The sequence below is a fragment of the Luteibacter sp. P1_D3 genome (genome assembly GCF_056406135.1).
In genome coordinates this window covers 1-114099 of sequence record NZ_JBFUAT010000009.1, presented here as the reverse complement: position 1 = coordinate 114099, position 114099 = coordinate 1, and the positions used below count along the sequence as shown (strand labels likewise).

The window sequence follows — 114099 nt, the reverse complement described above, 5'->3', positions numbered from 1 at the left end:
CGCATGCCTTCCCTGCGCGACCGAGCGGACGACATCGTTCCGCTCGCCCGACATTTCATCCTGCGCGAATGCCGTCGTCGCGGACGCGGCAGCATGTTTCTCGCGGTCTCCACCGAACGCGCCATGCGTGCGTATGAATGGCCAGGCAATATTCGTGAACTGGAGCACGCCGTCGAACGTGCGGTGCTGCTGGCCGACGGCGACGAGATCGACGTCGATGGGCTGAGCCTGTGCAAGTCGCCGTCGTCGCCCCTCGTGCTGGATCGGCTGACGTTGCCGGAAGCGGAAGAAATGATCATACGGAGCGCCCTGGAACGCAACGATCACAATCTCCAGCGCGCCTCCGATGCGCTTGGCATCTCGCGCCAGGCCTTGTATCGCAGGCTCGACAAGCACCGCGCCCGCGACGGATTCGAACCCGTCGAGTGAGGGCCAGGGTATGACTTTCTTCCACCGCTCGCATGACGCGACAGCGGCTTACGATCGCTCCGTCAAGCTTCGGATCGACGCCGTCCTTTGGGCGACGATGTTCGTCACGCCGCTCGTCGCGAGTGGCACTCTCCTCGTTCTGCTGGGCGACGTCCCGCGGGCTGTCCGCGGCGCCATCTTCGGTGCCGGGATCGCGCTCAGCGGCCTCCTCGGCTGGATCGGTGGAGGCCGCCTGGTGGCGACGTTGGGAACGGTCCTCGACCTTCTTTTCGCCATCCGTGAAGGTGACTACAGCATGCGGGGACGCGTGCGCCCCGGTCGGGATCCTCTTCAGGGCCTGATCGGCGACATGAACCTGCTCACCGACGACCTGCGCAACGGCAGGCGTAAACGCACCGAGACCTCCCGCTTCCTCGGCAAGACGCTCGTGGCCTTGCATAGTGCCGTCTTTGTGATCGACGATCGCGAGTGCCTGGCATTCATCAATCCCGCCGCACGGCGGCTGATCGGTGCGGAGCGCGCCGCCGTGATCGGTCGAGACATGACGTCGCTCGGCCTGGCCGAGCCCTTGCGCGCGGCTGACGGCGCCATCCTCAACTACCGTTTCGCATCGATGAGCGGCCGCTGGGCCGTGCGCCGGGCGGTCTGGTACAGCGAAGGACGCGAACATACGATGGTGATGCTTCACGACCTGAGCGCGGCGTTGAGTGAAGAGGAGCGACGTGCGTGGCAGCGTCTGATTCGCGTGCTCAGCCACGAGTTGAATAATTCGCTGGGCCCCATCGGTTCCCTGGCCGGAAGCCTCTCGACCCTGCTGGACGCCGATGATCCTGGCGCGATTCAGGAGGAGCTGCGCCTTGGCCTGGAAGTGATCGGTCGACGCGCACATGCGCTCACGCGCTTCCTTTCCGGCTACGGCCGTCTCGCACGATTGCCGCCACTGCAGTCACGGCCGTTTCGCCTGGATATCGCGCTGCACCGCCTGGCCCGGCTCGAGCAGCGCAAGCGGGTCGCCGTGACCGGCTACGCGGCGATCATCGTCGACGGCGACGAAGACCAGCTCGGGCAAGCCTTCATCAACCTCATGCGCAACGCGGTCGAAGCGACGCTGGAGACGGGAGGGAGCGTACGCGTCGACTGGCGTGCCGAGGCCGGGTTCGTGCGCGTGACGATCGAGGACGAGGGCGTCGGATTGCCCCCGAGCGACGGCATCTTCGTTCCTTTCTTTACCACCAAGCCCGAGGGCTCGGGCATCGGCCTGAGCCTTACGCGCCTCATCGTCGAGGCCCATGCGGGCACCGTGGACCTCGCGGCACGCAGCGATACCAGGGGAGCCGTTGCGACGGTCCGCCTGCCCATGCGTCCGGACACGGACGACGGTGTCCGATTCCGGACGGATCGGGTGACCGAAACCGGTCAGCCGACACAAGAAGCCACCCTGTCGCGGTGCAAACCCCGGCACACCCCCCCAGCGCCACTGTCCGGCGATACGACGGCGTCCTAGATTCGCTTGGCGCTTCGCCTTCCGGCGATGCGCGCGTCTGAGCGCTTAAGCAAAGGAGGACTTATGCCAAACGTACTCGACCTGCAGAATCTGGCGACCGATATGGCGTGGGATCGCAACGACGGCGGCGAATGGGGAACGACCTGCAGCACGGGTAGTTGCTCGATCTACCACATGGATGGTTTCGTGGAATAGCCGAAACGACGATGGTGCACGAGGCGACGTCCGGGTCGTCTCGTGCACCGGGGTCACCCGAACATGGAGAGACGGGACGTCATGGAGCGACGCGCACAGCTGTTGCAGTACACCTCGGTCGATCGCGAATTTTTTGAACCCTACGCCAGCCGCCCCATCCGGGAAGACGACTTCGTCGCCTCGACGAGACGGGTGCTGCCGACCTGTTGGACCGTTCATCGATCGGGCATCTGGATGCATTGCCGACCGCCCGACGCCGCGCTGCCGATGCAAGGCTGGAAGATTCACGTATCCTCGATCGCCGCCACGGCTCACATCGTGCTGTCGATTGCCGCGGCAACCCTTGCGGCGTCCGGCACCGCGTTCAAATTCGCCGCGGATCGGGGCATGCTCGCCGCTATCAACGGCAAGCGCTGGCCGCGGGGCGGCTCCGGCAAGTTCATCACCGTCTATCCCCGCAACGTCGACGACTTCCGCCTGGTGATCGCCGATCTGCATGCCGCGTTGTCGGGTTACGTCGGACCGTATGTGCTTACGGATCGCCGCTATGACGATTCCCGCGTGCTGTACTACCGCTATGGCGGGATCGTCTCCGACTTCCGCATTTCGCCGGGTGGACGCCACGAGTGGCTGCTGCGGCGGCCTGACGATAGCGTCGAGGCAGATGACCGGTCACCACGATTCCGTCTCCCCGACTGGTTGCGCGATCCCTTCGGGACGGAGGCTCCCGCGGCGCCGGCCTCCCCGGTGCTACTCGGCGGCGGCCGCTATCGCGTCTACGAAGCCCTGGCCTTTTCCTCCGCCGGTGGCGTCTACCTGGCCGATGACCTCGACGAGGGGCGTCGGGTTGTCATCAAGGAAGCGCGCCCGTTCGTCGGTGTCGGCGAAACCGCGAAAGAGAGTCTGCGCAAGGAGTTCCGCTTGTTGCGTCGGCTTGCACCGTTGCGGATCGTGCCCTTGCCGATTGCGTATTTCGAGGAGTGGGAACATAGCTTCCTGGTCGAAGAATACCTGCGCGGCGATACCTTGCGGCTCTGGCTCGGACGGCGCTACCCCTGGCTAAAAGCGCGTGCGACCCGCGACGATGTTGCGCGTTTCCTTAACGATGTCGCGACGGTGTACAGCCGTATCGCCGACGCCGTCGAACAGGTGCATGCACGGGGCGTTTCGTTAGGCGACCTCTCGTTCCACAACATCATCATCAGCGCCGACGATGACGTGCGCCTGATCGATCTGGAAGCGGCAGTCGAGTACGGCATGGATTCACCGCTAGGGCTTCGCACACCCGGCTTTGCGTCGGGAAATCCACCGCCACGCGATCACGCGGAGGCGCGGAACGAAGACAGTTATGCGTTTGGCGCGAACCTCCTGGCCGCCATGATTCCGGTCAATGCGATGCTTCCCCTTGACCGGTCGGCGGCGATGCGCTTCGCGTGCCGGATGGGCGAGGACATGGGTTATCCCGCGGCCATGACCGAGGTCATCGGTCGGCTGCTGGACACGAGCGCTTCGAAGCGCCCATCGCCGATGGCGATCATGGCAACGTTGCGCCTGTCACTCGCCGACGTGGGAGCTGGAAGCGCACCGGTGCCGCACCGTCTCGGTGCGCTGCCCCGGTGCCCCGGGCACGCGGACGCTTTGTTCGGCTACGTGACGGCGCAGGCGGCCCACGCACGCTCCGATCGTTTCGTTCCTGCCGCGCCGGAGGTATTCGAAAGCCATCCGTGGGGTGTGGCCCACGGTGCCGCCGGTGTGTTGCATGCGTATCTGCGCGGTGGCCGCGAACCCCCCGCAGGACTGCGCGATTATCTGCTCGCCGGCCTCGATGCATCCAGGCCGCGCGGTGTCAGTCTGATGTCCGGCGATGCTGGCATTGCGTGGGTGCTTTTCGACGCGGGCGAAGCCGACCGCGCGGCGATGCTCATCCGGTCCGGATCGCTGGACGATGGCATCCGGCACGTGCCGGGACTGCACGAAGGCCTCGCGGGTTGGGGTCTGGCCCGAATCAAGGCGTGGCAAGAGACCGCGGACGCCGATTTTCTGGAAGCCGCGAAGCTGGCGGGAGACGAGTTGCTGTTCGCCGCGATCGCAGGTGACCACGATACCTTGCGCTGGCCCGACGGTGGCCAGCAACCCGTCGGTCTTGCGTACGGCGCAGCAGGCATCGCGCTGTTTCTGCTTCATCTGCACGTCGCCACGGGCGAGCCGCGCTTTCTGAGCGGAGCCACGGCGGCATTGGCGTTCGACCTGGCACAACGTCGCCATAACGCCGACGGCGATGCCACCTGGCCGATGTCCGTGGGTCCGTTTCCCTCGGTTCCCTACCTGCGCCAGGGTACGGCGGGGATCGTCGCCGTGGTGGCCCGCTTCCTCGCCTGCACCGGAGAGGTTCGCTACCGCGACGTACTGCTCGACAGCGAAGGCGACCTGCTGCGCACCCACGCGATCAGCCCGGGACTGTTCGACGGTCTCGCGGGAATCGGCGAGACGCTGCTCGATCTCGCACAGTTTCTGCCGGAGCGCGCCGCCTTGTATCGCGAAGGAGCACTTCGCGTGGCCCGCGGCATCGAGCCCTTCCTCATCCCGCGCAAGGAAGGGCTGGCGGTGCCCGGCACCGAACTGTTGCGCATCAGTTGCGACCTGGCCACTGGCGGCGTGGGTGTCGGCTCATTCTTCGATCGACTGGGGCGCGACGCGCCGGCCGCGTTCATGCTCGATGAACACCTGCCGGCGCCGATACGTCAAAGCCGGAACTTCGCCTCCACCAGATAGCTGCGCGACGGGTACGGGTAATACACGTAGTAGCGGCGGTTGGTCAGGTTGTCGACACCGGCGCCCAGTTCCACGTGATCGCTCACCTTCCATGTCAGCTTGGCATCGAAGGTGAGGAAGGCGCTGGCACCGCCGAATGTGTCCGGGTGGATATCACTGTGATCGAGCGTGTTGTACTGCCGGCCGGAATAGCGCCCGGCGAGCGTCATCGCGACACGCTCGCTGGCGTGGTACGTGCCGATCACGTTGGCGCGCCAGCGCGGGATCCGGTAGAACTGCTTTCCTTCGGAGGCGGGGTTGCGCGCATTGCTCACCGTGGTCGCCTGGGTGTAAGCCGCGTTGGCGGTGAGGTCGAACGTCGGCCACCAGACACCGGTACCGTCATAGCTCGCCTCGGCACCCCGGGTGCGAACCAGACCGACGTTCTGCACGCTCGTCACGTTCGGGAACACTGTCGTATCGGTCTGGCTGAAGAGCGTGTTGCGCGTATCGCTGCGGTAAATGGTGAAGCGCGCGACACCGTTGGGGCGATACCACTCCGTGGAGAATTCACGTGAGAGGTCGTTCTCAGGTTTCAGGTTGGGATCGTTGTTGATCAGCGCGATGCCGTTGAACGTTCCCTGGAACAGTTCGTTTACCGTGGGGAATCGATAGGCGCGAGCACCGGACAGGCGCAAGGTCACGGTGTCGCTGGCGTCGTAAGCCAACGATGCCTTGGGTGAGGTATGCGACTCCTTCCGCTCGGGGTAGCCCACCGTGGCCGTCGAGGTGGAACGCGAGCCGCCGAAGGCGCGCCACTGCTCGTAGCGCGCACCCACGGTGAGTCGCCAGCGTTCGATCAGCTGCCACGCATCCTGCAGATACACGGCCTGGGTCTGCGTGCTGCCGCCGTTTGCGGTCGTGAGGGCGCCGGCATCGCCGTTGCGCCAGTTCGCCAAGTTGTACGTCGCGTTGTCCAGCGCGTAACCGTCGAAGTGATAGCCGAAGCTCACCGCGTGCGTGTTGGGACCGAGGGTATCGGGCGTGTGGCTGGCACGCAGGTCGAACGTGCGCCAGCGGCTGCCGTCGCCGGCGGTGAGCAGACCCGCGCCGTTGTCGGTCACCGCGTTGGCAACACGGTCGCGATTGCGATCCATGTCGAAATACGAGGCATCGCCCTCGATGTTCCAGCCGCTATCGCGGTGCGTGCCCAGCGAGACGCCGTAGAGATAGTTGCGGCTTTGTCGGGTGCTCGGTGCGAAAAAATTCGCCGGCACGGTGTATTGGCGTCCGTCGATCGTCACCGGTCCGGACCACACGGGCTGGCCGTTGGCATCGCGCAGGAACGTCTCCGTACGGTGTGACAGGTCCTGCTTCCAGTAGCCGGCGGTGACCGCCGCCGTGAGCTCGGGCGTCACGTCATAGGTGAGCCGTGCGTGCGCCTCGTCCTGGCCGCTCGCCTCCTGACCTTCGCTGTTGATGCCGAGCACCTCGCGCGGCACACCGTTTGCTCCCGTGTCGCCGACGGCGCCGGTGACCGGATTGCGTGCGCCCGCCACGGTCGACCGGTTCTGCGTGCCATAGACCAGGGGTTGGCCGTTGGCTTGCAGGTGCGACACGCCGATCAGGAAAGCGAACCGGCCGTCACGGTCGCCGATGGTCGCGGTCTGCTTGCTTCCGCCGTAGTCGCGGTCGACCCCATAGGTGTGCACATGCTGGGTGAATGCCTGCACGTCGCCCGTGACCTCGAGCTTCTCGGGCATCCGGGTGGTCATCAGTACGGTCGCGCCGATCGCGTTACCGGGATAGAGCGCCGAGTAGGCCCCATAGATCACATCGACGCGCGACAGGTTCTCCGGGAAGGCCATCGACCAGCGGGGCGGATTGGCCCAGTTGTTACCCAGCAGGTTGGAGAGTAGAAGACCGTCGAGATAGACCAGGCCGCGGGCACTCTGCTGGTTGCTGGTCCCCCGCACGGAAAACGTGGCGTTCTCATCGCCGGTGAAGCGTTTGCGAATGCCGAAGGACGGCAGGTATTTGAGGGCGTCCTCGGCGTTGATCACATTGAGCCGGTCGAGCTGCTCGGCCGTGATCGTCTCGACGGCGGCCGGCAGGTCGGGATCGACGGGCGTGCCATGGCTGGCCGCGGAAACGCGCACCTCGCGCAAGGTGGTCGTGCGTTGGGGTTCGTCGGGGCCATCGGCAGCGTGCAGCGGCAGGCAGGTGGCGCCGAGTGCGCAGGCGACGGCACGCGCAAGCGCGCGTCCATTCGTGGGGAACAGGGTCATGGCGATAAGTCCGTGGGTCGGTGGCGTACGGCGGGATCGGAATCGATCAGGCGTGCGCGTCGACCGGCGGACCTCGTGGTGGGGCGTACAGGATGGCCACCGGCACATGTGCGCGGATGGCTGGAAGCGTGGCGGGGATACGCGCCGGCGATGGCAAGGCATGGCCAACGTGGAACGCACTGCCCAGGGCCGGCATCTGCGCGAACAGCGTGCAGTAGCCGCAGGCCGCGCCGTCACCGGGGCCATCCGCATCGTGGCCGGTCGCGCCAGCATGGTGATCGCCCGGAGAGGCTTCGCACCAGGCACCGAGGTCCGGGAACACGAAAGCCGCCGACACGGTCCGCGAGACCGACGGCGCCAGCACGGTGAGCCAGACGGCGACCAGCGCCATCCATCCCAACCAGCGGTTTCGTGCCAAACCACGACGCACGTCGGCGTCCCCTATGTTTGCAACCCTGGACGTGGGTCCAGGGATGATGTCACGAAGTGGAGGGTGCGGGATGCGGCGCGGTGTCACGGTCGTCGGGTGGCAGCGCCGGGACGGCGGGAGGATTGACGAGCACCGGCGGTTCTCGCAGGCACAGCACCAGGGCGACCGCCAGCGTGCCGACCACGGCGGCGAGCAGGAAGCCGTCCAGGGTCGACAGGGTATAGGCCTGCTCGCGCACGGCGGCGGACAGCAAGCCGGTTCCTCGCGCGGCGGGCCCACCGGTGCCCTGCGTCGACGCCCCGATGAGTTGCGTGTAGGCGAGGATGCGTTCGTCCGTCATCGGGTCGCCGGCGACGATGTGCTGGCCGATCCAGTAGGAATGCACCTGTTCGGCCTTGCGCGTAAACATGACCAGGACCGAGGTGCCCAACTCGCCACCGAAGAGCCGGGCGGTCTGGATGATCGCCCCGAAGGTGATGCCATCGGCCGGTCCCACGTGGTGTCCGAAGAAATAGATCACCGCTGTCAGCTCCAGGGTTTCGCCCACGGCCTGGAGCAACAGGGCGAGACTGAAATTCGGCTCCGCCCACTCGGACGTGATGCCGGTGGCCAGCAGGAAACCGGCGGTCGCGATGGCGAAGCCCGTGCCGATCGCGAAGCGTGCATCGGCGCGATTGAGCAGCCAGGCGACGATCGGCGCGATGACCAGTTGGGGAAGCGCCACCCACAGTGCCGCATTCCCGACCTCCTCGGGACGCAGGCCGCGCACCTGGATCAGGTAGTTCGCCACCAGGGTGTTGCTGGCGGTCACCAGGAAGCGCGTCGCCGTCACCAGCAGGATCAGCAGGAAGACGTTGCGCCGGATGAGCAGGGTGAAGTCCACGCTCGGCGCGTCGAGCGTCGATTCATGCAGAAGGAACAGGCCGAGGCAGATGACGCCCAGGGCGAACAACGTGACGATCAGCGTGGACGAGAACCAGTCGAGCCGGTCGCCCTGGTCCAGTGCGATGAAGATGAAGGTGAAGGCGGCGCCACCGGTGAACATGCCGCGGAAGTCGCCGTTGCGCAGGTAATCCCGGTCGACGGGAAGACGGCGCAGGCCGAACCAGTACAGCACGAACAAGGGCACGGCCACGACCGTGTTCTGCCAGAAGATCCAGTCCAGGTTGACGTGGTTCGCGTACCAGCCTTCCAGCGTGGACGCGATGTTGAGACCGAGGACGATATTCATCGCATACGCCGCCAGTCCCCATGGCCAGAGACTCTTGGGTAGCGCGGTGAGGATGAAGGCCGCGGTCAGCGGGATGAACGTGCCCGAGCCGAGCCCGGCCAGGCATTGCAGCATGAGCAGGATGCGCAGGTCGGGCGAGAAAGGAATGAGGAACTCCGCCACGCCGTAGACGACGCAACCGACCAGCAGCACACGACGTGGCGTGAAGGCACGACCGAGGAAGACCGACAACGGCCCGATCATCATCTGCGACGCGGAGAAGGCGGTAGGAATCCACGCGCCCTCGTCGAACCCGGCGCCAACGGCTCCGCGAACATCGGCCAGACCGATCGAGGTCAGTCGCGATGTCAGCGTGGTCGCCAGCGCACCGATGAGGACCGCGACGATACCGAGCCAGGGCAGGTTGGCCGGCGGTGCGGGGGCTGCGGTCGCCACGGGCGCCGTGGCATTCATGGCGAGGCTGCCGCCGTGGCGTCAGGCTGGCGTGGTACGGCATCGCCTTCCTTCCACCCACCGCCGAGCGCCTTGATCAGTGAGACCGCGGCAAGGAGCCGTTGCTGGTCGTTCTCGATGGCAGCGCGCTGGGTGTTCAACGCCTGACGCTCGGAGTCCACCACCTCGAAGTAGCCGGCCAATCCACGGTCATAGCGTGAGCGCGACAATTTCGCCGCCGCCGTGGAGGCGTCGACCGTGGCATCGAGCGCGGTGCCGCGCTCGCGCAACCACGTCGTATCGGTGAGCGCGTCCTGCACCTCCTGAAAGGCGGTGATGCCGGTCTGCCGCCATTTGGCCTCGGCGCCGCGATACGCGGCCTCCGCACCTTCGAGCCGCGCGCGATTACGCCCGCCCTCGAAGATCGGCAGGGTCACCACCGGACCGAAGGACCAGATCTCGCTCTGGCTATTGGTGAGATCGCCCAGGCGAGGACTGACGAAGCCGCCCGAGGCAGTCAAGCTCACCGAGGGAAAGAAAGCGGTCTTCGCCACGCCGATGCGTGCGCTTGCGGCTGCGAGCGCGCGCTCGTCGCTGGCGACATCCGGGCGGCGTTCGAGCAGGGTCGACGGCAGGCCGGCCGGTACATCCGGCACGTGGGGTGTCCAGGCAACGGTTGCCACGCTGAATTCCGCGGCGTTACGTGCTTCGAGGACGGCCAGCGCRTGTTCGAGGTTGTCGCGACGGCGACGCGCGTCGGCAAGATCGGCACGTGTCTGGCTCAGGTCGGCACGGGCGCGTAGCACATCGAGATCGCCCACCACGCCAGCGCGGGCACGGCGATCGGCAAGCTTGAGCTCGTCCTCGCGTACACCCACCGTGCGCGCCAGCACATCGATCTCGCGATCGCTGCTGCGCAAGGACAGGTAGGTCGACACCGTGGACGCGGCGAGGCTCAGGCGCACGGCGGCGATCGCGTCGGCGCTGCCCTGGAGATCGGCACCCGCGGCTTCGACGCTTCGGCGCACGCGCCCCCAGAGGTCCACCTCGTAGGCGAGTTGGACCGGCGCTTGCCACACCGTGGTCTCGAGGACCGGGAAGCGATTGTCGAGAGTTCCGGAGGTGCGGGCCCGCGAGTAGGCCGGCGCAAAGTTCACGTCCGGGTACCGGTCCGCCCGCGCGACGCCGAGCAGGGCCCGGCTCTGGTCGAAACGGGCGAGGGCGCCGGCAAGGTCCTGGTTGGCGGCCAGGGTCGCGGCGACGTGGCGATCCAGTTCGTCATCTCCGAACAGCTGCCACCAGGCATCCGGGATGGGCGCAGTCGAGGCGGGGGACTGTTTCCAGGTGCCGGGCGCCGGCGTGTCCGGGCGCTGGTAGTCAGGCCCCAGCACGCAGCCGCCCAGGCCGGCGACGCACAGTGCCAGCACGATCGTCCGCGCTCTCATGGGCCGCCGTCCTTCGCATGGATCTTCACGATCGTCGACAGGCCTGGCGCCAGACGTTCGCGGTAGCGCCGCAGGTCATCGTCGCTGAAGAGGATCTTCACTGGCACGCGCTGCACCACCTTGGTGAAGTTACCGGTGGCGTTGTCGGGCGGCAGAAGGGCGAACTGCGAACCCGACGCCGGCGACAGGCTGTCCACGTGGCCGATGAAGGTGACGTCCGGCAGCGCATCGATGGTCATCCTGGCCTCCGTGCCTCGTTTCATGCCATGCAACTGGGTCTCCTTGAAGTTGGCCACCACCCAGACCTGGTCGGACACGATCGAAAGCAGGGTCTGCCCGGCGTTGACCCGCGCGCCCACCTCGACCGAGCGCCGGCCGACATAGCCGCTGACCGGGGCCAGGACCTTGGTGTAGCCGTAGGCCAGGTTGGCATCGTGCAACGACGCCTCGGCCGTAGCGACCTGCGCCCGAGCCGATTCGGCGGCGGCGGTCGCAGCCACCTTGCGTGCGTCGGCGCTGGCCTTGTTGGCGCGTGCTGAGTCGGACGCCGCCTTGGCCGCATCGTATTCCTGCTGGGACACGCCCCGCGGCGTTTCGTGGACCAGTTCGCTGTTGCGCTTCAGGTCGAGGGCGGTCTTTTCCACGCTGGCCTGGGCGGCAACGATGGATGCATTGGCTTCGACGATCTGCGCCTCGGCGCTGGCCACTTGTCCCTTGGCGCGGTCGATATCGGCCCGGGCCTGCTCCACCCGGACATCGAAATCGCGGGTATCCAGTTCCAGCAATACCTCGCCCGCCTTCACATGCTGGTTGTCGTCCACGTGCAGGGCGACCACGGTGCCGGTGACGCGTGGGGCGATGGGGTGGAGGCGACCGGTGACATAGGCATCCGTCGTGGTTTCGGTACGATCCAGCCAGAAGAACAGCACGATGACGAGCGTGCCGATCACCAGCAGGCCTCCAATGATGCGTAACGCGTGTTTCATCCCCGCCAACCTCCATGAATACGGCGCCACGCTGCCACCGCCCCCGCTAACTTGCTTGGCGAATCCTGCGGGGCGTGCGGGCGCGGGCCAGCCCTCACGTTTTCCTGTCGTCGGGCTGGCCATCCTGCAGGTCCGCCTCCGAGAACACCGCCATGCCTGATGCCCGTTACGATGCCGCCTCGCCCGTGCGCGAAGGCTCACCCTTTCCGCGCGGCGCCACCTGGGACGGCAAGGGCACCAACTTCGCGCTGTTCACCGCCCACGGCACGCGGGTGGAAGTGTGCTTTTACGACGAATCCGGCCATGAGACCGGACGGATCGACCTGCCCGAGTACACCGACGAGGTCTGGCACGGTTATGTTCCCGGCGTGGGTCCGGGCCAGTTGTACGGCTATCGCGTCCACGGCCCCTATGAGCCGGAGAACGGCCACCGTTTCAACCCGAACAAGCTCCTGCTCGACCCCTACGCAAAGCAGATCGTCGGCGACCTGATCTGGGCCGACGAACTTTACGGTTACACGGTCGGACACGCCGATGGCGACCTCAGTTTCGACGAACGCGACAGCGCGCCGTTCATGCCCAAGGCGATGGTGATCGATCCCTCATACAAGTGGGTCGAACACGGCAAACCATCGGTTCCGTGGACGCGCACGGCGATTTACGAGGCGCACGTGCGTGGCTTTACGATGTTGCATCCCGATGTGCCCGAGCACCTGCGCGGCACGTTTGCCGGCATGGCCACGCCGGCGGTCATCGACTACGTCCGTGACCTCGGCGTGACCTCGGTCGAGCTGCTTCCGGTGCACGCCTATCTCGACGACCACTACCTGCAGGAAAAAGAGCTTCGCAATTACTGGGGCTACAACACCATCGGTTTCTTCGCCCTGAAGACGCGATACATGTCCGGCGGCGATCCCCGCGAGTTCAAGGACATGGTCGCGGCGTACCATCGCGCCGGCCTCGAAATCATCCTCGATGTGGTCTACAACCACACGGCCGAAGGCAACGAGATGGGGCCGACGCTCTCGTTCAAGGGCATCGACAACGCCAGCTATTACCGACTTGCCGAGGACAAGCGCTACTACATCAACGACACCGGCACCGGTAACACGGTGAACCTCAGCAATGCGCGCGTGCTGCAGATGGTCAACGATTCGCTGCGCTATTGGGCGACCGAGATGAACGTCGATGGCTTCCGCTTCGACCTGGCCACGATCCTTGGTCGCGAGCCCTACGGCTTCGACGAAAACGGCGGCTTCCTCGATTCCTGCACGCAGGATCCCGTGCTCAACCAGGTGAAGCTGATCGCCGAGCCATGGGACTGTGGCCCGGGTGGCTATCAGGTCGGTGAGTTCCCGCCGGGCTGGGTCGAGTGGAACGACAAATTCCGCGATACCGTGCGCGCCTTCTGGAAGGGCGAGGGCGGCACGCTCGCCGAGTTCGCGCGTCGCTTCACCGGTTCCGCCGACCTGTTCGACAAACGCGGTCGCCGCCCCTACGCATCGCTCAACTTCATCACCGCGCACGACGGCTTCACGCTTCGCGATCTGGTCAGCTACAACGACAAGCACAACGACGCCAACGGCGAGGACAACCAGGACGGTTCGAGCAACAACCACTCGTTCAACCACGGCGCCGAAGGCAATACGAAGGACGCGGGCATCCGCGCCATGCGCCAGCGACAGTCGCGCAACCTGCTGGCCACGCTGTTCCTCGCCCAGGGCACGCCGATGCTGCTGGCCGGTGACGAACGCGGGAACACTCAGAACGGCAACAACAACGCCTACTGCCAGGACAACGAGATCAGCTGGATCGACTGGAACGACGATCCGACCCAGGGGGGCCTGGCCACGGCGGTGCGCGAGCTGGTCGCCATCCGCGATCGTTTCCCGATTCTTCGGCGCGGACGTTTTCTCGACGGCCGTTACGACGATGTGGCCGAGGTACGCGACATCGTCTGGCTGAACCCGGGTGGCGGCGAGATGCAGCAGGAGCACTGGGAGGATCCGCGTGCCCGTTCCATCGGCATCCTGCTCGACGGTCGCAGCCAGGCCTCGGGCGTGCGCGAGCGCGGGAACGACCAGACCGTGTTGATCCTCATCAATGCGTTCGACGGTGGCGTCGAGTTCAGCCTGCCCGAAGGCAGCTGGACCGTGGCTTTCTCGACCGATCTCGAGCTGGCCGTCGATACGCCGGCCGAGGATGGCAAGCTGATCGCACCGCCGCGCAGCTTCGTGGTGCTCGCCGCGGGCTGACGCAGCGTTGACCCTGCGGCGCGGGCGTACCTATATTGCGAGACCTTCCGCCGGGACCGACTCCATGCGCCTTCGCCCGCTTGTCGCGCTCATCCTGATCATCGGTTCCGGCGGCGCTGCGGCCGCCGACCTCGTGGTCTCGGCCGCCTCCAGTCTGACCGACGCCTTCCAGGCCGTGGGCAAGGCCTATGAGGGCAAGCACCCGGGTACCCATGTGGTACTCAATTTCGCCGCCTCCGACGTCCTCCTGCGGCAGATCGCCAGCGGCGCGCCGGCCGATGTCTTCGCCTCGGCGGACCAGACCGCCATGGACAAGGCGGCGGAGGCGAAGGCCATCGACCCAGCCACCCGCCGGGATTTCGCCAGCAATCGCCTGGTCCTGATCGTTCCCAAAGGCAGCAAGGCACGGGTGACGTCGCCGGCCGACCTCAAGGCCGACACCATCAAGCGCGTCGCCTACGGCGACCCCGCGTCGGTGCCCGTGGGCCGGTACACCAAAGCCGCTCTCGAGCAGCAAGGCCTGTGGGACGTCGTATCGGCCAAGGGCGTCCTGGCACAGAATGTTCGCCAGAGCCTCGATTACGTGGCCCGTGGCGAAGTGGACGCGGGCTTTGTGTTCGCCACGGACGCGAGCATCGTGAAGGACAAGGTCGACGTGGCCGCCACGGTCCCGACCCCGAAGCCGATCACCTACCCGATCGCCGTGGTTGCCGGCTCGAAACAGTCAGGGGAGGCGGCCTCGTTCGAGGCCTTCGTGCAGTCGCCCGAGGGGCGCGGCATCCTCGCCGGGTTCGGCTTCCAGGCACCCTGAGTGCCGGTGGGCGCCATCTGGGTACCGCTCGCGCTCACGCTCAAGGTCGCGCTGTGGGCGACGGCCATCAACCTGGTGCTGGGTGTCGCGGTGGCGTTTGGTCTGTCGCGGTGGCGCTCGCCTGCGCGCGAGGTCGTCGATTCCATCCTCACCCTGCCGCTGGTGCTGCCGCCGACGGTGCTCGGCTACTACCTCCTCGTCCTGCTGGGTCGACGTGGCATCTTCGGTGCCTGGCTGGACCGGCTCGGCGTCGAACTGGTGTTCACCTGGCAGGGGGCGGTCATCGCTTCCACCCTGGTCGCCTTTCCGTTGGTACAGAAGGCCGCTCGTGCGGCGTTCGAGGCGGTGGATCCCCAGCTGGAGAGTGCCGCGCGCGTCCTCGGCCTGCGCGAGGCGGCCGTGTTTTTTCGTGTCTCCCTGCCATTGGCGGCACGTGGCATCACGGCCGGCGCGCTGCTGGCGTTCGCGCGGGCGTTGGGCGAGTTCGGCGCCACGCTGATGATCGCCGGCAACCTGCCGGGTCGGACGCAAACCTTGTCCGTCGGGATCTACGCCGCGGTGCAGGCCGGTGACGACGGGACGGCGGGCCTGATGGTCGCCGTGACGTCGGTGACCTGCGTGATCGCCTTGCTACTCGCTGGCTGGCTGGCGCCCGATCACCTGCGGCGGTCGCGGCCATGAGTGTCGATATCGCTATCCGCAAGACGCTGCGTTCGGACGAACGCCATTTCGAACTCGATGTCACGATCGCTTCGCAACAACGGCGCATCGTCCTGTTCGGGCCGTCAGGTTCGGGCAAGAGCCTGACGCTTCGCGCCGTGGCCGGCCTGCTCACGCCGGACGCGGGCCACGTGCTCATCGATGGCCGCGTCCTGTACGACTCGGCGTCGCGCGTGGACCTGCCCACCCGTGTGCGCGACGTGGCCTATGTTTACCAGGATTACGCCCTGTTCCCTCATCTCACCGTGGCACAGAACATCGGCTTCGGCCTCGACCGTGGCTGGCTGAATCCGGGACGACGCCGAAGGGATGCGCGCGTGCAGCGCTGGATCGATAGCCTCGAGCTCGGAAACATCGCCGACAGCTACCCGTCGCGCATCTCCGGTGGCCAGCGCCAACGCGTCGCCCTGGCACGGGCCCTGGCGACCGAGCCCCGGATCGTCGTCCTCGACGAGCCCTTCGCCGCCCTCGATCCCGCGCTGCGCGGGCGTATGCGTGCCGAACTGCTGGCGCTGCAGGCGCGCCACGATCTCCAGCTCATGGTGATCACCCACGACCCCGCCGATGTCGATGCGCTGGATGGCCACACCTTCGAAATCCGCGATGGCCGGGTCGTCGGGGCCCCGGGCGGCCCCGGCTCGTGGGATGATGCCCGCCTTTCGTGAACCACCACCCGGCGAACCAGGCAACGCAGTGACGGCAGGGCATGACAACCAGGGCGGCAGGGTCATCGCGACCCATGCCATCAAGTACCTGCTTACCGCGGCGATCGTGGGTGGCGCGATCTTCCTGCTGCACCGCTATATCGCGAGGATGGCGTGGCACGACGTGCTCGCCGCGATCGAGCGGATTCCCCGGTGGCATGTCGTCGGCTCGATCCTGGCGACCCTGGTCAGCTGGGCCTGCCTCACCGCCTATGACGTCTTCGCCGTGGAAACCGTCGTGCCCGGCAAGGTCTCGATGCGGATGAAGATCTTCTCCGGTGTGACCACGCACGCCGTCTGTAATGCGCTCGGCTTCCACGCGATTACCGGGACCGCCTTGCGCTACCGCATGCTTTCCACGCAAGGCGTCAGCGCGCCGGATGTCGCCCGCGTCGTCGGTCTGGTCGGTTTTGCGGTGGGCATGGGTTTCGCGGGTGTCACCGCCATCGCGTTGATGCTCGAGCCGGCGATCGCCCACGGCTGGGGCCGATGGCTCGGCATGGGCCTGATCATTCTCTTCGTCCTCCTGCTGCGCTGGCTGGCGGGCAAGCACGACGAACTGCAACTGTGGAAGTTCACCACGCCGGTGCCATCGGCCCGGTCGGCCGGTGCGCAGATCGTGATCGGCGTCGTGGAGATGATCGGCGCGATCACGGCGATGTACCTGTTGTTGCCGACGGACATCGCCGGAAGCTTCCTCGACTTCGCACCGATCTATGTGGGCGCGATCCTCGCCGGTATCGTCAGCAACACACCCGGTGGCATCGGTGCGTTCGAGGCGATCACGCTCGCCGCCTTCCCGCAGGAACAGCGCGCACAGGTACTCGCCGCCTTGCTGGCGTATCGCGCGATCTATGGCTTGGGTCCCTTCGTGTTGGCCTCGCTTGCGCTGGGTGCTTATGAAGTGCGTCGCCGTGCGAGGAAGACGACATGACAGCGGTACGCGGTTTCCTTCTCGCCGCCACCCTCGTCCTGGCCGCGTGCGCCACGCCGCACGCCCGGCGTACCGATGTGTTGTTCTGGAACCAGCCGCAGCGCGATGCCGCGTTCCGCGCGATGGAAACGCACTACGCCAGTAACGTCGTCCACCACGGCATCGCGCACCCGTTGCCGGAAGGCCCGCCGCTGTCACTTCGTTTCGCCGACGGGGGCACGCTCGATACGTACATGACGGCGCATCACGTCGCCGGCGTCATGGTGGTGCAGGACGGTCACGTGCGCCTCGAGCGCTACGGCCTCGGCGCGACACCGGAGACACGCTGGACATCGTTCTCCGTCGCCAAGTCGTTCACCTCGACCCTGGTCGGTGCGGCACTGCGCGACGGTTCGATCCACAGCCTCGATGACAAAGTGACGCGCTACCTTCCCGAACTGGCGGCTGGCGCGTATCGCGACGTCACCGTGCGCCAGCTGCTGACGATGACCTCGGGGGTCCGCTGGAATGAGGACTACGTCGATCCGAAGTCCGACGTCGCCATGATGTATGAAGGCAGGCGTCAGCCCGGGGTGCCCTTGCTGGTCACTTACATGGCGCCGCTGCCGCGCGAATTCGCGCCGGGCGAGCGCTGGGTCTACAAGACGGGCGAGACCGATCTGATCGGTATCCTCGTCACCCGCGCGACGCACAAGACGCTGGCCGCCTATCTTTCCGAGAAGATCTGGACGCCATACGGCATGGCATCGGACGCACTCTGGCTGAAGGACGAGGTCGACGGCACGGAGGCGGGTGGCTCCGGTGTCTCGGCCACGCTGGCCGACTACGCGCGCCTCGGACAGTTTCTGCTCGATGGCGGTATCGCGGGTGGCAAGCCCGTACTGGCGGACGGCTGGCTTGCCGACGCGACGCGCAAGCACGCCGACATCGGCGTTCCCGGCCGCGGCTACGGCTACCAGTGGTGGACCTACGACGACGGCGCTTTTGCTGGCATCGGCATCTTCGGGCAGCTGCTTTACATCGATCCCGCCCGTCATCTCGTGATCGCGCAAATGGCCGCGTGGCCGGTGGCCACCAACGACGAACAGGCCAGGGCGCGCACAGCCTTCGTCGACGCCGTCATCGCCGGCCTGGATCGCTGAGGCGACCCTGCAGAGGGATTCGGCCTAAAATGCCCGGACCCTCCCCGATACGTACGAAGGCCAGCCCCATGGCGCTTACCTGGAACGACCTCATCAGCACGCCGGACAAGGAAGCGATCGATGCGCTTGCCGAATCCTGGAACTGGCTCATCGGCGACGCCTTCACGCCCCTCCTGTTCACGGCCCTGGGCGACATGTTCTTCGAGGCGGATGCAGGCGGCATCTTCTGGCTCAATACCGGCACCGCCGAAGTCGAGCGCGTCGCGGACAACGTGGACGCGTTCAACGCCCTGCTGCGTGAAGACATTGCCGACGACTGGTTGCTGCCGGGTCTCATCGAGGCGTTGCTCGAAGCTGGCAAGACGCGCGCGGAAGGCGAGTGCTACACCTACGTCACGCTGCCGATCTTCGTCGAGGGCGAATACACCGTGGAGAACTTGAATCCGGTTCCCGCGAAGGAGCACTTCGAGCTCACCGGTTCGATCCTCCGCCAACTCGACGATCTGCCCGATGGCGCGGACGTGGATATCGAAGTCAAGCACTGACCTCGATCAATAGAGGAAATCGTCTTCGCGTTGGTGGCGCAACGCAACGATCGTCACCCGGCTGCCCGCAATGTCGAAAAGTGCGACGTAACCCGTCGAACCAAACGATACGACAAGTTCGCGCAGAAACGGATTGTCGGGCGACGCCTTGCGGCAAGTGAACGGAAATGATTCGAGTACCGCTGAGGCTCGGACGATCGCATCGAGCGCGCGGTCAGCCAAGGTCGAGTCGACTCCCTCGATGAAGTCCATGAGGCGGTGAAGGTCCGCTAGCGCTGCATCCGTGTAGCGGACCTCGTAGCTCATTACTTGCCCTTTGCTTTTCGTGACCAAGCAAGGCGCTCGGCGATATCCTTATGTACATCCGCAGCTGCGTGATAGACGCCAGTGCGTGCTGCTTCGTCACGTGAAGCAATGCCCCGAGCGATGAATTCACTCTGCATCCGGCGACGATCTATCGCTTCGGACATGGCGGTTTCGACGAATGAAGAAAGCGTTTCGTCGTCGCGGAGGACGCTCTCGGCCTGCTGGCGAAAGGCCGGCTCAACGCGGATCGAAGGAATCGTGGCGGACTTCATGGGCTTATTCCTGCATTGCATTTGCGATGCAGCATAGCGCGCTTCGATCTTCCCTGTCACCCCAGCGGTCGCAGGAGTTCAGCCGGACACATAGCTCGAGATTTCGATCAGGTTGTGGTCGGGATCGCGCAGGTACACCGAGCGAATCGGGCCTGTCGCGCCGGTACGGTCAACCGGGCCCTCCTCGATAGCGACGCCGAGGGCGTTGAGTTCTTCGATCACCTCGTCGAGTGGTGTGCTGGCGATGAGGCAGAGATCGATCGCGCCAGGCGTGGGCGCCTTCGCCTTGGGTTCGAATTCCTTGCCCTGCTGGTGAAGATTGAATTTCTGCCGGCCGAAGGTGAGTGCCTTGCGACCTTCGCCGAACGTGACGAGGTCGAAACCGAGCACGCGCGTGTAGAAGGCGACCGTCGTATCGATATCGGCGACGGTGAGGACAATGTGGTCGAGGCGGTCTATGTTCATCCGCCCGACGATACGCCTCTCACTCGGTACATGCAGCCGCGCGCGACGTCAGCAAGGCCTGTTCGCGTTCGTTGCGTGTCATGGCGGCAGCGCGCAGGAAAGCCTCACGCGCTTCGGCAAAACGTCCGAGGCGGAAGAGCAGGTCGCCCTGCACACTGGGTAGCAGGTGGTAGTCCTTCATCGAAGGCTCGTCGACCAGGGACTCGACGATATCGAGGGCGACCCCGGGACCTTCCGACATCGACACGGCGACGGCACGATTGAGTTCGACGACGGGTGACCGGACCACGGCGACTAACGCCGCATACAGCGCGGCGATGCGTGCCCAATCGGTATCTTCGGCGCGCGCGGCACGCGCATGGCAGGCGGCGATGGCGGCCTGCAAGGCGTAAGGTCCCTTCGCGCCGCCCAACCGCTCCGCACGTTGCAAGGCCTTCAGGCCGAGGCCGATCAGCAGGCGATCCCAGCGACCCCGATCCTGTTCCAGCAGGAGGATCGGGTCGCCACCCGGACCGATACGTGCGCCCGCACGCGAAGCGTGGATTTCCATCAGGGCGACCAGTCCGTGCACTTCGGCCTCGGCGGGCATCAGACCGGCAAGCACGCGGCCCAGCCGTTGCGCTTCGGCGCACAGGGCCGGGCGCATCCAGTCGCCGCCGGTCGTCGCGGCATAGCCCTCATTGAACACGAGATAGACCACGCGGAGCACGGCGGCAAGGCGATCCCTCAGCTCGTCGCCACGAGGGACCTCGTAGGTGACCGAGACGTCGGCAAGGCTGCGCTTGGCGCGGACGATACGCTGCGCAACCGTCGCTTCGGGAACGAGGAAGGCGCGAGCGATCTCGTCGGTGGTCAGGCCACCGAGCAGGCGCAGGGTGAGCGCGACCTGGGCTTCGATGGAGAGCACCGGGTGACACGCGGTGAAGATCAGCCGCAGCATGTCGTCGCCGATATCGTCGTCGAGCGCGTCGATCAGGGTGTCGTCGGCTGACTCGAGCATGCCCTCCATGTCCTTGCCGAGTGCTTCGAGCTTACGGCCAGCCATGCGCTCACGGCGGATCCGGTCGATCGCCCGATGCTTCGCCGTCTGGGTCAGCCATGCGCCGGGGTTGTCCGGCACGCCCGACGTCGGCCACTGCTCGAGCGCCACGACCAGGGCGTCCTGGGCCAGCTCCTCGGCGAGCCCCACGTCGCGAACCATGCGGGCGATGGTCGCGATCAGTCGGGGCGATTCGATCTTCCAGATCGCGTCGATCGTACGGTGGGCGTCGCGGGCGGTCATGACGTGGGATCAAAGCATCCGACGTCATGACAGGCAAGCCGCGCTGCCGCATCACTCCAGCGTGGCAAGCAGCTCGCGCATCGCGTAGAGCGGGCGTATTTCGAGACGGGCCTCGTCGCCATCAGGGAAGGGATAGGTCTGCGCCCAGGCGATGACCTCATCGATCGAGTCCACGCGCAGCACCCAGAACCCCGCGATCATCTCCTTGATCTCGGCGAACGGGCCGTCGATCACGGAGGAGTGGCCCTTGCCGAAATGCACGCGTTTCGCGTGCCGGCTCGAGGAAAGCCCGAAGCCGGCGATGAGGAAGCCGGCCTCGTGGCCGGCCTTGTTCGCTTCCATCATCTTGCCAAGGACCTCGTGGCCCGGATCGAAATCCGTTTCGCTCCGCGCGTTGGCTTTCAACATCACCATGTAGCGCGGCCGATCGGAGTCCCCCTCGGCGGGGTCGCCGAAACCCGAGAGGCCGCCGGGGCAACCGATCGGTCGGACTTCCACCTCGGCCGCACCGTGCGCGTCTTCCTCGGGCCATCCCGATACCCAGGCGAGGGCCTGCTCCATCGAGTCGGCCTCGATGATGCTGAAGCCGGCAACCAGTTCCCTGGTTTCGGCGAAGGGACCGTCCACGATCACCGGCGTGCGGCCGTCGACGAAATGGATGCGGACGCCGTCGCGGCTCGGTTTGAGGCCCTCTCCTGCGAGGAAGCGGCCCTCCGCGGCCAGCGCATCGAGATGCTCGGCCATGGCGTCGATCAACTCACGGCTCGGCGCGGCACCGGCTTCGCTGTCGGCATCGGCCTTACGTACGATCAGAAAGCGCATGGGCTGCTCCGGCTCAGGGATTGGGACGCTTTTCAGCGCCGTTGATCATCCAGCTGACGCCGAATCGGTCGGTGAACATGCCAAACCGTTCGGCCCAGAAGGTCTCGGCGATCTGCATGTGCACGCTGCCGCCCTCGGACAGTTCAGCAAAGACGCGATCGGCATCGGCCGCCTTGTCGAAGCCCAGGGCGACCGATACACCGTGCATGCCCTGATAAGGCATGTGCGGCGGGCTGTCGGAGGCCATGAGCCACTGCTCGCCGATTTGCAGGCGCGCGTGCATTACTTTCTCTTCGGTCCCCGGAGGCATCGAGGGCTGCCCCGGCTGCGCGGGCATGTCCTTGTAGCGGGCCATCATGATGATCTTCGCGCCAAGCACTTTCGCGTAGAACTCGAAGGCTTCCTCGCAGTTGCCGTTGTAAGAGAGATAAGGAGTGACGGTCATGGGGCGTTCCTCGTCAAAAGGGGCTGATCAGGATTTTGCCGCGACTTCCGCGTGCATGCGTTCAACCGTGGCGCGAGCCTCGGGCGTCAGGGACTCTTCACCGAAGTCATCCATCTCGAACATGCGACGAATCTCAATTTCGGAGGCTTCGCCTTCCATCGGGTTGGGAGCACGCTTCATCCACTCGATGGCCTCGTCGAGCGAGCGAACCTGGATCAGCCAGTAGCCGGCGACCAGCTCACGGGTCTCGGCGAACGGGCCGTCGATGACCTCGCGGCGGTCACCGTCGAAGCGGACACGCGCGCCGTCGCTGCTCGGACGCAGTCCGTCGGCGGCGAGAAGCACCCCCGCCTTCACCATGTCCTCGTTGAACTTGATCATCGCCGTCATCAATGCCTCGCTGGGCATCTCGCCGGCTTCCGATGCCTTTGTCGCCTTGAGGATCACCATGAAACGCATGCGCCTTCTCCGTCGTCATGGCCGGGACAGGTTCCCGGCCTTCATGACTACGTCGATTGTGCCCTCAGCCAATCGACACGGGGGTACGAAAATTTTCAGTCGAGTGGCGCCAGGAGCGGGCCGGCGCCTCGAAATGGCAGCGGACGCCGTCTTCCTCGAAGGTGACAGCGGCCTCGCCACCCGCCTGACCCGCCAGGACGCGCTCGATGAAGCGGACGCCGAAGCCGCGATGGACGGGCGGTTCGACAGGTCGCCCCCCGGTTTCCTTCCAGATGATCTGGACGCGCTCCAGGTCGGGGTCGAAGCGCCAGCTCAGGCTCACCCGCCCGGAACCAACCGCCAATGCCCCGTACTTGTCGGCGTTGGTCAGCAGCTCGTGTACTGCCATGGCCATCGCGACGGCCGTGGCCGGGGCCAGCATAAGGGGAGGGCCATCGATGGCGACGCGTTCGTGACCGGGGTCATGGGGCGCGACGGTCGCCTCCACCACGTTGCGCAAGGCGACGTCTTCCCAGGCATAAGTGACGAGCAGGTCGTGCGCGCCGGCCAATGCCCGCAACCGGCTTTCGAAGGCCTCCAGGGATTCACCGACCGGTCGATCCTCGCCGAAGCTCTGGGTCGCCATGGCCTGGACCACGGCAAGGGTGTTCTTCACCCGGTGGCTCAGTTCGTTGACCAGGATCCGCTGCGCACGGGCCGCCTCCCGGTGGGCCGTGACATCGATGCAGCTCCCCCAGTAACCGGCGAAGCGGTCGTCGCGATAGAACGGCTTGCCGTTATCGAGCAACCAGCGGTACTCGCCATCGTGACGACGCAGCCGGTACTCCATGGAAAAGGGCTCGCGTGCCTTGAAGGCGCCCACGTAGGTGGCCAGACATCGATCGATGTCTTCCGGGTGGACCCCCGTGGCCCAGCCATTGCCGACCTCGTCCCGCATCGAACGGCCGGTATAGGTGAGCCATGGCGTGTTGAACCAGTCACAGAGTTGATCCGTACCCGAGCGCCAGATCATGACGGGCGCGAAATCGGCCAATTCCCGGAATTCCCGGTCACTGGCGATGAGCGACCGCTCGTAAGGACTTTTCGCCTCGTCGTACATCCCTTTCCCCTTCGCTTCCCCTGCCAGCAGACGATATCGCAAGTCGGGGCTCGGTTGAATGTCGTTTTGTTCCCGTCGTGAGACCGGTCACGAGCTGGCGGATTCGCTCAACTATTCCGATTTCTTCTATTGCGGATTGATTGCCTCACGCGAATGCCTCGAAAACACCCGAACTCTGGCGCCGCCATGTCAGAATCCGGACGCCGCTGCGGCAGGGGTCGCGCGCAGCATCATCCTGGGGATCGACGTCAGACTGCCGAAACACCGCCCCGGGCGCGTGGACGGCATCGACGTATCCGCGGGGCACGGCGTCACGCCGTTACACGAACCAACCGGGTCGGAAGGGAAACATGGATCTGCTTCGTTTCATCGCGTCGTTGCCCGTGCGCCTGCTGCGCGGCCTGCTCTGGCTGCTCGGTACGGCCCTGCGCCCTGTCTTCGGGAACATGTCCTGGTCTGCACCCGCATGGGTGCCGGCCACCGGCCAGGCCGCCCGCCAGCATCCCTTGAAGTTCGCCGGGACGATGGCCGGGGTGCTTGTCCTGGTCGCCGCCGGATGGTTTGGCTGGCACTGGTGGGAGAACCGACCGAAGCAGGTCGAGCCGAACCGGATCACGTTCGAGGCGCCGGCGCCGGAGGTCAGCGACTACGAGCATGTCCCGGTGACCGTCCATCCGCTCACGGTCACCTTCTCGGCGTCCGCAGCAAAGCTCGAGTCGCTGGGCAAGCCGGTCACCGACGGCATCGCCATGGATCCGAAGCTTCCCGGCCAGTGGCATTGGGACAACGACCGCGTGCTGACCTTCGTCCCCGCCGCCGACTGGCCGGTGGGCCGAAAGATCGAGGTCCGTTTCGACAAGACCAAGGTGTTCGCGCCACATGTACTCTTGGCGGATGACCAGTTCACGGTCGCCACGGCGCCCTTCACGGCGCGTGTGGTCAACGGCGAGTTCTATCAGGACCCGCAGGACCCGACCAAGAAGAAGACGATCGTCCAGTTGGGTTTCAACTATCCGGTGGACGCCGCGCAGCTGGAGAAGCGCCTCGCGCTCGACCTGCGCAACCGCAACGAGAAACGTGGCGCGGAGCTCAAGTTCAGCGTCACCTACGACGAGCACCACCTCAACGCCTTCGTTCACTCGCAGCCCCTGCAGCTACCGCGTGACGACGGCTCGGTTGGCCTGAAGATGGACGACGGCGTGCGTAGCAGTCGTGGTGGCGACGGCACCGACAAGGCGCTCGAGACTGCCGTGCGTGTGCCCGGGCTTTACAGCCTCACCCTCGACGATGTCTCGGCGACCCTCGTCGACAACGCCCGTTTCGAGCCGGAGCAAGTCGTGGTGATGAACTTCGGCGGCCCGGTCAGCGACGCCGAACTCGCGAAGCACCTGCACGTCTGGGTCGTGCCGGAGGACGGCAAGCATGCCTGGTCGCTCGACACGATCGGCGACAGCGACCTGCGTTCCTTCACCTCGATCAAGCCGGACATCGTCCCGACCGAAAACGACTGGTCGGCAGCGCAGAGCTTCCGCTACCACGCCCAGCCGGGCCAGCGGATCTATGTGCGGATCGACAAGGGGATGACCTCGTTCGGTGGCTATGTGATGGCTAAGCCGCGCGTGGACCTGCTCACCGTGCCCGACTACCCGCGCCTGCTTCGCTTCATGGCAGACGGTTCCCTGCTGTCGCTGAGCGCTGACAAGCGGATCTCGGTGGTCTCGCGGAACATCCCGGGCATGCGCATCGAAGTCGGCCGTGTCTTGCCCGACCAGTTGCAGCACCTGGTATCGCTCAACTCCGGCAGCTACGCCAAGCCCGAGATGTACGGATTCACCTCGGACCATATCGTCGACCGCTTCGTGAAGTCGGTCTCCTTCCCCGATGAGGGCCCAGGCAAAGCGCATTACGAGGGCTTTGACCTCGGCCAGTACCTAGCCGCCGGCAAGCGCGGCGTATTCTTGCTCAAGCTCTCGGGCTACGACGAAAAGGCCGTGCAGGAAGCGCGGGATCGCCGGGTCAAGGCAGCCCGTGAAGCCGCGGCCCGCGATGCCGGCGCCGATGCCGATGCCGCCGCGGCGGAGGCGGCGAAGGACGATGACGACAGCGCCAGCGTGCCGTACGACTGGCCGAAGGATGAGCGCCTCGTCGTCATCACCGATCTCGGCGTGATCGCCAAGAAGTCGATGGATGGCAGCCAGGACATTTTTGTCCAGTCCATCCGGACCGGCGCACCCGTGTCCGGTGCCTCGGTCGCGGTGATCGCGAAGAACGGGAGCACGCTGTTCACCCAGAACACCGGCGCGGATGGTCGTGCGCACTTCGCCAATCTCAAGGGCTTCACGCAGGAGAAGGCGCCGGCGATGTACGTGGTGCGCCAGGGCGAGGACCTCTCCTTCCTGCCGGTGACGTCGTACGACCGCACGCTGGATTTCTCGCGCTTCGACATCGGTGGCGAGCCCAACGCACATAGCCAGGGCCAGCTGTCCGGTTACCTGTTCTCCGATCGCGGCATCTATCGTCCGGGCGATCTCTTCCACATCGGCATGATCGTCCGTGCGAACAGCTGGACACGTAGCGTCGCGGGCATGCCGCTGATCGCCGAGGTGGTCGACCCGCGTGGCACGACCGTACGCCAGCAGATCGTCTCAATGGATGCGGCCGGGTTTGCCGAGCTCGACCACACCACGGCCGAGACCTCGCCGACCGGCAACTGGACCGTGAACCTGTACATCGCCAAGGACGGCAAGCCGTACTCGCAAATCGGCAGTACCACGGTGCAGGTCAAGGAGTTCCAGCCCGATCGCATGAAGGTGTCGGCCAAGCTTTCCACGGCGGTGACCGAAGGCTGGGTGAAGCCTGCGCCGTTGAAGGCACTGGTCGACGTACAGAACCTGTTCGGCACGCCGGCGGCCGATCGACGCGTGGAAGGCTCGCTGGTCCTGCGTCCCGCCTTCCCCTCGTTCCCCAGTTACAAGGACTACCACTTCTACGACGTGCGCCGCGCGAAAGAAGGCTTCGAAGAAAAGCTTGCCGACGCGAAAACCGACGCCAAGGGCCATGCGGAGTTTGCGCTGGACCTTTCCAAGTACGCCGACGCCACCTACCAGCTGTATTTCCTTGCCAAGGCCTATGAAGCGGAGGGCGGGCGCAGTGTCGCCGCTGCCACGCAGGGTATGGTGTCGTCGAACAACTGGCTCGTCGGCTACAGAGCCGTCGACAACCTGGACTATGTGAGCCGCGACGCGAAACGCAGCGTCAACCTCGTGGCGATCGACTCGTCCGCCAGGCGCATCGATCTCAAGGGCCTGAAGCAGGCGATCGTCGAAACGCGTTTCGTCTCCGTGCTGACCAAGCAGGATTCGGGCGTCTTCAAGTACGAGTCGAAGGCCCGCGAGACCACCGTGTCCGAAACGCCGCTGACCATCCCGGCGGGTGGCCTCGACGTGGCGCTGCCGACCGACAAGCCGGGCAATTTTGCGCTCGTGCTCAAGAATGCCGAGGGGAAGGAAATCAATCGCGTCGCCTGGTCGGTCGCCGGCGAAGGCAACGTCTCGCGCTCGCTGGAGCGCAACGCCGAGCTGCAGCTGACCTTGTCCAAGAAGGACTACGCGCCAGGGGAAGCGGTAGACATCGCCATCCGCGCGCCCTATGCGGGCAGTGGCTTGATCACGATCGAGCGTGACAAGGTGTATGCCCACGCCTGGTTCCATGCCGACGCGACGAGCACGGTCCAACACATCACGGTGCCAGCCGACTTCGAGGGCAACGGCTACATCAACGTGCAGTACGTGCGTGATCCGTCATCCGACGAGATCTTCATGAGCCCGTTGTCGTTCGGCGTGGTGCCGTTCTCGGTGAACATGGATGCGCGGCGCAATGCCTTGAGCGTGGAGTCGCCACAACTGGTCAAGCCTGGCGATACGGTTACCTTCCATGTGACCTCGACAACGCCGACGCGCGCCGTGGTCTTTGCCGTGGATGAAGGCATCCTGCAGGTGGCGCATTACAAGCTGGGTGATCCGCTGCAGTACTTCTTCCGCAAGCGGATGCTCGAGGTCTCCACGTCGCAGATCCTCGACCTGATCATTCCGGATTTCCAGAAGCTGATGACGATGGCCGCGCCCGGTGGCGATGCGGACGGTGCCATTGGCCGCCAGCTCAACCCCTTCCGCCGGAAGCGGGACAAGCCCGTGGCGTACTGGTCCGGTATCGTCGATATCGATGGTTCGCGCGACCTCACGTACAAGGTGCCTGATTACTTCAACGGCAAGCTGCGCGTCATGGCGGTGAGTGTCTCGCCGGAGAAGATCGGCACGTTCGAAGGCCAGACCACGGTTCGTGGCGACTTCGTGCTCTCGCCCAATGTGCCGACGACCCTTGCACCGGGTGACGAGGCGGAAATCAGCGTCGGTGTGGCGAACAACCTCACCGGCCTGGGCGGCAAGGAGGTGCCCGTGGCAGTGAGCCTCAAGCTCGGCCCGCAGTTGCAGATCGTCGGCGACGCGACGAGCACACTCAACCTCGGCGAAATGCGCGAGGGCGTGGCGATCTTCCGCGTGCGCGCCACGGAGAAGCTGGGTTCGGGGAACATGACGTTCACCGCCGGCTTCAATGGCAAGTCGGCGAAGCAGAGCGTGGACCTTTCCGTCCGGCCTGCCTCGCCGCTGCGGACCGATCTCGCCTTCGGCCGCGTCGATGCCCACGGTCGTGCCGACGTGACATCGCTGCGCGACATGCACGATGAGTACGCCAAGCGCGATGCCTCCTTCTCCACCGTGCCCGTGGTGCTGGCGCGTGGCCTGGCCACGTACCTGATCGACTTCCCGCACTACTGCACCGAACAGGTCATCAGCGCTGCCATGCCGGCCTTGATCCTGGGCAAGCGCCCGGAGTTCGGCGATATCAAGCCGGCGCGCATGGCCGGAGACGAGACGCCGCCGGCCGATCCGGTCGCGGCGCTGTTCGACGTGCTGCGTGCTCGCCAGAACGGACAGGGTGGCTTTGGATTGTGGACCGCCACGCCGGACACGCATGTGTTCGCCACGGACTACGCCGTCCACTACCTCGTCGAGGCGGGCGATCACGGGGTGACCGTGCCGGCCGACCTCCTGGCCTCGGCGGATAGCGCCCTGCGCCAGATCGCTGCCGACGATAGCGGCGATTCCCTGGTGGAGATGCGTCAACGCGCGTATGCGATCTACCTGCTCACGCGACAGGGCAATGTCACCACGAACGACCTGGCTTCCGTGCAGCGTCGTCTCGACGAGGTCTACCCCAAGGAGTGGCGTGACGACCTTGCCGCCGCGTGGCTCGCCGCGTCGTACCAGTTGCTGCATCAGGACAAGCTGGCCAGTGACCTGATGGCTCGTCCACGCAAGCTGCTTGCGCGCAAGCCCACGGACGAGGCCTATCGTTACGAGGACTACTACGACACGCCTATCCGTGATGCATCGGTGCTCTACCTGTTGGCCAGGCACTTCCCGGACCAGGCGAAGGCCTTGCCGCCGGAAACGATCGAGAACCTCGTGCGTCCGCTCGCCAAGGGGCACTACAACACGCTGTCGTCCGGCATGATCATCATGGCGTTGGATGCCTGGGCGTCGCAGGCTGGTGGCGACGTGAGCAAGCTATCGATCGGCTCGGTCGCGGCAAGCGGCGCGGTCACACCGATCGGTGCCGTGAAGGGATCGCTGGTCGACGCTCACTGGGCGGCGGGCGCGCAACGCCTGCGTCTGGTGAACGATGCCGATGCGACGGCCTGGTACGGCGTTGCGCAGACCGGTTTCGACCGCAAGCCTTCGTCCGATACGCGCCAGGACGGTCTGGAGATCACCCGTACGTACACGGACACCAAGGGCAAATCGATCGACAAGGTCGAAACCGGTGACGAGATCGACGTGCACGTGAGGGTCCGTTCCACGACCGATCACGACGCATACAACATCGCCATCGTCGATCTGTTGCCGGGCGGCTTCGAACCCGTGCTGTCGACGGCCGCGCCGGCGGATGCGGCAGACGCGACGGATGCGACGCCGTCGTCGGATGAAGCAACGTCGGAGTCGTCGGGGGCGGAGGATGGTGGTGACGCCGATGCAGACGGCGAAGGCGCCGCCGAGAGTGAAGAGGACAATACGCCCGCGTGGCACTCGCCCATCGGCAATCCGGAGTCCACCTGGAAACCCGAGTATGCGGACGTTCGCGAGGATCGTGTCGTGGTTTACGGTGTGGCAAGCACCGACGTACAGGAGTTCATCTACCGCATCAAGGCGACCAATGCCGGCAAGTTCGTGATCCCGCCGGCGCTGATCGAATCGCTTTACGACCGTGGCGTCCAGGCGCGCGCACCCGGCGGTGGCACCATGACCGTGGAGCGCAAGCCTTAAGCGCAGTGTAGGAGCCGATTCATCGGCGATCCCGCGCCAGCGGGCCCGGGTGGGTGGACGCCAGGATTCGGCGAGCACCCATTCGCCGATGAATCGGCTCCCACAAAGAGCGAAGGGCCCCCGCCTATAAGCACGCGCCTGTAACGATGAAAGTCATCTATCACCTCCGTCGGATCAAATGGCACAACGCGCTCGTCGCGTTGCTGCTGCTTGTCGCCGTGCCGGTCGGCGTGCGGCTCTGGCCACACGCGCCACTCCGCGCGTGGTTCCCGTCGTCGACGGCCGTCTACGATGCGGACGGACGCCTCCTTAGGCTCACCCTCGCCAGCGATGAGCGCTATCGCCTCTGGGTACCGCTCGAGGATGTTTCGCCCGCCCTGGTCGATGGCGTGCTGCTGCACGAGGACCGCTGGTTCCGCTGGCATCCCGGCGTGAGTGCATGGGGCCTGGTCCGCGGCGCATGGGTAACGTACGTGAGGCATGGCAGCCCGCAGGGTGGCTCGACCATTACGATGCAGCTGGCGCGATTGATCTGGCACCTCGATACACGCCATCCCGGTGGCAAGTTCGTGCAGGCGATGCGTGCCCTGCAGCTGGAAGCGTTTTACTCCAAGCACGACATCCTCGAGGCCTATCTCAACGCCGCTCCTTACGGCCGCAATGTGGAGGGTGTCGGCGCAGCAAGCCTCGCCTACTTCGGCAAGGCGCCGTCGCGTCTGAGTCTTCCAGAGGCGCTGACGCTGGCAGTGATACCGCAGGAGCCGTCGCGCGGCGTGCCTGGCAATGTCAACGGCAGTGCCGTGATCGATGCCGCGCTGAAGACCTCGCGTGATCGTCTCTTCAACCGGTGGGTGCTGAAGCACCCGACGGACGCGAATGCGGCGCCCCTGTTCGAACTCCCCCTGCGGCTCCGCCCGCTGTCGCGCCTGCCGTTCGAGGCGCCGCACTTCGTCGAGCAGGTGCTTGCGGAACGTCGGCTCGACGGCGGTGACGACATGCGTGTCACGACCACGCTCGATCTCGGCTTGCAGCACAGCCTCGAGCGGCAGGTGCACCAGTACGTACAACGGAGCGGCGATCGCGGCATCCGCAACGCCGCCGCGATCCTCATCGATACCCGCGACATGGGCATCAAGGCGATGGTCGGCTCCGCCGACTACTTCGACTCGTCGATCTACGGGCAGGTAAACGGCACGCAAGCCAAACGCTCTCCCGGCTCCACACTCAAGCCTTTCATCTACGGCCTCGGTTTCGATCAGGGTCTGCTTCATCCGGAGACGGTGCTGCGCGATGTGCCCTCGGCGTTCGGCCCGTACACACCGGAGAACTTCGACGGCCACTTCCTCGGTCCGGTGACGGCGACCCAGGCACTGGTGCGAAGTCGCAATATCCCTGCCGTGCAGATCGCCGCGCGGCTCGCCAACCCGAATCTCTACCAGTTCCTGCAAGATGCCGGCATCTCGCGCATGGCCAGCGAGAAGCACTATGGGCTCGCGCTCGTCCTCGGCGGTGGTGAAGTGACCATGCAGGAGTTGGGTGGCCTGTACGCCATGCTCGCCAACCGCGGCGAGCTGCGCCCTTTGCGTACCCTGGCCGAGCAGCCGCGGACGAAAGGCACGCGCATGCTCAGCGAGGAAGCGAGCTTCATGGTCATGGACATGCTTCGCCAGAATCCCCGGCCGGACGATGTGGTGGCGGCCCAGCCGTCGCGGTTGCCGCTGTACTGGAAAACCGGCACCTCGTGGAGCTTCCGGGATGCGTGGACGGCGGGCAGCTTCGGCCCTTACGTGCTGGTGGTATGGATCGGCAATTTCGACGGTAGCGGCAATCCCGCCTTCGTCGGCGTGGATGCGGCTGCACCGCTGTTTTTTCGTGTCGCCGACGCCCTGCGTGCCGAACGCCCGGGGCTGGCCGAGCCGATCCGGCGAAATCCACCCAACCTCCGTCGCGTACCGATCTGCCTGGCCAGCGGCGACCTGCCGAACGCGTGGTGCCCCCAGGTCGGCAGCACCTGGTTCATCCCGGGCAAGTCGCCGATCCGCGTCAGCACCATCCATCGCCCCGTCGTCGTGGACAAGGACAGTGGAAAGCCGGCATGCCCCCCCTACGACCCCGAACGGACGCGCACGGAAGTTTACGAATACTGGCCGTCCGATCTCGCTCGTGTGTTCGCGCAGGCGGGTATGGCACGCCGCGCGCCACCGCCCTTGCCCGATTGCCAGGGCGGCGGTCAGTTGGCGGGTGATCCTCCGAGCATCACCTCGCCGCTGAAAGGAAGCACTTACCAGATTCGCGTGTCGCGCCTGGGCAACGAGCGTATCGGCTTCGCGGCGACGACGGACGCCGGATCACGCACCCTGTACTGGTTCGTCGACGACGCCTATGTCGGCAGTGTGGCGAGTGGCCAATCGCTCATGTGGGCGCCCGAGCGCACTGGGCGTTTTCTGATTCGTGTCATCGACGATCACGGGCGCACGGATTCGCGTCTGTTGAACATCGGCGTCGTCGAATAAACCGAATCCGTTGAACCTGCCAAATGTGGAAGCCGCATCTGCGGCGATGGCCGACCAACGCTACGCGTATTCGGCAGTGCGCATAAAGCGTTGCCGCGCAGGCGTCGATAACGATGGGCGAACCATCGTCACCGGGCAGGTAAACCTCATGCGCATCGACATCCTCACGCGTCTTCGTCACCTCTTCGGGAGTTCGCGCACCGACATGCGCGGCAAGATCGCGGCGATCGACCGGACGCAGGCTGTCATCGAGTTCGCGCTCGACGGAACGATCCTCGATGCGAATGCCAACTTCCTCGCCGCGCTGGGTTACGCGCGCGGGGACATCGTCGGTCGGCACCACCGTATCTTCGTCGACCCGGCGGAGGCGGCCAGCGTGGCATACGCGGATTTCTGGGCGCGTCTGGGCAAGGGCGAGCCCGATGTCGGCCTGTATCGCCGGTTCGGCGCCAACGGCCGCGAAGTCTGGATCCAGGCCAGCTATAACCCGGTACTCGATCGCCGCGGGCGTCCCGTCAAAGTGGTGAAGTTCGCCACCGACGTCACCGAGCAGCGCCTCCGCGCCGCCGACATGGAGGGCCGGCTCGCGGCGATTGACAAGGCCCAGGCCGTCATCAGCTTCAGTCTCGACGGGGTCATCCTCGATGCGAACGACAACTTCCTTGCGACGATGGGATACGCGCGCGACGAAGTCATCGGCCAGCACCACCGCATGTTCGTCGACCGCGCGGATCGTGAAAGTGCGGAGTATCTGGCGTTCTGGGCGAAGCTGGGGCGGGGCGAGTACGACTCGTCGCTGTACCGTCGCGTCGACCGGCGCGGCCGTGAAGTGTGGATCCAGGGCAGCTACAACCCGATCCTCGATATGGCGGGTCGCCCGTTCAAGGTCGTGAAGTACGCCACGGACGTGTCGGCACAGACGCGCGCCACGCGAACGCTGCATGCATCGCTTACCGAACTGGCGGACACCGTGCCGGCCATCGCCGAACAGGCGCGCGTGACGAATGCGCTGGCCAACGACGCCAGCCGTTCCGCCGCCGATGGCGGCGCGATGGTCGAAGCCGTGATTGCGACGATGGCGGCTATCCAGGGAGGTGCGCAGGATATCGCCGAGATCGTCGGCCTGATCGACTCGATCGCGTTCCAGACGAATATCCTCGCGCTCAATGCGGCCATCGAGGCGGCGCGCTCCGGAACCCACGGCAAAGGCTTCGCCGTGGTGGCGCAGGAGGTGCGCATGCTCTCGCAACGTAGTGCCGACTCCGCGAAGGACATCCGCACGCTGATCGAGAGCACCCTCGACCGTGTTCGCGAAGGTAGCGAACGCAGTGGCGAGGCGGGCGCGGCGATGCGCGATATCCTCGCGTCGGTCAGCGCGCTCCTGGATCGCGTGTCCGACGTGGCCCGCGCGACGAATTCGCAGGCCGGCGGCATCGACAATGTGCGCCGCGCGGTCGCGGAATTGGCGTAACGTATGGGCTCCCCGACGAGGAGCCCGCGCCATGAACAGCACGATCATTCCCTGTCTGCGTTACCGGAACGCGCTCGAAGCGATCGATTTCCTCTGTACCGCCTTCGGCTTCGCGCGGAACGCGGTCTACGTCAATGCGGAGCAGCCGAACCTCGTCGATCACGCCCAGCTGACGCTCGGCGGTGGCATGGTCATGCTCGGCTCCGTGCGCGACGACACGCCCTTCAGCCAGCACATGATCCAGCCTGACGAGACCGGTGGCCGGGAAACCCAGTGCGCCTGCGTCATCGTCAGCGATGTGCGGGCGCATTACGAACTGGCCCGGTCCCGCGGCGCGCGTATCGTCGACGACTACGAAGAAAAGGAATACGGCGGCGCCGGTTACTCCGCCCGGGATCCCGAGGGCCACCTGTGGTACTTCGGCAGTTACGACCCGTGGGCGCCAGCGCCAGGTTAGCTCCAGCGGCGCCCGCGCTCCAGCATGTACAGGCGGATCTCGTCTTCGGCGATGTCCGCCAGGGCGCGCAGGCCCTCTTTCTGCATGGTATCCAGTCGGCGGGGCGTGCGATCGACGACGCACAGGGAGCCCAGCGTGTGACCGTCCGGACCGCGTAAGGGGCAACCGGCGTAGAAGCGAAGGTGGGGCTCGCCCGTGACCAGCGGGTTGTGGTTGAAGCGTGCGTCCTCGCGCGCGTCCTCGATCGTCACCATCTCGTCGCTGAGGATGACCTGGTTGCAGAAGGCCTGGTCGCGCGGCGTTTCCTTCAGGCTGGTGCCCAAGGCTGACTTGAACCATTGGCGCCTGGCCGTCAGCAGCGAAATGACGGACATCGGCGTGCCGGCAACCAGGCGCGCAAGCTTGGTGATGCGGTCGAAGGCGGGATCCGCCGGGGTGTCGAGCAGACCCGTGCGTCCGACCATGCGCAGGCGTGCCGCCTCGKTGGGCGGCACCGGATAGGTGGGACAACGCTCGGCGCGGAGCTCCTGCGGCATGGCCAGCACGGTGTCGGCGGACATCGCCGTGCGCTCCTCGAGCAGCGCGATCACGGCGCTTTGGCGCATGCGGCGGTGCCCGCCGGGCGTTTTCCACGATTCGAGCGCACCGCTCTCGATCCACTTTTGCGCCGTGCTGACGGAAATGCCGAGCAGGCGCGCCGCGTCTCGTGTCGTGAGCGTGGGATCGTCGTTTATAGGTTGGGTGGGTTGAATGACCAAGGTGGCAACGTGCGTAAGAGTGAACCAATTGACGCTAACACAGGCCAACGCTTGTCACGCTTGGCGACGCTTGCGTCTTTCGGTGGTCAATGTCGGAAAACGCACGTGGCGACGCGCTGCTGACGCCACTTCCGACGACGGATGCCATGACGGTGATCCGATCATGAAGCCAGCCGCACGACGCTAACGACTTTGCGAATGAGTTTGCCGAATCCGCGCACGTTCTTGCGTAATCACCCCTCGCCGACGCAGCGCATACGGGTCGAATACATGTCGTGGCATCCAATGCTCAGGCCAACTTTCCCGCGAAGGACCGATTCCATGGATGCCGCTGTCAGACAAGAAGCCAAGGCCGCCCACCCGAAGGCGGCCATCGTTACCACCTGTATCCTCGCCGCGCTAGCCGGACTCATGTTCGGCCTCGACATCGGCGTGATTTCCGGTGCTACCCAGTTCATCCAGGCCGATTTCAAGGTCTCCGACAGCATGATCGAGTGGATCGTCAGTTCGATGATGCTCGGCGCATGCGTGGGCGCCCTTGCCGCCGGGTGGATGTCCGCCACGCTGGGACGGAAGCGCTCGCTGATGTTTGCCGGTGTGGTCTTTATCGGCGGATCGTTGTTCTGCGCAGTAGCGGGGTCGCCGGCCGTACTGATCCTGGCGCGTTGCGTCCTTGGCGTAGCCATCGGCGTGGCGACGTTCACCGCGCCGCTCTACCTGGCCGAGGTGGCTCCGGAGAAGATCCGCGGTGCGATGATCTCCACCTACCAGTTGATGATTACCACCGGCATCCTGCTGGCCTTCCTCTCCGATACGGCTTTCAGCTCAACAGGCAACTGGCGATGGATGCTCGGCATCATCGCCGCGCCCGGCGTACTGTTCCTGATCGGCTTGTTCTTCCTGCCCGATAGCCCGCGCTGGCTGCTCATGCGTGGTCGCCGCGAAGATGCCCAGGTGGTGCTTGCCAAGCTGCGTGGCGACGAGGCTGTGGTGAAACAGGAAATCGCCGCCATCGACGAACAGTTGAAGACGAAGCAACACGGCTGGAGCATGTTCCGGGAGAATGGCAACTTCCGTCGCTCCGTCGGGCTCGGTGTGCTGCTTCAGGCCATGCAGCAGTTCACCGGCATGAACGTCGTCATGTACTACGCGCCGCGCATTTTCAAGGACATGGGTTACGACACGCATGCGCAGATGTGGTTCACCGCCGCGGTGGGGCTGACAAACGTCCTGGCCACACTGATCGCCTTCGGCCTCGTCGACCGCCTGGGTCGCAAACCCATCCTGTATGTGGGATTCACCATCATGGCGATCGGCCTGGGTGTCGTCGGTACGATGATGTCGCTGGGCATCCATTCGCGTGGCGAGCAGTTCTTCACCGTTGGCATGCTGTTGCTCTTCATTGTCGGCTTCGCGATGTCGGCCGGTCCCCTGATCTGGACGCTCTGCTCGGAAGTGCAGCCGCTGAAGGGGCGCGACTTTGGCATTGCCGCGTCCACCTTTACCAACTGGGCGACGAACTGGGTCGTTGGTGTGACCTTCCTGAGCCTTCTCAGCGGCATCGGCAATGCGCAGACCTTCTGGCTTTACGGCGGCCTCAATGCCGTCTTCATCGTGATCACCTTCCTGCTGGTCCCGGAGACGAAGGGCGTGACCCTCGAGCAGATCGAAAGCAACCTCATGAGCGGCAAGCCGCTGCGCGCGATCGGACGTTAAGACAGAGTCACCTCGGGATGCCGAGCCGCGCCGCCGATCGCCGCAGGTTGGCGCGGTCCATCCCGAGCTCTCGCGCTGCCGCGGCCCAGTTCTGCGCGTTTTTTTGCAGGCTGCGCTCGATCAGGGTGCGCTCGTAGCGATCGAGGTCGGCGCGCAGGGACAGGCCGTTGTTCTCGGGCGCGGGCTCGGGTAGCGAAGGCGGCACTGTCTGGGCCACTGGCAGTTCCAGATCGGCGGCCGACAAGGTCAGCGCGCGTGTCTTACCGCCCAGCCGCGATACCGCCTTCAACGCGCTGCGACCGATGGTGTGCTCGAGTTCGCGCACATTCCCGGGCCACGTCCAGGCGAGCAAGGCCGCTTGTGCGTCAGCGGCAAGACGCAGGCCTGCCAGGCCCAGTCGACCCCGGTTTTCTTCAAGAAACGTACCGGCCAGAAGCAGCACATCGTTGCCGCGTTCGTGCAGGGCGGGGACCCGCAGCGGGTACACGCTGATGCGATGGTAGAAATCCGCGCGGCAACGTCCAGCCCTCACCTCGTCGGCCAGATCGCGGTTGCTCGCGGCGATGATCCGCACGTCGACGCGATGCTCGCGATCCGAGCCGACGCGTTGTAGCTGCCCGCTCTGCATCACGCGGAGAAGCGTCGCCTGCGCCGCGAGGGAAAGGTCAGCCACTTCGTCCAGGAATAGTGTGCCGTGATCGGCGAGTTCGAACTTGCCGCGGCGGTCGGTCATCGCGCCGGAAAAAGCGCCGCGCACATGGCCGAATAGCTCGCTTTCCACGAGGTGTTCGGGAAGGGCGGCGCAGTTGACGGCGATCAGCGGCCGGTCCGCGCGTGGTGACGCCGCATGGATCGCCTGGGCCACCAGCTCCTTGCCGACACCGGTCTCGCCGCGGATCAGCACGGTGAGGTCGCTGCCGGCGACCGTGGCGATATCGTCGGTCAAGTGGCGGAAGGCCGGGCTGCGGCCTGTCAGCGCGCGGTCTGGCGCCTGTCCGGCGGCCAGGCGAAACCCCTCGGCACGTGCGCGCTCGTGTTCGGCGGAACGCTCCAGGCCACGCATGCGCTCGGCGACGGAAACCGTGGCCGCGGCCAGGCTCGCGAAGGCGCGCACCGTCGCGAGGTCGGAGGGTTCGAAGCGACCGGCTTCCAGCGCGTCGAGGGTCACCAGGCCCCAGGGCCTCCCCTCGATCATCAGCGGGCAGCCCATGCAGTCGTGAACGTCGAGTGGCAGATGCGCCTCGACCAAGCCGTCGTAAGGGTCGGGAAGGTCGCTGTCGGCTGGAAACAGCGTCGGCCCCTCATGCGCCAGCAAGGCAGCGAAGCGCGGATGGTCGGCGACCAGGAAGCGCCGGCCGAGCGTGTCCTCGGTCAGCCCGTCGACGGCGAGGGGCACGAGTTCCCGGCCCTCGAGACGAAGCAGGGCGCTGGCATCGCAGGGTACGAGCGAGCGCAGCGCATCGAGCAATCGGCGGTAGCGCTCGGCTTCCGGCAGCTCGCGTGACAGGTCGTCTACCAGGGGAAGAAGGGCGCTCAACTCGGCCAGTGGTGCAGTCATATTGACCTCATAAGGGTCAGTATGACCCCTTCATGGCGTGGGTCACTTCGACCCTTTCGTATTCTAACTCCATGAAGTTGCTTGTATGTCGGCGTTGGCACGGGATGTGGATAGAGAAGGCATCCCCAAACACGAGAGACCGCCCCATGCTTTCCGCCGAACACCGCGCCATCGTCCGTTCGACCGTCCCCCTTCTTGAACAGGGCGGGGAAGCGCTGACGACGCACTTCTACCGCATCCTCCTCGACGAGCACCCCGAAGTGCGCCCCTACTTCAACCAGGCCAACCAGGCGACCGGTGAGCAGCCGCGCGCGCTGGCCAATGGCGTGCTGATGTACGCGCGGCATATCGACCGGCTCGACGCGTTGGGCGATCTCGTGGGCGCCATCATCAGCAAGCACGTATCGCTGCGGATTCGTCGCGAACACTATCCGGTCGTGGGTGCGTCGCTGCTCCGTGCCATCCGCGAGGTGCTCGGCGCCGATATCGCCACGGACGCGGTGCTCGAGGCCTGGGGCGTCGCCTATCAACAGCTCGCCGACATCCTCGGCGATGCCGAAGAAGTCATTTATGATCGCGTGGCGTCGAGCCCCGGTGGCTGGCGCGACGGTCGCGCCTTCGTTGTTGCCCACAAGGTGAAGGAGAGTGAGGAAATCACCTCCTTCCATTTTGTTCCGGTCGACGGCGGTACCGTGATCGTCCACGAGCCGGGCCAGTACATCGGCCTGCGTCTACAAGTGGGCGACCAGGATGCACGTCGCAACTATTCGCTCTCGGCGGCCTCCGACGAAAAGGGTTACCGGATCAGCGTCAAGCGCGTGCCCGGCGGCCTCGTGTCGAACTACCTGCATGACCACGTCGACGTGGGCGACTCCGTCGAGCTCTTCCCGCCGTCCGGTCACTTCGTGCTCGAGCACAACGATCGCGCACTGGTGCTGATCAGCGGCGGTGTCGGTATTACGCCGACCCTGGCCATGTTGCAGGCCGCCTTGGCCACCGAACGTCCCATTCATTTCATTCACTCGGCTCGCCACGGTGGCGTACATGCCTTCCGGGACGTCATCGACGGACTGGCGGCAAAACACCCCAGACTGCATCGCTACTACTGCTACGAGACGCCGCGGACGGGTGATGCCGAACCCGACGCCACCGGCTTTCTCGACAAGGACCTGCTCGCCGCGTGGCTGCCGGCGTCCGATGCCATGGATGCGTATTACCTTGGGCCGAAACCGTTCATGAAAGCGGTTCGCCGCGCGTTGCGCGATCTCGGTGTACCCGATGCTCGGGCAAAGTTCGAGTTTTTTGGACCGGCATCATCGCTGGACTGAACGAGATACCCCCTGTCACTGTATTTGTCCTTGTGTCTTGAGAAGCGCGGCCAAACTAGCGCGACGTCGACCTGGCATGTGTGTAAGAAAACCCTTCTTTTGAGTATTTTTCCATATGGATGGAAGAGGAATTCCCACACACTCTCTTTCGCGCTCGCGTTGGTCGAGCTCGGCTGCGTGATGCGCGGGGATGAACCCGTGTCTCCCCAAGGCCGACGGCCGCTTCGGTCGTTGATCAACACAAACAGTGAAAGGTTAATTGGATGAACCTCAAGGCAACACTTTCCGCCCTGCTCATGGCTGGGCTGGCCGCACCGTCGGCCTTCGCGTCCGACGGCACGATCACCTTCGACGGTGAAATCACCAACGTCACCTGCAGCATCAGTGGAGAGGGCGGTGTCGGTCCGGACTTCACCGTCAACCTCGCCGGTGTCGATGCCTCGAAGTTCGGGGGCATCGGTACGCGCGTCGGCGAAACAGGTTTTCGTATCTATATCGGCAAGGTCGGCGAGACCACCTGCACCGATACGACGAAGGTGTGGGCATCGTTCGATCCGGATAGCGCGTTGGTCGATAGCGCGACGGGCATGGTGAAAGTCACCTCCGGCACCGCGACGGGCATCCAGTTCCGTCTCATGAACGAGAACCAGGATCCGATCGACATCTGGGGCGACCAGAAGGTCATCAAGAAAACGGTAACGGATAACCAGGCGATCCTGGCGCATGTCGTCGCTTTCGAGCAGACCGCGGCTGCGGTGGCTCCGGGTAAGGCGGGCGGTTCGGTGAAATACACGATTCGTTTCGAACCGTAAGTGAAACGTCGGTCGCCGGGCTTCATTGGCGACCGACCCGCCCTCAGGAACGTCATGACAGAACAGTCTTCCAGCTTCCGCGTGCGGTGGCTTCGTCGCTCCGTGGCCCTGCTTTGTGTCGCCGCATGTGTGACGCCTGCCACGGCGACAGTCGTGATGAATGGCACGCGCTTTGTTTCAACTTCAAGCTCAAGGTGCGCGAGTGCAAGGATCCCATCGGGCTGGTTGCCCAGTTCACCTTTGGGGCCACGTCCGATGCGGACCCGCTGGCGAGGGATCTCTTTCGCATGTTCAGCGGCGGACCGACCCATGTCGGCCTGGAAATCGCCAATGAAGCCAAACGGACGATCAGGCCGGGGCGGCCATATCAGGCCAATGCGCTGGCCACCGGTGAGAACTTCGAGTTCTACGTGCGCCTTCGCGAATCGACACCTGATGTCGGAGGCGGCGCGTTCGTCCGCCCGGTCACGATCCGCGTCGATTTCCTGTGAGCCGCGTTCAATAGTCCGCGACGAGGGTGTGGAATGGCTTCGCCAACCGTAGCCCGTCCGTGTCGTAGACGGATACGGTCTTGCCATCGACCGTCACCCTGGCTGGCTTCGTCCGGTCCGGCCAGAACACGCGCAATGCCGTGCCCGGCCGGATCCCCTCGCCAAGGGTGATGGTCAGGCGCTTCCCTTCGCGCCTGGCCGTCATGCTCAACGACCCATAGGCGATCGGCAGTCGCGTCACGGACAACCCCTTCCCGGCGAGCCAGGAGGGCGGTGTGCCCGGCAGCAGGTAGAGGCCATCGTCGGCCTCGCGCATCAACATGCCGAAGAGCGTTCGTGCGTACTCCGATCCGATCCACGTATGCGGCATATCGCCAAGGTATCCCGGATGGCGAAGCCGCGAATGGACGACCTCGGCCCACATGTTCCACTCGGGCGGTCGCCGGTCGCGCACGACGTCCATCAGGAGTTCTTCGGCGTCCTTTGGCCGGTCGAGGTAGACGTAGGTCAGCACATTGCGAAGTTCGTACGGCGTGTAGGCAAAGAGTTCGCCGGGAGCCTCGCGCTGGCGTACATCGGCGAGGTAGTGATCGAAGGTGCGGCGCAGCGCATCTGCGGGAAGGACGTCCATCTGCCCCGCCGGGTCGAGCGCGATCGAGACGCTGGTCGGGTCGCCGTCACCCAGATCGGCCGCGGCGGGAATCGTGTCGACGCCCTTCCAGGCCATCGTGGTCTCGATGGATCTGCGCAGTGACTCGCGCAGGGCAGCGTACTGCTCGTGCGCATACGCTGCCAGGTCCTTGTCGCCCCATTGCTCAGCCAGCCAGGCGCCGTCGTGCCAGCCCTTCAGCGCCCAGTAGTCGTCCCAATAGCTGTGCGTGGGGCTCGAATAGCCTTCGTGGCTGATCGAGGGCGCGATGATGCCGTGGAAACGCTCGGGGGAAGGGAGGTCGCTGAGGTAACCCGGGACCATCGTGCGTTCGCGCAGCTCCTGCATAAAGTGCATGGCTGCGCGCACTTTCGGCTCATACGAGCGAACACTGTCGGGACCGCCACCGAAGCGCGCCACATCGGCTACCAGGTTGATGAATTCACCCTGGCTGTCGTACTCGATGTCGGAGCCGAAGCCACGATTGACACTGCCATCGGCATTGAGGATCGGCGATACCAATCCGTTCTCGTGCACGGCGTGCGCGGCGTACCAGTCGAGGTAGTCGCGTGCCGTCTTCGTCTCACCCATGCGCAGCAGGATCGAGGCCGTCGCCGCGCCGTCGCGGATGAAGGAGCGGTTGTAGTTGCGCGGTCCTGCCTGCATGGCGTGACCTGTCTGGTTCACCAGCATGTACGCGGCCTGCGAGCGAAGGATGTTCACCAGGGTTTCGTCGGGCAGCGAAATGCCGACGCCGCCCAAACGCTGCTGCCATTCGTCGGAAGCACGCGCCGACAGGGCATCGAAGTTCTCGGCGTGGATCGTGCCGCGATCGATCGCTGGCGGTTCGGCCAGATGACCGTTCGCCTCCGTCGCGGTGTTGCCCAGCGGGAAGGCGAGCACGACGTCACGCTGCTCGCCTGCCGCGAGATGCACCTTGTAATCGAGAACGGCGGCGGCGAGACCGTCGCCGTCGTGCGCCTGACGCGTGGAGGGCGATGTTCCGTTGGCGACCATGGCGGTGATCTCCGTCTCGCCATGCGCGCCGAACGGTGCGGCACCCGCGGCATCGACCGGTGTCAGCGAGGCAAGTAGCGTGCGACCGTCCACGCGCACGCCTGCGTTCGATGCATCGCCGACGATGGCAATGTCGTGAATGGGCGAAGCGCCACCGTTCTGCCACGGCGGGTTGACCTGGATGGGTCGCACGACGAGCGACAGGACGCCATCGACGGCCGTGGCACCGGTGTTGCGAAGCCGATGACGAAGCATCACGACCGGCTGTGATCCGTCCTGCGTGGCGAACGCCTCGCTGGTCACCGCAAGTCCGGATTGAGCCATCCACCCGACGGAAGGCATCGGCTTCCACCCGTCGCGTAGCGCATGCGTGCGCTCCGAGGTGTCGGAAACGCGTGTGCGTCCGGACGCGTCGCGCCAGATGGCCTGCACCTGCGGGCCGCCCTTGTACGGTTCGATGTTGCCGTACTCGTCGAAAATGGATTTCTGCAGACCCGCCGGGACGCCGACGGCCGTCCAGTACACCTGCTGCATGTGCAGGGAGGAGGGGAAGAGTGCGGCGTTGGCGCGCGATGCGATCACCTGGTAACGCTTCATCGGCGTCATCACCCGCAGGGGGCCAAGCAGTCGCAGCCGCTTCACGGCGGGCGGCGCCCCGTCTTTAACGCCGACCACCAGGCGAAGGGCATCGATGTCGTGCGGCTCGCGCGCGGCCAGGTAGGAGCTGTCGCCCAGGCTGCCGGGATCGCTGTCGAAGGTGGTCCAGCGTCCGTGCGTGTCGCGCCCTTCCAGCCGGGCCCCATCGCGAGGGCCGGCCCACTCGATCTCGAGGCCGGCAATGTTCACCGGCCGGGGCAGGGTGATAGCCAGTTGCCGTGTGCCCTTTGGGCCCTCGCCGACGATACGGCGGATGCTGCCATCCGCCCAGAGCGCGGCGCCATCGCCCGTGCCGTCCAGTCCGACGATGCGCGCCGCGTCGCTGGCGGCGAAGGGCTCGAATTCGAAGACCGACACGCCCCAATCGGCCGTCCGCGCCGGGGCGGCCAGACGCACGTAGCGTGCGTCGGCTGCCGGAAACACGAGGTACTCGGTACCGCCTGGCGAGTCGGTCACGCTGTACACGGGGTGGAAGGTCAGGCCGTCGGTGGACACCTGGATCGAGTACGAGGCGGCAAAGCCGCTGTCCCAATGAATCCGTACGCCGCCGATCCGGGCGACCTTGCCCAGATCCACCTGGAACCACTGCCCCGGGCTGAACGAGCCACCCCAGCGTGTCGTCTCATCGGTGTCGATCGCGTGGGCGGGCGCCAGCGCCGGCACCTGCTGCGAGGAACTGCTGGCCCGCCATTCGCTGCGGGGCGGCAGCGTGTCGGCAGCGAACGTCGGCGTGGCGACCAGCCCGAGCAGGGCAAGGGTCAGGCGAGTGGCGTGTAGGGTGCGGCGAGGGAACATGCGGGATCTACCTCCGGGGAGGTCACCAAGCCTAGGCACGTAACGCCATGTAACCAAGCCTTCGGCGCTAGAATCGGTGGTCTCGCGACCCTACGAATGCCCCGATATGCGTAATCCACTGCAGGAACAGTTGCTCAAGGCCGGTCTGGTCAAGAAGGACAAGATCGCCAAGGTCGTGCGCGAACAGGCCAAGCAGCGCCAGGGCAAGGCGCCCGTCGTTGCCGACGAGGCCCAGGTCGACGCACGCAAGTTGCAGGCAGAGCGTGCGGAGCGCGACCGTGCCATCGCCGCCGAGCGCAATGCCGACGCACGCAAGAAGGAAATCCGTGCGCAGGTCCGGCAGATCGTCGAAACCACCCGGGTAAAGCGCGACGGCGAGATTGCCTACCGCTTCACCGACGGCGAGAAGATCACCAGCCTGTTGGTGAGCGAGCCGCTTCGAGCCCAACTCGCCGCCGGCGTACTGGCCATCGCCAAGCTGGACGACCGCTACGAGCTCGTGCCGCGCGCGGCGGCGGACAAGATCCACATGCGCGTGGCCGACGTGGTCGTGTCCGACCACGGTCGCAAGGACAGCGCGCCCCTGCCGGCCGATGACGATGACGATTACTACAAGCAGTTCGTCGTCCCGGACGATCTGATCTGGTAAGGAGCGGTTGCCGATGAGCGTTCTGGTCACCGGCAGCGCCGGACACCTGGGCGAGGCCATCGTCCGCCGTCTTCGCGCCGAGGGGCGCGAGGTTCGCGGTATCGACATCAAGGCGTCGGCGTTTACCGATCACGTGGGATCGATCACGGACGAGGCCTTCGTCCGCGATGCGATGTCGGGTGCCACGTCGGTCATTCATAGCGCCACCCTGCACAAGCCGCACGTGGCCACTCACTCGAAGCGCGAGTTCGTGGATACGAATGTGGCCGGTACGGTCGCGCTGCTCGAAGCCGCCGTGGCGCATGGCGTGAAAGCGTTCGTCTTCACCAGCACCACGAGCGCCTTCGGCGCGGCGCTGTCGCCACGGCCGGGTGAGCCTGCCGCCTGGATCGACGAAGACGTGACGCCGATCCCCAAGAACATCTACGGGGCGACCAAGATCGCCGCCGAGGGCATGGGCGAACTGGTCGCGCGGAAGGAAGGCCTCCCTGTCATCGTGCTGCGAACGTCGCGCTTCTTCCCCGAAGATGACGACAACGCAGGTGTTCGCGCCGAGTTCAATACTCTGAACATGCAGGCGAATGAACTGCTCTACCGTCGCGCGGACATCGACGACATCGTCGAGGCGCACCTGCTCGCGGTGACCCGGGCGCCGGACATCGGCTTCGCCCGGTACATCGTCTCCGCCACGCCTCCCTTCACCCGGGATGACGTCGTCGCCTTGCGGGCCGATGCCGCTGCCGTGGTTCGCAGGCTGTTTCCAGATGTCGATGCGCTCTATGGCGCACGGGGCTGGAAGCTGCTGCCGAGCCTGGACCGCGTCTACGACAGCGGTCGGGCGTCACGGGCGCTGGGCTGGACTCCCCGGCGGGACTTCGCCTTCGTGCTGGACTGCCTGCGTCGCGGGGAGGATTTCCGCAGCGAGATGGCCCGGGCGATCGGGGTGAAGGGGTATCACGATGCGGTGTTCGATGTGGGGCCCTATCCGGTGGTCGGTTGAGGGGTTCCATCGCCGATGAATCGGCTCCTACGGGGGCTGCGGTAGCCTGGGTAGGAGCCGATTCATCGGCGATGCTTTTAAAGCCCGCGCGCCGATCAGACAGCCGGCTTGGGCCGGTCCGTCTCCAGCGCCTTGTTGATGCGCAAGGCCAGCAGCGTGCAGGCCGCGCCCGAGAGCAGGTAAACGCTTACCGCACCCAGGCCGAAGCGGGTCGACAGACCCAGGGCCACCAACGGGGCGAACGCCGCGCCGAACAGCCAGGCGAAGTCGGAGGTCAGGGCGGCACCGGTGTAGCGGTAGCGCTTGGCGAAATTCGCCGTGACCGTACCTGCCGCCTGGCCGTAGGACAGGCCGAGCAGGGCGAAGCCGATCAGCAGGAAAGCGTCCTGTGCCACCTTGGCGCCACCGAGCAGCCAGGGCGAGGCGATGGCGAACAGGGCGATCAGCACGGCCATCGTGCCCAGGGTGTTGCGGCGACCGAACTTGTCGGCGATGACGCCCGAGGCCATCGTGCCGAGGATCGCCAGGAAGGCGCCGATCAGCTGCACCACCAGCACATCGTTGATGTCCTGCGAGCGGTTCAGCGCAATCCACGACAGCGGGAAGATCGTCACCAAGTGGAACAGCGCATAGCTGGCCAGGGCCGCAAAGGCGCCGATAAACAGGTTGTAACCCTGGGCCGTCACCATCTCGATGATGCCGATGGGCTCGAGCTCGCGCTCTTCCAGCAGCTGGGTGTATTCCTCGGTCACGACCAGGCGGAGGCGGGCGAACAGGGCCACCACGTTGATCGCGAAGGCGACGAAGAAGGGATAGCGCCAGCCCCAGCTGAAGAAATCTTCCGTCGACAGCTGGGTATGCAGGAACAGGAACAGGGAGGCGGCGATCAGGAAGCCGATCGGCGCGCCCAGCTGGCCGAGCATGGCGTACCAGCCCCGGCGGTTCTTCGGGGCGTTCAGCGAAAGCAGGGACGGCAGGCCGTCCCAGGAGCCGCCGAGCGCAATGCCCTGCAAGAAGCGCAGCACCGAGAGAATCACAATGACCGCGTAGCCGTGCGACGTGTTCGCCGGCAGGAAGGCAATACAGACCGTGGACGTGCCCAGCAGGAACAAGGCCGCGGTCAGCTTGGTGCTCCGGCTCCAGTTGCGCTGGATGGCCATGAACAGCGTGGTGCCGAGCGGGCGGGCGATGAACGCGAGCGAGAAGATGGCGAAGGCGGCGAGGATGCCGTCCAGCTGGCTCAAAAACGGAAAGAACACCGCCGGAAAGACGAGGACGGACGCGATGCCGTACGTGAAGAAGTCGAAGTATTCCGAAGCACGGCCGATGACGACGCCGACCGCGATTTCGCCAGGGGCGACGGGGGCGTGGCTGGTTTCGTGCTGGCGGCGGACATCCTGCTCGGCGCCCTCCGCGGCATTGTGATGGGCGTGTGAAATGCTCGACATCGTATTCGGCCGGTCTTGGAGATGGATGACAGGATAGCCAAAAATCGCACCACTCGGCTTGTAAGGCCATGGGACAATGTGTCCTATGGCCTTAAAAGGCGGATAGGCGTACTTTTTCGTGTCCCCACGGTTGCCTCCATCATGCGAATGTCCATGAAGATGTTGCGCGGATTGCTTATCCCCGCCCTGATCCTGCTCTTGTCGGGCTGCGATGCCGTGCTGTTCTCGCCCTCCGGCGACATTGCCCGGCAGCAGCGTGACCTCATCATTATTTCCGTGGTGCTGATGCTGATCATCATCATCCCGGTGATCGCGATGACCTTCCTGTTTGCCTGGAAGTACCGGGAAAAGAACAAGAACCACGACGATTACGCGCCAGACTGGAACCACTCGACGGTCCTGGAGCTGCTGATCTGGTCCGCCCCGCTACTGATCATCATCGCGCTGGGTGCCATCACCTGGACCAGCACGCACAAGCTGGATCCGTATCGCCCGCTGGACCAGATCGGCGCGTCCCGCCCGATCCCCGAGGGCGTCAAGCCCCTGGTGGTGGAAGTCGTGGCGCTGGACTGGAAATGGCTGTTCCTCTATCCGGAACAGGGCATCGCGACGGTCAATGAAATGGCCGCGCCGGTCGATCGCCCGATCGAGTTCCACATCACCGCCTCCAACGTCATGAACGCGTTCTTCGTCCCCGCCATGGCGGGCATGATCTACGCCATGCCGGGCATGGAGACCAAGCTCCACGCGGTGATGAACAAGACCGGTGACTTCGAAGGGATTTCCGCCAACTACAGCGGTGCCGGCTTCTCGGACATGCGCTTCCGCTTGCATAGCCTGTCCGATGGCGACTTCGACACCTGGGTGGCCAAGGCCCGCGCCGATGGCAACACGCTGAGCCGTGAGGACTACCTCAAGCTCGAGCAGCCCAGCGAACGCGAACCGGTGCACTACTACAAGACCGTGGCGCCTGGCCTGTACAACGCCATCCTCAACCGGTGCGTCGAATCGAACCGCATGTGCCAGAGCGACATGATGGCGATCGACCAGCAGGGCGGCCAGGGCGTGGTGGGTACCTACAACGTCACTTCGCTCGATGCCGCCACCCGCTCGCGCCTGGGTGTCGCCGACGACGGCAAGCGCTACGTGGGTGCGCTTTGCGCGGCCCGTGGCGCCACCGGCGCAGCGATGACACCTGCCGGACGTCCGCTCTGAGCGGACGCCTTTTCCGATTCAAGCCTCGCCGAGTCCGGTAATGAACACACCCGATCTAGTCAAACTGATCTTTGGACGCCTCACCATCGAGGCGATTCCGTACCACGAGCCGATCCTGATCGGCACGTTCGCGGCGGTCGCCCTCGGCGGCATCGCTCTGCTGGCCGTCCTCACCAAGTACAAGCTCTGGGGTTACCTCTGGAGCGAGTGGTTCACCAGCATCGATCACAAGAAGATCGGCATCATGTACATGGTGCTCGGTATCGTGATGCTGCTGCGTGGCTTCTCCGACGCGATCATGATGCGTGCCCAGCAGGCCATGGCCTTCAACGGCAACGCAGGCTTCCTGCCACCGCATCACTACGACCAGGTCTTCACCGCCCACGGCGTGATCATGATCTTCTTCGTGGCGATGCCCTTCGTCACCGGCCTCATGAACTTCGTGGTGCCGTTGCAGATCGGTGCGCGCGACGTGGCGTTCCCGTTCCTCAACAACTTCAGCTTCTGGATGACGGTCGCCGGCGGCATGCTGGTGATGGCCTCGCTGTTCGTCGGTGAATTCGCCCGTACGGGCTGGCTGGCCTATCCGCCACTTTCCGGGTTGGCGGCCAGTCCCGACGTCGGGGTCGACTACTACATATGGTCACTACAGGTGGCCGGCGTGGGAACGACCCTCTCCGGCATCAACCTGCTCGCCACGATCATCAAGATGCGCGCGCCGGGCATGACCATGATGAAGATGCCCATCTTCACCTGGACCTCGTTGTGCACCAACGTGCTTATCGTGGCCGCGTTCCCGGTGCTGACCGCCGTGCTGGTGTTGCTCTCGCTGGATCGCTACGTCGGCACCAACTTCTTCACGAACGACTTCGGCGGCAACGCCATGATGTACGTGAACCTGATCTGGATCTGGGGTCACCCCGAGGTCTACATCCTGATCCTGCCGCTGTTCGGCGTCTTCTCTGAAGTGGTCGCCACCTTCAGCCGCAAGCGCCTGTTCGGCTACGCGTCCATGGTCTACGCCACCGTGGTGATCACGGTGCTGTCGTACCTGGTCTGGCTGCATCACTTCTTCACCATGGGCTCCGGAGCGAGTGTCAACTCGTTCTTCGGCATCACCACGATGATCATCTCGATCCCCACGGGCGCGAAGATCTTCAACTGGCTGTTCACGATGTACCGTGGCCGCATCCAGTTCGAAGTGCCGATGCTGTGGACGATGGGCTTCATGGTCACCTTCGTGATCGGCGGCATGACCGGCGTCATGCTGGCCGTGCCTCCGGCCGACTTCCTGTTGCACAACAGCCTGTTCCTGATCGCGCATTTCCATAACGTGATCATCGGCGGCGTCGTCTTCGGCGTCTTTGCCGGCATCAATTACTGGTTCCCCAAGGCGTTCGGCTTCAGGCTGGATTCGTACTGGGGCAAGTGGTCGTTCTGGCTGTGGCTGACCGGTTTCTACTTCGCGTTCATGCCGCTCTACGTGCTGGGCTTCATGGGCGTCACCCGCCGCATGAACCACTTCGAAGACCCGTCGTTGCAGATCTGGTTCATCATCGCCGCGTTTGGTGCGTTGTTGATCGCTGGCGGCATCGCGGCCTTCCTCATCCAGATTTTCGTCAGCATCAAGCGCCGCCAGTCCCTGCGTGACGTCACGGGCGATCCGTGGCACGGCCGCTCGCTGGAGTGGTCGACCTCGTCGCCGCCGCCGTCCTACAACTTCGCGTTCACCCCGATCATCCATGAGGCGGACGCCTGGTGGCAGATGAAGGAGCGCAACGCCGAGCGTCGCACCGAAGGCTACCTGCCGATCCACATGCCGAAGAACACCGCGGCTGGCGTGTACATCGCCGGGTTCGCCTTCGTCATCGGCTTCGCGATGATCTGGCACATGTTCCTCATTGCCGGTATCGCCTTCCTCGGCCTGCTGGTGACCGCGATCGGCCACACCTTCAACTACAAGCGCGACTACTACATCCCCGCCGACGTCGTGGCCCGGACCGAATCCGCCCGCACGGAAGAGCTTGCCGCCCATGTCTGATATCCAAGCCACCTCTACCGCCGCTGTCGCGGACCAGCAGGACCTTCAGTTCTGGATGAAGGAAGACCACCACCCGGAGAACGGCACGTTACTCGGGTTCTGGATCTACCTGATGAGCGACTGCCTCATCTTTGCCTGCCTGTTCGCCACCTATGGTGTCCTCGGCCGCAGCTACGCGGGCGGTCCTTCGGGGGCCGACCTGTTCGAACTGCCGCTGGTGGCCATCAACACCACGATGCTGCTGCTGTCTTCGATCACCTACGGCTTCGCCGTGCTGGAGATGCAGAAGAACCGCCGCGGCACGATGATGGCCTGGTTGATCATCACCGGCCTGTTCGGCGCCACCTTCCTCGGCATCGAGCTGTACGAGTTCGCCAACCTCATCCATGAGGGCGCGGGCCCGCAGCGCAGCGCCTTCCTGTCGTCGTTCTTCACCCTGGTCGGCACCCACGGCCTGCACGTGACCTTCGGCATCATCTGGCTGATCACCTTGCTGGTGCAGGTGGGTCGCTTCGGCCTGACCCCGGCGAACAAGCGCCGCATCATGTGCCTGTCCATGTTCTGGCACTTCCTCGACGTGGTCTGGATCGGCGTGTTCACCTTTGTTTACCTGATGGGAGTGCTGCCGTGAGCGCGCACATCGAATCGCACGACCACCACGACGACCATGGTCACGGTGAAGAAGAAGTCAGCCACAGCACGCTGAAGGGCTACATGATGGGGTTCTTCCTCGCCGTGGTGCTGACGGCGATCCCGTTCTGGCTCGTCATGGGCAAGGTCATCCCGAACCCGCAGACGCTGGCGATCGTGATCCTCACCTTCGCGGCGATCCAGATCGTGGTCCACATGATCTACTTCCTGCACATGGATACGAAGTCGCAGGGTGGCTGGAACATGCTGGCGCTGATGTTCACGCTGATCCTGGTGGTGATCACACTCACCGGTTCCATCTGGGTCATGTTCCACCTCAACTCGAACATGATGCCGGGCATGTCCCACGACATGACCGAGCAGCAGGTCAAGAACCTGCCTTGAGCGTGGACGTGTCAAACGAGACAAGGACGCCGCGCTCACCGCGCGGCGTCTTCGTTCTGGGCCTGCTCGCCGTGTTGGGCGCGGTGGTCTTTGCGGGTTTCGTTGCGCTCGGTACGTGGCAGGTCCACCGGCGCGCGTGGAAGCACGACCTCATCGCTCGCGTGGACGCTCGCGTGCATGCCGCGCCCGTGGACGCGCCCGGTCGTGGCCAGTGGCCGCAGGTGAGTGCAGCGAACGACGAATACCGCCGCGTGAAACTCAGCGGTAGCTTCCTGCCGGACAAGAGCGTCCGCGTCCGTGCGAGCACCGAGCTCGGCATGGGCTCCTGGTTGCTGACGCCCTTGCGCCTGCCCTCGGGCGATATCGTGATCGTGAATCGTGGCTTCGTCTCGCCCACCTGGTGCGCTGGCAAGGCGGACTGCACGGCGGGCCCTTCCGGGCCGGCGACGGTGTCGGGCCTGTTGCGGATCACCGAGCCGAAGGGTGCCTTCCTGCAGAAGAACGATCCGGCTAGCGATCGCTGGTTCTCCCGCGACGTCGTCGCGATCGCAGCGGCGAAAGGTCTGACCGAGGTCGCTCCCTATTTCGTCGATGCTGACGCGGCCTCGTCGCCCGGCCGTGGCGAGGGCAACGACGGTCCGGTGGGTGGACTGACGGTGATCGCGTTCCCGGACAACCACCTGAGCTACGCCATCACCTGGTATGCGCTGGCCCTGCTGACCCTGGTCGGCGCCTGGGTAGTCTGGAAAACCTCCCGGATGGCGAGCGCTCCACGGTAGGAGCCGATTTATCGGCGATTCCTGACCGTGTCGCGAGCACCCATCGTCGATAAATCGGCTTCTACCATGGAGCCGGCCTGACCGATTTCAATTTCCCGGGCGCCGAACGTCTTAAGGGTATGCATCCGCATTACCCCGATCCCATTACGGTCTCCGACGCCAAGCTTGGCTGGGCACCCGCCCGGCCGGCACGAGGTTCGCTGGCGCTTCTTCTCGATCACGCCCGTCGCCGCGCCACGCTGCGACGACAAGGGGCGGTTCGGGAACGCCGGCTGCCCTACCTGCTGCGCAGCCTGGTCGCTTTCCGTCGTCAGGCCACCTGGCTTGGCCTGGTGGGTGCGTCGCGAGCCATGCGCGATGCGGCGGAGATGAATCCCCGGGTCTACGAACGCTGGCAGAGCCATTACATCTCCCGCAAGTTCGACCTGCCCATGCGGGCGCGGGTCGTCGAGTCGCACTACCGCTTCATCGCCCGCGAGTTTCCCGAGCGCCTGCGCAATCGCCTGCTCAGAGGCCACGACGTCCGTCTCGCCACGCTTCCCCTCGGCGGCGGTGAGATGGCGTATCTGCATGCGCGCGCGCCGGAGAGCGAAGCCACCGGCGAGATGGGCTTGTACCTGCTCAATGCGGACAAGGAAGTGATCTCGTCTTGCGCCATCACGTTCGGTGGTGTCGAGGGCGTCATCGTGGGTGCGATGCGCGGGTCGTGGGCGTACCTGGGCCGCGGTGCCATTGCGCGCTTCACGCGTGCCACGGCCGGGCTGCGCCCGCGTGACCTGCTGTTGGCCGTGGTCCGGGCGCTGGCGACCTATTACGGCATCGACCGGGTGCGCGGCGTATCGCGGGGGGCGCATCCGCTCGACCGTCGTGCCGGCGTCACCGCGGCGTCGTACGACCGGTTCTGGCGTCGCCACGGCGGCACGCCAGGAGAGGGTGGCTGCTATGAGATTCCCTGCCTTGGCGTCTCCAGCGGACGTGCGGAAAGCGATGCCTTCCGGCGCGAAGCCTGCGAAGTGACGTTGAAGTCGTTTGCGCGCGCGGCGGCCTAGAAGTCGTAGGTGCCGGTGAGCAGGACCACGCGACCTTGTCGTATGGGGACGAAGGTCTCGTCGAAATTCACTGCGTACAGGGTGCGCGAGAAGAGATTCTTTACGCCGAGGGTGACGCGCCAGTTCTCGCCGTATCGCGATACGTTGGTCTCGACGCTCGCCTGGCCAGGGATACCGAAATATTGGCCATCGTTCGTCGTGCGGCCCTCGCTGCGGCTGCGCGCGACGATGCCGGCGGCGACGCCCCAGGGTTTCAGCGAGCTCTCGCCGAAGCGATAACTGGCCCACGTCGCCGCCTGGTGTTTGGGTGCGCCGGTGGGGCGGGTGTCGTCGTGGTTGCGGATGCGCGACTCGGTCAGGCTGGCGAGAAGATCGAGACCGGGCGCCACGCGCCCGGTGAACTCGACCTCGAGGCCGCGATTGGTCTGTCCGGGACCCGGCGTGGCGAAGAAGGGTGGCTCCGGCGATACCAGGTCCACGCTGTGGTCGACGCGGATGCGATAGGCCGCCACGGTCAGGCGTGCGCGCTGGTCGAAGAGGTCGACCTTCGTACCCACTTCCAGCTGGCGCGACGTCGCGACCGGCAAGGGCTGGCCATCCTTGCCGAGCGCCGGATCGGGCTGGAAGCCGGTGGAGGAATCCGCATAGAGCGACACGTCGTGCGTCAGCTTGTAGACCACGCCGAGCTTGGGCACCCACCGCTCCTTACGGACCTTTCGCGGTGAACCGTCGGACCATCGGGTATCGAGCTCGTAACGGGTGCGGCGCACGGCGGCGAGAATGTTCCAGCGATCGCCCAGAGCGATCTGGTCCTGGAGGTAAACGCCTGAATTCGTCTGCCAGGAGCCGCCCAGGGTTTGCACGGTGGTGCTCACCGGCGCAATAAGGGCGTTGTACTTCGCCGATACGGTGCTACCGGTGCGCAGGTCGTAAGCCAGCGGGCGCGTGACGATCACGGCACTGCGGTCGGCCTCGTCGACCGAACTACCCTCGGTGATGCTGCCGCCGCCGCTGTCGCCGGCGTGGGTCCGGGCGAGGTCCACGCCGACCAGCACGGTGTGGGTGACATCGCCCGTGCGGAAGGTACGCGTGAGGTCGTTCTGCCAGGTCCAGTACGTGCCGGAGTAGCGGAAGGTCCGCGCCACGGCCGATGATCCGCTACCGAAGGCGGCGAACGGCGTCGACGAAAGATACGACCAGCTGCTGCCGTTGCTGTGCTGGCGCACGTACTGCCCACGGCTGTGCCATGCCCAGTCGTCGGCGAAGTCGTGATCGACCTCGAACACGCCGCGCACCGTCCGGTAGGTCGAGATATCGCCAGGGCTGCCGGGCACCGAGCGCGTCGGCGATGCCGTGGACAGCGACGGACCGAGCAGCACCGTGTGTTCCGGACCAGGCACGCGGTTGTCGACGAATTCCACGCCGCCCATCACACGCGTGCGATCACCCTGCCAGGCCAACGAGGGGGCGACATAAGCGCCGCGTCCGCCACCGTCGCCTTGCGGCGTTTTTTCACCACGCTGCCCCGAGGCGACAACGCGGTAGGTAAACGATCCGTCTTTCGAGGCGGCGCCGGCCAGATCGACACCGAGCCGCGCACCGTCGTACTTGCCGACCGAGTAGTCGACCGTGTGCACGGTCTCGGCTTGCGGGCGCTTCATCACCACATTGATCGAGCCGCCGAAGTTGTTGTTCTGCGAGGCGTCGCCGAGGATCGCCTCGGGGCCGCGGAGCACCTCCACCCGTTCAATGCCGATCAAGGGGGGCAGGTCTTCCGTGCGGGCGATGCCGTTGGGCATGCCGTCGGTCATGCCGTGCCCGGCATCGAAGCCGCGAATCAGGAACAGCGGCGACCCCCCGTAGCCGTCCACGTATTGCACGCCCGCGACGTAGCGTGCGACGTCGCCGATATCCAGGGCCTGCTGTGCTTCGATCACATCACGGGTGACGACCGTGACCGACTGCGGAACGTCGGTCAGGCGCGCGTCGGTGCGCGTCACCGTGCGGGTCGTGTCGGCTTTGAAGCCGGTGTCCTGGATCAGGCCCTGGACGTCCACGGTGGCGAGCGGCACGACGCTGCCTGGATCGAAGGCGATGGAGCGATCGAGCGGCAGCGGTGTCGCGTTCCCGGCCTTCTGCCGCTGGCGCACGACCACCGTACGCGCGTCGTACGCCTCCCTCTCGAGGTCGGTACCGGCGAGCAGTTCATCCAGTGCCGCGTTCGGCGTGAGCACGCCACTGGCGCCGGACGACCGCCAGTTGGCGATCGTCCCCGAGGCGGTCAGGACCTGCACATTGCTTTGCTTGCCCCAGGCCAGCAGCGCGGTCGCAAGCGGCTGCGGGGCAATGTCGAAGGGGACGACGGTGTTCGTCGATCCTTCGGCGGGAGCGTCCGCGGCGCAGGCGACATGCACCGCCCACGCAAGCGCGAGAGCGCCGGTGAGTGCGCGCCGGCGCCCGCGAAGCGAGTACTGCAAGATCTGCCGTCCCAAAGGATGAATTTCAGCGCGGCTTCTGACTCCGCGTCATCGATGTCTGGCGAGCCAGCTCCAGCCGGTCGGTGTAACTGTCTACACGGACCGGGAAGACCCGTGGCAAGGCGGACACCCAGCTGTCGATGGTATCGACCTCGACAGTGCCGGTAAACGTCAGCCGTCCCAGGTCGGCGTCGGCCAGTCGGATCGGACGTGCGCTGTAGCGATTCACGTTCTCCACGACCGAGGCCAGCGGCTCATTGACGAACTCCAGTCGATGGCTGCGCCACGCCGTCGCCGAGGCCGGCGTCACGTCGAGGATGCGCATGGCCTGGGTCTCGGGGTCGAATGAGACTTCGCGGCCGGCACCGAGTTCCACGGTGGCGGCATCACCGTCAGTGGCGGACGGAGACACGCGCACGCGGCCCTCGGTCACGGCGACGGTGACCCGGTTGCCCGTCCGACGGACGTTGAACGCGGTACCCAGGTCGCGGATGCGCAGGGGGCCGGCCGTCACGACGAAGGGGCGCTCGGCGTGCGCGACGCGGAAAAAGGCTTCGCCGGTTTCGAGATCGACGGCACGTTCGTCGCGACCGTACCTCGCGGTGATCGATGTCGCGCCGCCCAGCTCAATGCTCGAGCCGTCGGGCAGGGCGACATCGCGGTGGCCCGCCCGCTCGCTGGCGTACTGTCGCGGGGATTCCGGACCCGAGTGGCGCAAGGCCAGGAACAGGCCCGCGCCGAGCATGACCAGGGCCACGCCAGCGGCCAGCCCGAGGGCGAGCCGCGGTGGCGACCGGCGCACGGACAGCGGCGCGTAGCGCGCCACGAAGGCCTCACGCGTGGAGCCATCCATGGCCGCGGCAGCCTCGGCCAGGGCACAGGCCCGATCGAAGGCCGCCGCATGACGCGCGTCCGCTTCGAGCCATTCGCTCCACTGCAGCATGGCCTGTTCGGGCAGCGCGGGGTCGCGCAGGCGTGACCACCAGTCCGCGGCGGTGTTCTCGATATGACGATGGCCGAAGGATGTGCTGCTCATTGGGGGTTCTCCGCGCGATCGCGGCGTTCGCGGCAGTGCGCAAGGGCGTTGGCCACGTGGTAACGGACCATGCGCTCACTCAGTTTCATGTCCCGGGCGATCGTGGCGAAGTCGCGTCCGTCGACCACATGCATGACGAAGGCCCGGCTGGTCTTGGGTGGCAGCTCGTCCAGGGACTGGCGCAAGCCCTGCCATTGTTCGACTGCCGAGGCGTGCTGTTCGGGAATCGGGGTGACGTGCCAGTCATCGCTGTCCGGATCGGCCGGCGCCAGGGCGCGTACGTTGCGCATGCGCAGTCGATCCACGGCGAGGTTGGCGGCGGCACGGAACAGGAAGGCGCGGGGCGAGTCGATCCGGGTTGCCTCGTCGAGCGAGAGCAGTTTCAGATAAACCTCCTGCGCTACCTCTTGGGCATCGGCCAGCGAATTCAGGCGTGCCCGAAGAAACGCCACGAGCGCCGCGTTGTGTTCACGGAAGAGGGCAACCACCTGCGCGGCACGTTTACCGCCCGCTGGCGTGCCCGCCGCCTCGGAGGGATCCATGGTGTGTCTGACCGCGTTCATGGGGCTGGAAGGAATTCACTATAGGTTCGCACGGTGGGAAATCGACGCCCGTACGGGCAGAACGAGCGCCGATTTCCGCACCGGCGAACACCCTAGACGTCCCAGTGCCGGAAAATTGAAATGGAGAACGGTCGATTGGCCTTCAGTCCCGTGTAAGGGAGTTGTCAGCCGCGGCCGCTAGCATGGCGTCCGACCTGGCTTTCCCTCGTAATTCAATGATTTCCACCGACGAACGATCCCTTCGCCGCGAGTTCGGCTGGTTCATGCTCTTCGCCCTCGTGGTGCTCGCGGCCGGTATCGGCATGCGTGACCCCTGGCCGCCGGACGAACCGCGCTTCGCGCTCGTCGCCCGGCAGATGCTCGAATCCGGCCAGTGGCTGTTTCCCCACCGCGGCATGGAACTCTACGCCGACAAGCCGCCCATGCTCATGTGGACCGAAGCGGTCTGGATGTGGCTCACGGGCGGCTGGCGCGGCGCCTTCCTGCTGACCTCGCTGTTCTCCGGGCTGGGCACGCTGGCCTTGGTCGCCCATCTCGGCCGGCGGCTGTGGCATCCGCGGGTCGGTCTGTACGCGGCGGCGATCGTCCTGGCGACGATGGCCTTCGTCGACATGGTCAAGCACGGCCAGATCGACCCCCTTTCGCTGTTCTGGATCACCCTGGCCAACGCTGGCCTGCTGCTGCATTGCCTGCGTGGCCCCGACTGGAAGATGTACTGGCTCGGCTGCTTCGCGGCGGGCCTGGGCGTGATCACCAAGGGCGTGGGCGTCATCGCCTTGCTCATGCTGATCCCCTATGCCGTGATGCGCGCGCGCCAGTGGCCCGGCCTCACCTGCACCCAGGGCGACGGCTGGCGCTGGGCCGGTGGTGCCTTGGCCTTCCTGCTGGCGATCGCCCTTTGGCTGGCGCCGATGCTGATCACCGCGTACGGCTTGCGTACTCCCGAATACCTGGCGTACGTGCAGGACATCCTGTTTCACCAGACCGCCGACCGCTATGCCAATTCATGGATGCACGAGGAAGACCCGTGGTTCTTCCTGCTCGTGATCCTGCGCCTGTGGCTGCCCACCTGGCTGTTGATTCCGTTTCTCGTCCCGCGCTGGCGCGAGGCGCTTCGCCTGCGCGAACCACGCGTGTGGATGCCGCTGGCGTGGTTCGTGCTGATCCTGGTGTTCTTTTCCGTCCCTAGCGGCAAGCGCGCGATCTACATCGTGCCGGGTTTGCCCATGCTGGCGCTGGCCATGGCGCCCTACATGGGCGATCTGCTGAAAACGCGCTGGATGCCGAGGCTGGCCTTCGCGATCACCCTGGTCACCGGCGCGGTCTTCATCGGCGTGGGCACCTGGGCCTGGACGGCCGCGCCGAAAGCGGCACGCCGTATTGCCGCCGGCTACGAACTGCCCGATAACGGTCAGGCGCTGTGGTGGTGCGTCATCGCTGCCGGGATCGCCTTCCTGGTGGCGGCCGCGGTGTGCCGTCCGCGCCGCGGCGTCCTCGCGCTCATGCTCGGCACCGGCCTCGCATGGATGGTCTGGCCTGTCATGACCTACCCGTTGCTCAATGCCAACCAGTCCGCCGCGCAGCTGATGAGCGAGGCCGACGCGCGGATCGGCCCCGAGGGCCAGCTCGCGCTGGTCTCGTGGCGCGAGGAAGTGCTCTACCAGGCACGACGCCCGGTGGTCGAATTCGGCTTCGTCCGCGACGCCGCCCTACAGATGGCCGACGCCCGTGCCTGGCAGCGTGCCGATCCAGCCCACCGCTGGATCCTGCTCAACGAGGACGCACTGGACAGCTGCGTGATCCGCGAGAAGGTGGTCGATATGGGCATTGCCAACCGCGTGCGCTCGGCGTTGCTGCCGGGTGATGGGAGTCGGGTGGGGTGTGTGCCGGCGGCGTTGCCGGGCAACGCGATCCCCGCTCGGTAGGAGCCGATTCATCGGCGATGCTCTAGCGCTTCGGCGCCTCTGCCATCGTCCGCTTCAGCATCCGCTCGTACTTCTTCTTCGTGCGCGAGGCGTTATGCGCCCGGTTCATCGAGCAGTGCGGCACGATGTTCTTCTCGCCAAAGCCGTCGATCATCACCAACCGGGGGCCGCCGCGCGAGTCCTCGCCGTACACGACGTTCCATGCGTGCAGATCGGCAGCAATTACGTTGTGGCTGAGCAGTCGGGCGTAGAACTCCTCGAGTTCCAGCCGGGTTTTCTCGCTGAAACCCTCGGCCTGCACCCAGGCATGCAGGGTCGGCGCGAGCTGGCCATCGGGACGGCGCACTTTCTCGACGATCTGACCCATGCCGATATCGGTCATCTCAAGGCCGACGATGCGCGCGAGTGGCGACGTGGCGTAAGCACCGACGTAGATGCTGGTGACGTATTCCTTGAACTCACGCACGAAGTCCTTGTAAGGACCGCTTCGCGCGATGCGGCGGTACCACGGCGCCTGATTCCAGCGTTCCTCGATCGACGCGCTGGTGATCACCTTGATCAGCAGGTCGGGGTCGTCCGGATGCTGGTACACCTCCCGGATGTGGCCGTTGGCGATCGGCTTGGCGTCGGCCAGTCTGAACATCGTCGATCCTCGTGCGGCGCCTGAAAGGCTGCCGTAAGTCGTTCCTGGGGCGCACAGTGTAAAGTCTTCGGGTCTTTACCGCCCCTTGATACCGGATACTCCAACGTGCGCAAGCTCACCTGGCGTTTCATCGTTGCCGCCCTCGTCTTCCTGACGCTCTCCCGCGTCGGCCTGTCCGTGTGGCAATGGTCGCGTGTCCAGGGCGGTGGTGGTCTCTGGCCCGTGCTGACGGGGGGTTGGCGCATCGACCTCTCGCTTATCGCGATGATCGTCGCGCTGCCCGCGCTGCTATCGCCCTGGCTGGGACACCGCGCGTGGCCCACCCGCATCGCGGCCTGGTGGCTGCGCTTCTGGTGGCTGGCCTTCGTCCTGCTGGAAGTCTCCACGCCCCAGTTCATCGTCGAATACGACACGCGTCCCAATCGCCTGTATTTCGAGTACCTGACCAGCCCGCACGAAGTGGCCTCCATGCTGTGGAACGGCTACAAGCTGTCCGTCGCGGCCGGCCTTGTCGTCTTCGCGCTGATCGGCTGGGTGGGTTTTCGGCTGTTGCCGACGCGCCGGCCGGATCGCGCACCGTTGCGCGGATGGATGCGTCCCGTTGCCACCGTCGTGCTCTTCGCCGTGCTCTTCCTGGCCGGTCGCGGCACGTTGCAGCATCGCCCGCTCAACGCATCGCAGGTGGCCTTTACCAACGACGCCATGGTCAACACGCTGCCGCTGAACTCGCTCTACAACGTGCTCAATGCGGCGCTGGCACTGGGTAACGAGCGGTCCGCCTCCGCGGTGTACGGCAAGCTTCCCGATGACGAGATGCAGTCGATCGTACGCAAGGCGGCCGGCCTGGAGGGTCCGCCGCTGGATGCGACCTATCCCAGCCTGCATCGCCAGCAGGCGACGCGTCAGGGTGGCAAGCCGCTCAACCTCGTCATCATTCTCGAAGAAAGCCTGGGCGCGCAGTTCGTCGGCAGCCTCGGTGGCGATGGCTACACGCCCGAGCTGGACAAACTTTCCAACGAAGGCTGGTGGTTGACCCGCACCTACGCCACCGGCACGCGCTCGGCGCGTGGCCTGGAAGCGGTCACCACCGGTTTCCTGCCGACGCCGGCCGAGGCCGTGCTGAAGCTGCCGCGCAGCCAGCGCGATTTCTTCACGCTCGGTGCCTTGCTCGATACCTTCGGCTATCACACGCGCTTCCTCTACGGCGGAGAAGCGCACTTCGACAACATGCGTTCGTTCTTCTTCGGCAACGGCTTCAACGAAGTGGTCGACAGCGCGAGCTTCAAGACCAAGCCGGCCTTCATCGGTTCCTGGGGCGCGTCGGATGAGGACATGTTCAACGAGCTGCACCAGCGGCTGATCGACGATGGCGACAAGCCCACGCTCACCGTGGCCTTCTCGGTATCGAACCACACGCCGTGGGAATACCCGGCAGGCCGGATCAAACCCGAGGGCGAACCTGCCAGCAATGCGAACGCGGTGCGCTACGCGGACTGGTCCATCGGCCGCTTCTTCGAGCGCGCTAAGCAGTCGCCGTACTGGGACCACACGGTGTTCCTGATCGTCGCCGATCACGATGCGCGCGTTTTCGGCGCCAACCTCGTGCCTGTTACGCATTTCCATATTCCCGCGCTGATCCTCGGCGCCGGCGTGCCGGTGAAGAAGGACGATCACATCGTCAGCCAGATCGACCTCGCGCCCACCCTGCTCTCGCTCATCGGCATCAGCAGCGAACACCCGATGCTCGGCGCCGACCTGACCCAGCGCTACCCTGACCGCGCGATCATGCAGTACGGTGACAACTACGGTTATCTCAAAGGCGATCGCCTGATCGTGCTGCGCCCGAATCAGCCGGCGACCCAGTACCACTACCTGATCGACGGTGAAAAGCTCGACCTGCAACCGGTCGATCCCACGCTGGAGAAGGAGGCGCTGGCACATGCGCTCTGGCCGAGCTGGGCTTACAGCAACCAGCGTTATCGTTTGCCGCCGGGTGCGACCGCCAGGAAGCCCTGAGGCTTTCCCTGCACGCTCAGCGTGATCGCGACACCACGCGTTGCACGGCGTCGGCCAGCGTGGCCTGGGAGTACGGCTTGGCCAGGCGCGGTATCTCGATCTGGGGACCGGCGGGAAGGTCGGCGTACCCGGTCGCCATGATCATCGGCAGGTCCGGCCAGCGCTCGCGTATGCGCTCGGCGAGCTGGGCGCCGGTCATCTGCGGCATCGCGTGATCGGTGATGACGAGATCCACGCATGTTGCTTCGAGCACCTGCAGCGCTTCGTAGCCCGATCGCGCGGGGATGACCTGGTAGCCGAGCGCTTCCAGCATGTCGACCGTGGTGGTCCGAACGAGGTCGTCGTCGTCCACCATGAGGATGCTGAGGGTCGATTCGGGTGCACAGCGCGCCATTACCGGTTCGTGTCGCGGTTCGCCTTGCGCGGTACCCGCATGTTCCGGAGCCGCAGGCAACCAGATCTCGGCCGTCGTGCCTTCGTCCACGCGACTGCGCAGAATCAGCGCGCCACCGAGTTGCTCGGATAGTCCGTGCACCATGGACAAGCCGAGTCCCGTTCCCTTGCCGACGCCCTTGGTGGTGAAGAAGGGTTCGATCGCCCGCTTGAGCATGGCGTCGTCCATGCCCGCACCCGAATCGGAGACGGAAAGGCGAACATAGCGACCTGGCGCAAGCGACGCATGGCCGTTCTGCACCCAGGCTTCGTCGGTGGCGATAACGAGCCGACCCGCACCGTCCATCGCATCGCGCGCGTTGACCGCGAGATTGAGCAGCGCGGTCTCCAGTTGGTTGGCGTCCGCCTGGATGGGCGGAACACGCGCGCCGAAATACGTCTCCAGGACGATCGTCGGTCCGAGTGACCGGCGCAGCAGTTCGGTCATGTCCTCGACGAGGCGACGCAGATCGATTCGCTCGGTCGTCAGGTCCTGACGCCGCGCGAAGGCGAGCATGCGGCGTGTCAGTGCGCTGCCGCGCTCGGCGCCGGCGATGGCATTGGCCACCAGGCGTGTCAGCCGTGGTTGCTCCGGCATGCTCTCACGCAGCAGTTCGAGACTGCCTTGCACGGCCATCAGCAGGTTGTTGAAGTCGTGCGCGATCCCGCCCGTGAGATTGCCGAGCGCCTCCATTTTTTGCACCTGGAGCAGCGCCTGTTCGGCCTGGATGCGGGCTGTCTTCTCGACGGCTTCGGGAACCATGGCGACGATATCGCCTGCCTCGTTCATCACGGGACGCATCGAGAAGTCGAACGAGCGCACGCCCGTCGGTAGGTTCAAGGCCATGCTCATGTCCTCGCTCCGGCCGGCGCTGGCGCGTCGCGTCGCCGCTTCGACGGCCTGGGGCATGCCCGGCGTGCCGTCGAACCACGGCGTGAGCCAGAACGGCAGACCGATCACGTCATCCAGTGTGGCTTCGATGCCGGCCAGTGCGGTGGCGTTCGCATAGAGCAGGCTGCCGTCGGGTGAAAGTAGATACTGGTAGAGGTGCGACGTCTCGAAAATCGTGCGCAGGTTGGCCTCACTTCGCTCGAGCGCGACCGTGCGCTCGGCCACCATCGCCTCGAGATGTTCGCGAAAGCGACGCTCGCCTTCGCGGACGTTTTCTTCTGCGCGGACGCGATCGGTGGTCTCCACGACGAAAGCGATAACGCCGCCGGGCGTGCCGCTTTCATCAAGGACAGGCGAGTAGTCCAGGTTCATGAACACCGGCTCGGACTTGCCGTGTCGCTCGAGCGTGAGCTGCTGATCCTTGTACGCCAGGGTTCCGCCGGCCAGGCAGACGCGCATCACGTTATCGTTGAAGTCCGCGATCTCGGCCCAGCCTTCACGCACCTCGGACCCGAGCAGCTGTGGATGCCGGCTGCCGGCGAAGACGGAGTAGGCATCGTTGTAAATCATACGGCCCTGGGGACCCCAAAGCAGCACGATGGGGATCGGCGATAGCAGCAGCATGCTGGTGATGGTGCGAAGGCTCTGCGGCCAGGCGCCGAGGGGTCCCAACGGCGTGTGCGTCCAATCGAACGCACGAATCAGCGCGCCAGCCTCGCCTCCCCCGTTCAGCCAGGAAAGATCGCTATCGTCATGGGGCAGGGATGGGGTGATCTGGGTCATCGGAACCGGTCCGCAATGGCGCGTCGGCAGGATTCTAGAAACGCGGACGTGACGATGACCGCAAGGCCGCGGGGCTTCCGCGACCGGGGTCAGCGCTGGCTTCGGCGCCGGGCGTCGTCCAGCCGGTGACAGAGCAGGTCCACGCTGCCGAGGATCGAGGGCGAGGGCAGGGCTAGCGTCGGTGCGTCGATGGTGAAGACGTTGTCGTGCTTCACAGCGCTGAGGAACCCGCTTTGCCGCCAGCTCGCCAGGGCATCGTGGCCGCCATCGCCGCTGACGATGACATCGGGGTTGCGCGCCAGCACGGCCTCCCGGGTGACGGTAGGGGCGGCCTGCGAAAGATCGGCAAAGACGTTGTCGCCGCCGCAGAGGTCGAGGGCGTCATCGATGATCTGCGCGTGGCCGATGGTCATCAGGGGGCGGTCCCATATCTGGTAGAAAACCTTCAGTCGCGCCTTGCCCGCGTATTCGCCACGAAGCTTCGCCAGCGAGGCATCGAACGCGGCGGCGTTCCTGTTCGCTTCGTCCTGCGTGCCGGCCAGAGTCCCGAAGCGGCGCGTGGCGGGCGCGACATCGGCGAGCCGTGTCGTCTCCGAGTAGAAAATGGGAATGCCGAGCCGGCTCAGCTTTTCCACCTGCGCCGCCGGCGTACCGCTGCGCCAGACCACGATGACGTCCGGCTTGAGCCCGACGATGCGTTCCAGGTCGATCATCGTGGCGTCGCCGACGATGGCCACCTTCTTCGCGTCGGCCGGGTAGTCGCTGAAACGTGACGTGCCCACCACGTACGCGCCGGCGCCCGCCGCGAAGAGGGCGTCGGTGATGTTCGGCGCCAGGCTGACGATACGTCGTGCCGGGGCTTTCAGCGTGACCGTGCGACCCGCATCGTCGGTCACCGTGACGTCGGCGCTGGCAGCACCGGTGATGAACAAAGCGAGCAGGGCGAGGCGGCGAATCATGAGGAGCTTCCGTTAAGGCGTCCGGCGCGGAAGAACCGCTCGCCGTCGAGGGTCACGCCGTGGATGGGGTGGTGAAAAGCAGCAGAAAGATGCTCGCTGGTGATCACCTCGTCCTTGAGGCCGGCGAGCGCGCCGCCGCTGCCATCCAGCAGCACGGCGTGCGTCGCATGCTGGAACGCGAGGTTGATGTCATGCACGGTGTAGACAACGGACTTCTTCTCGCGCTCCGCCGTCCGCAGCAACTCGTGCAAGGTTTTCATCTGGTGATGCAGGTCCAGCGACGACAGGGGTTCGTCGAGGAGCATCACGTCGACATCCTGGGTGAACAGCGCGGCGATGTTCACTCGTTGCCGTTCGCCGCCCGATAGCGTGGTGACGTCGCGTTCGGCGAGGACGTCGAGCTCGAAGGTCCGCAGCGCATGCCGCGCGGGCTCGAGGTCTTCGTCGCCCCATGCCCAGAACGGCAGGCGTGGGTGACGCGCGGCAATGACCGCTTCCATGACCGTGAGGCTGAAGGCGTCGACGATGGACTGCGGCAGAAAGCCCCGCAGGCGGGCCAGTTCGATGGGTCGATACGATCGTATGTCGCGCTCACCCAGGGTCACGCGGCCCTGGTCCGGCTCGCGCAAGCCGGCCAGCGTGCGCAGGAGGGTCGACTTGCCGGCGCCGTTGGGACCCAGCACGCACCAGACCTGGCCGGGATCGACGCGCATGGTCAACTCGCGCACCAGCAGGCGCTCGCGTACGGAGAGGCTGACCGCTTCGGTGGCGAGCACGCTGCTCATCGGCGTTTCACCAGCAGGAACATGAAGGTCGGGACACCGATCACCGCCATGACCGCGCCCACCGGCAGCTGGATGGGATCGGCCACGATGCGCGAGACGGTGTCGGCGACGACCACGACGATACCGCCGCCGATCGCGCACGCGGGAATGAGCACGCGTTGGTCGTTTCCGATCACCCGGCGCAAGGCATGCGGCACCACCAGACCGACGAAACCCACCGTGCCTGCCGTGGTCACGGCCACGGCGGTCGCCAGCGAAGCGATGACGAAGATGGCGGACTTCACGACATTGGGGCGAACGCCAAGCGCACTGGCGGATTCTTCGCCGCGACCGAGCAGGTTCAGCTGTCGCCCCAGCGGTACGACGCACAGCACGCCGAACAGGAGACTGATCACGGGCAGCCACGGGTTGGCCACGCCGCTGAGGTCGCCCATCATCCAGAACAGCATGCCGCGAAGATTCTTATCCGGGGCCAGCACCAGCATCATGCTGACGATGGCACCGAAGCCTGAGGCCAGCATGACGCCGATCAGGATCAGGTCGGTCGAGTCCTCACGTTGTGCCGCACGTTGCCGCGAAAGCAGGTCACGATGGCCGAGCACGAACACGGCCAGGCAGGCGAGTAGCGCACCCGACGCCGCGCCTGCCGCCGTCAGTACCGCCCCCAACCCTCCCAGCATGGCGCCCAGGGCGCCGACCGATGCGCCGCCGGAAAGGCCGAGGGTGTAGGGATCGGCCAAGGGATTGCGCACCAGGATCTGCATCAGGCAGCCCGACATCGCCAACAGGCCACCCACGCCGTAGGCCGCGATGGAACGTGGAAGGCGCAGCTCCCAGATGATCGAATGCATCGGCGTATCGGCCGACGAGACCAGCCCCTGCCACGACGCCGCGATGGTGGAGTCGCCTCCGCCCAGCAGGATGGATGCCAGCAGGGCGATGGCGCCGACGATCAGCATGCCGAGCCAGAGACGGACGGCCGATCCGAAGCTAGCCATGCGCGGTGTTCTTAAGGAATGTTGGGCCATCATCGTGTGGCCTGCGTGGGCCAGTCGACGACATAGCGCGTGCTCCGGCCACCGCCGGGAAGTTTGCGCAGGAGACCCTTGTCCATGAGGTCGCCCAGGTGACGCGTGGCCGTGGCCTTCGATACCTTGGCCACGGCCTGGTATTGCGAGGCGTTAATGCCACCGTCGCAGCCTCGTTCGCCACCATCGAGAAGCCGGTTGATCACCTTGCGCTGTTCCGCGGATAGCACGTGGTCGCCATGCTCGCGCCAGAAGCGCGCCTTGCCGAGCACGCGCTCGATACGCAACAGCGCCTGCTGCAGGCTATCGAGCAGGGTCTGCAGGAACCACAACACCCATGCCGTGATGTCGAGATCGCCTTTCTGACATTGCTCGAGTACGTGATAGTAGCCCGCACGATCGGCAAGGATGCTGGCCGACATCGTATAAAAGCGGATCGCTTGATGTTCGGCCTGGGCCAGTGCCAGATCGGTGATCGCGCGTGTCAGGCGCCCGTTGCCGTCGTCGAAGGGATGCAATGTGACGAACCAGAAATGCGCGACGGCGGCACGCAGGAGCGGGTCCAGTGTCGACGTATGCACGCTGGATTCGAACCACCTAAGGAATGCGTCGACCTGCGTCTCGAGGCCGTCACGTGGCGGCGCTTCGAAGTGAACGGTCGGCCTGTCGAGGCGACCGGAGACGACCTGCATCGGCTCGTCACCTCGAAGTTCTCCTACGCGGATTCGTACGGGAAGCAGTGACTCCCGGGCAGGGAACAGCAAGTGGTGCCACTGAAACAGCCGTTCGAGATTTAGTGGTTGCCTGTAATGCTGGGTCGCGTCCAGCATCAGTTCGGCCAGGCCTTCGCTGCGCGGCGTGCTGCGTCCGTCCGCGTCGCTCTCGATGCCGAGGCGGCGTGCCAGCGACGAGCGCACCGAGCCCGCGTTGAGTTGCTCACCCTCGATGGCCGATGACGTGATGATGTTCTGCAGCAGCGCATCCAGCTCTGTTTCGAGTCCGGCCTCGGCACCGGCCGACCCGACGGCACCCAGCAGGCGCCCCTGGGCCAACTGGCAGGCCCGCAAAAGGGCGGGCACACGGTCTCCCTGCCAGTGAAAGGCAGGCCAGTCAGCGTGTTGCCAGATCCATCGGGGGTCGGTCATCTCGCCTTTCTCGGGCCGGGTGAGCCGAATGAAGAAGCTATTCGGCTCACATAATGAGCCGAATATATCCGCTAATCGGCTCATTCGCCACCACCTAAGGCGTCTTCGCCACAAGTTTCACGACACTGGAGAAGTCAAGGCCGCCGTTGCCGGCCTGGCTGTTCATCGCATAGAGATTGCGTGCGAGTTCGCCCAGCGGAATCGATGCGCCCACACCCATCGCCGCTTCGGCGGCGAGCCCGAGGTCTTTGAGCATGAGGTCGTTGCCGAAGCCGCCGGTGTAACCGCGCGAGGCGGGCGCGTTCTCGAGCACGCCCGGCCAGGGATTGCAGACTTCGGTGGCCCAGCTGCGCGCGGTGCTCACGGCCATCATCTGCGATAGCACGGCCGGATCCAAACCATGCGCCGTACCGAGTGCGATCGCTTCGCCGGTCACCGCCATGATGACGCCGAGCGCCATGTTGTTGCACAGCTTGGCCACCTGGCCCGCGCCGTTGGCGCCGACATGGAAGATGTTCTTGCCCATGCTGGCCAACAACGGTCGTGCACGCTCCAGCGCATCGCGCTCACCGCCGACGATGAAGGTGAGGGTGCCGGCTGCCGCCCCGGCCGTGCCGCCGGACACGGGCGCATCGATCATCGCGAGGCCACGCTCGCCAGCGGCGCGAGCCACCTTCTGCGCGGACGCCGGGGCGATCGTGCTGCAGTCGATCACCAGTGCGCCTTCGGCGATGTGCCGGAGTAGCCCGGCGTCGCCGAGGTACAGCCCTTCGACGTGGCGGCTCGCCGGCAGCATGGAAATCACGACATCCGCATTTTGCACGGCGTCAATCGCCGTGTTCGCGGCCGTGGCGCCGTGGGTGACGGCTTGCGCCACCGCGTCGGCGGAAAGATCGAAAACATGCAGCGTGTGCCCGGCCTTGAGCAGGTTGGCGGCCATCGGGCCGCCCATGTTGCCCAGGCCGATGAAAGCGATGCGGCTCATCGTTCCGTCCTCGGTGCGGTGTCGTTACCCAGGTCGCGCAGCGGATGTCCGCCCGCGCTCCAGGGTTCGACGAAGAAGGGCTCGACCCAGGCCTGCGTGGCCTCGGTCAGGGTGGCCGGACGCCAGCGCGGCGTGCGGTCCTTGTCGATCAGCAACGCACGGATGCCTTCGGCGAAATCGCCATGGGCCGCGCAGTGCAGGGAAACGACATATTCCAGGCGGAACGTGTCCGCCAGCGAAAGAGACGCAACGCGCTGTTGCAGCGCGAACGCCAGTCGTGCCGACCCCGGTGCGCCCGCCTCCAGCGTCTGTCGTGCCGTGACCAGCCAGGGATCGTCGCCCGGCATGGCCTGGATAGCCGCCACTACGGTGTCGAGATCGTCGTGGGCACAGGCGGCCTCGATCGCGCCACGATGACCCTGCAGCGGACCCGGCGTAGCCGGCACCGCGAAGCCCTCCAACACCTTCGTGAGCAGGTCGGCGTTCGCGTGCCGGTCATCCGTCCATGCGGCGAGCAACAGCGCGGCATCGAGATCGTCACGACGGTCTGCCGGAAGCTGCACATCGGCGAGACCTGCATGGATGGCGTCGCCGCTGTTCAGTGGTGCGCCGGTCAGTGCGAGGAAGACACCCGCGTGCGCCGGTACGCGATGAAGCAGGAAGCTCCCGCCCACGTCCGGATAGAGGCCGATGGTGATCTCCGGGAAGGCGAGTCGCGCGCGTTCGGTGAGCACGCGATGGCTCGCGCCTGCCATCAGGCCGATACCGCCGCCCATGACGATGCCATGACCCCAGCAGAGGACGGGTTTCGGGAAGGTATGGATCAGGTAGTCGAGCCGGTACTCGACCGAAAAGAAGTCACTGGCATACGCGTTGTCGCGCACGTCGGTGCCGCCGCTTGCCTGGTAGTCGCGCATGGACCGATACAGGCTGTGCAGATCGCCGCCCGCGCAGAATGCCTTCTCGCCCGCGCCTTGCAACACCACCATGGCGATGGCGTCGTCACTGGCCCATGCGCGCAGCCGTTCGTCGAGGAGTCGTGCCATCTCCAGCGAAAGGCCGTTGAGCGTCTTCGCGGCGTTGAGTGTCGCGATGCCGATGCGCTTGCCGTTGTCGGCGACGCGTTCCTCGAACAGCACCGGTGCTTCGGGCGGCGGTGGGAGAGTCGTGTCGCTCATGCGTTCTTCCACGTCGGCGCGCGCTTCTCGAGAAAGGCCAGCACACCTTCTTTCTGGTCCTGGCTATCGAACAGGTCGACGAAGGCTTCGCGCTCGCTGACCAGCGCCGTGGCGTGGCTCTGCGTGCGCGTGGCCTGGACCAGGCGCTTGCAGGCCGCGACGCTGGTCGGGCTCTGCTTGCCGGCCTGAAGTGCCCAGGCGATCGCGCGAGCACGCGATTCGCCCTTCGGTACCACGTCTTCGACCAGTCCGATGCGCTGCGCGGTCGCTGCATCCACCCGCTCGCCGAGCATGATCATCCGTTTGGCCCAACCTTCGCCGACCAGGCGAGCCAGGTTCTGCGTGCCGCCTGCGCAGGGCAGCAGGCCCACGCCGGCTTCGGGCAAGGCCATCTGCGCCTGCTCCTCGGCGATGCGCAGGTCGCAGGCCAGGGCGCACTCGAGGCCGCCACCCATGGCATAGCCGTTGATCGCCGCGATGCTCACGCCCCGGAAGGCGGAGAGGGCTTCGAACGCCTCACCGAAGCGACGTGCCGCTTCGCGGGCCACGGCCTTGTCGCCGTCGGCGAACTGCTTGAGGTCGGCGCCGGCCGAAAAAAACTTCTCGCCCTCGCCCGTGATCACCAGGGCATAGATCTCGCGGTCGGCATCGAGGTCGTGGACGAGGGTACGCAGGGCGACCAGGCTGTCGCGAGTCCAGGCGTTGGCTGGCGCGTTTGAGAGCGTGACGACGGCCACGTGGCCGTCGATCTCCAGCGTAAGCCCGGTATAGCGCGTCGCGGTGTCGCTCATCGCAGTTCCTCTTCGGTATTGAGCAGGTGACGCGCGATGATAACGCGCATGATTTCGTTGGTGCCCTCGAGGATCTGGTGCACGCGGGAGTCACGCAGCAGTCGTTCGATGGGGTACTCGCGGATATAGCCGTAGCCACCGTGGATCTGCAGGGCGTCGTTGCAGATGGCGAAGCCGGCGTCCGTGGCGAAGCGCTTGGCCATCGCGCACCACACGGTCGCGTCGCTGCTGCCGGCCTCGAGCTTGCGTGCGGCCGTGTGTACCATCTGCCGCGCCGCGACCAGCTGTGTCGCCATGTCGGCCAGCTTGAACTGCAGGGCCTGGAACTCGCCGAGCTTCTTGCCGAACTGTTTGCGTTCGCCCATGTAGCGCCGGGCCGCATCCAGCGCGCCCTGGGCGGCGCCTAGCGAACACGCCGCGATATTCAGGCGGCCGCCGTCGAGTCCCTTCATGGCGATCTTGAATCCCTCACCCTCGCTACCCAGCCTATGGTCGGCAGGAATGCGCACACCGTCGAAGCTCACGCTTCGCGTGGGCTGGCTGTGCCAGCCGAGCTTTGCTTCGTTGCGCCCATAGCCGATGCCCTGCAGGTGGGCAGGCACGGCGAACGCGCTGATACCGCGTGCACCACCCTCGGCCGTACGCGCCATCACCACCAGCATGTCCGTCGCACCCGCGCCGGAAATGAACGCCTTGCTGCCACTAAGCACGTACGTGTCGCCATCGCGCTCGGCACGGGTTTTCAGCGCGCCCGCGTCCGAGCCCGCACCCGGCTCGGTGAGACAGTAGGACGCCAGCTTCGAGCCGCTGGCGAGCAGCGGGCCCCAGCTGTCACGTACTGCCGGCGTCGCATGGGCGGTAAGCATCCAGGTGGCCATGTTGTGGATGCTGATGAAGGCGGCCGTCGACGGATCGATGGCGGCGAGTTCCTCGAACACGATCGCCGCATCGAGCCGAGTCAGGCCCGTACCGCCGGCCCGCTCGTCGACATAAAGGCCGCAGAAGCCGAGCTCGCCCGCCTTGCCGATCGCCTCGCGTGGGAATTCACTCTCGGCATCCCAGCGTGCCGCGTGCGGCGCGAGTTCGGCGAGGGCGAACGCCTGCGCTGCATCGCGGAAGGCCAGTTGATCGTCGCTCAGGTCGGTCTGTGGGGGTGGAATCCTTGGGATGTCCATGACCGCGGCCATCACTTGAGACTGATGGTGGTGTTGACGCCGACGTGGAGTGTGTCGTCGTCGAACCAGCGCTGCGTCACCGTCTTGGTCTGGGTGTAGAACATGACGACCTGCTTACCGTACGGCCCAAGGTCGCCCAGCTTCGACGCGCGCGAGCCGGTGAACGAGAACAGCGGCACCGGCACGGGAATCGGTACGTTGATACCGACCTGGCCTACGTCGATGTCTTCCTGGAAGCGTCGCGCGGCGGCGCCGGACTGGGTGAACACCGCCGTGCCGTTGCCGTTCGGATTGGCGTTGACCAGATCGATCGCCTCATCGAGCGAGTCGACGGCCAGGATGACCAGCACGGGCCCGAAAATCTCTTCGTCGTAGATGCGCATGCCCGGCCGCACGCCCGAGAAGATAGTCGGCCCGACGAAGTTCCCCTCTTCAAAGCCAGGCACCGATGGTTTGCGGCCGTCGAGTTCGAGGATGGCACCCTGCTCGACACCCGAGGCGATGAAGGCCTCGACACGTTCGCGCGCCGCGCAGGAAATCAGTGGTCCGACATCGGTACCGGCTGTATGGCCCGCGCCCACCTTCAGCGTCTTCGCCTTGGCCACGAGGTCGGGAATCCAGCTCTGTGCGTCGCCCACAAGGACCGCGGTCGATGCCGCCATGCAGCGTTGGCCTGCCGCGCCGAAGGCCGCACCAGCGAGGGCGTTGAGCGTCTGTTCCTTGTTCGCATCCGGTAGCACGACAGCGTGGTTTTTCGCGCCCATCATGCACTGCACGCGCTTGCCGCTCTGCGAGGCGCGGTGATACACGTGGGTGCCGACGCGCGTGGAACCGACGAAGGAGACGGCCTTGATATCGGCGTGATCGCAGATCGCGTTGACCACGTCTTCACCGCCGTGGATCACGTTGAGAACGCCCTTCGGGATGCCGGCTTCGAGCGCGAGTTCCACCAGCCGCATCGTCACCATCGGATCCTGCTCGGACGGTTTCAACACGAAGGTATTGCCGGTGGCGATCGCCATCGGGAACATCCACAGCGGGATCATGGCGGGAAAATTGAATGGCGTGATGCCGGCGCAGACGCCGATCGGCTGCAGCAGGGTAAAGGTATCGACGCCGCCGGCGACGTTGTTGGCCAGTTCGCCCAGTTGCAGGTTGCCAATGGCGGCAGCGTGCTCGACTACTTCCAGGCCGCGGAACACGTCGCCTTCCGCGTCGGGAAGCGTCTTGCCCTGCTCGGCGCTGAGCAGGGCGGCGAGGTCGCCCATATGTTCGCGAATCAGCTGCTGGTACTTCAGGAAGATGCGCGCGCGTACGCCGATGGGTGTCTTGCGCCAGCTCTTGAACGCCTGCGCGGCCGCGGCGACCGCAGCGTTTACCTCGTCGGCGGTCGCGAACGGCACACGCGCCAGGACCGCCTGCGTCGCGGGATTGACGACGTCGCGCCATTCGGTGGATCGGGATTCGACGAAGGCGCCGTCGATCAGCAATTTAACGGTCGCGACATCGGTCGCCACTGAGTCCAGCTTGTTCATGGTCCTGCTCCGTACGCTCACCCGCGAAAGGGGCGCTGCGGAGCAGACAAGAGGACACGGAGCAGCCGGTGGCCGCGCCGAATCAGCCCGTCCGGTTGCCCGCCGCAACACCCGAGGAGGCGCCCCTGGGGGCACCTGCACAGGCCGGTCTCCGGGCTTGCGAGCGGTGCATGTCGCACCACCCCGACACCTTCCCGCGCATCGCGCAGTGGTTACGTCGTCGGGTGTTCTCGCCTACCGTTGCGGGGGCAGCGCCGGCATGGGATCTTGCGATCCGCACCGGCTTCCCGTTTCACCCTGCTCGCTGCGTATGCAACGACAGGACACCTGTGATCCACCGAGTGTAGCGTGGCGGCGGATGCGCTCAAGCTGCAGTGCGGTAGAACTCAGCGCCCGACGAGGGCTTGCAGGTGCGCGGGGTAGCGCTCGCCTTGCAGCGAAATCTTCGACACCGACGCGTGGATGTCCTGGAGCTCGCTGGCGCTCAGCGCGACGTCGGCGGCACCGAGGTTTTCTTCCAGGCGGTGCAGCTTGGTCGTTCCCGGAATCGGTACGATCCAGGGCTTCTGGTGCAGCAACCACGCCAGTGCGACCTGGGCCGGCGTGACGTTCTTCGCTGCTGCAATGCTGCCGAGCAGGTCGACCAGCGCCTGGTTGGCCTTGCGCGATTCCGCGGTAAAACGCGGCACGCTGTTGCGGAAATCCTTGCTGTCGAAGCTCGTGCCTGCATCGATCTTGCCGGTCAGGAAGCCCTTGCCCAGGGGGCTGAACGGCACGAAGCCGATGCCGAGTTCTTCCAGGGTCGGGATGATCTCCGTTTCCGGTTCGCGCCAGAACAGCGAGTACTCGCTCTGCAGGGCTGCCACCGGCTGAACGGCATGCGCGCGACGAATCGTTTGCGCGCCGGCTTCCGACAGGCCGAAGTGCTTCACCTTGCCCTCGACGATCAGGTCCTTAACCGCACCGGCGACGTCCTCGATCGGTACGGACGGGTCGACACGGTGCTGGTAGAACAGGTCGATGACGTCGGTTCGCAGGCGCTTCAGCGAGGCTTCGGCGACAGCCTTGATGTGTTCGGGGCGGCTGTTGAGCGCGCCCTGCACGCCACCCACGTCGAAGCCGAACTTGGTCGCGATCACCACGTTGTCGCGGAACGGGGCGAGCGCTTCGCCGACGACTTCCTCGTTGGTAAACGGGCCGTAGACCTCGGCAGTATCGAAGAAGGTCACGCCGCGTTCGACGGCGGCCCGGATCAGGGCGATGGCCGCGTCGCGTTCGGTCGCGGGGCCGTAGCCGAAGCTCAGGCCCATGCAGCCGAGGCCGATGGCGGAGACTTCGAGACCGGTGGATCCCAGGGTGCGTGTCTGCATGTCGTTTCCTCGTTGAGATAGCCAATCTAGGGGTCGACCTCGCCCGCGACTACCTGGGCAATGTGGCTTGCTCTCATAGCGAGAATTCATGAATCGGGTGGCCGCGGGCACGGCAGCTGCTTCTGGTGGGCCGTTTGACGGCCTCGAACCAGCCGGAATGCTAAAGTCACGGCATCACTCATGATCAGGCGTCACGTGTCATGCGCAAGGATCTCCACGATCTCGTCGCCTTCCTTGCCGTCGCCCGAGAAGGAAGCTTTACCCGCGCGGCCGCGAAACTGGACACCACCCAGTCGGCCCTGAGCCACACCATTCGCAAACTCGAAGCTCGTCTCGGGGTGCGCCTGCTCGCCCGCACCACGCGCAGCGTGTCGACGACGGAAGCGGGGCAACGACTGGTCACCCGTATTGGCCCGATGTTCGACGATATCGAGACGGAGCTGACGGGTCTGAGTTCTTTCCGCGAGAAACCCGCCGGGGCGATCCGTATCAGCACCTCGGTCCACGCCGTCGAGGCCGTGCTCCAGCCGATGCTGGCGACGTTCCTGCCGCTGTACCCGGATATCCAGGTGGAAGTGTCGGCCAACAACGAACTGGTCGACATCGTTGCCGAACGCTACGACTTCGGTATCCGTCTTGGCGAGCAGGTGGGTAACGGCATGATCGCGGTCCGCGTCGGCCCGGACTTTCGAATGATGGTAGTCGCGGCGCCCTCGTACTTCGACGACCACCCGCGCCCGGCGATGCCGCAGGACCTCACCGCGCACAACTGCATCAACATCCGCTTGCCCACCTACGGCACGTTGTTTCCCTGGGAGTTCGAGAAGGATGGCCGCGAAATCAAGGTTCGCGTCGACGGGCAGCTGACGCTCAACAGCACGGCGCACATCTTGCGCGCGGCGCTGGACGGTCTGGGCCTGGCCTGGGTCCCGGAGGACATGGCTGCCGCGCACATCGAGGCGGGCGAGCTGGTGCCCGTGCTCGAGGACTGGTGCACGCCGTTTCCGGGTTATCACCTCTACTACCCGAACCGGCGGCACACCTCGTCGGCACTGACGCTCTTCGTCGATGCGCTTCGATACCGCGGATTGGCGTAATCTTCGTACCAGGCGCGCAGCATGCGCGACAACCCTGACCGAGGAGGCGTTATGAGCAAGGGCTTGGATTCAAAGAAGAGCGACAAGAAAAAGCCGGCGAAGACCATGAAGGAAAAGAAGGCCGCCAAGGACGAAAAGAAAAAGAACGCCCGCTGATCCGGTCCCCACCGCCGGCATAGCCGGCTCCCACAAGAGCCGGCTCCCACAACCTTGCTATCGGGCCGCCGTGACCCGCCACACGGTATCGCCGACATCGTCGGCGACCAGGATGGCTCCCTCCTTGTCCTGCACGATCCCCACCGGGGCGCCGAACAGCTGCTTCTCGTCCTTCGAGTAGAAGCCACTGACGACGGACACCGGCTTGCCGACCGGCGTGCCGTCCTTGAAAGCGACGAAGACCACTTCGTAGCCGCTCAGCGGCGATCGATCCCAGCTGCCGTGCTCACCGATGAAGGCGCCACCCTGGAAGCTCGCGGGGAGCGCGTTGGTGGCCGACATCAGGAAACCCAGCGGGGCGACATGCGAGCCGATCGCGTAGTCGGGCTTGATCGCCTTGGCGACCATGTCGGGGCGCTGCGGTTTGACGCGGGTGTCCACGTTCTGGCCGTAATAGCTGTAGGGCCAGCCGTAGAAGGCGCCTTCGTGCACCGAGGTCATGTAGTCGGGCACGAGGTCGGCGCCGATTTCGTCGCGTTCGTTCACGATTGCCCAGAGCTTTCCGGTGGTCGGCTCCCATTGCAGGCCGGTCGGGTTTCGCAGTCCTGAGGCGTAGATCCGGCTCGCGCCGGTGGCGACATCCACCTCGAGAACGTCCGCGCGGCGGTATTCCACGGCCAGGCCGTTCTCGGTGATGTTGCTGTTCGAACCGACGCCGACGTAAAGCTTTGTGCCGTTGGGGCTGGCCAGCAGCGACTTGGTCCAGTGATGGTTGATCGTGTTGGGCAGGTCGGTAAAGCCGACGCCGGGCGTCTTGATCTCGGTCTCGCCGGTCACATAAGGAAACTTCACGATGCCGTCGGTGTTGGCGACGTAAAGCGTGTCGCCGATCAGCTGCACGCCGAAGGGCGAATTCAGGTTCTCGATGAAGACATGCTTGTCCCATCCGCCGCTCGCGTTCTTGCGCAGCAGGGTGATCCGGTTGCCTCCCTTGCCGCCCTTACCCGACTGGTTCTTGACCATACTGGCGATCAGCTGCTTCGGCGTGGTGACCGGTTCGGTGCCGGGCCCGTTGGACTCCACCACCAAGACATCGTCGTTGGGCAACACGTAAAGCTGGCGCGGGTGCATGAGGCCGGAGGCCATGGCTTCGATCTTCAGCCCGGGTGCGACCGTGGGCGTCTGGCCCTGCTTCCAGCCGGCCTTGTCGGGTACCTGCATGGGCGGTACGAGGAAGCTCTGGGCCTTCGGCATGGGAGGGTTGCTGCCAGACTGCTGGTCCGGCTGGAGCGATGCCTTCTCGTCGCAGCCGCCGAGGACAGCGATGCAGGCCATGGCCAACACGCGTCGGTAGAGGGTCTTATTCATGGATGAGGTTTCCCGGCGTGGTCGGCTGCGCGGCGATGACGATATGGGCGACGGCCAGGAGCAGGACCGTGAGGGCCGACAACCAGACACCGGCGGGCATCACGGCGTAGGCGTCGCGGCTGTGCACGAAGGCGTTGATGACGGCGATGACGATGGCGATCAGGTTCAGCCAGAAGTCGAGCCGCTCGGCGGCCACGGTCGTGCGTCGCGAGGTGATCCACACCTGCACGAGGTTGACCACGCGGGGAATGATCGCGAAGAGCAGGCCGATGACGATCAGCCACGCTGCCCCCTTCATCCAGAGGATCTCGCCGCTTTTGGCGTAGGTGACGTCGAAGATCAGCGCGGCGACGAAGAAGCCGAACGGGATCGGGTTGAAAAGGCCGTAGATGGCGTTGGCCACGACGGAGCGACGCGGTGCGGGTCGGTAGCTCATGGGCAGGTGTCTCGATGGGAGGGCGGGAGGCGCTCGGGGCGGACGGTGCAAGCTAGTCCGGCTGGTGTCGAGGCTATGTCTGGGGCAGCACCATGGCTTGTACCGGATGCACCTGCTTGTCGACTAAGATCGGCGTATGGCCTCTGAAAGCACCTCGACCGATCCGGAAGCGACGCCCCATTACCCCGCTGGCCTGCGCATCATCGCGGTGTACAAGGCCGTGAAGACCATCGGGCTGATTTTCATCGCCATCGCGGCGTTCCGGCTGGACGAGCAGGAAAGCTTCCAGCATCTCGTGCAGTGGCTGGAGCACCTGCAGCTGACCGAAAGCAACGGCATGCGCTGGAGCCTGGTTCATCTGCTCGAAGGCATGGGTCCGGCGAAGTTCGTCGCCGTCGGCATCGTCGCCCTGGTCTACGCGGCCATCTTCGCCACCGAGGGCATCGGCCTGTGGTTGCGGAAGTACTGGGCGGAGTGGTTCACCGTCATCGCTACCGGCTCGCTCGTCCCGGTCGAGATCTACGAGTGCATCGAACGCTTCAGCTGGCTCAAGCTGGCCATCCTGGTCGCCAACGTGCTGATCGTGATCTACCTGGTCCGGGTCGCGATGCGACCGCGCGAGGGCCATGGGAGCCGGCCTGCCAACCCGCGCCCGAGCGGCGCCTGAGCACCGGGCACGCCATTCTCACGATGCCTTGATATTCCCGGTTTTCCGGAACGGGGCGGTCAGGTTCGTGAAACGGTCTGGTCGGCTTGGCGTGTAAAATGGTCGTCTTTTAACCGGCAGAACCGTGCAAGCAGCACCTCTACGGTCGACGGTCCGGGGCCCGGCGTTCATTCGCCTGCTGACACGCCTCACCGACGTCGACGCCCCACAATCCGGCGCGTCCCTTCCGGACCGGCTGAGCCACTGGCTCGACTGGAAGCAGGCTATTGCCTTGTCGACGGCGCTCGACGGCATGCCCGCCGAGCCGGCCGATGACATTCCGGCGTTCGGGGAGTCCGTGGAGGACGAGTGCCTGCGTGCGCGCGATACGCTGGTCCAGGCCATCGCCAACGACCGCGCCTTCCTGACCTCGGCGCAACGGCAGGCCCAGGGCATGCCGACCCTGGATGCCGCGAACGACTATGCACCGCTCCGCCAGCGCTACATCGCGCTGCAACGGAAGATCCAGGCGACCACGGGCAGCCTTCGCGGCAACCTGCGCGACATGCTCGCCCAGGCGTCGCCCGAGCTGGCCCGGCTGGCGGAAGTGGATGCTGTGATGGAGATGGCGCTGAGTCCCCGCGAGCAGTCCCTCCTGGGCAAGGTTCCGACGCTGTTGGGTGAGTACTTCGATGGCTTGCGCCAGCGCACCCAAGGCTCCCTCGCCGACGCGTCCGCGCTGTGGCTGGACGTGTTCCGCAAAGACATGCAGAGCGTATTGCTCGCCGAACTGGACGTTCGTTTTCAACCGGTCGAAGGCCTGCTCGCAGCGCTTCGTGCCAGCTAACTGGAAAGTCATGTTCAGAAATTTTCTCAACCTTGCAGTGTTCGTCGTCGGCCTCGTCGCCGTGTGCTGGATCGGCGTGGGCTATGTCGGCTCGAACCCGCTCGGTGCCGCCGTCGCGCTGTTGATCGGCGCCTGCTATGTCGCGGGTGCGTTCGAGTTGCATCGTTATCGCCAGGCCACGGGCACGCTCCAGCACGCGGTCGCCGACCTCTCCGTCCCGCCTTCGGGCCTGGGCAGCTTCCTCGAGCGCCTCCACCCCAGCTTGCGCAACACGGTGCGCCTGCGTGTCGAAGGTGAGCGCGTGGCCTTGCCCGCGCCGTCGCTCACGCCGTATCTGGTGGGTCTGCTGGTGCTGCTCGGCATGCTCGGCACCTTGCTTGGCATGATGGCGACCCTGCGCGGCACCGGCCTGGCACTGGAAAGCGCCACGGACCTGCAGGCGATTCGCGGTTCGCTGGCCGCGCCGGTGAAGGGCCTAGGCTTTGCGTTCGGAACGTCGATCGCCGGTGTCGCCACGTCGGCAATGCTGGGCCTGCTCTCGGCGCTGTGCCGCCGCGAGCGGCTGGAAGCCGTGCAGCTGCTCGATGTAAAGATCGCGAGCACGCTGCGCATCTATTCGCAGACGCACCAGCGCGAAGAAGCCTTCAGGCTCTTGCAGCAGCAGACCGAAGCGATGCCCCTGCTGGCCGATCGCCTGCAGGCTATGGTGGCGCGTATCGAGCAGTACAGCCAGGAGGCCAGCGAACGCCAGCGCACCAGCCAGGACGCGTTTCATGCCTCGACGGGTGAGATCTACGCGAAGCTTGCTGCCTCCGTCGAGCAGTCGCTGAAGGCAAGCGTGACCGAAAGCGCGCGCGCTGCGAGCGCCGCATTCCAGCCGGTCATGGAATCGACCATGGCGGGTCTCACGCGCGAGACGGCCTCGTTGCATGCCACGGTCACCGCGGCCGTGACGCAGCAGCTCGATGGGCTCACGAGTGTGTTCGACACCAGCACGGCCCGTGTCGCGGAGATCTGGAAGGATGCCGTCGCCGAGCAGCAGCGCGCGAACGAAACGCTGGCGGAGGACCTGCGCGCGTCGCAGGAACGCTTCGCCGAGACCTTTGAACAACGCTCGGTCGCACTGGTCGATGGTATGGCTGCGCGTCTGGATACGACGGCCGGGACCATCGCCGACGCATGGAACGACGCGCTGGAAAAACAGGATGCCGCGCATGAAGGCCTCGCGACGCGCAACCAGCAGGCACTGGTCGCCGCCTCGGCCGCGCTTGAAGAACACGCCTCCTCGCTGGTGCGCGTCGTACACGCCTCGCACGACGATCTGCAGGCAAATTTGCAGGCGCGCGACGAGGCACGACTGACGAGCTGGGCCGACTCGCTTACCGCGATGGCTGCCGCACTGAGCACGCAGTGGGAGAAGACGGGAGAGAACGGCGCTACTCGCCAAAAGGAGATCTTCGACGCGCTGGCCCGCACGGCGGCCGATATCGCCACGCAGACCCAGGCCCACGCGAGCGAGACCATCGCCGAGATATCCCGCCTCGTCGACGCGGCAGCAGAAGCACCGAAGGCCGCCGCTGAAATCGTCGCCGAACTGCGCCAGAAGCTTTCCGAGAGCATGGTCCGCGACACCGCCATGCTCGAAGAACGCAGCCGTCTGCTCGCCACGCTGGAGACCCTGCTCGACGCGGTAAACCACGCGTCCACCGAGCAACGCGTGGCGGTCGATGCCCTGGTGACCACGTCGGCGGATCTGCTCGAGCGCGTGAGCACCCGCTTCACCGATCACATCGAAACCGAGACCGGCAAGCTCGAAGTCGTCGGCGCGCAGGTCGCCGCGAGCGCCGGCGATGTGGCGAGCCTTGGCGAAACCTTCGGCGCCGGCGTGCAGTTGTTCGGCCGGTCGAACGAGGCATTGATGGATCGCTTGCAGGTCATCGCCACCGCGCTCGACAACTCGCTCGCCCGCAGTGACGAGCAGCTGGCCTACTACGTCGCGCAGGCGCGCGAGGTGGTCGATCTCAGCATGCTCTCGCAGAAGCAGATCATCGAGGAGATGCAGCAGCTTGCCCGTCAGCGCGTCTCCGTCACGGCGGAGACGGCATGAGCGACGACATCGAGTTCGAAGGGGAATCGGTCGCGCCGATCTGGGCCGCCTTCGGCGATCTCATGTCGGTGCTGCTCGGTGCCTTCGTACTCATTCTCGTTGGTGTAATCGGCATGCAGTTGCAGCTGTCGCACCAGCTGGATGAGGAAGTGAAGCAGCGTCAAGCGGAAGCGCAACGGCGCATGACGCTCGAGCAGGCACTGGCTGCGCCACTCGCCGCCGGTCGCGTCACGCTTGTGAACGGTCGTATCGGTATTCGCGGCAGCGTGTTGTTCGCGTTGAACTCCGATCAGCTGCAGCCCGAAGGTCGCGATGTGCTGAAGAGCCTGGCCGGTCCGCTGTCGAACTACCTCACCTCACGCGACGAAGTCCTCATGGTCAGTGGCTTCACCGACGACCAGCAGGTGCACGACAGCAATCGTCACTTCACCGACAACTGGGAGCTTTCGGCCCAGCGTGCGCTGACCGTCACGCGCGCCCTGATCGCCGAAGGCGTCCCCGCGCCATCGGTCTTTGCGGCAGCCTTTGGCTCGGAGCAGCCGGTCGGTGCGAACGACAGTGAGGAAGGGCGTGCGAAGAACCGTCGCGTGGAGATTGCGCCGATCCCGAAGCCTTCTTCTGCCGCGGCGACACCTCATGCGCCCTGAGCGCGGTCCACTCGGCCGTCTCGTGGACGAACTGGTGGCGCGTTCGTCGTCTTATCCGGTGCTGCCGGTCCTCGACGAGTTCCAGAAGACCTGGTCGCGCATGCGCACGGAGAGCCAGTTGAGGCAGTCCTTGCAGGAAGCGCCCGAGAACGCGGGTCCGCTCAACTCCAGCGCTCTCGTGCATCGGTCGATCGCACTGATGCGCGACCTGTCGCCGGGTTACCTGCAGCATTTCGTCTCGTACGTCGACGATCTCTCCTCACTGGAGCAACTGGGCCACAGTGGCCCGGCAGCACCGCGCGACGTGCCGCAGGCGGCGACGATCGGCAAGCGGCCCCGGGCAAAAAAGGCGCGAACGCGCGGCGACTGACGCGCGCCCCGCCCGAAGCCCGTTACTTTGCCTCGATGGCCTGCTTCGGGTCTGCCGTCGCCTCGTCGGGACGCGCCACCTTGTACATCTCCCGACTCATTTCCTTGAGTAGCGCATTCGGGTCGTCGCCCTTCGCGTAGAGATCCATATGCGCCTTGTTGGGCACGAAGCGGATGTCCGATGTCGCGTGCAGCTCATCGAGTACGGTCTTCAGCTTGTGCACCGCGCCGTCGAGGTACCAGCTGTCTTCCGTGCCCACGGCGATGTGGATCTTGCCGTCGAGATCGGGTTGAAGCGTCGGCCAGTTCAGGCGGATGTAGCGCGAGATATCGTAGTGCTCGATCCAGTACGTCTGGACCTGCGGATCGATCTGGCCCGAGTAGCGATCGAACAGGAGCATCGGTGTGCCGTCGAGATTGCGCGGCGAGAACACCCACTCGTACGACGACACCTGTCCGCCGTAAGGCCCGAGCACACGTTCCAGTCGCGCCGCATCCTCGAAGGTGCCTTCACCGTGGAAATGCACGCGGCTGATCGGCCACGGCTGTCCATCCGGACGCCGGTAGAAGTTCGCGTTGTTCGCGTAGATGTCCACGCCGGAGAAGTCGTGGAAGTCCACGGGATCGGGCGACGTCGACCAGGTACCGCCGAAGATCTTCGGGTACTTCGTCTGCAGCCACAGCGTCGCCCAGCCGCCAGACGAGTGCCCGGTAAGCAGGCGGCCCGAAGGCGTGGCATCCATGCGGTATTTCGCTTCGAGTTGTGGAATGAGTTCCTGCGTGAGCGCGTCGCCCCAAGGGCCGTTGTTCACCGAGTTGGCGAACTCGTTCGTTCCGGTCGCGCCGGACTGGTCCAGGAAGACCCAGATCATCGGCGGCATCTCGCCCTTGCTCGTCGCCAGGTGCACGATGACGAGATCGTCGACGAGGCTGTCCTTGTCGCCACCATAGGCATGCGTGTAGTACACCGTCGGGTAACGCGCGACGTCGCCCTTGTCGTAGCCCGGTGGCAGCAGCACCCAGCCGCGCATGTGAATGCTCCGGCCGGTGAAGCTCGACAACAGTGGGCTGATGACGTCGAGCGATTGCGTGCTGCGGCGCGCGGCCTGTGCATCGGCCTGGATGTCCGGCGTCTCCCAATCCAGCACCCAGGGATCGGGGTCGGCGCGCATTTGCACCAGCGGCAGCGTCGGCGGAATGATCAAGGGCAGCCGTACGCTCACCACGGGACTGACCAGGTCACCCGCATCGCGGCCGTAGTAGTTGTAGTCATGATCCTTGTCTAGCACGGCCTGCAGCAGGTACTCGCCTGGTGGCAGATCCGAGAAGCCCGTCGGAAAAGCGATGGCATCGGTATCGATCTCGGTGATCTGCCCGGGAGCCAGCCGGAAGATCTCCCGCGCCGCGACGGCGGTGCGTTTCGGATGCCACGGATCCGCATCCACCTGGGTGACCTTGCCACCCTTCGCCTGCGCCCGCGCCGCCTTGGCCGGCGTGGCGAAGACCAGCAGGCGACCCGACACGGGGCGGGTCGCGGCGCCGTCGAGCTTCACCAGGACGATCGGTGGCGTCCTGCTGGCTCGCCAGCGCAAGGCGACGCCGCTGCCGATCAACGCCACCGCGATCAGGGTGGCGATCCAGATGGCATTGCGCGGCTTCATGCGTTGGCGTGTTCCTTAAGCGGTGGGTCCCTTGGCCGGAGGGAAGATCGTAATGCCGAAGCGTGGCGCATGGCCAAGCAGCTTGTCGATGTCGTTCTTCGACGGCGGTGCGGGTGGCCACACACCGTCATCGTCCGTGACGCAAGAAGCTACGAAGTCCTCGAAGCCTGCTGGCGCACAGACGACGATGTAGCGGGCATCTTCGCTTTCACCCGTGACGAGGCGGTGAGGCTGGTTCGGTTGCAACACCATGGAGTCGCCCGGCGAGAGATGAAAGGTCTCTTCGCCGACGGTCACCGTGAGTTCGCCGGAAAGAAGATGGACCGATTCGGTCTCCCGCTCGTGCATGTGTGTGGGTGTGCCTCGCCCCGCGGGGCTGGTGAACTCGAGCATGCAGAACCGGCCACCGGTTTCGCAGCCGGCGATCAGCTCGCGTACGCGCGAGCCGGTGAAGATCACGGTATCGGCAGGTAGCAGGGACATAAAGGTGCTTCCTTGAGGGAGGGGAATCCCAAGGATGGGGCGGTGGGCCGGGTCGGATAAGTATCGTCGGGGTCACGATACTCGTGGCATCATGTCGTCAATGACTGTCAATCTGACTCAATTCGTGGCATTCGCAGCCGTTGCCAGGCGTCTCAGCTTCGCCCAGGCATCGCGCGAGCTCGGGGTCGCCCCTTCGAGTGTGGCGAAAAGCGTGGCCCGGCTCGAAACCCGGATGGGTGTCCGCCTGTTCGTCCGCACCACGCGATCGGTCCAGCTCACCGCGGATGGCGAGGAGCTGTTCCGCCGATGCAGCGACGTGCTGGCGCAGGTCACCGAGCTCGAGGAAATGACGGACGTCCGTTCCAGCGAACCGACCGGCATCCTGCGCATCAGCGCACCCATCGGTTATGGCGGCAAGGTGGTGATACCGGTGATTGGGCAGTTGCTCGCGCGGCATCCGAAACTTCGCGCGGACCTTCGCTTGAGCGACGAGCGTGTCGATCTTGCGAGGGACGGTCTCGATGGCACGCTTCGCTTCGGCAAGCTACCCGATTCGAGCCTCATCGCCAGGGAGATCGATCGCCAGCCCCTCGTGCTGTGCGCGAGCCCGAGGTACCTCGCGCAACGCGGCACACCGACAACGCCGGCCGAGGTCGCGGGTCACGACGTCATCGCCTTTCGCATGCCGGGAAGCGGAAGGGATCGTCCCCTCGAGTTTCGCGTGGACGGCGAAACCGTCACGCCGACGTTCACGCCGCGGATGTGGCTGAGCCACGGCGAGTCGTTGGTCGATGCGATGCTCGCCGATGGCGGGCTAGCGCAGGTGCCGCAGTTCATGGCGAAGGAGGCTTTGGCCACCGGGCGCCTGGTCGAACTCATGCCGACGCTCAGGCCCGAGCCTCTACAGGTGAATCTTGTGACATCGGGTGGCCGAACCCTGGTGCCCAGGGTAAGGGTGCTGCTCGACGCGATTCGCCTGCGCACTGGTTACGCCAACGCCAACGGTGTGCCCCAGTAGTTTTGCGGGCCAGGTACTCAGGGATCTACCGTTTCCGAGCGCCCTCGTCGGTTCCAGGCTGGAGGCCTGACTCTTTTCTTCGGCCGTCGCCATGGCAACCCAAAGCACCGAGTACCTGTCGCAATCCTTGATTCCCGCCCACCCCGGTTTGAACAACGGTGCCGGTGTCGCTGCGGGGCTCGCGGCGGAAAGCTATATCGAGTCGCTCGCACGCATCGTTTATTACTGGGGCTATCCGGCGGTCAACACGTTCGGGCGGACCAGCTCGTGGGCGATCATGAGGGATGGCCCGGGAGCAACGATGGGTCTGTTTCCCGGCGCGCCCAAGAACACCATGGGCTACCTGGACGATCTCATGGCGTCGGCTCAACGCAAGGTCGTGACGCCGAACCGCGACACGATTTACGGCGCAGGTTTCGCGGACCTCGCAGAGGATGCCGTGGTGATCCAGACGCCGGACAACGTTCCCGCGGGTCATTACTGGACGATCCAGATCGTCGACCTGTTCACCACCGTTATCCACCAGTTGGGTTCGGCGTCCCATACGCCCGGCGGCAAGTACCTCTTGGTCGGGCCCGATTGGGAGGGGCAAAAGCCCGAGGGTTTCGTCGAGGTGTTGCACTCGCCAACTCATATCGCGGGAGTCTTCGGCCGGAGCTTCGCGGGCCACGGCGCACAGGACATGGCACTTGCACGCAGCATCCTCAACCAGATCGGCATCGTCCCGCTGCGAAACGATCACCGCGGTCCGCTCGTCTTCGATTGCGAAGCGAGCGCGCGCAACGCGGTCTTTCCGCCCGGGCTGACACGCGAGATGGTGACGGCTGATCCGGACCTTCTCCGTGTTCGACCGGTGAACGCCGCGACGTTCTGGGACGACCTCGAGAAGGCGCTGGATGCGAGCCCGAAGGTGAGTGCCGATGACACGCCGATGGCTGCCCAGGCGCGTGCCTTGCTAGCGTTGCGTCGAACCAGCAGCGAACTGAAAGGCCTCATCGATCACGTGGCGCTGGCCGCCGATGCGGAACTGCAGGAAGGCGCGCGTTACTACCAGACCGGCGTCGACACGGGAAATGGCTGGCAGCGCCAACGCAACGCAGGAGCGTGGGGCGCCGACTGGTACGGCCGTGCGCAGGCGGCGGTCATCTACATCTACGTCAACGACTTTCACGAAGCGATCTACTTCATCCGTGGCACCGATGCGAAAGGGCAGCTGCTCGAGGGTCGCTACCACTACACACTGACGTTTCCCAAGGATGGGTTGCCCGCTGTCGATCGATCGCGCGGCGGCTTCTGGTCGTTGACGATGTACGACGAGGATTACTACATGCTTGCCCATCCGGACGGCGGCCGGACCAACATCGGTACGGCGGCGCTGGACGCGAAGGAAGTCGACGTCGCGCCGGACGGATCGCTCACGTTGCACCTGTCGTTCGCTCCGCCGGAAGACCCTGTCGCGCGGAAGAACTGGCTACCTGCGCCGGACGGGAAGTTTGCGTTGCTCATTCGCGCCTATGTCCCCACGGACGAGATCGCCAGTGGCGCGTACACCCTGCCGGATGTCGTGCGCGTTTGATAGCGAATCGATGATCGCCTAGGTGCGTTGTTGCTCCCAATGCATCTTCGTGTGCGCCTGTGACGCGCATTGTGTGCCCATGCGCGCCATCGCGCCGATCGCTTCGAGAGCGAGCGCCATGCGGCGGCAGTCGACCGTGTCCGATTCGTGGACCAGTTCGGCGAGACAGCCGGCGACGCCGCTGGCGTACTGCATCCACTCCGTCGCCTCGTTCAGGAGGTCGTGTACGGAGGTATCAGGATCGATGTCTTGCGCGGATAGGGTCATGATCGTTTCCTTGGATGACGCCGCGTTACGTCGAGGTGCGGCACGCCATGCGGGCATGACGTGCCGCGGATCAAACGGACTGACTGATCAGACGGACTCGCGGGTTCAACGGCGGCCCACGTCCGGGCGCCGAGCGGCGTGGTTCGATGAAGTGGGTCGCGACGTCAGGTCGTTTCCGCCGCCCACAGAGCGACGCGCCGGATAGCACGGCCAAGAAACTTCTGAAGAAAACGGCTGCCGCCGCGGTTCGTCAACCGTGTCTGCGGAGAGGGCAGACGGCTCGGTAACCGGTGGGGGTGTCGCCGAGGGGATTCGACGGGCGAGCAGGTGCCGTATGATGTGACGCAGCCATATCAACTCTCTTTTAGTTGGTTTTGGTTAGCGGGTCAGGGGTGTTGTCGCACCTCTGGCTCGCGCTTCTTCACCGCATGAAGCGACGGTTGCCTGCGCAGCACAGTCAGCGATGACGCAGGCAACGACTTGACCGTAGCAAAACAACCTTGAGTTGTCTGTAGGGGCTACCCAGGCGGCGTCGAGTTAAACGGCGAAAAAGATGCTCCATTGCCTTTGTCGGCGTGGATAGGGTTGCCCGCCACCTAGTCTAAAATGGAAATTGGAGCGGTCTGAATCGTCAGATCGGACTATTCTGGCGATCGTGCTCATCCACGTCGCCGGAATTAATCCATCAGTAAATCTAAGGAAGGGCTCGCGATGACGTATCAAAAGACTGCTGTCTTCATCCTTCGGTTGGTGGGAACCCTCTGGATTGCTTTCATCGCCTTCGCGTGGGGCCTATACGCCGTGGAGTTCGCCCTTGGTATCGACGTGCAGCGCCGCCCGGCGAGCATGACAGGCGCGAGCATCGGCTACGTCGTTCTGGGCGTCCTCATCGTGGCGCTGTCGAAGCCGCTCGGTCGTCTTATCGGACGAGGGCTCGACGACTGAGTGACTGATCCGCCTTGGATGGTTGGGTCCTATCGGCCGCTGGCCAGGTTCGCTATGCTGAATTAACGCGGGAAAACGTCGGAAGCGTAGTGAGCCAGGTGAGCCGTACCACGAGCGAAAGGATTTGCGACCGCCATGGATGAGCGGAGCCCAGGGTCCCGTCGAGTGGTCGGCGGTTTCGTTGCGCTTATCTGCCTGTTGACCGTGGTGGCGCTTTACGCGCCGCGTTACGTGCAAACCAAGGCAGCGGCCGCAAAAGCCGCTCCTCCAGTGCGCCAGATCATGCCTTCCGTCGCGGTCTGGCTCAGCACGACCGATCACCGCGCGAAGCTGGCGCCGCAGCCCGATATCGCGGTGAGCGCCAGTGGTTCGGTGCCGGCCGATATTGTCATCGACCCGGCTACCCGGTACCAGACCATCACCGGTTTCGGCGCGGCGATGACCGATTCCTCGGCGTGGCTGCTCCATACGAAGATGAGTGCGTCCGAGCGCCAGGCATTGCTGCGCGAGTTGTATGGGCCCCCGCCCAACCTCAACTTCAACATGATGCGGCTGACGATCGGTTCGTCGGACTTCTCGTTGAATGTCTACACCCTCGACGACATCCCGTTCGGGCAGACCGATCAGCAGTTGAAGCATTTCAACATCGCGTCGAACCTCCAGGACGTGGTGCCGATGATGCGTGAAGTCCTCGCCATCAATCCCGGCATGCTCACGATCGCTTCGCCTTGGGGCGCACCGGCGTGGATGCGGACCACGCAGAACCTGCTTGGTGGCGAACTGCTTGAGCAGTACGAGGGCGTCTACGCGGACTACCTCGTCAAGTATCTCGACGCTTACCGCAGTCACGGCATTCCCATCTTCGCCCTGACCCTGCAGAACGAGCCTGCGTACGCACCGATCAGCTACCCCGGCATGACGATGGGAGCCGAGACCCGGGCGCGTGTGGTCTCGAAGTACCTTGGACCGAAACTCGCCGACCGCAAACCCAGGACAGCGATTCTGGAATGGGATCACAACTGGACGCCCGTCGAAGAACCGCTGGCCGTACTGGCCGACCCCGATGCCGCGCGCTACATCGACGGCGTGGCATGGCATTGCTATGGCGGCAGCCAGCATGAGCAGGGCCGCGTCCATCGTGCCCACCCGGATAAAGATGCTTACATCACGGAATGCACCGGCGGTGATTGGCCGCTCTCGGTCAACGGCGAACTGCTGTGGTTCTCACGAAACCTGCTGGTCACCGGCATCCGTCAGTGGGCTCGTGGCGTGGTCTACTGGAACCTTGCGCTGGACGAGAACCACGGTCCGCATTTCGGTGGGTGCTCGCGTTGCCGCGGTGTTGTCACCATCGATTCGGAAACGGGCGAGGTGACCCGCAACGACGAGTACTACGCGCTCGCGCACTTCAGTCGTTTCGTCGAGCCGGGTGCGTTCCGGGTGAATTCCAACGATACCGATGTCGACGACAGGGGCGTCGCCAATGTCGCTTTTCAGAACGAGTCAGATGGCTCGCTCGTCCTGGTGGTGGTGAACCTCAATAAAGACGAACGCCGGCTATCGGTAACCGATGGACGCAACGGCTTCGAGTACGTTATGCCGGCGGAGAGCGTGGCGACGTTCGTGTGGGATCCGGACCTTGCCGCGGGTTGGATTCGCCGCGCGCAGCGCTGGTTGAGCGGAACGCGCCCGCAGGCGCGCGTCGACTAGACGCAAACCTCCCCTGCACGCAGGGGAGGGTTCGACCAGGGCGCTCGCGCCATGACGGGTCAGTGCCAGATGCCCTTGATCTGCGACACCGTAAGGCCGTTGATAAGGCAGTGGTTGGGATTGTTCGGCATGGCGTCGATGACCACGCTACCCTTAAGATTGATTACCGTGGACGCCCGGGTAAGGCCGCGGTTGACGCCCCACACCCGCGTGCCATCGGTGTTGATGAGGTTCTGCACGTTGGCGGCGGTCTCAGTGATATCGGCGCAGAGCACCGACACACCCTGCAGCTTGTCGTTGCTGTCGCTGTCCTCCTTGTCGTAGTTCGCCGTGGTGTTGGCCACGCCGCTGCGGACCAGCAACCAGCCCTTCGGGGCCGGGTCGCCGTTCTTTGCGAAGGCGGGGCAGGCCAGGCCCAGAAAGCAAGTGATGAGAGCGACCGTGATGATCGTGTTCTTCATGGGAGTCCTCGATGTCGTGTCGTGCGCGGCCATTGACGACATGGGGAACCCAGGCCGGGACGATGGCTGGCCGACGCGACGGCCATGCGCCCGCCGCCAGAGTCACGCGTGGCGGAAGCGCGACGTATCAGGCAATTGCTGAGAATCGAAGCTTAAGGTGCTGACTGCGACGTCTGTACAGGCGAAGCCATGCCCCGCGAACGATCTGACGTAAAATGGCGCCGCAGGTCCTCTGGCTCCGTATGAGACGCGTTCGATGGCGAAAAAAATCCTCAGCGCCATCGGTACGAGTGAAAACGGTATCGCGCCGCTTGCGTCCAAAGGCCAGACATCCTTCAACGCGCTGATCGGCAACATAGAGAAGCGGCGCGCCGCGTTGGCTGAGTGGGAGGCGTTCGACACGGTGTTCCGTCGCAAGTACAACGACGAGTTCGTCCCGCTCTGGCAGGGTTACGATGCCGTGCGCATGCGGCTGATCCATCGCCTCGATCAGTCGCACGACATCAGGAGTATCTCCAAGGCCGAGCGCCAGACGATCGCCGAACTGATCAGCCAGTTCGCCGCCGACGTGCTTTCGTCCGTTTCCGATCCGGGCATCGCGGAGATCTATCGGCGTTACAATGGATCAGCCGCCGAAACCCAGGTAGTCATCCCGGCAAAGGCGCGCGACGAGGTGCCGGCGACGTCCGGCATGGACGTCCCTGACGAGGCAGTGCCCGGTTCGCCCGACGACGTGCTCCGGCACATACAGGAGCAGCTGGACCAGGAGGAGGCGCGAGAACGCCTCCGTCGCGAGGCGCGCGAAGCTCACCACGCGAAGCGAAAGAAGACGCCCAAGCGCAACGCGTCCGAGGAGCGGGTACGGGTCGAGCAGGCTGAGATCCATCTGTCGATCCGCGAGGTCTATCGCAAGCTCGCTAGCGCACTTCATCCGGATCGTGAGCGCGATCCCGTCGAGCAGCAACGAAAGGCCGCCTTGATGCAGCGGGTGAACCAGGCGTACGCCAGCAAGAGCCTGCTCGATCTTCTGGAACTTCAGCTGGAGCTGGAACATATCGACCAGGCCGCACTGGAGAACCTCAGCGAGGACCGGCTCAGGCACTGGAATTCGATCCTCAAGGAACAACTCAACGGGCTGGATCAGGAGCTCGCGGAGATCGAGTCGGATTACCGACGGCGGTTCGGCATGAGCCCCGCATCGGCCGTGTCTGCCAAGACGGTCAAGCGGGCGCTCATCACGAACATGACCCACATCCGCGAAAGCATCCGGGTCTTCGAGAACGACCTGCGCGCGTTCGACGATGTCGAGCGACTGAGGATGTGGCTGAAGGACATGAGGGCTGCATTAGCCGCATCGGACCACGGCGACTGATCGAGAGACAAGCGCCATCGAAGTCGATAGAGTTGCCGCCGGACTCCCAAGCCCGGCGCCTCTCATGGGGGGCGGCGTCGGAAGACCGGGGCATACATCTCGCCAGGAGGCACGATCATGTTCGGTTATCGTTACGTCAAAGCCAGTCCCAGCACCTACGTCATCCAGTACAAGAATGGCGTGGCCGTACGCGAGGGCACGGGCCTCACCTTTTGGTACTTCGCGCCTAGCGCCACGCTGGTCTCGATCCCGCTGGAGAGCGTGGATGTTCCCTTCATGTTCCAGGAGGTCAGCAGCGACTTCCAGGTCGTGACCGTGCAGGGGCAGGTCACCTATCGAGTGTCCGCACCAACCACGCTTGCCAGCCTCATGAACTTCACGCTCAAGGCCGATGGCAGCTATGCATCGGAGGACCGGACCAAGCTGCCGCAGCGGGTGGTCAACGCCGTGCAGGTGAAATTGCGCTCGGTGCTGCAGGGGCAGACGCTTCAGGAGCTGTTGCGTGGTTCCGATCACCTAGTCCAGGTGGTGCGCCAGGGCCTGCAAAGCGCCGACGGCCTCGCCAGCCTCGGGCTCGAACTGGTCAACCTGTCGGTGCTGGCGGTGAAGCCGAATCCGGAAACGGCACGTGCGCTCGAGGCCCAGGTTCGCGAGCAGATTCTGAAACAAGCCGACGATGCGACCTACGTGCGCCGCAATGCTGCGATCGAGCAGGAGCGCGCCGTCAAGGAGAACGAGCTCAATACCGAGATCGCGGTGGAGACCAAGAAGCGCCAGATCCGCGAGACGCAACTGGAAGCCGAGCAGGCGGTGCTGGCCAAGCGCCAGGCGATCCAGGACCAGGAGCTGGCGGGTCGCATCGCCCTGGAAGACAAGAACAAGAGCCTGACCTTACTGCGCGCCGAGAACGCGCAGACCGAAGCCGATGCCAAGGCTTACGCCGTGGCGGCGACCATGAAGGCGGTCCAGGGCATCGACCCGAAGGTACTGCAGGTCCTCATGGTCGGGCAGGCCGATCCCAGCGTGCTGATCGCGCAGGCCTTTCAGGGGCTGGCTGACGGCGCTGGACGGATCGGCGAACTCAACATCTCGCCCGACCTGTTGCAGCAACTGACACAACCGCGAGCCAAGTCACCGGCCAAGGCCTGACGCGATGGATGCGCTGAACCAGCGGATCGTGCTGGTGACTCGCAAGACGCGGCTGGAAGAATTGATCGTGCGCTTCAATACGATCGAGCAGGCGCGCTTCTATGTCGAGCATCTGGGTGCCGACTTCTCGGACTATGAGGCCGAGCACCGCGTGTATATGGACGCGGTACAGACGTCCGAAGCGACCCTGTCTCGCTTTGGACGGGTCCAGCGGCTGGATCGCGGATTTCTCTCCAACTACCTCTTTGCACCGGATGCCCTGGTCGTCGTACTGGGGCAGGATGGCCTGGTTGCAAACACGCTGAAGTACCTGAAGGGCGCGCAGCCGGTCATCGGGGTTAATCCGGATCCCGCACGATGGGATGGTGTGCTGCTTCCGTTCGAGGCTAAAGACCTCGCGGCTATCGCGCCCGAAGCGATCGCCAGGAAGCGGCCGCTGAATCGCGTCACGATGGCGCGAGCGGCCTTGAGTGACGGGCAGGAGCTCCATGCGGTCAACGACCTCTTCATCGGTCCGCGGTCGCACGTGTCTGCGCGTTACCAGATCCAGCAGGGCGATCGGTCGGAAACCCATTCGTCGAGTGGCCTGATCGTGTCGACGGGACTGGGCTCGACAGGGTGGTTCCAGAGCTTGCTGGCGGGTGCCGCCGGCATCGTGGGGCACGATCTGGAAGATTCCGTACAGGCCCTGCGCGAGCATGGGTTTGCGTGGGATGCCGACCATCTGCAGTTCACCGTACGCGAGCCGTTTCCCAGTCGGGTGACCCAGGTCGAGATGGTGTTCGGGCAGGTGACTCGCCAACAGCCGTTGCGGCTCGTCTCGCAAATGGCGGGATACGGCGTGATCTTCAGTGACGGCATCGAGGCCGACTTTCTGGAGTTCAATGCGGGTATGACGGCGACGATCAGTCTGGCGGAACGGTATGGGCAGTTGGTGAACTGACGAAGGTCACCGACGTAACCGATAGATCCAAGGAGGATCAATGGGCCAGTTCACACGAGTTGCCTGCTTCGGCCTTGCGCTGGCCACGGTCGCGATCTCACCGGCTTCCCAGGCAACGTGCTGGGAGTCCGGCGCGGGACCGACGGCTATCTATCGAAACCCGTCGGTGGCGGCCGAGTTCAAGGAGGCCCCCACGGTGATCACCGGACGGGTCCTGGATGAGCGCACTATTTCCACCCCGGATGATCCGGAGGGATACGAGTGGACGATCTACACGATCAAGGTTCTGGAGACCTTCAAAGGAAAGCCACAAGAGACTATCCGTCTGTCGTCGGAGAACACATCTGCTAGGTTTCCCATGGACACCGGTAAAAGCTATCTGCTGTTTGTCAGCCAATCCGGGATGGCCGAGATGGCTGGGCAAGAACGCATCCCGGAAGCCTTTGTAGACAACTGTGGGAACTCGGCACCGGTGCACGATGCCAAGCATGCGATCAAGGTGGTGAGGGGCCTATCGAAGGTTCACTTGTGATTGTTCCCGTCATGGCTAACCCCATCCGATTTAGAGTTCGCCCGATCTATCACGGCAGCGAGCTACTGGTTGAGGTGCTGGACGACCATCGAAAAGAGGGATTTCCATGCGTGTCTGCGATCTTGCGTGATGCGTTAGGCGCAACTGCCGGGCCTCACCCCAAAGGCCTCGACGATCCACGGGTGGCATGGGCTCATGACCGCTACTTTAGTTACTGGACCTATCCGGGCGGAAACTACGAGATAGACGATGATATTTGGGCGCTCTTTGTGTTGTCGAAAGACAACAACGAGGTGGTGATTGCCGATGTCGAGCGCGCATTGCTCGCCACGGGGCAGTTCGTGAAAGAGTCGGTGGATTTCGAGCAGTTTAGGTAAGGTCCGTTTCCCGCTGCTGTCGCATCAGTCTTGCGGACTGGTGCAGGCAGCATACCGATTGCCCTCTACCTGCGTAACCTCGCCGCGACCGTCAGTCGTGACGCTCCCTGTGTAGTGTTTGGCGCTGTCGAAATCCACATGCGCCGACGCCGGCGTGGCCGACTTGCAGGTGAGCTTCCACGCCAACGAGGTACTGTGACGTTGCTTGTCCGTGGCGGTGCAGTCGCCCTCCGCGGGTGTCCACGCGGCGAACGTAGTCCAGGGATCCGCACCTTCGTCGACGCAATGCCAATGCACTTCCGGTGCACCTGCCTTGCCGTTGGTCACGTGCCGCACCAGGATCTTCCACAGTCCGGGCATGGCGCCGAAGTCGCCGGGATCGGCATGGACAGGTGTGACTGCCGCCATGGCCAGCGCACACGCGGCGAAAGCGGCCCATCGGTGCAGGGAAAGCTTCATCATCATCTGACTCCTTGCGAACACGAAAACCCTGCCCGCTTCCGCGGGCAGGGTCGGTATCGGGCTAACCGTGAGCGATCAGTCGGCGATCGCGGTGGTATCGCTGACATCCTTCCGGGTGAAGTTGAACATGTCCATGAGGTTGCCGATGGCCGGCGCGTTCACCGGCACATACGGGTTCTCTCTGAACGACACCGGGTTAGGCAGGTTGTCGCGGCTGCGGGCAGAGATCTGATCCTTCAGGTTCCAGTTGGCCTCGACGAATTTGTCGAACGAGACATGGTCGTAGTACGTGTGCACGACCTTGCCGCCCTGGGAGAACTTCGACACCACCAGCAGCGGGATGCGCGTGCCGTCGCCGAAGAAGTCGATCGGCTGGATGTAGCCCGAATCGTAGTAGCCACCACCTTCATCGAAGGTCACCATGATGACGGTGTCGTCCCACACCTTCGGGTTGGCCTTGGCCATTTCGACGATCTTCTGCACGTAGCCCTCGAACAGGTCCAGCTTCGACGAGGCCGGATGGCCATCGAGGATGCCGTCCGGCTTGGCGATGGAAACGGCCGGCAGCGTGTTGTTCTGGATGTCGTCGTACAGATCGTTGATGTCCTGGTTCTTGGCGCGCAGTTCCGGGTTGGTCATGACCTGGGTGGAGTACAGGAACGGATCGCAGATGTTGCAGAAGGTGCCGGCTTCGCCGTCTTCCTTGCCGCCACCAAAGCCTTCACCGTAGTACTTCCAGGACACCTTGTGCTTCTCCAGCAGTAGAGCCAGGTTCTCCTGCGTGGTCGGCGGGATGGTGAACTGGTCGGCGCCCAGCGGAGCCGGCGTGCCATCACCCATGTAGCCGGGGTTGTAGTTGTTCACCAGGTAGTAGGCCTTGGCCTTGCAGTCCGTACCCTTGAACGTCAGGTATGGCAGCGAGCGAAGGTAGTTCTTGATCTGCTTCACGCCCGGCTGGCTTTCGTCGGCGCAATTGACGTACGAACCACCACCGTAGCCGTCCTGCACCCACCAGTTGTTGGTACCGAACTGCGCGTCAGGGTTCTCGATCTGGTTTTCCGGCGGGGTGGCCGGGTTGCCGTTGGCGTCGGCGTAGTAGATCAAGGTACCGAAGCCGAGCATGATGTGGTTGGCACCCGTGCCGCCCATCACCGACTGGTGGAAGTTGTCGCTCAGCGCATACGTCTGGGCCAGTTTCTTGAAGTAAGGCGCATCGCCCTGGGCCATGTTCATGAACTGCATGGCGGTCGAGCCTTCACCGGTGCTCTGGTCGTTGAAGTTCGCCGGCAGCGGAGCGCCGTTGTTGCCCGCGCCCATCGTGGTTTCGACCCAGGGAAACAGGTCGTTGCGGCAACCGCTGGGATTGGCCGCGGTGGCTACCTTGGTGTCGCAATCGAGCTGCTGCCACATCTGGAAGAAACGATGCACGGGGCTGTTGGCATAGGCGTCGTAGCTGATCGACGCATGCATATCCACCGGCGCGTTGGCGAGCTTGGCCGGGAAACGGGTATCGACCACGCCGTTGGGCAGGCCCGTGCCACCGGCAGCGAGCATGTCGTAGCTGCCATCGGGCAGGGCTGGCTCAATGGATTGCGCCTGCGCCGCAGAAGCGAAGGGTGCCGCGGTGGGTGCGCCACCGGTGTTCATCTGCGGAAGCGTCTTGTACTTGCCGGCCTTCTTCGGCGACATGTCGTACTTGCCGGTGCTCGAGGCCATGAACTGCGTGGCAAGGTCCACGTGCGGACCCGGCGTGCCGTCGGCATTGACGATGCCCTTGGACAGCAGGTTGTCCACCGACTGCCCCTTCGGCGCCGTGTAGGTGCCATAGACATGGTCGAACGTGCGGTTTTCGCCGATCAGCAGGATCACGTGCTTGATCGGGGTGGCGGTATTGTCGCTGTTGTCCTGGCCCTTGGGTGGCTTGTGCAGTACGACGATGCCGCCGGGAAGGCCAGCCTGGTTCTTAAAGGGAGCCACGGGCACATTCTGGCGGAACTGTGCATCGTGATCGGGTGGAGTGGTGTCCTGGGCGCTGACGACGCCGGCTAGGCCGACGGAAAGCGCGCCAAGCAACAGCGGCGAAAGCCGTGTGCGGCGCAACCATGTAACCATTGTGAATCTCTCCCTAGTGGAAGTCTTCCCCCTGATGCTTGTCGACTAAGGTTGTAGATGACCTGTCGACCGCATTGAGCTTCCACCCCGCATGTGACGGATCGTTGGCACACGGGCGACAATGCGTGAGGTCGTGATGACGATCACGTGTCAACGCAACATATTGCGAACAATCGCTATCACCGCAAGAAAAAACCGGTGACTCAAACCAGTTCGTAGGGCCGCATCATTTCGTTGTCTTCGTGCTCGAGGTAATGGCAGTGCCAGACGTATTTGCCTGGCTCGCCGTCAAAGCGCGTGATGATGCGGGTGACCATCCCGGGGTCGCAGCGCACGGTGTCTTTCCAGCCGGCTTCATGCGCGGCCGGCGGTATCGATGGCCCGGTGAACTTCAGCTCCTTGCGGGCGTTCCACGCGAAGAGATCGAACGGACGGCGCTCCACTATCTGGAAGCGCACAAGGTGCAGGTGGATGGGATGCGCATCGCCCGTCACATTGACGAAGGTCCAGGTTTCCACCGTACCCTTCTTCGGTTTTTCGCTGATGGGATCGCTCCACATTTTCCCATCGAGCAGCATCGTCATCGGATTGCCGCCCGAATCGTCCTGCTCACCCAGTGCAAGCACGCGGTCCTGCACAGCCGTGGAGGGATCGATGCGCTGGACGGGCCGCAACGCGGCCGGCACCACCGAGGTATCGCGGCGACCCTTGGCGCGAACGCGGAACTCGACGATGCCGTCGGCCTGGTGGCGTAGCTGCACGGACTTGCCCGCATAAGCACTGAAGTCGACGATCACCTCGGCGCGTTCGGCCGGGTACAGCTCGATGTTCAGGCGATCGGTGGGCGCTGCGAGTAGCCCCTGGTCGCTGCCAATCTGCTGGAACGGCTTGCCATGTGACAGCGACAGGTTGAAGAAGCTGGTATTGGCCGCGTTGATCAGGCGCAAACGGTAGCGATGCGGCTCGACGTCGAGATACGGATACAGCTTGCCGTTGCACAGCACTGCGTCGCCGCGGCATTCGGACACCCAGGGCGCCTCGGGATCGTCGGACACCGGGTAGTAAAGCTTGCCGCTCTTGGCGAGCAGGCGGTCGTAGAGCATCAGCGGAATATCGAATTCGCCCGAGGGTAGCCCGAGGGCTTGCTCGTCGTCGTCGTGCACATGAAAGCTTCCGAACAGGCCCGCGTAGATGTTCAACCGCGTGATGCCCATGGCGTGATCGTGGTACCACAAGGTGGTGGCGTCCTGGTCGCCCGGGTAAAGGGCGGTCAACGATTTACCCGGCACGTACCAGTCTTCAGGCCAACCGTCGTTCGGCGCGGAAACGCGCGCACCGTGCACGTGAGTGATCGTGCGAACGTCGGGTTTGGATGTCTCCGCGCCATGAATGTTGTGATCGATAGGCAGAAAATGCCGGGTGGGGAGCTCGTTGGCCCATTCCACCAGCACCGGCTCGCCACGACGCGTCACGATCGTGGGACCCGGCGTAGACCCTGCGTATCCCCATTGCGGTGTCGGCGGCAGATCCCGGTGCACCCTGGCACTGAAGGCGCGCATCGGCATGCGATAGAACGGCAACGGCCGGCTTGCGAACGCGGCGTGGGTACGCGTGCCCGTGGCCACGGCGATCGGTGGCACCGGCAGGGCATCGACGAACTTCGCCATGGTCACCGGGTTCACCAGCGGCACGTTCGGCGCGGCCAGGCCCGGCATGGCCATCCGTTGCGCCATAGGCATCGTCATTGGCGACTTCATCGCCTGAGCTACGCGGAATGTGTCGACGAAGACGCATGCACCGGCGAATCCGCCGGCGACGCCCAGGAAACGGCGTCGGGAATGATCCATGGGAGTTACCGTTGATTGCCTGTCGAGCAGTCAACCGTAGGTCGGCTGAATGACAGGGATGTTTCAATCCAGATCATCAGTCCGACCATCGGAAGTCATGCAAGACGGTCTATGGGCTTCAACGGTTGCAGCACGATATCGGCGATGGCGGCCTGACCCACCTTGAACGCGACCTGATACTCCGCATCGCCAACCATTTCCCTAAAGGCGGACCGGCGGGGGTACTGCACGAGAACAACGGCGTCCCATGGCTGCGCTTGTCCTGTCGTAAGCAAAGCGAGTCCATCGCCGCCGAAAAGGATCTTTGCACCAAACCGGGCCAGGACCGGCTTAGCCAGTGCCAGGTAATCAAGGTATCTCTCGCGGCCGCCATCTGGCTCGAACCGGAGGAGATTCAACATGACGACGGATGAATCGTCGTCTTCGCTGAGGAACGCATCAATAGCGGCAGGTGACAACGAAACCATGCATTTCTCCTTTGGTGGGGCACTGCATAGCGAGTGCGTCCATCAAAGGTAGTCCGGCGTGGTGTCAGAAACTGTCAGTAATGAACACCCGTCACCGATTCCTCGTTCCCCGCCTCCTGCACCAGTTCGAGGAGAAGAACGACATGAAGAATGGTGGGCCCACCAGGACTCGAACCTGGAACCAAAGGATTATGAGTCCTCTGCTCTAACCATTGAGCTATAGGCCCGCGCGCGGTGGCCAAGTGTACCCAATGAGGGATCGTTCGACGATGGGCGGGCACCCACATGGAAAGCCAAGAAAACGTGTGGAAAGCCAAGAAAACGTGACGAAGCCAAGCGCGCCGACGTCGACAGTTCAGCCGTCACCCTCCATGCTTGACCCAGTTCAACCCACAGGGGATTTCATGAAGAAGCTGATCATTTCGGTGGCACTGGCTGTTGCGGCCCTGGCCGTGCCGGCATTGTCGATGGCGCAGTCGCATCGCGTGGTCGTCGTGCACCACCCGGTGCACCATCGTCCGGTCCATCACCATTACTACCACCATCGCGCTGTGCATCACCGCCCGTATCACCGTCCGCCGCCGCGTCATCATTACCCGGCGCATCGTCCGGTTCACCACCGCTGAGCGGTGGGTGACAGTTTCATTGAGAACGCCCGCATTCGCGGGCGTTTTCGTATGCCTTCTAGCAACATCGATAGGTTTGGTCGTTTCTTCGGCACAGGGGCTCTCCGTCATGAGCAAGAACGGCCGAGAACGCTCATCACGACGACAACTCCAAGCACAACGAGAGCCCCCGCCGGACTCGACCTTTTTCGTGGTCTATACCCGCCACTGATCGGTCGAGGTTGGCTAGCCGGTGGCGGATGCGACTGCAGCCAGTGGGCGTGACATGCCCCACAGAAAAGCCGCGTCTTGCCGTTTCGCCACGCTTCGATTGTCCGCTGGGTATGCGGTGTCAGCGCTTTGCATCGCCAGCAGTTGAAGGACTTCTCGCGGGGGCGCCGGGAGTCCGAGCCTGCCCGCACGAAGAAGGCGACCACTAGGAAGACGATCCCCAGCAGGATCACACCCACGATGTCCTTGGTCGACAAGCTGTCCATTCCATCGTCCTGTCCGTTTTGCGGATTAGAGCGCAAGGTCGATCCGCCTGCTACCGTAATTTGCTTTTTCACATATACACACTAAAGTGACATATATAACATCACAAATGATCATTGTTGTGATACAAGAGTATGCATATGAGTGATGTTGCCAATCTCGATCTATATCTCGATGGTGCTTGGCGCGCTGTCGCCTCCCTTCGCCTTCTCGGCGCCGAGGAGCGCGGCTGGGAGGCCGGGACCGAAGTCGGGTATGGGTTGGGCTATGCGCTAGACAACGAAGGTCGGACGGATGCGGCAGCCCTAAGTGTCAACCTGCCGGTCTCGCTGCAATCCATGCGGAGCGAAACCTGGCCTCCGTTTCTCACCGATCTCCTTCCCCAGGGCTTCGGCAGGCAGGAACTGCTGCGACAGCTCGGCATGCCGGAGACGTCAGCAGCATCGGCTGACTGGCGCTTATTGCTTGCCGGTGCGGGCAACCCCATCGGCAATCTTCGCGTACGCGAAGCGGCTGATCGCTTGAAGGAGCACGCGCTCCGCGACCGCCGGGGCTTCACTGAAGCCGAGGTCATCGAACGTGGCGAGGCCTTCACCGAGCATCTGGTCAGTCACGGCTTGTTTGTCGCCGGATCCTCGGGCGTGCAAGGGGAGTGGCCTAAGGTCCTGCTCGCAGAAGGCCGCGATGGCCTCTTCTACCTCGACCACGCCCTACCCGACGAAGACACGGCCGCACACTGGCTCGTCAAGTTTTCCAGGGGTCCCAGCGCTGCCCTGGCAACGATTCTCCGGCTCGAAGCGCCCTACATGGAGTTGGCCAGGCATCTCGGGCTGCACGTGCAAGGAAAAATGCGGGGCAATCCCCGAACGTTGTTCATTCCCCGATTCGATAGGGAAGTAACGACAGCCGGAGTACTTCGCCATGCGCAGGAGAGCATTGCGTCGCTTTGTGGTCTGGCCGGGTTCGGACTCGCACCGTCGCACAATGTCGCCTTGCAGCACCTAGCTGCTGTCTGCACGCACCGCGAGCGGGATGTCATTGAATACATGCGTCGCGATGTGGCGAACATCGCCTTGGGCAACAAAGACAATCACGCGCGCAACACGGCGATTCAGCGGCGCGCGGATGGATATGTCGGACTGACACCACTTTTCGACTTCGTCCCGATGATGTTGCACCCCGACGGCATCGCCCGCCGCATGCGGTGGGAAAGCGACGACGATGGCTCTCCGCGTTGGGCGAGCGTGGTCAGGCAGGCTGCTGTCGCCACGGATGTCGACGAGCGATTACTGACGAGCGCACTTGTGGCGATGGTGGAGCCATTGCGCGGCCTACGCCAGCGAGCCCTGGAGATGGGTGTCGATAAAGACATCATGGACATGCAGCGCGCCTCCATCGACGACATCGTCGCGCAGCTCGAGGCGCTCTGAGCGTGGACAAGCGCTTCAAGCCACTGACGACGATCGAAGAACTCGATGTGCGGCGAGCCTTGCTGGATGACATCGATGCGCACCCCGGGCGTCCCGTGCCTGAGGTCATTCGTCTCGTTCGCACGACGCTTCGCTTCACCATTGCCGAATACGCGAAGCTGTGCGGCGTGTCCGCCCGTGGGCTGCAGGACATTGAGCGCGAAATAAAAAGCCCGACGCTGGAAACCGTGGCGAAGCTGCTACGTCCGCTCGGTCTGCGTGTCGGCGTTGTAACTCGTGACGCGGTGTCGAGGGCGGAGGCCGCTCTGACATCGCGCGGAAAATAAATCCGCAGACGTCGCCGTGTTCAGTGATGCCGTGTGTTCACGTAACGCGAACAGCGCAGGATACTGAACACCTGCGCGACCAAAAGAAAACGCCCGCTTGCGCGGGCGTTCTCGTCTAGCTCAATGCAGCAACCAATCAATCGATATCGAGGAACGAGCGCAGCGTCTCCGAACGGCTCGGGTGACGCAGCTTGCGCAGGGCCTTGGCTTCGATCTGACGAATGCGCTCGCGGGTGACGTCGAACTGCTTGCCGACTTCTTCCAGCGTGTGATCCGTGTTCATGTCGATGCCGAAGCGCATGCGCAGTACCTTGGCTTCACGCGGGGTGAGGCCGGCAAGCACGTCGCGCACGGTTTCCATGAGACCCGTTTCGGTCGCCGACTCGACGGGCGAGCTGGCGTTGGTGTCTTCGATGAAGTCGCCAAGATGCGAATCTTCGTCGTCGCCGATCGGGGTTTCCATGGAGATCGGTTCCTTCGCGATCTTCAGGACCTTGCGGATCTTGTCTTCCGGCATCTCCATTTCCTTGGCCAGTTCTTCCGGCGTCGGCTCGCGGCCGAACTGCTGGAGCATCTGGCGGGAGATGCGGTTGAGCTTGTTGATCGTTTCGATCATGTGCACCGGGATACGGATGGTGCGGGCCTGATCGGCGATCGAGCGGGTGATGGCCTGACGGATCCACCACGTCGCGTACGTCGAGAACTTGTAACCGCGGCGGTACTCGAACTTGTCCACGGCCTTCATCAGGCCGATGTTGCCTTCCTGGATGAGGTCGAGGAACTGCAGGCCGCGGTTGGTGTACTTCTTCGCGATGGAGATGACCAGGCGCAGGTTGGCCTCGACCATTTCCTTCTTGGCGCGACGGGCTTTCGCCTCGCCGACGGACATCGCGCGATTGATTTCCTTGATGTCGGTCAGCGGCAGGTACAGGGTGCGCTCGATAGCGGCGAGCTTCTCCTGTTCACCGTCGATCACTTCACGGTAGTTCTTGATGTTCGGCGACCACTTCTGACGCTTGCGACCCAGCTCGGCAGCCCACTCGAGGTTGCCTTCGTTGGACGGGAAGCTCTTCAGGAACTCCGCACGCGGCATCTTCACCTGCTTGACGAAGATGTCCATGAGCACGCGCTCGTGATGACGGATATCGTTCACCACTTCACGCAGCTTGCGCACGAAGCTGTCGATCAGGGCCGACGGAAGCTTCAGGTTGAGGAAGGCTTCCGACATCTGCTCGCGGATCTTGGCGAGCTTCTTGTCGTTGATCTCGGCCTTGGGAGCGGTCTTCTGGAACTTGCCGTGGAGCGAGCGCAGTTCTTCCATGCGACGCTTCACTTCTTCCGGATCGGGACCGGTCGGACCGGCTTCCTCTTCCTCGGCGGCAGCGCCTTCGACTTCTTCCTCTTCCTCGCCGTCGGCTTCGGCGGCGGCGGCTTCGGCGGCCTCGGCGGCTTCAGCCTTGGCGGCGTCCGCGGCTTCCTCGAGGTCGGTGAAGCCAGCCAGGATCTCGCTCAGGCGGCGCTTGCCTTCCACGTGCTGGTCGTATTCCTCGAGCAGCAGCTGGATGGTAAGGGGGAAGCTGGCCAGCGCGGTCTGGACCTGGTTGAGGCCTTCCTCGATGCGCTTGGCGATGGCGATTTCGCCTTCGCGGGTCAGYAGTTCGACGGTACCCATCTCGCGCATGTACATGCGCACGGGATCCGTCGTACGGCCGACTTCGGCGTCGACGGCCGACAGCAGGGCCACGGCTTCTTCAGCAGCGGATTCGTCATCCGTGCTGGAACCGGGGGCGGCGCCGTCGGAAATGGTGTCAGTGTCTGGCGCGGAGTCATGGACCTCGATGCCGACGCCCTTGAGCACCGCCATGATGTCTTCGATCTGCTCCGGATCGACGATGTCGTCGGGCAGGTGATCGTTGATTTCCGCGTAGGTCAGGTAGCCCTGCTCCAAACCCTTGGAGATGAGCTGTTTGATTTCAGACTGCTGCTCGTGAGCTTTATTAGTCATGCCGACCGCCGCGGGTTACAGGAACCGATCAGTATAGTCATTTGATGATTTTTTGACCAGTTTTCAAGTGGATCGGGCTCATCGAGGGGACGCAAGAATCGCGCCAGATGGCCGTTTCCGGCCAGGCGTGAAGCGTCGCGGTGAGAAGAAGAGGGCCATGGACCCCGTAAGGACGCCTCAGCGCACCTCCAGACGGAAGGTGACCGGGCCATCGTTGATGAGATGTACCTTCATATGGGCACCGAATCGTCCGGTTTCCACCCCCGGCGCATGAATGGCGCGGGCCAGCGCGACAAGACGATCGAACCAGAGGGTCGCCTCCGCCGGTGCGGCGGCCGTGGTGAAGCTGGGGCGCATGCCCTTGCGGGTATCGGCGGCGAGAGTGAACTGGCTGACCAGGAGCAGGCCGCCGCCGGTATCGGCCAGGCTGAGGTTCATCTTTCCCTCGCTGTCGGAGAACACGCGGTAGCCGCGCAGGCGCTCGAGCATGCGGACGCACTGGGCTTCCCCGTCGCCTGGTTCGATTGCGACAAGCGCGAGCAGGCCAGCGCCGATGGCGCCCACGGTTTCCCCCTCGACATCGACACGTGCGGATTCCACGCGCTGGATCACTGCAATCATGGATAGGCTAACGGCGGATGGCGGCCAAGCTTAAAGGAGGCCGGCACCCGGCGGTACACTTCCCCGGATGCGTCCCGATATCTACCTCCTTTACCTCCTGCTCCGGCTGGTCAGTCTCTTCTCGCTGCGGACGGTACACGCGGTGGGCGGCTGGCTTGGCCGGCGCGCGCTGCGTGCCCACTCGCACAGCACGCACGTCACGGCCGTCAACCTGCGCCTCACCCGGCCCGGGCTGACCGACGCCGAGCGCGCGGCGCTGCTGCGGCGGACGATGGAAGAGGCCGGCAAGTCGGTGACCGAGGTCGCGGCGATCTGGGGCGCGGGCGCCGACCGCTCGCTCGGCCTGGTTCGCGAGGTCGTCGGTGGCGAGCTGTTCGAGGCTGCGCTGGCCTCGGGCAAGGGCGTGATCGTCGCCGCCCCCCATCTCGGCTGCTGGGAACTGCTCAATTACTGGCTCTGCAGCAAGACCCCGATGGCCATCCTGTATCGGCCGCCGCGTATCCAGGCGATTGAAGGCCTGCTGCGCAAGGTGCGCGGCAAGCTGGCGCCGGAGCAGGTCCGCGCCGAGGGCGCGGGCGTGCGCACGCTGTTCAAACGCCTGGGCGCCGGCGGCACGGTCGGCATCCTGCCGGACCAGCGGCCCCGCGAAGGTGAGGGTGTCTTCGCCCCATTCTTCGGTGAGGACGCCCTGACCGGCGTACTCCTGCCACGCCTGGCGGCCCGCACGGGGGCGACGGTGCTCTTCAGCTTTGCCGAGCGCTTGCCCGAGGGTGGCGGGTTCCGCATTCATGTCCTGCCGGCACCCGAAGGCATCGACAACGCCGACCTCGACGTGGCCTGTGCTGCGCTCAATCGCGGGGTGGAGCAATGCGTGGAGCGCGCGTTCGAGCAGTACCAGTGGCACTACAAGCGGTTCAACGCGTCCGGTCGCAACCCGTACTGGATCAACCGTGCCGAGAAAGCCGGTTGAGGAACACAGTCATTTCCTTCGCCGCCTGCATGTCGCCGCGGCCAGTGGCCGTGGCGATGCCCTGACGCCACGCCTCGGCGGCGCCGGACTCGTCGTCCATCGCCAACAGCGCCTTGCCCAGGAGTTTCCAGGCCGCCGAATAGGCGGGGTCGAAGCCCAGCGCCTCGCGAAACGCCGTGGCCGCCTCGGCATAGAGGCCGTCACCCAGCTGCGCGTTGCCGATGGAAAAACGCAGCAGGGCCCCGTCGCGAACGCCACCGATCTGTGCGCGCAGTCGTTCGACGAGGGGGTCGGTCATCGCACTGCGGTCCGCGTGCGCCAATAGTCCTGCGGATACAACAGGGTCGGCTGCTTCGGCTCGGGCGGCACGCGGTCCATGTGCAGTGCGTTCAGCGTGGGGGCATCCCAGATCATCAGCCAGCCGGTACGCGACGGTTGGATCAGTCGTGCAAAGCGGAAGGCATTGGCCGGTGGATGCTTGGCGTACGACACCACGAGGCCGTCCGGATGGTGGCGGGCGAAGTCGTCGAGGCTGTCGCCGTCGTGGACAGCGGTGTCGTCATCGTCGTCGTCGGCCTGCGGAGCCGCGCCAGTCAATTCGTTGAGGCGTGCAATGGGATGCATCAGGCGCCCGGCGAAGTGGTACTGGCCGTTGTACTCGGTGCCCAGGTTGCCGATGGGGCGGCCGGCCGCGTCGGCCTGAGCCAGGAAGGCCGATGCCGGTGCGAGGTCGTAGCGATACCAGAGGCCGAGGGTGAACAAGGCATTGAGCGATACCGTGCCGATCAGTCCGGCGAAGGCCAGCCGGCGCATTTCGCCGCGGCCACGGAGCAGGAGCAGCGCGCCAAGGACGACGAAGATCACGCCGAAGAAGCGCGAAAAAGGTGCCATCCCCGTAAGCCATAGGTTGTCGGGAAAGTGCGTCGGTACGACCGACGGCATGGCGAACAGTACGATGGCGAGCAGGAAGGCACCGAGCGAGAGCGGCCAAGTCCCGAGGGCGTAGTTCGAGGCGAGTCCCTTGTGGCGTTCGCGCAGGTCGGCCACGGCGGCGGCCACCAGCATGGTCACGCCCGCCAGCTCCGGCAGCAGGTAGTACAGCTGCTTGCCGCCGATCAGCGAGAACGTCAGCAAGGCAGGCAGCAACCAGACGATGAGGAACTGCAGGCCGGACTCGAGCGGTTGGCGGATCAGCGCCACGAACAGCGGCACCAGCACCAGCACCAGCAGCGCCTGATCCACGTGCGCGTTGAAGTGCGCGCCGGCGGCCGAGACCAGCAGCAGGAGCAGCGCGACGCCAGCGACGACGAGCGCCGCACCCGTTCCCGCACGCCAAGGGCGGCGGAACAGGGTCATCGGCACGGCCACGATGCCGCGCAGCCAGCCACTCAGCGGGAACACGATCACCGGCAGGAAGATCAGGTAGTACCAGGCGGGTCGCGCGTGGTTCTGCAGGCCCTGGGTACGTTCGGACACCACGCGACCGGCGGTCTGCGTGAAGAACAGGCGCTGACGATAGGCTTCGCCACCGGCCTGACCGGCGGGAATCGCCCAGGCCAGCAGGATGGCGAAGCCGATCAGCAGCCCGAGCAGGCCGAAACCGTACCAGCGTCCCCGGTTGGCGCGCGCCCACGGATTCCACAGCGGGCCGAGCAGGAACGGGAACAGGACGTGCACCACCATCACCGGGCCCTTGGTCAGCAGGCCGAGGCCGACCATCAGGCCGAACAGCCACCAGCGCGGTTCGGCGCGGGTGGCGGTGGGGGTGAGGCAGAGCAGGGCGGCCAGCACCCAGACCACGAGGAGCACCTCGTACATGATCTGCAGGCCGAACAGGAACGCGTAGGCGAACGCCATCAGCAGCCACGGCGTGGCCTTGGCCACCCAGGGACGCGTCGGGAACAGGCGGCTGGCGAGGACCGAAGCCAGGACCAGTTGCACGCCGCCGAAGATCACTTCGAGCAAGCGTGGCCAGACATCGTTGACGCCGAACACGGCCCAGCCGGCGTGGATCATCCAGAACAGCAGCGGCACTTTCTCGCTGTACGGATCGCCATTGATGTGCGGCACCAGCCAATGGCCGTGTGCCCACATTTCCCAGGCCACGGCGAGCGTCCGCGTGGAAAACATCGGCATCGGGCCGTGGGAGAACATGGCGAGCAGCGCCATGACTGACCACAGCGGCAGCCACGGCCAGAGGGCGCGAAGGTGTTCCGAGCGGATATAGGCGCTATTGGACAAGGGCGTCGTCACCGTTAAAGGATCATGAATTCTAAACGTACGATGGGTGGAATGGCTGACTCCACTCCTACCGCCCCGGTCGTCGCCAGAACGTAGACGCCGCGGTTCCTCAGGCGGGACCCCAATAGCCGATGCGTCGTCGAATCTTCAGCTTGCGCCACAGATTGAGCGGCTTACGCCGCCGGTTACGCCCGCCTTCGGCAATGAACTGGTTGATCGCATCGAGGACCCGCTCGCTGGATTTGCCGTCGCGGTAGGGGTGAATGCTGGCGCCAAAGTCGTCGATGGCCTTCATCAAGTCCGGTGAACGGGCCAGGGCGCGTTCGATGGCCGGCTCGAACTGCGCCGGGTCGTCGATATCGATCAGCTGCGGGCCGGAGGCCCGGTTCTTGAAGGTCACGACGGGCTTGCCTGTCAGCAGGAATTCGCTCAGCGCCGACGAAGTATCCGAGCACATCATGTCGACCTGGCCAAAGAGGTCGAGGATGTTGTCGTCGTCGGCGAAGCGCAGGTGCTCGTTGGCCAGGGCGCGGTACTTGGCCGTGGTTTCCGGGTTCATCTTCGGGTGGAAGGTGACGATGAAGCGGTAGCGGCCATCGCGCGACAGTTCGCGAACCTTGTCGTAGAGAATCTCCGCGGCGCTCCACGAGGGCGAAAACGTGGAGTGGTAAAGAATCACTGGCGGCTGGCGCACCGGCGGCACCGGCCGCGCACCCATCTCGCCCATGAAGGGATCGAGTTTGGGCCAGCCGGTTTCCTTCACCGCGAAATGGCCCATCTGCGTCGCGATGTCGCCGAACGCCTTGGTGTCCTTCGGACCGGTGGTGCAATAGAGATCGAAGAAGCCGCGGATATAGATGTGCCGGGGCTTGCCCGCATTGAAACCGTGGAAGGTTTCGACCTTCACCCCGGGAAAGAAATGCGGCACGGCGTTGCTCGAGGTCACCACCGCGATGGGGTTGAAATGACGCACTTCCTCGGTCGTGCGCAGCCATGTCTCGCCGGCCATGAGGTCTTCGCCACCGGGACCGTCGAAGAACCACGCCGCCTCGTCGCCGCGTGCGCGGATCGCGTCCTGCAGCGGCCGCAGGATGGCCAGCGCATAGCGCTCCGAACCGTAGAGGAGGTAGTGCTTCTTCATGAGGAGGTTTCCGAGCCACGGTCCAGGCCGTGACGGTGCAGGGCCGTGGCGGCGGACTCGCGCGAGGCAGGGTTGTGCCGCATTTCGTAGTAACGCATGCGTTTGTAGACGGCGTAGCTGGCCGCGGTCTGGGCGATGATGAAGCCGCGCCAGCCGTCGAGCATGGCCAGGCGGAAGACGTAATCCTTGATGAAAGCGAGCAGGAAGACGAACGGCGTCTGCCACATGCGTGGCGACTTGTCCTTGTCGTACCAGTCCCGGCACTTCAATTCGGAATAGCGCAACACCTTCAGCTGCTTCTCGACCAGGCTGGGGTTGTTCACGTGGTCGAAGGGAGCGCGAAGCGTCCGCGCGGCGCCATCGAAACGCAGCGATTCATGCACGCGTGCATCGGTCCAGCGGGCGCGATCGCGGTGCCACAGACGAGCCATCTTCTCGCCGACCGAAGGCCGGTACCAGCGCATCGGAGCGCCCATGTAGATGGTGCGGCGGCGCAGGAACACGGCGGCGTCCGGGCTGGACTGGATCGAGGGCAAGGCCGCTTCCAGCTCGGCGACCAGTTCCGGCGAAAGGAACTCGTCGGCGTCCAGGGCGATCAGCCAGTCGTGGCTGGCCTGGGTGGTAGCGAAGTTGCGTTGTGGACCGAAGCCCAGCCAGTCCTGGTGAACCACGCGCGCGCCGTGCGCCTGTGCGATGGCCACCGTGTCGTCGGTGCTGCCACTGTCGATGACCACCTTCTCGGTCGCGAACGGCACGCTGTCGAGGCAGCGGGCGATCGTATGCGCCTCGTTATAGGTGATCACTACAAGGGTCAGGGGGAGGCTCGCCATCGGGAAAGTCTAACCGAATCGGCCCGCGGGCCCGGACCGGCAAGGTTAAGGCGTTCCCGTTATCCTTCGCCTCCATGCGCATTACCGTCGCCATCATTACCTACAACTGGCCCGCCGCCCTCGAGCGCGTGCTCGAATCGCTGGCCCGGCAGACCCGCCTGCCCGACGAGGTCATCGTCACCGACGACGGCTCGACCGCGGAGACGCGCCGTGTGATCGAACGGGTGGCCGCCACCTTCCCCGTGCGCCTGGTGCACCTCTGGCAGCCCGACGACGGGGCACGGATGAGCCGCGCGCGCAATCGCGCGATCGCAGCCGCCACCGGGGACTACGTCATCATCCTGGATGGCGACATGGTGGCCGAGCCCCATTTCGTCGCCGACCACGAGGCCTTCGCCACCCGCGGGTGTTACGTGCAGGGCTCACGCGTGCTCAGCGACGAAGCGCTGACCCGCCGCATGCTTGCCGACGGCTCGGTCCGCGCGACCTTTTTTACGCCGGGCATCGAGCGTCGTCGTCATACCTTGCGCATGCCCGCGCTGGCGCGCTGGTACGCGAAGCCCAGCCAGAAGACCCGCGGCATCAAGAGCTGCAACATGGGTTTCTGGCGCGAGGACCTGCTCGCCCTGAACGGGTTCAACGAGGGCATGACGGGCTGGGGACGCGAGGATACCGAGCTGGTCACACGCGCCTTCCATGCCGGGCTGCTCCGTCGCGACCTGCGCTTCAGCGCGCTCGCCACCCACCTGTACCACCGCACGCGGAAGAATATCGTCGGCAACCCGAACGACCGCATTCTCGACGAGACGCGTCGGTTGGGGCTGGTTCGTTGCGAGTCTGGCGTGGACCAGCATCTGGCGGAGTTCGTCACGCCGCCGGCGGACGAGCGCCCCGCTTCAGCGTAGGGCGTCCAGCGCTGCGCCCAGGCGCATCGTGAAGCTTGCCTCGTTGTCGAGATACCAGCGTCGCGCGTTGCCGCCGAGCACGTCCCGCTCGGCCGCTGGCATGGCGATCGCGCGCTCCACCGCCTCCTCGAGCGCGGATTCGTCGAACTGCCAGGTGCGCGCGAGGTGGAAGGGCTCGCCCTCCGTCGCCCGCACGGGCAGGCCGCGGCTGGCGTCGATCATCTGGTTCATCGGCGCGCCATCGCAACTCAACACGACCGCGGCGCAGCTCATCGCCTCGACCAGGTAATGGCCCCAGCCTTCCGTTTGCGACAGGCAGAGGTGGAAGGCGGAGGCGTTCTGCAGACGGCGCACCTCGGCATCCGGCAGGTGTTCGCGCACGATCCGCAGGTTAGTCGCACCGCCTTCGTCTTCCGCCGTCGGGCCGCCGCGAAGCACGGTGAGCTTGGGCCACTCGGGATGACGCTTCCACACCTCGATCAGCCGCGCGGTGCCTTTCAGTTGGCTCGATCCGGCCGCATGGAGAAACCCCCTCGGGTCGCGCGGCACGCTGGCGTCGTAACGGTCGCGGCTGCGAAAGCCGACGTCGCTGGCGCGCAGGCCGAGATCGGTGAAGATCCGCGTCGCCTCGTGCGTCTTCGTCAGCAGGGCGTCGTATCGACCCAGATAGCGCTGGCCGCGTGCGGACACCCATTCCGGGTTGGGCATGAGCAGGTTGCGTCGCGCCAGCCCGAAGCTCGCCGGACGTACGTGTTCGAGGGAGAGGTTGAAGTCGAAGCGCCGCGCGCCGAGCAGCATGCGCAGGCGCATGCCGCGCAGCTTCCAGGCACCGTCATGCCGGCGCGAACCCAGTCGGGAAACGGTGACCTCGTGACCGAGTTCGCGCAGCGCGTCTTCCACCACACGGATATCGTGCGAGAGGCCGCGCTGGTTGTCCCAGGCGAGCAGGTGGATGCGCACGATCAGGCCTCCGCGAGCGAGTGGCGCCGATCCGCCGGCGGCAAGGCTGTGGCCATGACGAAGCCGAGCACAAGGAAAAGGAAGAACGAATGCGGCATGGCCCGATAGAACACGTTGTCGGTCATGGCGGACAGTACGTACATCGTGATGACCGCGAGCCCCGCCGTCGCGAGCGTGGACTTCCATTCATCGGGATCGTTCAGGCGCCGGACGAAATGGACCGCTGGCAAGGCGAACAACAGAAGCACGATGAGAAGCGCCGGCACGCCACCGGTCGCGGCCGCCTCGAGGTACTCGTTATGAGGATGATCGTACTTGGCGATCGATGTGCTCGCCTCGCCACTGGCGACCCGGGCGCGCGTGTACGTCCCGAACTGGTCCACGCCGACGCCGACGACAGGGTGCTCGCGGAAGGCGGTCCACGCGGACTGCCACATGGCCATGCGCTCGCGCACCGGACCGGCCGAGTTGTCCTTGCTGAAGGTGGACATCTCGCCGCTGACCTCGCTGAAGCGCCGCACCACTTCGCGGTCGAGGGCGGTCGTGGCAGTCACGACGCCGACGATCAGCACGCCCACGAAGACCAGGGCGCCGCGCCACTGGCGCGTACGGCGGATGTGCACCGCGATGACGATGAGCAGGGCCGGCACGAAAGCCAGCATGGGGCCGCGACTGTGCGTCAGGATGGCGCCGTAGGCACCGATCGCGACGGCGATGCCGTGCAGCCAGCGCTCGCCCACGGCAATGCGCGGCTGGATCAGCCGGATGATCGAGAACAGGGTCATGCAGAGCGTGACCATCGTGAACTCGATCGCGCTCCAGTCGCCCCCGTTGATTCCGTAGGCCCGGTCCACTCCCAGAATGTGGCGCTGGACGATGCAGGAGCCACCGAGAATGAGCGTGGTCACCGCGAAGAACGTCCAGATGGCACGCCAGTGCAGCCGTCCGGTGAATGCCGCCGCCGTGACGAGGAAGACCAGCGTCTGCGCGGGCTGATCGAGCTCGTTCCAGCCCAGGCGATGGA

100 protein-coding genes, 1 tRNA gene, 1 pseudogene and 1 riboswitch (1 of these 103 only partly in view) are annotated in these 114099 nt (G+C 64.9%); of the genes and pseudogenes, 51 read left to right on the top strand and 51 right to left on the bottom strand.

The annotated features are described in order from the left end of the window. The 4 genes from AC1DYM_RS08655 to lanKC all read left to right on the top strand — a co-directional run. Positions 1-429, top strand: partial view of a sigma-54-dependent transcriptional regulator gene (locus AC1DYM_RS08655; RefSeq protein WP_477337570.1) — the 3' portion only. The gene continues 948 nt to the left of window position 1, outside the view; 429 of the gene's 1377 nt are visible here — the last part of the coding sequence; the start codon falls outside the window, past its left edge; it ends in the stop codon at positions 427-429. Positions 430-439: 10 nt separating this feature from the next. Further along, complete coding sequence (locus AC1DYM_RS08650; RefSeq protein ID WP_477337569.1) at positions 440-1933, top strand: sensor histidine kinase; 1494 nt, start codon at positions 440-442, stop codon at positions 1931-1933. Between the two features lie 63 nt (positions 1934-1996). Continuing rightward, complete coding sequence (locus AC1DYM_RS08645; RefSeq protein ID WP_477337568.1) at positions 1997-2128, top strand: hypothetical protein; 132 nt, start codon at positions 1997-1999, stop codon at positions 2126-2128. 81 nt (positions 2129-2209) lie between these two features. Further along, a complete protein-coding gene (lanKC, locus tag AC1DYM_RS08640) occupies positions 2210-4900 on the top strand; it encodes a class III lanthionine synthetase LanKC (RefSeq protein ID WP_477337567.1) in 2691 nt (896 codons plus the stop codon). Here the strand turns inward: lanKC and AC1DYM_RS08635 are convergent. From AC1DYM_RS08635 to AC1DYM_RS08615, 5 genes are read right to left on the bottom strand one after another with little or no spacing between them, the layout of a single operon-like run. After that, a complete protein-coding gene (locus AC1DYM_RS08635) occupies positions 4870-7167 on the bottom strand; it encodes a TonB-dependent receptor (protein WP_477337566.1) in 2298 nt (765 codons plus the stop codon). The genes lanKC and AC1DYM_RS08635 overlap by 31 nt on opposite strands. Positions 7168-7213: 46 nt before the next feature. Next, entirely contained in the window at positions 7214-7597 is a 384-nt protein-coding gene (locus AC1DYM_RS08630) for a DUF2946 domain-containing protein (RefSeq protein ID WP_477337565.1), read from the bottom strand. 49 nt (positions 7598-7646) lie between these two features. Then, positions 7647-9281: an MFS transporter gene (locus AC1DYM_RS08625; RefSeq protein ID WP_477337564.1), complete on the bottom strand. Its 1635-nt coding sequence runs from the start codon at positions 9279-9281 to the stop codon at positions 7647-7649. Further along, a complete protein-coding gene (locus tag AC1DYM_RS08620) occupies positions 9278-10705 on the bottom strand; it encodes an efflux transporter outer membrane subunit (RefSeq protein WP_477337563.1) in 1428 nt (475 codons plus the stop codon). Before AC1DYM_RS08620 ends, AC1DYM_RS08625 begins: the two co-directional genes overlap by 4 nt. Next, positions 10702-11691 carry an HlyD family secretion protein gene (locus AC1DYM_RS08615; protein WP_477337562.1) on the bottom strand — a complete coding sequence of 330 codons (990 nt, stop codon included), beginning with the start codon at positions 11689-11691 and terminating at the stop codon, positions 10702-10704. Before AC1DYM_RS08615 ends, AC1DYM_RS08620 begins: the two co-directional genes overlap by 4 nt. 152 nt (positions 11692-11843) lie before the next feature. On the opposite strand from AC1DYM_RS08615, the gene glgX reads away from it, so the two are divergent. From glgX to AC1DYM_RS08580, 7 genes are all read left to right on the top strand, one after another. Continuing rightward, positions 11844-13946, top strand: coding sequence for a glycogen debranching protein GlgX (gene glgX / locus AC1DYM_RS08610; RefSeq protein ID WP_477337561.1), 2103 nt, complete (start codon positions 11844-11846; stop codon positions 13944-13946). Between the two features lie 64 nt (positions 13947-14010). Continuing rightward, positions 14011-14757 (top strand): molybdate ABC transporter substrate-binding protein, encoded by a 747-nt coding sequence (gene modA, locus AC1DYM_RS08605; RefSeq protein ID WP_477337560.1) that lies wholly within the window; start codon positions 14011-14013, stop codon positions 14755-14757. A 6-nt stretch (positions 14758-14763) separates the two neighbouring features. Beyond that, a complete protein-coding gene (gene modB / locus AC1DYM_RS08600; RefSeq protein WP_477337559.1) occupies positions 14764-15438 on the top strand; it encodes a molybdate ABC transporter permease subunit in 675 nt (224 codons plus the stop codon). After that, positions 15435-16142 carry an ATP-binding cassette domain-containing protein gene (locus AC1DYM_RS08595; protein ID WP_477337558.1) on the top strand — a complete coding sequence of 236 codons (708 nt, stop codon included), beginning with the start codon at positions 15435-15437 and terminating at the stop codon, positions 16140-16142. Before modB ends, AC1DYM_RS08595 begins: the two co-directional genes overlap by 4 nt. Then, positions 16123-17115: a lysylphosphatidylglycerol synthase transmembrane domain-containing protein gene (locus tag AC1DYM_RS08590; protein ID WP_477337557.1), complete on the top strand. Its 993-nt coding sequence runs from the start codon at positions 16123-16125 to the stop codon at positions 17113-17115. The genes AC1DYM_RS08595 and AC1DYM_RS08590 overlap by 20 nt, the downstream gene beginning before the upstream one ends. Continuing rightward, positions 17112-18257 (top strand): serine hydrolase domain-containing protein, encoded by a 1146-nt coding sequence (locus AC1DYM_RS08585; RefSeq protein WP_477337556.1) that lies wholly within the window; start codon positions 17112-17114, stop codon positions 18255-18257. Before AC1DYM_RS08590 ends, AC1DYM_RS08585 begins: the two co-directional genes overlap by 4 nt. A 68-nt stretch (positions 18258-18325) precedes the next feature. Continuing rightward, positions 18326-18802 (top strand): T6SS immunity protein Tdi1 domain-containing protein, encoded by a 477-nt coding sequence (locus tag AC1DYM_RS08580; protein WP_477337555.1) that lies wholly within the window; start codon positions 18326-18328, stop codon positions 18800-18802. Positions 18803-18808: 6 nt separating this feature from the next. Here AC1DYM_RS08580 and AC1DYM_RS08575 read toward each other — a convergent pair whose 3' ends face one another. The 8 genes from AC1DYM_RS08575 to AC1DYM_RS08540 form a co-directional block, all read right to left on the bottom strand. Further along, entirely contained in the window at positions 18809-19108 is a 300-nt protein-coding gene (locus tag AC1DYM_RS08575) for a type II toxin-antitoxin system RelE/ParE family toxin (protein ID WP_477337554.1), read from the bottom strand. Further along, positions 19108-19380 carry a YlcI/YnfO family protein gene (locus tag AC1DYM_RS08570; RefSeq protein WP_477337553.1) on the bottom strand — a complete coding sequence of 91 codons (273 nt, stop codon included), beginning with the start codon at positions 19378-19380 and terminating at the stop codon, positions 19108-19110. The genes AC1DYM_RS08575 and AC1DYM_RS08570 overlap by 1 nt, the downstream gene beginning before the upstream one ends. Positions 19381-19458: 78 nt before the next feature. Beyond that, on the bottom strand, positions 19459-19845 hold the full coding sequence (locus AC1DYM_RS08565) for a VOC family protein (RefSeq protein ID WP_477337552.1): 387 nt from the start codon (positions 19843-19845) through the stop codon (positions 19459-19461). A 19-nt stretch (positions 19846-19864) separates the two neighbouring features. Then, positions 19865-21127, bottom strand: coding sequence for an RNA polymerase sigma factor (locus AC1DYM_RS08560; RefSeq protein WP_477337551.1), 1263 nt, complete (start codon positions 21125-21127; stop codon positions 19865-19867). Positions 21128-21178: 51 nt separating this feature from the next. After that, on the bottom strand, positions 21179-21949 hold the full coding sequence (locus tag AC1DYM_RS08555; protein WP_477337550.1) for a YciI family protein: 771 nt from the start codon (positions 21947-21949) through the stop codon (positions 21179-21181). Between the two features lie 13 nt (positions 21950-21962). Next, complete coding sequence (locus AC1DYM_RS08550; RefSeq protein WP_477337549.1) at positions 21963-22394, bottom strand: VOC family protein; 432 nt, start codon at positions 22392-22394, stop codon at positions 21963-21965. 27 nt (positions 22395-22421) lie between these two features. Further along, complete coding sequence (locus AC1DYM_RS08545; RefSeq protein WP_477337548.1) at positions 22422-22853, bottom strand: YciI family protein; 432 nt, start codon at positions 22851-22853, stop codon at positions 22422-22424. Between the two features lie 64 nt (positions 22854-22917). Beyond that, on the bottom strand, positions 22918-23994 hold the full coding sequence (locus tag AC1DYM_RS08540; protein WP_477337547.1) for an HWE histidine kinase domain-containing protein: 1077 nt from the start codon (positions 23992-23994) through the stop codon (positions 22918-22920). Between the two features lie 308 nt (positions 23995-24302). Between AC1DYM_RS08540 and AC1DYM_RS08535 the strand changes: the two genes are divergently transcribed. The 5 genes and pseudogenes from AC1DYM_RS08535 to AC1DYM_RS08515 all read left to right on the top strand — a co-directional run bounded on the left by AC1DYM_RS08535 (position 24303) and on the right by AC1DYM_RS08515 (position 34776). Continuing rightward, a complete protein-coding gene (locus AC1DYM_RS08535) occupies positions 24303-30335 on the top strand; it encodes an alpha-2-macroglobulin family protein (RefSeq protein WP_477337546.1) in 6033 nt (2010 codons plus the stop codon). 146 nt (positions 30336-30481) lie between these two features. After that, positions 30482-32848: a penicillin-binding protein 1C gene (gene pbpC, locus AC1DYM_RS08530; RefSeq protein ID WP_477337545.1), complete on the top strand. Its 2367-nt coding sequence runs from the start codon at positions 30482-30484 to the stop codon at positions 32846-32848. A 205-nt stretch (positions 32849-33053) separates the two neighbouring features. Then, positions 33054-33788 (top strand): annotated as a pseudogene (locus AC1DYM_RS08525) (PAS domain-containing protein); the annotation flags it as partial. 30 nt (positions 33789-33818) lie between these two features. Then, positions 33819-34319 (top strand): methyl-accepting chemotaxis protein, encoded by a 501-nt coding sequence (locus AC1DYM_RS08520; protein WP_477337578.1) that lies wholly within the window; start codon positions 33819-33821, stop codon positions 34317-34319. Positions 34320-34350: 31 nt separating this feature from the next. Further along, positions 34351-34776 carry a VOC family protein gene (locus AC1DYM_RS08515; RefSeq protein WP_477337544.1) on the top strand — a complete coding sequence of 142 codons (426 nt, stop codon included), beginning with the start codon at positions 34351-34353 and terminating at the stop codon, positions 34774-34776. On the opposite strand, the gene AC1DYM_RS08510 is transcribed toward AC1DYM_RS08515, so the two are convergent. Beyond that, complete coding sequence (locus AC1DYM_RS08510) at positions 34773-35534, bottom strand: GAF domain-containing protein (protein WP_477337543.1); 762 nt, start codon at positions 35532-35534, stop codon at positions 34773-34775. The genes AC1DYM_RS08515 and AC1DYM_RS08510 overlap by 4 nt on opposite strands. Before the next feature lie 321 nt (positions 35535-35855). On the opposite strand from AC1DYM_RS08510, the gene AC1DYM_RS08505 reads away from it, so the two are divergent. Continuing rightward, positions 35856-37250, top strand: a complete 1395-nt coding sequence (locus AC1DYM_RS08505) for a sugar porter family MFS transporter (RefSeq protein ID WP_477337542.1) — start codon at positions 35856-35858, stop codon at positions 37248-37250. A 7-nt stretch (positions 37251-37257) separates the two neighbouring features. On the opposite strand, the gene norR is transcribed toward AC1DYM_RS08505, so the two are convergent. After that, positions 37258-38808, bottom strand: coding sequence for a nitric oxide reductase transcriptional regulator NorR (norR, locus tag AC1DYM_RS08500; protein ID WP_477337541.1), 1551 nt, complete (start codon positions 38806-38808; stop codon positions 37258-37260). Between the two features lie 146 nt (positions 38809-38954). Between norR and hmpA the strand changes: the two genes are divergently transcribed. The 3 genes from hmpA (at position 38955) to AC1DYM_RS08485 (ending at position 41439) form a co-directional block, all read left to right on the top strand. Beyond that, positions 38955-40136, top strand: a complete 1182-nt coding sequence (gene hmpA / locus AC1DYM_RS08495; protein WP_477337540.1) for an NO-inducible flavohemoprotein — start codon at positions 38955-38957, stop codon at positions 40134-40136. 263 nt (positions 40137-40399) lie between these two features. Further along, a complete protein-coding gene (locus AC1DYM_RS08490; protein ID WP_477337539.1) occupies positions 40400-40948 on the top strand; it encodes a fimbrial protein in 549 nt (182 codons plus the stop codon). A 125-nt stretch (positions 40949-41073) separates the two neighbouring features. Next, the gene (locus AC1DYM_RS08485; RefSeq protein ID WP_477337538.1) at positions 41074-41439 is read left to right on the top strand and encodes a fimbrial protein; all 366 of its coding nucleotides are present in this window, start codon (positions 41074-41076) and stop codon (positions 41437-41439) included. 7 nt (positions 41440-41446) lie between these two features. Here AC1DYM_RS08485 and AC1DYM_RS08480 read toward each other — a convergent pair whose 3' ends face one another. Beyond that, positions 41447-44557, bottom strand: coding sequence for a discoidin domain-containing protein (locus tag AC1DYM_RS08480; protein WP_477337537.1), 3111 nt, complete (start codon positions 44555-44557; stop codon positions 41447-41449). A gap of 106 nt (positions 44558-44663) precedes the next feature. Between AC1DYM_RS08480 and AC1DYM_RS08475 the strand changes: the two genes are divergently transcribed. Together AC1DYM_RS08475 and AC1DYM_RS08470 are read left to right on the top strand one after the other, a co-directional pair. After that, positions 44664-45206: a DUF2058 domain-containing protein gene (locus tag AC1DYM_RS08475; RefSeq protein WP_477337536.1), complete on the top strand. Its 543-nt coding sequence runs from the start codon at positions 44664-44666 to the stop codon at positions 45204-45206. A 13-nt stretch (positions 45207-45219) separates the two neighbouring features. Further along, positions 45220-46206, top strand: a complete 987-nt coding sequence (locus AC1DYM_RS08470) for an NAD-dependent epimerase/dehydratase family protein (protein WP_477337535.1) — start codon at positions 45220-45222, stop codon at positions 46204-46206. A gap of 95 nt (positions 46207-46301) precedes the next feature. Here the strand turns inward: AC1DYM_RS08470 and AC1DYM_RS08465 are convergent, their stop codons facing one another. Continuing rightward, positions 46302-47654 (bottom strand): MFS transporter, encoded by a 1353-nt coding sequence (locus tag AC1DYM_RS08465; RefSeq protein WP_477337534.1) that lies wholly within the window; start codon positions 47652-47654, stop codon positions 46302-46304. A gap of 141 nt (positions 47655-47795) precedes the next feature. Between AC1DYM_RS08465 and cyoA the strand changes: the two genes are divergently transcribed. The 6 genes from cyoA to AC1DYM_RS08435 all read left to right on the top strand — a co-directional run bounded on the left by cyoA (position 47796) and on the right by AC1DYM_RS08435 (position 53773). Then, positions 47796-48869 (top strand): ubiquinol oxidase subunit II, encoded by a 1074-nt coding sequence (cyoA, locus tag AC1DYM_RS08460; RefSeq protein WP_477337533.1) that lies wholly within the window; start codon positions 47796-47798, stop codon positions 48867-48869. Between the two features lie 40 nt (positions 48870-48909). Continuing rightward, complete coding sequence (gene cyoB, locus AC1DYM_RS08455) at positions 48910-50910, top strand: cytochrome o ubiquinol oxidase subunit I (protein WP_477337532.1); 2001 nt, start codon at positions 48910-48912, stop codon at positions 50908-50910. Positions 50911-50965: 55 nt separating this feature from the next. Next, on the top strand, positions 50966-51541 hold the full coding sequence (gene cyoC, locus AC1DYM_RS08450) for a cytochrome o ubiquinol oxidase subunit III (protein WP_425476856.1): 576 nt from the start codon (positions 50966-50968) through the stop codon (positions 51539-51541). Continuing rightward, positions 51538-51945, top strand: coding sequence for a cytochrome o ubiquinol oxidase subunit IV (cyoD, locus tag AC1DYM_RS08445; RefSeq protein WP_046965717.1), 408 nt, complete (start codon positions 51538-51540; stop codon positions 51943-51945). Before cyoC ends, cyoD begins: the two co-directional genes overlap by 4 nt. An 8-nt stretch (positions 51946-51953) precedes the next feature. After that, positions 51954-52724, top strand: coding sequence for an SURF1 family protein (locus AC1DYM_RS08440; RefSeq protein WP_477337531.1), 771 nt, complete (start codon positions 51954-51956; stop codon positions 52722-52724). A 119-nt stretch (positions 52725-52843) separates the two neighbouring features. Beyond that, positions 52844-53773 (top strand): DUF535 family protein, encoded by a 930-nt coding sequence (locus AC1DYM_RS08435; RefSeq protein WP_477337530.1) that lies wholly within the window; start codon positions 52844-52846, stop codon positions 53771-53773. Here the strand turns inward: AC1DYM_RS08435 and AC1DYM_RS08430 are convergent. The 3 genes from AC1DYM_RS08430 to AC1DYM_RS08420 are packed head-to-tail and all read right to left on the bottom strand — an operon-like array spanning position 53770 to position 57828. Next, positions 53770-56250, bottom strand: a complete 2481-nt coding sequence (locus AC1DYM_RS08430; RefSeq protein ID WP_477337529.1) for a TonB-dependent siderophore receptor — start codon at positions 56248-56250, stop codon at positions 53770-53772. The two genes, AC1DYM_RS08435 and AC1DYM_RS08430, sit on opposite strands and share 4 nt — an antisense overlap. Before the next feature lie 25 nt (positions 56251-56275). Continuing rightward, positions 56276-57286, bottom strand: a complete 1011-nt coding sequence (locus AC1DYM_RS08425; RefSeq protein WP_477337528.1) for a FecR family protein — start codon at positions 57284-57286, stop codon at positions 56276-56278. Next, positions 57283-57828, bottom strand: coding sequence for an RNA polymerase sigma factor (locus tag AC1DYM_RS08420; RefSeq protein WP_477337527.1), 546 nt, complete (start codon positions 57826-57828; stop codon positions 57283-57285). The genes AC1DYM_RS08425 and AC1DYM_RS08420 overlap by 4 nt, the downstream gene beginning before the upstream one ends. Positions 57829-58064: 236 nt before the next feature. On the opposite strand from AC1DYM_RS08420, the gene AC1DYM_RS08415 reads away from it, so the two are divergent. Beyond that, the gene (locus AC1DYM_RS08415; protein WP_477337526.1) at positions 58065-59774 is read left to right on the top strand and encodes an ArnT family glycosyltransferase; all 1710 of its coding nucleotides are present in this window, start codon (positions 58065-58067) and stop codon (positions 59772-59774) included. A 22-nt stretch (positions 59775-59796) separates the two neighbouring features. Here AC1DYM_RS08415 and AC1DYM_RS08410 read toward each other — a convergent pair whose 3' ends face one another. Then, positions 59797-60417, bottom strand: coding sequence for a YrbL family protein (locus AC1DYM_RS08410; RefSeq protein WP_046965713.1), 621 nt, complete (start codon positions 60415-60417; stop codon positions 59797-59799). A gap of 105 nt (positions 60418-60522) precedes the next feature. On the opposite strand from AC1DYM_RS08410, the gene AC1DYM_RS08405 reads away from it, so the two are divergent. Continuing rightward, entirely contained in the window at positions 60523-62433 is a 1911-nt protein-coding gene (locus AC1DYM_RS08405; RefSeq protein WP_477337525.1) for an LTA synthase family protein, read from the top strand. A 16-nt stretch (positions 62434-62449) separates the two neighbouring features. On the opposite strand, the gene AC1DYM_RS08400 is transcribed toward AC1DYM_RS08405, so the two are convergent. The 11 genes from AC1DYM_RS08400 to AC1DYM_RS08350 form a co-directional block, all read right to left on the bottom strand. Then, positions 62450-64540 (bottom strand): hybrid sensor histidine kinase/response regulator, encoded by a 2091-nt coding sequence (locus tag AC1DYM_RS08400; RefSeq protein ID WP_477337524.1) that lies wholly within the window; start codon positions 64538-64540, stop codon positions 62450-62452. Positions 64541-64629: 89 nt separating this feature from the next. Further along, positions 64630-65499 carry a cobalamin-binding protein gene (locus tag AC1DYM_RS08395; RefSeq protein ID WP_477337523.1) on the bottom strand — a complete coding sequence of 290 codons (870 nt, stop codon included), beginning with the start codon at positions 65497-65499 and terminating at the stop codon, positions 64630-64632. Continuing rightward, positions 65496-66284 (bottom strand): ABC transporter ATP-binding protein, encoded by a 789-nt coding sequence (locus tag AC1DYM_RS08390; RefSeq protein WP_477337522.1) that lies wholly within the window; start codon positions 66282-66284, stop codon positions 65496-65498. Before AC1DYM_RS08390 ends, AC1DYM_RS08395 begins: the two co-directional genes overlap by 4 nt. Continuing rightward, positions 66281-67282, bottom strand: coding sequence for a FecCD family ABC transporter permease (locus AC1DYM_RS08385; protein ID WP_477337521.1), 1002 nt, complete (start codon positions 67280-67282; stop codon positions 66281-66283). Before AC1DYM_RS08385 ends, AC1DYM_RS08390 begins: the two co-directional genes overlap by 4 nt. A gap of 29 nt (positions 67283-67311) precedes the next feature. Beyond that, a complete protein-coding gene (locus AC1DYM_RS08380; protein WP_477337520.1) occupies positions 67312-68457 on the bottom strand; it encodes a Fic family protein in 1146 nt (381 codons plus the stop codon). Positions 68458-68551: 94 nt separating this feature from the next. After that, positions 68552-69442, bottom strand: a complete 891-nt coding sequence (gene mmsB, locus AC1DYM_RS08375) for a 3-hydroxyisobutyrate dehydrogenase (protein ID WP_477337519.1) — start codon at positions 69440-69442, stop codon at positions 68552-68554. After that, positions 69439-70620: an enoyl-CoA hydratase/isomerase family protein gene (locus tag AC1DYM_RS08370; protein WP_477337518.1), complete on the bottom strand. Its 1182-nt coding sequence runs from the start codon at positions 70618-70620 to the stop codon at positions 69439-69441. Before AC1DYM_RS08370 ends, mmsB begins: the two co-directional genes overlap by 4 nt. After that, complete coding sequence (locus AC1DYM_RS08365; RefSeq protein ID WP_477337517.1) at positions 70617-71411, bottom strand: enoyl-CoA hydratase; 795 nt, start codon at positions 71409-71411, stop codon at positions 70617-70619. Before AC1DYM_RS08365 ends, AC1DYM_RS08370 begins: the two co-directional genes overlap by 4 nt. Beyond that, complete coding sequence (locus tag AC1DYM_RS08360; protein ID WP_477337516.1) at positions 71408-72586, bottom strand: acyl-CoA dehydrogenase family protein; 1179 nt, start codon at positions 72584-72586, stop codon at positions 71408-71410. Before AC1DYM_RS08360 ends, AC1DYM_RS08365 begins: the two co-directional genes overlap by 4 nt. Positions 72587-72597: 11 nt before the next feature. Further along, positions 72598-74121, bottom strand: coding sequence for a CoA-acylating methylmalonate-semialdehyde dehydrogenase (locus AC1DYM_RS08355; protein WP_477337515.1), 1524 nt, complete (start codon positions 74119-74121; stop codon positions 72598-72600). Between the two features lie 125 nt (positions 74122-74246). Further along, positions 74247-74467, bottom strand: a riboswitch (cobalamin riboswitch). A gap of 40 nt (positions 74468-74507) precedes the next feature. Next, a complete protein-coding gene (locus tag AC1DYM_RS08350) occupies positions 74508-75491 on the bottom strand; it encodes an aldo/keto reductase (protein ID WP_477337514.1) in 984 nt (327 codons plus the stop codon). A gap of 200 nt (positions 75492-75691) precedes the next feature. Here AC1DYM_RS08350 and AC1DYM_RS08345 point away from each other — a divergent pair, with 200 nt between their 5' ends. After that, a complete protein-coding gene (locus tag AC1DYM_RS08345) occupies positions 75692-76588 on the top strand; it encodes a LysR family transcriptional regulator (RefSeq protein WP_477337513.1) in 897 nt (298 codons plus the stop codon). 21 nt (positions 76589-76609) lie between these two features. Next, complete coding sequence (locus tag AC1DYM_RS08340; RefSeq protein WP_280136177.1) at positions 76610-76744, top strand: hypothetical protein; 135 nt, start codon at positions 76610-76612, stop codon at positions 76742-76744. 57 nt (positions 76745-76801) lie between these two features. Here the strand turns inward: AC1DYM_RS08340 and AC1DYM_RS08335 are convergent, their stop codons facing one another. Continuing rightward, a complete protein-coding gene (locus tag AC1DYM_RS08335) occupies positions 76802-78112 on the bottom strand; it encodes a PQQ-dependent sugar dehydrogenase (RefSeq protein WP_477337512.1) in 1311 nt (436 codons plus the stop codon). Further along, entirely contained in the window at positions 78105-78548 is a 444-nt protein-coding gene (locus AC1DYM_RS08330) for a DUF2231 domain-containing protein (protein WP_477337511.1), read from the bottom strand. Before AC1DYM_RS08330 ends, AC1DYM_RS08335 begins: the two co-directional genes overlap by 8 nt. Before the next feature lie 136 nt (positions 78549-78684). Between AC1DYM_RS08330 and AC1DYM_RS08325 the strand changes: the two genes are divergently transcribed. From AC1DYM_RS08325 to AC1DYM_RS08305, 5 genes are all read left to right on the top strand, one after another. Next, positions 78685-79215, top strand: coding sequence for a DUF2127 domain-containing protein (locus AC1DYM_RS08325; RefSeq protein WP_477337510.1), 531 nt, complete (start codon positions 78685-78687; stop codon positions 79213-79215). A 124-nt stretch (positions 79216-79339) separates the two neighbouring features. Further along, the gene (locus AC1DYM_RS08320; protein WP_477337509.1) at positions 79340-80041 is read left to right on the top strand and encodes a DUF3348 domain-containing protein; all 702 of its coding nucleotides are present in this window, start codon (positions 79340-79342) and stop codon (positions 80039-80041) included. Positions 80042-80051: 10 nt separating this feature from the next. Further along, positions 80052-82148 (top strand): DUF802 domain-containing protein, encoded by a 2097-nt coding sequence (locus tag AC1DYM_RS08315; RefSeq protein WP_477337508.1) that lies wholly within the window; start codon positions 80052-80054, stop codon positions 82146-82148. Next, a complete protein-coding gene (locus AC1DYM_RS08310; RefSeq protein ID WP_477337507.1) occupies positions 82145-82795 on the top strand; it encodes an OmpA family protein in 651 nt (216 codons plus the stop codon). Before AC1DYM_RS08315 ends, AC1DYM_RS08310 begins: the two co-directional genes overlap by 4 nt. Further along, positions 82785-83165 carry a DUF2894 domain-containing protein gene (locus tag AC1DYM_RS08305; protein WP_477337506.1) on the top strand — a complete coding sequence of 127 codons (381 nt, stop codon included), beginning with the start codon at positions 82785-82787 and terminating at the stop codon, positions 83163-83165. The genes AC1DYM_RS08310 and AC1DYM_RS08305 overlap by 11 nt, the downstream gene beginning before the upstream one ends. A 22-nt stretch (positions 83166-83187) precedes the next feature. On the opposite strand, the gene AC1DYM_RS08300 is transcribed toward AC1DYM_RS08305, so the two are convergent. Both AC1DYM_RS08300 and AC1DYM_RS08295 read right to left on the bottom strand, forming a co-directional pair. Continuing rightward, positions 83188-84825, bottom strand: coding sequence for an alpha/beta hydrolase (locus AC1DYM_RS08300; RefSeq protein ID WP_477337505.1), 1638 nt, complete (start codon positions 84823-84825; stop codon positions 83188-83190). A gap of 15 nt (positions 84826-84840) precedes the next feature. After that, on the bottom strand, positions 84841-85308 hold the full coding sequence (locus tag AC1DYM_RS08295; RefSeq protein ID WP_477337504.1) for a cupin domain-containing protein: 468 nt from the start codon (positions 85306-85308) through the stop codon (positions 84841-84843). Positions 85309-85432: 124 nt separating this feature from the next. Here AC1DYM_RS08295 and AC1DYM_RS08290 point away from each other — a divergent pair, with 124 nt between their 5' ends. Then, a complete protein-coding gene (locus AC1DYM_RS08290; RefSeq protein ID WP_477337503.1) occupies positions 85433-86326 on the top strand; it encodes a LysR family transcriptional regulator in 894 nt (297 codons plus the stop codon). 91 nt (positions 86327-86417) lie between these two features. After that, positions 86418-87902, top strand: coding sequence for a DUF1254 domain-containing protein (locus AC1DYM_RS08285; RefSeq protein WP_477337502.1), 1485 nt, complete (start codon positions 86418-86420; stop codon positions 87900-87902). Between the two features lie 18 nt (positions 87903-87920). Here the strand turns inward: AC1DYM_RS08285 and AC1DYM_RS08280 are convergent, their stop codons facing one another. Continuing rightward, entirely contained in the window at positions 87921-88169 is a 249-nt protein-coding gene (locus AC1DYM_RS08280) for a hypothetical protein (RefSeq protein ID WP_477337501.1), read from the bottom strand. A gap of 711 nt (positions 88170-88880) precedes the next feature. Between AC1DYM_RS08280 and AC1DYM_RS08275 the strand changes: the two genes are divergently transcribed. Beyond that, positions 88881-89114: a hypothetical protein gene (locus AC1DYM_RS08275; protein WP_477337500.1), complete on the top strand. Its 234-nt coding sequence runs from the start codon at positions 88881-88883 to the stop codon at positions 89112-89114. 135 nt (positions 89115-89249) lie between these two features. Beyond that, entirely contained in the window at positions 89250-90824 is a 1575-nt protein-coding gene (locus AC1DYM_RS08270; RefSeq protein WP_477337499.1) for a glycoside hydrolase family 30 protein, read from the top strand. Between the two features lie 59 nt (positions 90825-90883). Here the strand turns inward: AC1DYM_RS08270 and AC1DYM_RS08265 are convergent, their stop codons facing one another. Continuing rightward, positions 90884-91285, bottom strand: a complete 402-nt coding sequence (locus tag AC1DYM_RS08265) for a hypothetical protein (protein WP_477337498.1) — start codon at positions 91283-91285, stop codon at positions 90884-90886. A gap of 256 nt (positions 91286-91541) precedes the next feature. On the opposite strand from AC1DYM_RS08265, the gene AC1DYM_RS08260 reads away from it, so the two are divergent. From AC1DYM_RS08260 to AC1DYM_RS08240, 5 genes are all read left to right on the top strand, one after another. Then, entirely contained in the window at positions 91542-92657 is a 1116-nt protein-coding gene (locus AC1DYM_RS08260) for a hypothetical protein (protein ID WP_477337497.1), read from the top strand. Positions 92658-92774: 117 nt separating this feature from the next. Further along, entirely contained in the window at positions 92775-93806 is a 1032-nt protein-coding gene (locus AC1DYM_RS08255; RefSeq protein WP_477337496.1) for an SPFH domain-containing protein, read from the top strand. Between the two features lie 4 nt (positions 93807-93810). After that, complete coding sequence (locus tag AC1DYM_RS08250; protein ID WP_477337495.1) at positions 93811-94749, top strand: diacylglycerol kinase catalytic domain-containing protein; 939 nt, start codon at positions 93811-93813, stop codon at positions 94747-94749. Between the two features lie 40 nt (positions 94750-94789). Further along, positions 94790-95281 carry a hypothetical protein gene (locus tag AC1DYM_RS08245; RefSeq protein WP_477337494.1) on the top strand — a complete coding sequence of 164 codons (492 nt, stop codon included), beginning with the start codon at positions 94790-94792 and terminating at the stop codon, positions 95279-95281. 11 nt (positions 95282-95292) lie between these two features. Next, complete coding sequence (locus AC1DYM_RS08240) at positions 95293-95658, top strand: hypothetical protein (RefSeq protein ID WP_477337493.1); 366 nt, start codon at positions 95293-95295, stop codon at positions 95656-95658. Between the two features lie 24 nt (positions 95659-95682). On the opposite strand, the gene AC1DYM_RS08235 is transcribed toward AC1DYM_RS08240, so the two are convergent. The 5 genes from AC1DYM_RS08235 to AC1DYM_RS08215 form a co-directional block, all read right to left on the bottom strand. After that, entirely contained in the window at positions 95683-96120 is a 438-nt protein-coding gene (locus AC1DYM_RS08235) for a DUF3617 domain-containing protein (protein ID WP_477337492.1), read from the bottom strand. A gap of 75 nt (positions 96121-96195) precedes the next feature. After that, positions 96196-98232, bottom strand: coding sequence for an alkaline phosphatase family protein (locus tag AC1DYM_RS08230; RefSeq protein ID WP_477337491.1), 2037 nt, complete (start codon positions 98230-98232; stop codon positions 96196-96198). A 203-nt stretch (positions 98233-98435) separates the two neighbouring features. Next, entirely contained in the window at positions 98436-100079 is a 1644-nt protein-coding gene (locus tag AC1DYM_RS08225; protein ID WP_477337490.1) for a multicopper oxidase family protein, read from the bottom strand. A 95-nt stretch (positions 100080-100174) separates the two neighbouring features. Then, entirely contained in the window at positions 100175-100546 is a 372-nt protein-coding gene (locus AC1DYM_RS08220) for a DUF1330 domain-containing protein (RefSeq protein ID WP_477337489.1), read from the bottom strand. Positions 100547-100697: 151 nt separating this feature from the next. Continuing rightward, a tRNA-Ile gene (locus tag AC1DYM_RS08215) sits at positions 100698-100773 on the bottom strand. A gap of 177 nt (positions 100774-100950) precedes the next feature. Between AC1DYM_RS08215 and AC1DYM_RS08210 the strand changes: the two genes are divergently transcribed. From AC1DYM_RS08210 to AC1DYM_RS08200, 3 genes are all read left to right on the top strand, one after another. After that, positions 100951-101172 (top strand): hypothetical protein, encoded by a 222-nt coding sequence (locus AC1DYM_RS08210; protein WP_477337488.1) that lies wholly within the window; start codon positions 100951-100953, stop codon positions 101170-101172. 614 nt (positions 101173-101786) lie between these two features. Next, on the top strand, positions 101787-103076 hold the full coding sequence (locus AC1DYM_RS08205; RefSeq protein WP_477337487.1) for a type II toxin-antitoxin system HipA family toxin: 1290 nt from the start codon (positions 101787-101789) through the stop codon (positions 103074-103076). Positions 103077-103078: 2 nt separating this feature from the next. After that, a complete protein-coding gene (locus AC1DYM_RS08200) occupies positions 103079-103402 on the top strand; it encodes a helix-turn-helix domain-containing protein (RefSeq protein ID WP_477337486.1) in 324 nt (107 codons plus the stop codon). A gap of 136 nt (positions 103403-103538) precedes the next feature. Here AC1DYM_RS08200 and rpoD read toward each other — a convergent pair whose 3' ends face one another. Both rpoD and dtd read right to left on the bottom strand, forming a co-directional pair. Beyond that, positions 103539-105407: an RNA polymerase sigma factor RpoD gene (gene rpoD, locus AC1DYM_RS08195; protein ID WP_477337485.1), complete on the bottom strand. Its 1869-nt coding sequence runs from the start codon at positions 105405-105407 to the stop codon at positions 103539-103541. A gap of 177 nt (positions 105408-105584) precedes the next feature. After that, on the bottom strand, positions 105585-106028 hold the full coding sequence (dtd, locus tag AC1DYM_RS08190; RefSeq protein ID WP_477337484.1) for a D-aminoacyl-tRNA deacylase: 444 nt from the start codon (positions 106026-106028) through the stop codon (positions 105585-105587). A 67-nt stretch (positions 106029-106095) separates the two neighbouring features. Here dtd and AC1DYM_RS08185 point away from each other — a divergent pair, with 67 nt between their 5' ends. Then, a complete protein-coding gene (locus tag AC1DYM_RS08185) occupies positions 106096-106998 on the top strand; it encodes a lysophospholipid acyltransferase family protein (protein ID WP_477337483.1) in 903 nt (300 codons plus the stop codon). On the opposite strand, the gene AC1DYM_RS08180 is transcribed toward AC1DYM_RS08185, so the two are convergent. The 4 genes from AC1DYM_RS08180 to AC1DYM_RS08165 all read right to left on the bottom strand — a co-directional run bounded on the left by AC1DYM_RS08180 (position 106973) and on the right by AC1DYM_RS08165 (position 111210). Continuing rightward, complete coding sequence (locus AC1DYM_RS08180) at positions 106973-107296, bottom strand: tetratricopeptide repeat protein (RefSeq protein WP_477337482.1); 324 nt, start codon at positions 107294-107296, stop codon at positions 106973-106975. The genes AC1DYM_RS08185 and AC1DYM_RS08180 overlap by 26 nt on opposite strands. Next, positions 107293-109239 (bottom strand): ArnT family glycosyltransferase, encoded by a 1947-nt coding sequence (locus AC1DYM_RS08175; protein ID WP_477337577.1) that lies wholly within the window; start codon positions 109237-109239, stop codon positions 107293-107295. The genes AC1DYM_RS08180 and AC1DYM_RS08175 overlap by 4 nt, the downstream gene beginning before the upstream one ends. A gap of 109 nt (positions 109240-109348) precedes the next feature. After that, positions 109349-110380 carry a CDP-glycerol glycerophosphotransferase family protein gene (locus tag AC1DYM_RS08170; RefSeq protein WP_477337481.1) on the bottom strand — a complete coding sequence of 344 codons (1032 nt, stop codon included), beginning with the start codon at positions 110378-110380 and terminating at the stop codon, positions 109349-109351. Continuing rightward, a complete protein-coding gene (locus AC1DYM_RS08165) occupies positions 110377-111210 on the bottom strand; it encodes a glycosyltransferase family 2 protein (RefSeq protein WP_477337480.1) in 834 nt (277 codons plus the stop codon). The genes AC1DYM_RS08170 and AC1DYM_RS08165 overlap by 4 nt, the downstream gene beginning before the upstream one ends. Before the next feature lie 74 nt (positions 111211-111284). On the opposite strand from AC1DYM_RS08165, the gene AC1DYM_RS08160 reads away from it, so the two are divergent. Further along, the gene (locus AC1DYM_RS08160) at positions 111285-112115 is read left to right on the top strand and encodes a glycosyltransferase family 2 protein (protein ID WP_477337479.1); all 831 of its coding nucleotides are present in this window, start codon (positions 111285-111287) and stop codon (positions 112113-112115) included. On the opposite strand, the gene AC1DYM_RS08155 is transcribed toward AC1DYM_RS08160, so the two are convergent. Together AC1DYM_RS08155 and AC1DYM_RS08150 are read right to left on the bottom strand one after the other, a co-directional pair. Further along, positions 112107-113075, bottom strand: a complete 969-nt coding sequence (locus tag AC1DYM_RS08155) for a glycosyltransferase family protein (RefSeq protein ID WP_477337478.1) — start codon at positions 113073-113075, stop codon at positions 112107-112109. The two genes, AC1DYM_RS08160 and AC1DYM_RS08155, sit on opposite strands and share 9 nt — an antisense overlap. Before the next feature lie 2 nt (positions 113076-113077). Beyond that, on the bottom strand, positions 113078-114099 hold a 1022-nt coding region (locus tag AC1DYM_RS08150; RefSeq protein WP_477337477.1), incomplete at its 5' end, for an O-antigen ligase family protein.

Bases quoted from the DNA above. Each gene is read 5' to 3' on its own strand.
- AC1DYM_RS08650 (WP_477337569.1), top strand. From the start codon at position 440: ATGACTTTCTTCCACCGCTCGCATGACGCGACAGCGGCTTACGATCGC.
- AC1DYM_RS08645 (WP_477337568.1), top strand. From the start codon at position 1,997: ATGCCAAACGTACTCGACCTGCAGAATCTGGCGACCGATATGGCGTGG.
- lanKC (WP_477337567.1), top strand. From the start codon at position 2,210: ATGGAGCGACGCGCACAGCTGTTGCAGTACACCTCGGTCGATCGCGAA.
- AC1DYM_RS08635 (WP_477337566.1), bottom strand. From the start codon at position 7,167: ATGACCCTGTTCCCCACGAATGGACGCGCGCTTGCGCGTGCCGTCGCC.
- AC1DYM_RS08625 (WP_477337564.1), bottom strand. From the start codon at position 9,281: ATGAATGCCACGGCGCCCGTGGCGACCGCAGCCCCCGCACCGCCGGCC.
- AC1DYM_RS08615 (WP_477337562.1), bottom strand. From the start codon at position 11,691: ATGAAACACGCGTTACGCATCATTGGAGGCCTGCTGGTGATCGGCACG.
- glgX (WP_477337561.1), top strand. From the start codon at position 11,844: ATGCCTGATGCCCGTTACGATGCCGCCTCGCCCGTGCGCGAAGGCTCA.
- modA (WP_477337560.1), top strand. From the start codon at position 14,011: ATGCGCCTTCGCCCGCTTGTCGCGCTCATCCTGATCATCGGTTCCGGC.
- AC1DYM_RS08595 (WP_477337558.1), top strand. From the start codon at position 15,435: ATGAGTGTCGATATCGCTATCCGCAAGACGCTGCGTTCGGACGAACGC.
- AC1DYM_RS08590 (WP_477337557.1), top strand. From the start codon at position 16,123: ATGATGCCCGCCTTTCGTGAACCACCACCCGGCGAACCAGGCAACGCA.
- AC1DYM_RS08585 (WP_477337556.1), top strand. From the start codon at position 17,112: ATGACAGCGGTACGCGGTTTCCTTCTCGCCGCCACCCTCGTCCTGGCC.
- AC1DYM_RS08580 (WP_477337555.1), top strand. From the start codon at position 18,326: ATGGCGCTTACCTGGAACGACCTCATCAGCACGCCGGACAAGGAAGCG.
- AC1DYM_RS08575 (WP_477337554.1), bottom strand. From the start codon at position 19,108: ATGAGCTACGAGGTCCGCTACACGGATGCAGCGCTAGCGGACCTTCAC.
- AC1DYM_RS08570 (WP_477337553.1), bottom strand. From the start codon at position 19,380: ATGAAGTCCGCCACGATTCCTTCGATCCGCGTTGAGCCGGCCTTTCGC.
- AC1DYM_RS08565 (WP_477337552.1), bottom strand. From the start codon at position 19,845: ATGAACATAGACCGCCTCGACCACATTGTCCTCACCGTCGCCGATATC.
- AC1DYM_RS08560 (WP_477337551.1), bottom strand. From the start codon at position 21,127: ATGACCGCCCGCGACGCCCACCGTACGATCGACGCGATCTGGAAGATC.
- AC1DYM_RS08555 (WP_477337550.1), bottom strand. From the start codon at position 21,949: ATGCGCTTTCTGATCGTACGTAAGGCCGATGCCGACAGCGAAGCCGGT.
- AC1DYM_RS08550 (WP_477337549.1), bottom strand. From the start codon at position 22,394: ATGACCGTCACTCCTTATCTCTCTTACAACGGCAACTGCGAGGAAGCC.
- AC1DYM_RS08545 (WP_477337548.1), bottom strand. From the start codon at position 22,853: ATGCGTTTCATGGTGATCCTCAAGGCGACAAAGGCATCGGAAGCCGGC.
- AC1DYM_RS08535 (WP_477337546.1), top strand. From the start codon at position 24,303: ATGGATCTGCTTCGTTTCATCGCGTCGTTGCCCGTGCGCCTGCTGCGC.
- pbpC (WP_477337545.1), top strand. From the start codon at position 30,482: ATGAAAGTCATCTATCACCTCCGTCGGATCAAATGGCACAACGCGCTC.
- AC1DYM_RS08515 (WP_477337544.1), top strand. From the start codon at position 34,351: ATGAACAGCACGATCATTCCCTGTCTGCGTTACCGGAACGCGCTCGAA.
- AC1DYM_RS08505 (WP_477337542.1), top strand. From the start codon at position 35,856: ATGGATGCCGCTGTCAGACAAGAAGCCAAGGCCGCCCACCCGAAGGCG.
- norR (WP_477337541.1), bottom strand. From the start codon at position 38,808: ATGACTGCACCACTGGCCGAGTTGAGCGCCCTTCTTCCCCTGGTAGAC.
- hmpA (WP_477337540.1), top strand. From the start codon at position 38,955: ATGCTTTCCGCCGAACACCGCGCCATCGTCCGTTCGACCGTCCCCCTT.
- AC1DYM_RS08490 (WP_477337539.1), top strand. From the start codon at position 40,400: ATGAACCTCAAGGCAACACTTTCCGCCCTGCTCATGGCTGGGCTGGCC.
- AC1DYM_RS08485 (WP_477337538.1), top strand. From the start codon at position 41,074: ATGTGTGACGCCTGCCACGGCGACAGTCGTGATGAATGGCACGCGCTT.
- AC1DYM_RS08480 (WP_477337537.1), bottom strand. From the start codon at position 44,557: ATGTTCCCTCGCCGCACCCTACACGCCACTCGCCTGACCCTTGCCCTG.
- AC1DYM_RS08475 (WP_477337536.1), top strand. From the start codon at position 44,664: ATGCGTAATCCACTGCAGGAACAGTTGCTCAAGGCCGGTCTGGTCAAG.
- AC1DYM_RS08470 (WP_477337535.1), top strand. From the start codon at position 45,220: ATGAGCGTTCTGGTCACCGGCAGCGCCGGACACCTGGGCGAGGCCATC.
- AC1DYM_RS08465 (WP_477337534.1), bottom strand. From the start codon at position 47,654: ATGTCGAGCATTTCACACGCCCATCACAATGCCGCGGAGGGCGCCGAG.
- cyoA (WP_477337533.1), top strand. From the start codon at position 47,796: ATGCGAATGTCCATGAAGATGTTGCGCGGATTGCTTATCCCCGCCCTG.
- cyoB (WP_477337532.1), top strand. From the start codon at position 48,910: ATGAACACACCCGATCTAGTCAAACTGATCTTTGGACGCCTCACCATC.
- cyoC (WP_425476856.1), top strand. From the start codon at position 50,966: ATGAAGGAAGACCACCACCCGGAGAACGGCACGTTACTCGGGTTCTGG.
- AC1DYM_RS08435 (WP_477337530.1), top strand. From the start codon at position 52,844: ATGCATCCGCATTACCCCGATCCCATTACGGTCTCCGACGCCAAGCTT.
- AC1DYM_RS08425 (WP_477337528.1), bottom strand. From the start codon at position 57,286: ATGAGCAGCACATCCTTCGGCCATCGTCATATCGAGAACACCGCCGCG.
- AC1DYM_RS08420 (WP_477337527.1), bottom strand. From the start codon at position 57,828: ATGGATCCCTCCGAGGCGGCGGGCACGCCAGCGGGCGGTAAACGTGCC.
- AC1DYM_RS08415 (WP_477337526.1), top strand. From the start codon at position 58,065: ATGATTTCCACCGACGAACGATCCCTTCGCCGCGAGTTCGGCTGGTTC.
- AC1DYM_RS08410 (WP_046965713.1), bottom strand. From the start codon at position 60,417: ATGTTCAGACTGGCCGACGCCAAGCCGATCGCCAACGGCCACATCCGG.
- AC1DYM_RS08400 (WP_477337524.1), bottom strand. From the start codon at position 64,540: ATGACCCAGATCACCCCATCCCTGCCCCATGACGATAGCGATCTTTCC.
- AC1DYM_RS08395 (WP_477337523.1), bottom strand. From the start codon at position 65,499: ATGATTCGCCGCCTCGCCCTGCTCGCTTTGTTCATCACCGGTGCTGCC.
- AC1DYM_RS08390 (WP_477337522.1), bottom strand. From the start codon at position 66,284: ATGAGCAGCGTGCTCGCCACCGAAGCGGTCAGCCTCTCCGTACGCGAG.
- AC1DYM_RS08385 (WP_477337521.1), bottom strand. From the start codon at position 67,282: ATGGCTAGCTTCGGATCGGCCGTCCGTCTCTGGCTCGGCATGCTGATC.
- AC1DYM_RS08380 (WP_477337520.1), bottom strand. From the start codon at position 68,457: ATGACCGACCCCCGATGGATCTGGCAACACGCTGACTGGCCTGCCTTT.
- mmsB (WP_477337519.1), bottom strand. From the start codon at position 69,442: ATGAGCCGCATCGCTTTCATCGGCCTGGGCAACATGGGCGGCCCGATG.
- AC1DYM_RS08370 (WP_477337518.1), bottom strand. From the start codon at position 70,620: ATGAGCGACACGACTCTCCCACCGCCGCCCGAAGCACCGGTGCTGTTC.
- AC1DYM_RS08365 (WP_477337517.1), bottom strand. From the start codon at position 71,411: ATGAGCGACACCGCGACGCGCTATACCGGGCTTACGCTGGAGATCGAC.
- AC1DYM_RS08360 (WP_477337516.1), bottom strand. From the start codon at position 72,586: ATGGACATCCCAAGGATTCCACCCCCACAGACCGACCTGAGCGACGAT.
- AC1DYM_RS08355 (WP_477337515.1), bottom strand. From the start codon at position 74,121: ATGAACAAGCTGGACTCAGTGGCGACCGATGTCGCGACCGTTAAATTG.
- AC1DYM_RS08350 (WP_477337514.1), bottom strand. From the start codon at position 75,491: ATGCAGACACGCACCCTGGGATCCACCGGTCTCGAAGTCTCCGCCATC.
- AC1DYM_RS08345 (WP_477337513.1), top strand. From the start codon at position 75,692: ATGCGCAAGGATCTCCACGATCTCGTCGCCTTCCTTGCCGTCGCCCGA.
- AC1DYM_RS08340 (WP_280136177.1), top strand. From the start codon at position 76,610: ATGCGCGACAACCCTGACCGAGGAGGCGTTATGAGCAAGGGCTTGGAT.
- AC1DYM_RS08335 (WP_477337512.1), bottom strand. From the start codon at position 78,112: ATGAATAAGACCCTCTACCGACGCGTGTTGGCCATGGCCTGCATCGCT.
- AC1DYM_RS08330 (WP_477337511.1), bottom strand. From the start codon at position 78,548: ATGAGCTACCGACCCGCACCGCGTCGCTCCGTCGTGGCCAACGCCATC.
- AC1DYM_RS08325 (WP_477337510.1), top strand. From the start codon at position 78,685: ATGGCCTCTGAAAGCACCTCGACCGATCCGGAAGCGACGCCCCATTAC.
- AC1DYM_RS08315 (WP_477337508.1), top strand. From the start codon at position 80,052: ATGTTCAGAAATTTTCTCAACCTTGCAGTGTTCGTCGTCGGCCTCGTC.
- AC1DYM_RS08310 (WP_477337507.1), top strand. From the start codon at position 82,145: ATGAGCGACGACATCGAGTTCGAAGGGGAATCGGTCGCGCCGATCTGG.
- AC1DYM_RS08305 (WP_477337506.1), top strand. From the start codon at position 82,785: ATGCGCCCTGAGCGCGGTCCACTCGGCCGTCTCGTGGACGAACTGGTG.
- AC1DYM_RS08300 (WP_477337505.1), bottom strand. From the start codon at position 84,825: ATGAAGCCGCGCAATGCCATCTGGATCGCCACCCTGATCGCGGTGGCG.
- AC1DYM_RS08295 (WP_477337504.1), bottom strand. From the start codon at position 85,308: ATGTCCCTGCTACCTGCCGATACCGTGATCTTCACCGGCTCGCGCGTA.
- AC1DYM_RS08285 (WP_477337502.1), top strand. From the start codon at position 86,418: ATGGCAACCCAAAGCACCGAGTACCTGTCGCAATCCTTGATTCCCGCC.
- AC1DYM_RS08280 (WP_477337501.1), bottom strand. From the start codon at position 88,169: ATGACCCTATCCGCGCAAGACATCGATCCTGATACCTCCGTACACGAC.
- AC1DYM_RS08275 (WP_477337500.1), top strand. From the start codon at position 88,881: ATGACGTATCAAAAGACTGCTGTCTTCATCCTTCGGTTGGTGGGAACC.
- AC1DYM_RS08270 (WP_477337499.1), top strand. From the start codon at position 89,250: ATGGATGAGCGGAGCCCAGGGTCCCGTCGAGTGGTCGGCGGTTTCGTT.
- AC1DYM_RS08265 (WP_477337498.1), bottom strand. From the start codon at position 91,285: ATGAAGAACACGATCATCACGGTCGCTCTCATCACTTGCTTTCTGGGC.
- AC1DYM_RS08260 (WP_477337497.1), top strand. From the start codon at position 91,542: ATGGCGAAAAAAATCCTCAGCGCCATCGGTACGAGTGAAAACGGTATC.
- AC1DYM_RS08255 (WP_477337496.1), top strand. From the start codon at position 92,775: ATGTTCGGTTATCGTTACGTCAAAGCCAGTCCCAGCACCTACGTCATC.
- AC1DYM_RS08250 (WP_477337495.1), top strand. From the start codon at position 93,811: ATGGATGCGCTGAACCAGCGGATCGTGCTGGTGACTCGCAAGACGCGG.
- AC1DYM_RS08245 (WP_477337494.1), top strand. From the start codon at position 94,790: ATGGGCCAGTTCACACGAGTTGCCTGCTTCGGCCTTGCGCTGGCCACG.
- AC1DYM_RS08240 (WP_477337493.1), top strand. From the start codon at position 95,293: ATGGCTAACCCCATCCGATTTAGAGTTCGCCCGATCTATCACGGCAGC.
- AC1DYM_RS08235 (WP_477337492.1), bottom strand. From the start codon at position 96,120: ATGATGAAGCTTTCCCTGCACCGATGGGCCGCTTTCGCCGCGTGTGCG.
- AC1DYM_RS08230 (WP_477337491.1), bottom strand. From the start codon at position 98,232: ATGGTTACATGGTTGCGCCGCACACGGCTTTCGCCGCTGTTGCTTGGC.
- AC1DYM_RS08225 (WP_477337490.1), bottom strand. From the start codon at position 100,079: ATGGATCATTCCCGACGCCGTTTCCTGGGCGTCGCCGGCGGATTCGCC.
- AC1DYM_RS08220 (WP_477337489.1), bottom strand. From the start codon at position 100,546: ATGGTTTCGTTGTCACCTGCCGCTATTGATGCGTTCCTCAGCGAAGAC.
- AC1DYM_RS08210 (WP_477337488.1), top strand. From the start codon at position 100,951: ATGAAGAAGCTGATCATTTCGGTGGCACTGGCTGTTGCGGCCCTGGCC.
- AC1DYM_RS08205 (WP_477337487.1), top strand. From the start codon at position 101,787: ATGAGTGATGTTGCCAATCTCGATCTATATCTCGATGGTGCTTGGCGC.
- dtd (WP_477337484.1), bottom strand. From the start codon at position 106,028: ATGATTGCAGTGATCCAGCGCGTGGAATCCGCACGTGTCGATGTCGAG.
- AC1DYM_RS08185 (WP_477337483.1), top strand. From the start codon at position 106,096: ATGCGTCCCGATATCTACCTCCTTTACCTCCTGCTCCGGCTGGTCAGT.
- AC1DYM_RS08180 (WP_477337482.1), bottom strand. From the start codon at position 107,296: ATGACCGACCCCCTCGTCGAACGACTGCGCGCACAGATCGGTGGCGTT.
- AC1DYM_RS08170 (WP_477337481.1), bottom strand. From the start codon at position 110,380: ATGAAGAAGCACTACCTCCTCTACGGTTCGGAGCGCTATGCGCTGGCC.
- AC1DYM_RS08165 (WP_477337480.1), bottom strand. From the start codon at position 111,210: ATGGCGAGCCTCCCCCTGACCCTTGTAGTGATCACCTATAACGAGGCG.
- AC1DYM_RS08160 (WP_477337479.1), top strand. From the start codon at position 111,285: ATGCGCATTACCGTCGCCATCATTACCTACAACTGGCCCGCCGCCCTC.